This window comes from Paraburkholderia sp. Cy-641 (genome assembly GCF_011752945.1).
Classification (GTDB): domain Bacteria; phylum Pseudomonadota; class Gammaproteobacteria; order Burkholderiales; family Burkholderiaceae; genus Paraburkholderia.
Genome location: NZ_VWWM01000028.1, coordinates 1 through 107,976, shown reverse-complemented (window position 1 = coordinate 107,976; position 107,976 = coordinate 1). Strand labels below are relative to the sequence as shown.

Sequence of the window (107,976 nt, the reverse complement as noted above, 5' to 3'; positions counted from 1 at the left end):
GCGTGCTGGCCGCGGCCGGCATCGGCGCGCCCGAGCGCTTTTTCGCGACGCTGCGCGCGGCCGGCCTCGCGCCGGCGACCCGCGCGCTGCCCGATCACTACGCCTTCGAGCGCAATCCGTTCGCCGACGTCGACGCCGATGCGATCCTGATTACGGAAAAGGATGCGGTAAAATTGGCGGCCTGGCACGATGCGCGCATCTGGGTAGTCCCGGTCGAAGCCGCGCTCGATCATCGCCTCACTGCATTAGTTGTGGAGAAAGTCCGTGGACGCTCGCCTGCTTGAAATCCTCGTCTGCCCGATCTGCAAGGGCCCGCTCAGCTACGACCGCGCCGCGCAGGAACTGATCTGCAACGCGGACAAGCTCGCCTATCCGATCCGCGACGGCATCCCCGTGATGCTCGTCGACGAAGCGCGGCAAACCGTGGAAGGCACGCCGGTCGATCTGAATCCGGGTTCGGTTGCCTGAATCCGGTTGCCCGAAGCAAAGCGGCGAGTGCGGCAGTACACGGTTGAGAGGCACGCGGTTTCGCCGAGTTCTTCGCATCGCCCGTAGCCGCCGGTTCGCCGCCTTTCCGCAGATTCGCACGTCGTTCCACCGTTTTGCCGTTCAGCGCTGCTTGTCGTTTCAGCCCGAATCCGCGGCGCGCCGCGCGCGCAACCGCTTCCCTCGCTTTTATCGCCGCCCGCCTTTTCATTCGATGACCCACACCGCCACTCATCCGTTTATCGCCGTCGTGCCGGCCCGCCTCGCCTCGACGCGTCTGCCCAACAAGCCGCTCGCCGACATCGGCGGCAAGCCGATGGTGGTGCGGGTCGCCGAACGCGCGCGCGAGTCGGGTGCACAGCAGGTGCTGATCGCATCGGATGCGCAGGACGTGCTCGACGCGGCGCACGCTCACGGCTTCGACGCGGTGCTCACGCGCGCCGATCATCCGTCGGGCACGGACCGTCTCGCGGAAGTGGCGACGCGCTTCGGCTGGAGCGACGACACGATCGTCGTCAACGTGCAGGGCGACGAGCCGCTGATCGACCCCGCGCTCGTGCATGGTGTCGCCGCGCATCTCGCGGCCTCGAACGGCTGCGCGATCGCCACGGCCGCGCATCCGATCAGCGACCCCGCCGAAATCTTCAATCCGAACGTCGTCAAGGTCGTGCCCGATGCGCGCGGCGTCGCGCTGTACTTCTCGCGCGCGCCGATTCCGTGGGCGCGCGACGCATGGCAGCCGCACTGGCCGAACGTCGCGTCGATGCCCACGCCGCCCGCCCCTGCGGTCGTGTACCGGCATATCGGCCTGTATGCCTATCGCGCGAAATTCCTGCGCACGTACCCGAGTCTCGCGATCTCGCCGATCGAACAGGCCGAAGCGCTCGAACAGTTGCGCGCGATGTGGCACGGCGAGCGCATCGCCGTGCTCGTCACGCACGACGTGCCGCTGCCGGGTGTCGATACCCCCGCCGATCTCGCGCGCGTGCGGACTTTATTCGGGTCTTGAGCGCGGGAAGCCATGGCATAATCGGACGGTTGTGCGCGCCCCCATAACAGGCGACACCCAGGGTTGTCCCGATCGCAACGTTGCCTTCCGCAGCGCCGTCGTTTTCGACGTGCAGCGCGAAACGCGCAACGGCCAGCCGATGCGAGCCCTTCGGAGAGTCAGCGTCGCCGGGATAGTTGCCGCGTCACCAAAGAATTCACATAGATCTGGAGATATCACATGCGTTTGATCCTGTTGGGTGCACCAGGCGCGGGCAAGGGCACTCAGGCAAACTTCATCAAGGAAAAATTCGGCATTCCGCAAATTTCCACCGGCGACATGCTGCGCGCGGCCGTCAAGGCAGGCACGCCGCTCGGTCTCGAAGCGAAGCGCTTCATGGACGCGGGCGAGCTCGTCACGGACGAACTCATCATCAACCTCGTGAAAGAGCGTCTGCAACAGCCGGACTGCGCGAACGGCTATCTGTTCGACGGTTTCCCGCGCACGATTCCGCAAGCCGAGGCCATGAAGCAGGCCGGCGTCGCGATCGACTACGTGCTGGAAATCGACGTGCCGTTCGACGAGATCATCGAGCGCATGAGCGGCCGCCGCTCGCATCCGGCCTCGGGCCGCACGTATCACGTCAAGTTCAATCCGCCGAAGGTCGAAGGTATCGACGACGTGACCGGCGAGCCGCTGATCCAGCGCGACGACGACAAGGAAGAAACGGTCAAGAAGCGCCTCGAAGTGTACGAGTCGCAAACCAAGCCGCTGATCGACTACTACAACGACTGGGCCAATCACGGCGACGCCTCGACCCAGTTGAAGGCACCGCAATACCGCCGCATTTCGGGCCTCGGCAGCGTCGACGAAATCCGCGCCCGCGCGTTCGACGCGCTCAAGTAAGCACGCCGTCCGCCGCCTGCGTTCGACGAAAAACCCGCCTATTCCGGCGGGTTTTTCATTGATGCGCGCCGCTCGGAACGCGACCGACTTTTGCCGGGAGAAGGCATAGCGTCACACGGACGCGCTAGCCTTTTGCATCGCAGCACAACCGCTACAATCGGTCGGCGAACCCAGACTCGATCGAAACAGCACTGAGTAACCGCAGCAAAGGAGAAGACATGGAAATTCGTGACAACGCATTCCTGATCACCGGCGGTGCATCGGGTCTCGGCGCCGCTACCGCGCGCCTCATCGCCGAACACGGCGGCAAGGTCGCGCTCGCCGACCTCAACGTGGACGCGGGCGAAGCGCTCGCGGCGGAACTCGGCGGCGTGTTCGTCAAATGCGACGTGAGCCGCGAAGAGGACGCGACGCAGGCCGTCGAAGCCGCGGCCAAACTCGGCACGCTGCGCGGTCTCGTCAATTGCGCGGGCGTCGCGCCGGCCGCGAAAACCGTCGGCAAGGATGGCGCGCATCCGCTCGATCTGTTCGCGCGCACGATCTCGATCAACCTGGTCGGCACGTTCAACATGATCCGGCTCGCGGCAATGCAGATGTCGAAGAACGAACCGAACGCGTATGGCGAGCGCGGTGTGATCATCAGCACGGCGTCGGTCGCCGCGTACGATGGTCAGATCGGCCAGGCGGCCTACGCCGCGTCGAAGGGCGGCGTGGTCGGCATGACGCTGCCGATCGCGCGCGACCTGTCACGCAATGGCATTCGCGTCATGACGATTGCGCCCGGCATCTTCGAAACGCCAATGCTGCTCGGCATGCCGCAGGAAGTACAGGACGCGCTCGGTGCGATGGTGCCGTTCCCGCCGCGCCTCGGCAAACCGGCGGAATACGCGATGCTCGCCAAGCAGATCTTCGACAACCCGATGCTGAACGGCGAAGTGATCCGTCTGGACGGCGCGATTCGCATGCAGCCGAAGTGAAATGACGGCCGCCTGAAACGCGAGGCCATGCCGCCCTCGCGCGGCCTGCGGCGCGAAGCGAAAAAAAGCCTGCACACGAACCCTGTGCAGGCTTTTGCGTTTTATGCAGGCTTAAAACCGCTCGCGGCCGTTATGCGCTGTTATGCGCCAGCGCGCGCCGCCCTGCCCCCGTCATGCGCCGCCATCGTGCCGCGTGCGCTGCCGCAACTCATGCAGTTGCGACTCGACCACCGTGGCATCTTCCGCATCGGGGCGGTCACCGAGATAGTTTTCGAGGTCTTCGAGCGCGGGACGCAGATAGTCGAGCCGCGCATACGCGAAACCGCGATCGCGCACTTCCTCGATATTGTCCGGCAGCAGAATGACGAGCCGCTGCTGCACCGCGAGCAGCCGCTGCCAACGCTCGGTCTGCAGATAGATCGCCTTCAGATTGCGCAGCATCCGCGCGATGATCTCGCGGCGCGTGGCCGGCTGCAGCAGCATGCGCAATGCGCGGCCGATCGAGTCGCCAGCCGACGCCACGTACGGCTCGAGCATCTCGACCATCTGCGCTTCGGACAGCGAATGGCCGTTGGTCGGATCGAGCATCACGTCGCCGTCGGGCGTCGTCACGCGCAGCAGAAAGTGGCCCGGAAACGATACGCCGCGCACCGGAATACCCACCTGCTCGGCCATCTCCAGATACAGCACCGCGAGCGAAATCGGAATGCCGCGACGGCGCTTCAGCACCGCATTCAGATGGCTGTTATCGGGGTCGTAATAATCGTTGAGATTGCTGGCGAAACCGAGTTCGCGGAAAAAGAACCGGTTCAGCACGCCGACCTTCTGCCGGATGTCGGCATCCTCGGGCATATGGCGCCGCAGACGCAGCACCAGTTCATCGAGCTCGGACAGCGCCGCCTGCAGATCGAGGTCGGGATAGGCGTCCTGCGCGAGCGAGAGCGCCGTCTCGGTCAAGGGCAGGCTTTCGTCATCGGCGACGAGCGTGCTGAAATAATCGAGAACCCGCGTCATCGTGATCACTTCACTCGCCTTTTGAAATACGCGTACTTGAAGCCCATCAGCCAAAGCATACCGAAATATAGCGCGGCGAACAGCACGAGGCATGCGCCGAGCAGCACGATGCGGTTGAGCGGCTGGCTATGCATGCCGATCCAGTCGAAGCTGATCGCGAGCCAGCGCATCACCCCGGCCAGCACGAGACACGCGCCGAGCAACTGCACGAAAAACCTGAGCCAGCCGCTCGACGGCATGTAAATGCCGCGTTTGCGCAGACCGATAAACAGCAGCAAGGCGTTCATGCAGGCACCGAGCCCGACGCTCAGCGTCAGCCCCGCATGCGAGAACACCGGCACGAACACGTAATTGCTCAACTGCGTCACGATCAGCACGCCAACGCCGATCTTCACCGGCGTCTTGATGTCCTGCTTCGCGTAGAAGCCCGGCGCGAGAATCTTGATCATGATCAGGCCGATCAGGCCAACGCCATAGGCGGCGAGCGCGCGGCTCACCATCACGACCGAGTTGCCGTCGAACTTGCCGTAGTTGAACAGCACGGCGGTCAGCGGCTCGGCGAAGAAGAACAGCGCCACCGCGCTCGGCGCCGCGAGTAGGAACGTGACGCGCAGCCCCCAGTCGAGCAGCGACGAATACTCGTGCGAATCGGCGTCGACATGCGCCTTCGAGAGGCTCGGCAGCAGAATCGTGCCGAGCGCGACACCGAGCAGCGCGGTCGGAAACTCCATCAGCCGGTCGGCGTAGTTGATCCACGACACCGCGCCCGGACCGATGTGCGACGCGATGTTCGTGTTGATGATGAGGCTGATCTGCGCAACCGACACCGCGAACATCGCCGGCACCATCTTCGCGAGCACCCGCTTCACGCCGCGATGCGCGAGCGCGCGCAACGGATTCAGGCCGATGCGCGGCACCATGTCGATCTTCTTCAGGCCCGGCAGCTGCACGATGAACTGCAGCACGCCGCCGACGATCACCGCCCACGCGAGCGCGTAGACCGGCGTCTGCAGATGCGGCGCGACGAACACCGCGGCCGCGATGAAGGCGAGGTTCAGCAGCACCGGCGCGAACGCGGGCAGCGAGAAGTTCTTGTACGTGTTCAGCACGCCGGACGCGAGCGACGTCAGCGAGATGAAGATGATGTACGGGAACATGATGCGCGTCATCGCGACCGCGAGATCGTACGCGTGGCCCTCGTGCGCAAGGCCCGATGCGACCACGAACACAACGCCCGACGCGCCGAGCACGCCGAGCACCGACAGCACGGCGAGCGCCCACGCGAGCACGGTCGAGGTCGCGTCGACGAGTGCCTTGGTGGCGTCGTGGCCTTGCTGGTTCTTGAACTCCGCGAGGATCGGCACGAAGGCCTGCGAGAACGCGCCCTCGGCGGAAATCCGGCGCAGCAGGTTGGGAATGCGAAAGGCGACGTAGAACGCGTCAGTGTATTGACTGGCACCGAACGCACGGGCGATCAGCGTTTCACGGGCCAGTCCGGTCACGCGCGACAGCAGCGTGAAGCCGCTGACCGTCAGCAGGGCTCGGAATAGATTCATGGGGCGCTTATTATACGGGTGCCGCAAATGCGGACGACGAGCCGGAACGCGATTCGGACCGATTTGCCGCGAGGACGTTCGCGGCAATGGGCTGCAAAGCGTTGTTTTTCGTACTTTTCTGTGCTTTTTCCGGCTCGACGCGGCGGATTTTGCCGGCGAGTCGGATGGATGAGCCTCCCGGTTCGGTTCTCTGTTCAGGCCTGGCGCATACGGCCAGCGCTTCGCCCTTTCCTCTGCGGTTTCATAAGGCCAGCGCCCGAAGCATAGGTTTCCGGCATGACACCACGCCGGCCGCTGTTGCACAGTCACGCATTGTCGTTGCCACGTGCCTGATTTTGTTGCTATAATCGTCGGTTTCGAAGCTCGCTCAGTTTTCGAACGGTTTTTCGGACAAGATTCTCGGGTTGGCACCACGCCACCCGTCAATCCGCCGGAACAACCCGAAACACGGGCCCGCCTTCGCGTAGTTCGATCGATTTTTTCGACACTTTTGCGCCCTTGGGCAATCGCTTCCAGGGGTTCGGATCGAGAAGCAGCACCTCGCCACACGAATGGCGGGTACTGGAAACAGGAACAGGATAAGGAACCGTCATGGCTAACTCCGCACAAGCACGCAAGCGCGCCCGCCAGGCCGCGAAGGCAAACTCGCACAACTCGGCACTGCGCTCGAAGTTCCGCACGGCTATCAAGGCTGTCCGCAAGGCAATCGACGCAGGCGACCAGGCTAAGGCCGCTGAAATCTTCAAGGCATCGTCGAAGACCATCGACATCATCGCCGACAAGAACATCATTCACAAGAACAAGGCAGCTCGCCACAAGAGCCGCCTCGCTGCAGCCGTCAAGGGTCTGCAAGCGCCCGCAGCGCAGTAATTCCGGTCGGCCCGCTTCGGTGGGCCACCTCCTGTTTCCGCTGCACGAGAAGCCCGCTTTGGCGGGCTTTTTTGTTTCGCACGGGCCGTTTGCGCCCACGTTCCGGCAAACCACCGAGTTTGGCCCCGCCCGGCCGCAATGCCTCGCAATGCCTGGCCGTAAAAAAACCCGCTACTCGCGGGTTCTTGTTTTTGCCTCGACCGACCGGTCAGCCTGCCTCAGATCACGTGACGCTTGGCTTGCGGGGGCGGCGCGTGCTCGAGTTCCAGTTCGCAGGCCTCGGTCACGACGAGGTCGTTGTCTTTCGCGAAATTGAGCACGAAGTCGAAAGCCATCGGCTCGATGTCGCGCAGGCGCGAATCGAGAATCACGCATTTGAGGTCGCCGACCATGGTCGGCCGAACGTACAGCGAGTACTGCATATAGGCGTTCGGCCCCTTCCTCACACCGGGCCCAAAGGACGACATCACGCCCGCGAGCCGCTCCGACCAGTCGCTCGGCCGAAACTTTTTTCCGGTCGACGTGATGCCCTGAATGAAATATTCGATTGGAGCTGCTTCGGCCATGTAGGAATACCTGTGTAACTGCCCAGCGGATGACGGCAAACCGGCGATGCACCGGCCGTGCGCCCGGACTCGCCGCGGACGGCATGCACGGCAGTCGCTTGCGACCGCCTGCGACGCAGGCTGGCGCTGACGCAAACACTAACGAACCCACCACGAGAACGGCTGCGGGAACCGGCTGAACCGCCTTGACGCCTGCCAAGACGGCCACGCCGCGACAGGCTTTCCGCACCTTGCGAGCCGCGTTTGCGCCGTATTTCTCGATACGGAACATCGGCTTGCCGGGCTTGGGATAACCCTGAGATTATAGCGCAGCGGACCTTCTTCCGCACCGCACACAGGCACGCCGCGGTGTCCGCGAGACGCTTTCAGACCCCTCTCCCGGCCCTCTGGCCGACTCGTCAAACGGGGAGAAATCCTTTATCCTGCATTGAGTTACCACCAAACGACGGCGGCGCAGTCCGGCAACCCTGCCGGGTGAGACCGCCGTATTTGTTTTATGACCGCCAAGAAAATTCGCCACTACCTGCAGTTCAAGGATTTCTCGCTGGAAGACTACGAGTACGTGCTCGAACGCGCGCGCATCCTGAAACGCAAATTCAAGAACTACGAGACCTATCACCCGCTGCACGACCGCACGCTGGCGATGATCTTCGAAAAGAATTCGACGCGCACGCGTCTGTCGTTCGAGGCGGGCATCTTCCAGCTAGGTGGCCACGCGGTGTTCATGAGCACGCGCGACACGCAGCTTGGCCGCGGCGAGCCGATCGAAGACGCCGCGCAGGTCATTTCGCGCATGGTCGACATCATCATGATCCGCACGTTCGGCCAGGACATCCTCCAGCGCTTTGCCGACAACTCGCGCGTGCCGGTCATCAACGGGCTCACCAACGAATACCACCCGTGCCAGGTGCTCGCAGATATTTTCACGTACTTCGAGCATCGCGGCCCGATCCGCGGCAAGACGGTCGCCTGGGTCGGCGACGCGAACAACATGCTCTACACGTGGATCGAAGCCGCGCAGATTCTCGGCTTCAAGCTGCGCGTGTCCACGCCGCCGGGCTACAAGGTCGACCACGCGCTCGTCGCCGCCGAAAGCGCGCCGTTCTACGAAGAATTCGACGATCCGAACGAGGCCTGCGCGGGCGCCGACCTCGTGACGACCGACGTCTGGACCAGCATGGGCTTCGAGGCCGAAAACGAAGCGCGCAAGCAAGCCTTTGCTGACTGGTGCGTCGATGCCGACATGATGGCGCGCGCGCATCCGGACGCGCTCTTCATGCACTGCCTGCCCGCCCACCGCGGCGAGGAAGTCAGCGCGGAAGTGATCGACGGTCCGCAAAGCGTGGTGTGGGACGAGGCGGAAAACCGTCTGCACGTGCAAAAGGCGCTGATGGAATTCCTGCTGCTCGGCAAGCTCAACCACTGAGCATGGGCGCAAGCGCGACGGGGCCTTGAATACGAGGCAAGGCATCCGCCGCCGGCGTCACGCCCGGCATGCGTCCGGGGCGTCGCAAGCGCCCACGCAGCGGCACGACTGAAGCCAGAAACAAAAAAGCGCCGGGACAACACGCCCAGCGCTTTTTTTATTTCCGCCTCGACAAAACCCGAAACCGCGCGTCACAGGCACACCGGTTCCGCCTCCAGTTCCACGCCAAATTGTTCGAGCACGTCGCGCTGGATCGCCCGCGCGAGCGCCAGCACCTGTGCGCCGCTCGCGCCGCCGCGATTGACGAGCACGAGCGCCTGCCGGTCGTGCACGGCCGCCGCCCCCATCGCACGGCCTTTCCAGCCGCATCGGTCGATCAGCCAGCCCGCGGCCAGCTTCACCCGGCCATCGGGCTGCGGATAAGACACGACGTCGGGCTCGCGGCGCTTGAGCGCATCGAATTGCGCCGCTTCGATCACCGGATTCTTGAAGAAGCTGCCCGCGTTGCCGAGTTGCAGCGGATCGGGCAGCTTTGCGCGCCGCACCGCGACCACCGCGTCGAAGATCGCCTGCGCGGTCGGCTGCGGGCGCACGCCGCCGGCCGTCTCGGCGCTGACCTCATAGCCTTGCGCCGCCAGCTCGCGCGCCAGATCCGCGTAGCCGGCGCGCGGTTGCCAGTGCTTCGGCAAACGGAACGTCACCGAGGTAATCACGAAACGCTCGCGCCCTTCCCGCTTGAAGAAACTGTCGCGGTAGCCGAAACGGCACGCCTGCGCATCGAGTTCGATCGCTTCGCCGGTCGCCAGCTCGATCGCCCGCAGCGACACGAAGCGCTCGCACATCTCCAGCCCGTATGCGCCGATGTTCTGGATCGGCGCCGCGCCGACCGTGCCCGGAATCAGCGCGAGATTCTCGAGGCCGGGCAGCCCCTGCGCCAACGTCCACGCGACGAACTCGTGCCACGGCTCGCCGCCGGCGGCTTCGACGTACCAGGCGTCCTGATCCTCGCGCACGACGCGGCGGCCGCGCAGCGCCACCAGCAGCACGAGCCCGGCGAAGTCGCCGGTCAGCACGACGTTGCTGCCGCCGCCGAGCACGAGGCGCGGCAAGCCGGCGACGCGCGGATCGCGCACCGCGGCCAGCAGTTGCGGCTCGCGCTCGATCACGCAGGCAAACCGCGCACGCACGTCGAAGCCGAACGTGTTGTGTGCCTTCAGCGAATAGTCGGCGAGAAGCGCGGCGGAATCGGCAACGGAAGCGGCGGACGCCGCCACAGAAACGGCGGCAGAAGCAGCTACGGAACCGGCGGCGGAATCGGATCGGGACATCGGAGCGAAAATCAGGGGAAACGTCGACTGGCGACAAAGTAGCGCCGTCGGGCGCCGGATCGGCCGCTCTCGCGACACTGCGCGGCGGCCTTGGGCAAAAGGGAGCGGCGTCGGTAAAATGACGTCCGGTCCGTGATTATAGCGAGTGCCCCGCGAGCAGCCGACCGGCCGCGTCGCGCACCGCCGCACTATTGGGAGAATGCAATGCCATCGTTTGACGTCGTCTGCGAAGCGAACATGATCGAAGTCAAGAACGCGATCGAACAGTCCAACAAGGAAATTTCCACGCGCTTCGACTTCAAGGGCTCCGACGCGCGCGTCGAGCACAAGGAAAACGAACTCACCGCCTTCGCCGACGACGACTTCAAGCTCGGCCAGGTGAAAGACGTGCTGCTGTCGAAAATGGCCAAGCGCAATGTCGACGTGCGCTTTCTCGACTACGGCAAGATCGAGAAGATCGGCGGCGACAAGGTCAAGCAGGTCATCAAGATCAAGAAGGGCGTGTCCGGCGATCTGTCGAAGAAAATCGTGCGCATCGTGAAGGACAGCAAGATCAAGGTGCAGGCGAGCATTCAGGGCGACGCGGTGCGCGTGACCGGCGGCAAGCGCGACGATCTGCAAAGCGTGATCGCGCTGCTGCGCAAGGACGTGACCGACACGCCGCTCGACTTCAACAATTTCCGCGACTAGGCGACTAGGCGGCGAGGTTTGCGCGGGGCTGGCGGCAAGCCTCGCGCCAGCGCCCGGACGGCCGCCGCCGCGGTATCGGAAACATCGGCAAACCTTGCATCCGCGACGACTTGCGCGCCGAAGCGGACGTCAAAAAGCGGACGTCAAACCGCCACGGCCACTCAACCCCGCCTCAAAGATCGTTCCCCGCCGCCGGGCTCGCCGCCTTCTTCTTGTCGCCGATCCGGCTCTCCTGCCCGCGCATCAGCTTCGCGATATTGCCTCGATGGCGCCAGACGAGCAGCGCGCTCATCACCAGCACCGCCAGCGCGACGATGCGCGGCCCGAACAGGAACACGTAGAAGAGCGGCGCGAACACCGCCGAGCACAGCGCCGCGAGCGACGAATAGCGCGTGAAGAACGCGACGATCAGCCAGGTCAGCAGCGTGGCGACGCCAAGCGTCGGGTTGATCGCGAGCAGCACGCCGGCCGCGGTCGCCACGCCCTTGCCGCCCTTGAAGCGGAAGAAAACCGGATACAGGTGCCCGAGAAACACGGCGAGCGACGCAATTGCCACCGACTTGTCGTCGAGCCCGTAACGCAAGCCGACATGCACGACGAACCAGACCGGCAGCCAGCCCTTGAACGCGTCGCCGATCAGCGTGAGAATCGCCGCCTTCTTGCTGCCGCTGCGCAGCACGTTGGTGGCGCCGGGGTTGCCCGAGCCGTACGAACGCGGGTCGTCGAGACCCATCGCGGCGCTCACGATCACAGCGAACGACAGCGAACCGATCAGATAGGCAACGACAGCAACGATCACATTTTGCATCTGGGACTCTTATAAGGATCGCGGTCTGACACTCGACACCCCAACCGCATCAGGGCATGCCCGTCGAAACAGGGCGGCGCACATTCTACCGAACGCGTCCGCGCGAAAAACAGTCCGGCCAACATTCAGGCCGGCGTCGCCTGAAAAATCAGTCGACACTCGCGCACTGCACCGGCTGCGCCGCCAGCAATTCGGTGAGCACCTTCGGCTCGATGCTGACGAGAAAGCCGCGCCGCCCGCCGTTCAGCCAGATCCGGTCCATCTCGAGAATGCTCGACTCGACGTACACCGGCATCGGCTTGCGCGTGCCGAACGGCGACGTGCCGCCGATCAGATAACCCGAATGCCGGTTCGCGACGTCGGGCTTGCACGGCTCGACGCGCTTCGCGCCGATCTGCCGCGCGAGGTTCTTCGTGCTCACGGTGCGGTCGCCGTGCATCAGCACGATCAGCGGCTTCGCATGCTCGTCTTCCATCACGAGCGTCTTCACGACATGATGCTCGTCCACGCCGAGCTGGCGCGCCGATTCGCCGGTGCCGCCGTGCTCGACATAGTCGTAAGGATGCTCGCCGAAGGTGACGCCGTGGCGGCGCAACAGCTGTGTGGCCGGCGTTTCGGAGACGTGTCTGGATTTGCTCATCGGCGCATTGTAATGGCGAGTCCGCGCGACGGCTATTTGCCGAACGGCCAATTGTGCGGGTCCAGCGGCTGTGGCACGATCGTTCGGAATCAGGCTGGCGTGAGGAGACAGCGTTGAATCCGGTTTCATCCATCCGTTCCACGATCGACATTGCCGCGTTGCTCGCCGCCCTGCCCGCGCGCATCAGCGAAATTCCGGCGCTTGCCGCCGCGCGCGACTCGCGACCCTACCACCGCGATCGCCAAACCTCACCCGCGCGGATGATGCTGCGCATGCAGCGACTTCAACCGCTCGCGCGCGACGTGCGTGTAGATCTGCGTGGTCGAGATATCGGTATGGCCGAGCAGCAGTTGCACGACGCGCAAATCCGCGCCGTGATTGAGCAGATGCGTCGCGAACGCGTGCCGCAGCGTATGCGGCGACAACGGCGCATGCACGCCGGCCGCCTGCGCGTGCCGCTTGATGATGTTCCAGAACTGCTGGCGCGTCATGCCTTCCGCGCGCGTCGTGACGAACAGCGCGTCCGCCGCGTGCGCGCCGAGCAGCGCCGGGCGCGCGTCGCGCAGATAACGCGCGATCCACGCGTGCGCCTCTTCGCCGAACGGAATCAGGCGCTCTTTCGAGCCCTTACCGGTCACGCGCACGACGCCGTCGTTCAGGCTCACTTCCACGCTCTTCAGCGTGACGAGCTCGGTGACGCGCAGGCCGCTCGCGTACATCAGTTCGAGCATCGTGCGATCGCGCAAGCCGAGCGACGTGTCGATATCGGGCGCGCCGAGCAGTGCTTCGACCTGCGCCTCGCTCAGCGTGGACGGAAAACGCGGCGGCTGTTTCGCCGAGCGGATGCGCAGCGTCGGATCGACGGCCGCGCGATGCTCGCGCACCGCCCACGCGTAATAGCGGCGAAACACCGAGAGCCGCCGGTTCGCCGAGGTCGCCTTGTCCTTCTGCCGCACCGCGCTGTAGGCGGTCAGGTCGGCCTCGCTCGCGGTATCGAGCGACGCGTTGCGCGCGTGCGCGAGCCATTCGCAGAAGAGCCGCAGATCGCGGCGATACGCGTCGAGCGTGTTGCGCGACAGGCCATGTTCGAGCCACAGCGCGTCGCAGAATGCGTCGATCGACGCGCCGCTCGTGACGAGCAGCGGCGACGCGTTCGCCGCGTCGCCGGTATGCGCGGCGGCCGGTGCGACCGCCGCGATATCGGTGGAAATGTCGGTATCGGTCATGCTCATGCGTACGGAACACCCTCATGCGCGAGCAGCCAGCGCTTCACGTTGCGAAAGAAACCGTCGCCCGCATGATGCGCGAATCCGCCGATCCCGCTCGCACTCACGACGCGGTGACACGGAATCACGATCGGAAAGAAATTCGAGCCGCACGCCTGGCCGACCGCGCGCGGCACGCTACCCAACTGTTTGGCGAGCTGTCCATAGGTCAGCACGACGCCGGGCGGAATCTCGCTGATCGCCTGCCACACGCGCCGCTGGAACGCGCTGCCGCATGCGGCGAGCGGCAACTCGAACGGCGCGGATGCCTGCTCGAAGTAACGCTCGATCTGCGCGGCGGCCTCGCGCGCGAGCGGCGTATCGGGCGCGATATTGCGCGTCGACTGCGGCAGATAGACGATCTCGCGCACGGCCTCGCCTTCGAGACGGATGCCGACCTTGCCGAACGGCGCATCGATCACTGCGTTGAACATGATTGCCTGCTCCTCATTCGCGCGGCCTGAAGGATTGCATGACGCGCGGCACGGCGCAAGCAGCACGCCCGCGCCGCAGGTTTGCATGGCGCGTCCGCCATGTAGCGGACCTGCACCCCATGCCGGAATGCACTCCCAGCAAAGCTTTGCTGGAAAAGGTGGTCGGCAAACCCCGTCTAGAATCCGCCTATTTTTTAAGCGACTGAAAACCGCGTTACGCTAGAGTATACGCCGTTGGTTCTAGACACTTTTCCGCCATTGAGAGCACTCCTGCGCCACTACAGCGGGCGTGCTGGCTGGGCGCTTAAATAAGGGCTCTCGCGATTTGGCACTGGCTACGGCGGTTGGTCACTCAGCTCATAAGCCGCAGCAAACGTGTACCGATTCTGAAATTGCTAGAAACCCGCGCCGGTAGAATAACCAACGGTATTTCCGATAAACACCTGAACGGTTTCGTCCTCGTGTTCCCTGATATGGAGGGCCGTACCGTCCTCGTGCTCGATGCGGGTATACCTCTTCCACTAGCCACGTGATGCATATTGGCTAACACCAACTGACCTCCCGCAGCCTTCGTTGACAGTTGTCCACGATGTTGCAACGTATCGCAACCCCCAGTGCGGGTGATCCTGTGAGCTTGCAATCATCCACGTCGGCCTGCAATCCATCGGCACCGGCTCACATTATTTGCGACCAGCCGATTGCAAGCCCCGCAGATAGATGTGGACGATCATGCGCCCTCCTACATAACATGATTATTCAGATTTTCCGCTGAATAGTCGATTCGGAGAGCCCATGCTTCAATGCACCTTTAGATTGAACGGTAAGCCAATGAGTAAGTTCGAGATTGGCGCCCTGAAATTTGATGCTTTTTCGGGTCAAGGCAGTCATATCAATAAAGCATCCCTGTCATGCACACCGAACTATGGCGCAATTCCCGTCGGCAGATACTATATTTTTGATAGAAAGTCAGGCGGGACAGTAGGCCCTCTGATGGACTGGTTAAACCTGAATGGCAATAACAAGAGTGAGTGGTTTTCCCTTTATGCGATCGATGGGAGTATTGATGATGACCACGTTATTTGCGACGGTATCCTGCGTGGTAATTTCAGACTGCACCCCAAAGGCCGAATAGGAAAAAGCGAAGGTTGCGTGACGATTGAGAATCTTGGTGACTGGCATCGGATCCGTGCAATTCTCACTGATACACCCAAGCTGGCTGTTCCTGGGTCGCAGCTCAAAGCGTACGGGGAGCTGCCCGTGAAATGAAAAGGGTTCTGGTTTGCATAGCGATTGCTGCATGTCTGGTAGTTGCCATTTTCGCCAACGCATACTGGTGGGCCACACATCCAGACACCCCCTTGAATTTTTCAAATCCGGTCTGGAACTTCCTGCTTCTGAAATTCAAGTGCAAAACCGCATCTGACGAAGTTGATCTGGCATTCTTCATTTCATCAGCTGGCACCGTGTTTGCGTTCGTGGCAGCTATCCTGATCTACCGCCGGTGCATCGCCCGATACCGACAAAGGCTTGACGACTCACTGTAGGAGCTTGCAATCGGCTGGTTGCGCCGGTGTCGGTGGATTGCAAGCTCAGTCGCAGTTAATCTGAGCCGGGAGCTGCATCAGGACAGTTCGCGACGAAGGCTTGATCGTGGGCGATGATCTGCCGTTTCGTCGCCTCCGTATCGTCAGTACTTGCCGTGATGAACTTCACCCACTCGCAACCCTTGTCGACGATTGTCGTTGGAACGATCGGCGCCGACGGTAGCTGAACAGGCTGCTGGATAGCGCACCCTGACAGAACCGCCGCGAGAAGCACCCGTGCGATTTTCTTGATTGCTGGTCCTTTCTGAGCTCGGCCGAGCTCACCGGGCGCGAGCGCGGCCGCCTCCTTGTCAGCCTTCGCGCGATTAGCCATCGCCTGTTCCCCTGCCTGCGCCGCCGCAGCGTTGGCACGCCGTACACCAGGAGCGGATTGAATTCGATGTGGCGCCGCGCGAAGGCGCAGGCCGAAGTGACGCTCGACGTGCAGTTCAAGGACATCCGGGCCATCGGCGCGACCGACGCGGCGAAACGCGGCGAGCACCGCGAAGCGATCCAGACGCGCCTCGCGCACACGAGCGCGCAGACGACGGAGATCTACATCAAGGAGGCGATTCCAGAGACGTCGAGCATCGATCTGGATCTTCCGTGGGGGAGCAAAGTTCTAGACATTGTCTAGAATAGCGTCTAGAACGTGCTCAAAACTTGAGCGGCGAGCGCAAATGAAAAACCCGCACAGCGCCCCGCCGCCGCGAATTGCGGCTGCCGAATTACAGCTACCGAATTGCAGCTACTCTACGCCGCTTCGAGCGCCCACTCCACGTGCTCGCGCACGATGTCGGAAGGATCGCCGGCACGCGCCCGCAATGCCGCGACGATCTCCGCGCGCGCCTTTTCGCCGAGACTCTGCGGCGCCGCGCGCAACGCGTTGCCCATCCCCACCGCGAGATTGCGCAGCCAGCTCTCGTAGCCGATGCGGCGAATCGCACTGCCCTGCATGCGCGTATCGAATTCGTCCGCGCTCCATGCGAACAGCTCGGCGAGCGACGCGCGATCGAGCCCGTGCCGCACGTCGAAATCCGCGACCGGCGCGGCCTGCGCGAACTTGTTCCACGGACACACGAGCTGGCAATCGTCGCAGCCATAGACACGATTGCCGATCAGCGGACGCAGGTCGAGGGGAATCCGGCCCTTCAGTTCGATCGTCAGATACGAGATGCAGCGGCGCGCATCGACCTTGTAAGGCGCGACGATCGCGCCGGTCGGGCACGCATCGAGGCAACGCGAGCAACTGCCGCAATGCGAGCCCGGCGTTTCGGGCGCGACCTCGGGCGAGGTTTCGGCATCGGTCGGCAGCGCGACGTCGACGTAGATTTCGCCGAGAAAAAACAGCGAGCCCGCGTCACGTTGTAACAGCAACGTATGCTTGCCGCGCCAGCCGATGCCCGCCTTCTGCGCCAGCTCGACTTCGAGCACCGGCGCCGAATCGGTGAACACGCGATAGCCGAACGGCCCGATTGCCGCTTCGATTCTATCGGCCAATTGTTGCAGGCGTTGACGCATCACCTTGTGATAGTCGCGGCCGCGCGCATAGACCGACACCACCGCCGCCGACGGGTCCGCGAGCCGCGCATGCTCGGCCGCGCGCCAGTTGCGCGGGCGCGCGGCGTCTTGCGGCGAGCTTTCGGAAGCGTGTTCATGCGCACCCCCGCGCGCACCTTCCGACACATCTTCCAGCGCACTTTCAGAGGCCTCGCCACTGAGCGTCGAGGCGGGCAGATAAGCGATGCGCGCGGTAATCACACGTCGCGTTCCGGCCACAAGCTCGGCCGGCCTCGCGCGTTTCATGCCGTGTTTCGCCATATAATCCATCTCGCCGTGGCACCCTGCTTCCAGCCACGCTGCAAGCGGCGCTTCAGCGGCGGAAAGATCGGTGTCGCTGATGCCGATCGCCCCGAAACCAAGCTCGTGGCCCCACGTCTTGATGTCGAACGCGAGCGCATGCAGCGCCGCCGCATCGAGAGCATGCGCGGCCGGCCCGGCATCGACCGATGCGGGCTCGCATGAAACAGGGGACGTCGAACTTCGGTTCATCACGCCATTTTACGAGAATGCCTGCCAATCCCGATCACGCGCACCTGCCATCCGCTCCCGTCCTGCTCGAACGCGCCTTCGCGCTCGCGGACGAAGCCGCCACGCATGCGTTCGGCGAGCGTTTCGCGCGGGCCATCGAAGGCGTGCGCGAGGCGACGCAACAGCAGGCGCAACGGCGGGTGCAGCAGGCACCGCTGTCGGCACGGCAGCCCGAAGCGGCAAACAACGCGGCAAGCAGCCAGGCATTCCACGGTCTGCAGGTGCAGCTCATCGGCGACCTCGGCGCCGGCAAAACCACGCTCGTGCGCGCGACCTTGCGCGGCCTCGGCCACACCGGCCGCGTGCGCAGTCCCACCTATACGCTCGTCGAACCCTATGTGCTCGAACGGCCCAATGGGGAACTCGGGGAACTCGCGCTCTATCACTTCGATCTGTACAGATTCAGCGATCCGGCCGAATGGGCCGACGCGGGCTTTCGCGAATATTTCGACAGCGGCGCGGTCTGCCTCGTCGAATGGCCGCAACGCGCGGGCCCGCTGCTCGGCATACCGGATCTCGTCTTCTCGCTTGCGCTCGACGGTGACGGAGACGCACGCGTACTCGTCGCACGGGCATATAGCGAATCAGGAAAGGCATGTCTCGAAAGATGTTGATCAAACCGTTCCACTCGATCGAATCCGCCGCGGGCGCCACGCATAACTGGCGGCGCCGGCAGATTCTGCGGGCAGGCGCGTCCACGCTGGTGCTCGGCCTCGTCGCGCCGCGTCTCGCCTTCGCGAGCTCGGTGCTCGGCGTGCGCGTATGGCCCGCGCGCGACTACACGCGCGTGACGATCGAATCCGATCAGCCGCTGCAGAATACGCAGCAACTGCTGCAGGGACCGGACCGGCTCGTCGTCGATCTGAGCGGTCTCGATCTCGATCAGGCGCTCAAGGACCTCGTCTCCAAGATCACGCCGAACGATCCGCAGATTTCGTCGGTGCGCGTCGGGCAATATCAGCCGCACGTCGTGCGTATGGTGTTCGATCTGAAGGGTTCGGTGAAGCCGCAGGTGTTCACCCTGCAACCGGTCGGCGCGTACAAGTACCGGCTCGTGTTCGATCTGTATCCGGCCGTCGCGCCCGATCCGCTGATGGACCTGCTCGCGCAGACCGAGCGCAAGCAGCAGGCCCTCAACGAGGAAAACAGCGCGCCGCCCGCAGCGCTCGCCGGGCCCGGCACCACGCCGCCCGCCGACAACAGCGAGGCGTTCTTCGAGCGCTATGCGCAGAACGGCGGCGCGGGCACAAGCGCCGGCAATGGCGCCGCTGGCGTGCCGCATCCGCCCGCGCATGGCGCGACGCCGCCGTCCGCGCCGGTTATCGCCGGCCGGCAGGCAACGCCGGCCGCGCCTTCCGCACCGCCCACCGCGCTCGCCCGCAACAAGGGGGGCAACACCAACGGCAGCAGCGCCGCCCACGGCCTCGACAACGATAACGACACCCTTGGCGGCAGCGACGACACCTACGCGTTCAGCACGCCGAAATCGGGCCGCAGCAACACCGTGCGCCTGCTCACGGTCGCGATCGACCCGGGTCACGGCGGCGAGGACCCTGGCGCGATCGGCGGCGCGGGCACGTACGAGAAGCACATCGCGCTCGACATCGCGAAGAAGCTGCGCGCAAAGATCGACGCGCAGCCGAACATGCGCTCGATGATGACGCGCGACGCCGACTTCTTCGTGCCGCTCAACGTACGTGTGCAGAAGGCGCGCCGCGTCGGCGCGGACCTGTTCGTGTCGATCCACGCCGATGCGTTCACGACGCCCGAGGCGAAGGGCTCGTCGGTATTCGCGCTATCGGAGCATGGCGCGTCGAGCGCGGCCGCGCGCTGGATGGCGAACAAGGAAAACTCGTCGGACTCGATCGGCGGCATCAACGTCAAATCGGCCGATGCGACCGTGAACCGCGCGCTGTTCGATATGTCGACCACCGCGCAGATTCGCGACTCGATGCGCTACGGCAATTTCGTGCTGAAGGAAATCGGCGACATCAACAAGCTGCACAAGGGCTCGGTCGAGCAGGCCGGCTTCGCGGTGCTGAAGGCGCCGGACATTCCGTCGATCCTCGTCGAGACCGCGTTCATCAGCAACCCGGACGAAGAGCGGCGCCTGAACGACGACGCCTATCGCGACAGGATGGCCAACGCGATCCTGAGCGGCATCAAGCGCTATTTCGCGGCGAATCCGCCGCTCGCCAAGAGTCGCATGACGTAACGATGCGCGCGAGGGCGTGCTATCCGGTGTCACGCACGATGCAATAAAAAACGGCCATAAGGCCGTTTTTTATTGCTCGCCCGAAAACCGCGGTGCGCCGCCTGCGCCACGCCATACCGCTCGCACCGACACTCACCGCGCCGGCATCAGGCGCTGCGCGACCCAGCCGCCGAACACGTTCACCGCGAGCCCCGCCATCACGAGCAGCGCGCCGGCCACCTGCATCGCCGAGAGTTGCTCGCCAAGCAGCAACGACGCCGAGGCCAGCCCGACGATCGGCACCAGCAGCGAAAAAGGCGCGACCTGGCTCGCGGGATAGCGCGACAGCAGGCGGCTCCACAACCCGTAGCCGATCAACGTCGCGATAAACGCGAGATAGACGATCGCGAAGATCGACAACGCGCTGATGCCGCTCAGCGCGGCGGCGATTTCGCGCGGCCCCTCGAACACGAACGAGGCCGCGAAAAACGGCAGCGGCGGAATCAGGCTGCCCCACACGACGAGCCCGACCAGATCGACCTTGCCGACCTTCTTCGTGACGATGTTGCCGAGCGCCCACATGCCCGCCGCGCACAGCGTCAGCACGAAACCGGCGAGCGACATCGCGTGCCCGCCTTGCAGGCCGATGACCGCGAGACCCGCAGCCGCGATCAGCAGGCCCGCGACGTTCGGCAGACGCAGGCGTTCGTGCAGAAACAGCGCCGCGAAGATCAGCGTGAAGAACGCCTGCGCCTGCAGCACCAGCGAGGCGAGCCCGGCCGGCATGCCGACATACATCGCCGAGAACAGGAACGCAAACTGCCCGAACGAGATCGTCGCGCCGTAGGAGAACAGCCAGCGCCACGGCATCTGCGGCCGCCTGACGAAAAACACCGCCGGCACCGCCGCAAGCGTGAAGCGCAGCGCGCCGAGCAGCATCGGCGGCACGCCATGCAGGCCCACCTTGATGACGACGAAATTGACGCCCCATGCGATCACGACGATCAGCGCAAGCAGCAAGTCCCTAGGCGACATCCGCGTCTCCAATATGATGGTTCGATCCGGCAGTTTAGCGGAGCCGCACCGCGCGGCGCGGCGCGCGTCGTCATGTCGGCCATGCGCGGCGCGCAGTAGAATCGTCGGTTCAACCCCTTCTTCCACTCCTGCGCCGAGACCGCTCATGACTTCCTCGATCAAAGCCATCCTCAAACCGCATTTGCGCGACATCGGCAATCTGGCCGTGCGGCGCGTGCTGCCGGCGATGGCGGCGCGCCTCGTCGGCCCGTTCATCTTCTTCGATCACATGGGTCCCGCGACCCTCGAACCCGGCAGCGGTCTCGACATACGCCCGCATCCGCATATCGGTCTCGCGACCGTCACGTATCTGTTCGACGGCGCGATCATGCATCGCGACAGCCTCGGCTCCGAGCAGAAGATCGTGCCCGGCGACGTCAACTGGATGACGGCGGGCCGCGGCATCGTCCACTCGGAGCGCACGCCGGCCGAAGACCGCGCGCGCGGCCAGACGATGCACGGCATCCAGACCTGGGTCGCGCTGCCGCTCGCGGACGAAGAGATCGAGCCGTCGTTCGCGCACCACGCGGCCGCAACGCTGCCGGTCGTCGAGCGCAACGGCGTGACGCTGCGCGTGATCGCGGGCAACGCGTTCGGCGCGGTCTCGCCGGTCGCGACGTTCTCGGGCACGCTGTACGTGGCCGCCGACTTCACGCCGGGCAGCGCGTTCGCGCTCGAACCCGAGCACGAGGAGCGCGGCGTGTATCTGGTCGAAGGCGACCTCGAAATCGACGGCACGCCGCTCGAAGTGGGCCAGATGGCGGTGCTCGCGCTCGATGAAACGGTCACGCTCGCGAGCACGCACGGCGCGCGCGTAATGCTGCTCGGCGGCGAGAAGCTCGAAGGCGAACGCTTTATCGAGTGGAATTTCGTCGCGAGTTCGCGAGAGAAGATCGAGGCCGCCAAGCTCGCGTGGACGAATCAGGAAATGGGCCAGGTGCCCGGCGAAACCGAATGGATTCCGCTGCCGGCGCATAAGTGAAACAAGGCGGGGCGCCGATACACCGATAGGCCGATGCGCCAATGCACCCATGCGCGCGGGCCACAGCGCGGCACCGGCAGGCTCCCTGCACACACCACTAGCCCGCGCAAACCTGCACAGTCTCGCGTGGCGCGTCGTCGCCATGCAGGCCCGCATTGAATTCGCCCGCATCGGCCCCACCTAGCCACAAACCGTTTTTATCGACGAGGACGCAATGGACACCACTCTCGCCACTTTCGAACAGGACGTTCTCGCAGCGTCGACCCTGGCCCCCGTGCTGGTCGATTTCTGGGCGCCGTGGTGCGGCCCCTGCAAGAGTCTCGGCCCGCTGCTGGAAAAGCTCGAAGCCGAGGCAGCCGGCAAATGGAAGCTCGTGAAGGTCAACGTGGACGAGAACCACGAACTGGCCGCGCACTTCCAGGTGCGCAGCATTCCGCACGTGATCGCATTCGCCGACGGCCAGCCGGTCGATCAGTTCGTCGGCGTGCTGCCGGAAGGACAGTTGCGCGAGTTCATCGAGCGGCTCGTGCCGCAAGGCGCGCCGGCCGCGCGCATCGAAGCGCAGAGCGCGCTCGCCGAAGGCCGCCGCGAAGACGCCTACGATCTGCTGCAAGCGGCGCTCGCGTACGACCCCGGTTTCGACGACGCGCGCATGGACCGCATCGAGCTGCTGCTCGAAGACAACCGCATCGACGAAGCGCGCAACGAAGTCGATCTGCTGTCGCCGAAAACGACCCAGGGCATCGACGCGCGCTTCAACGCGATCAAGACGCGGCTCGACGCGGTCGATGCCGCCGCGGACCTGCCGCCCACCGATGCGCTCGAAGCGCGCGTCGCCGGCAATCCCGACGATCTCGAAGCGCGCTTCGATCTCGCGAATGCGTTTATCGCGCACCGCAAATACGCGCAGGCGCTCGAACATCTGCTCGCGATCGTGCAGCGCGACCGCACGTTCCGCGACGACGTCGGCCGCAAGACGATGCTGTCGGTATTCGATCTGGCCGCGCATCAGCCGGAGCTGGTGTCGCAATGGCGGCGCAAGCTCAGCGCGTCGTTGTACTGATTAGCGCGCGACTGACGAGTGCCCGATGACCGGCGCGGTTGCGGTGAACGCCGCAACCGCGCCGGTCCGTACTGCATCGGCCTTCATCGCTTTCCATCAAACCGCAGCGCTCAAATAGCCGCCCGCGCCCTCGCCTGCTTCGCCAACTCGCGCAGCACATGCGCCGCCGCCGCAAACCCGAAGCTCGCGGTCACGCACACGCTCGACCCAAACCCCGCGCAATTCAGACCGACCGGCCCCGTGTGACCCGGCGACGTGCTCACGTGCCCGGCTTCCTCGTCGATATCGCAAACGGCCGCTTCCGGATAGATCAGCGGCTCGTCCGAATACACCGCGCTCACCTTGAACTTCGCCTTCGGCCCGCGCGGAAAGCCATGCTGTTTGCGCAACTGGCCGCGCACCTTCGACAGCAACGGGTCCTGGATCGTCAGCGCGAGATCGTCGATGCGAATACGCGTCGGATCGAGCTGGCCGCCCGCGCCGCCGACCGTAATCAACGCCTGCTGGCGCTCGACGCACCACGCGATCAGCGCGGTCTTCGTGCGCACGCTGTCGATCGCGTCGATCACGTAGTCGAAGCCGCCGCCGAGCGTCGCCGCGAAGTTGTCTGGCTCCACGAAGTCTTCGACGAGCCGCACGTCGCAATACGGATTGATCGCCGCGATGCGCTCGGCCATCGCCTCGACCTTCGGTTTGCCGTAGTTGCCGTCGAGCGCATGGATCTGCCGGTTCGTGTTGCTCTCGGCGACGTTGTCGAGATCGATCAGCGTCAGCGTGCCGAGCGCGCTGCGCGCCAGCGCCTCGGCAACCCACGAACCCACGCCGCCGATGCCGATCACCGCGACGTGGGCGCCCTCGAACGCGGCGAGCGCGTCGGCGCCGTACAGACGCGCGATGCCGCCGAAGCGGCGCGCGCGGTCGGCGGTTTCATTCGCATCGAGGCTGGTAGTAAGATCGGATTGCGCGGTGGTGCTGAACATGATGACGGGGCTCGAATACAAGGCATACACAGGCGGAACGGAAAGCGGCTTCGCGTTCGTGAAGCCGACGCGCGCGCAGCCCGTATTTTGCCTCAACGCCTTGCCCGAAGTTTCGCGTGACGTCCCGCTCCCCGAACGGGTCATGCGAAGGGGTTATACGAAAGGGTCATACGAAGAGGTCACGCGAGCAACGAAACACGGCCTGCCCGCGCCTCGCGCGACCGCTCGCGCAGGCAGGGCATGCGGCGTCTGACACGCTCGTCCGCTCGCGCGCAAAAAATTGGCGCCTTAGCTATACTTGCCTGACTGTAAGCGTTCGCATAAGAACATGATCTCACTCGCCGAGCTTCGAAAAAATTATTCGCTGGGCTCTCTGGACGTCGCCGACGTCGACCACGATCCGTTCCGTCAATTCGACGCGTGGTTCCAGCAGGCGATCGACGCCCAACTGCCCGAGCCGAATGCCATGACGCTGGCAACGGTCGACCCGCGCGGCCGGCCATCGGCACGCATCGTGCTAATCAAGGGTGTCGACGAGCGAGGCTTCGTGTTCTTCACCAATTACGAGAGCCGCAAGGGCCGCGAGCTGAGCGCGAACCCTTACGCGAGCCTGCTGTTTCACTGGATCGAACTCGAGCGCCAGGTGCGCATCGAGGGCCGCGTCGTCAAGACGGACGCGGCAGACAGCGACGCCTATTTCGCGTCGCGTCCGCTCGGCTCGCGCATCGGCGCGTGGGCCTCGAATCAGAGTCAGGTGATTGAAAGCCGTTCGCAGCTCGAAGTACGTGAACGCGAAATCAGCCTGCAATATGGCGACAATCCTCCGCGGCCGCCGCACTGGGGTGGGTACCGTCTGGTGCCCGAGGCGATCGAATTCTGGCAGGGGCGGCCTTCGCGTCTGCACGATCGTCTGCTCTATACGCGCGCGGACGCAAGCGGTAGCTGGCAGATCGCCCGCCTGTCGCCCTGATCCGACGAATGATGCCGGCGGCGCCGCTTGCGTGGCGATGCGCACCGGCCGGATTGCGTTGCGCGGCCCGCGGAATGCGCCGCGCCCTATCGCGATCCACACAAGCTTTGCTTTAAATCAACGAACACGGAGAGATCACATGTTCTGGGAGAAAAAGCTGGCGCAGTGGGTTGAAGACGTCAAAACCAAAGCGAATCTGCCTGCACGCCTCGTGCTGTGGGACGGTCAGCAGCATGACTTCGGGCGGTTCGCCGCGCCCCAGGTCACGCTGCACGTCAAGAGCGCGACCGCGCTGCCCTATCTGCTCGAACCGAGCCTCGACAATCTCGGCGAGGCGTACGTGAAGGGCAAGATCGACATCGAGGGCAAGCTGTCGGACATCATCAATATCGGCTATGAACTCGCGCGCAGCACCGTCACCAATGCGAGCAAGCTCGCGCGCGTGCGGCGCTACTTCAATCACTCGAAGGCGTCGGACAGGAAAGCGATCCAGTATCACTACGACGTCTCGAACGAGTTCTACAAGCTGTGGCTCGACGAGAACATGGTCTACTCGTGCGCGTACTTCGAGACCGGCACCGAAGACCTCGCGACCGCGCAGCTGAAGAAAATAGATCACATTCTGACCAAAATCCAGTTGCAGCCCGGCCAGCGTCTGCTCGATATCGGCTGCGGCTGGGGCGCGCTCGTGCTGCGCGCGGCGCAGAAGTTCGGCGCGAAATGCGTGGGCGTGACGCTCTCGCAAAACCAGTTCGACCTCGCCACCGCACGCGTGAAAGCGGCCGGCCTCGAAAACCAGATCGAGATTCGCCTGCAGGACTATCGCGATGTCCAGGGGCAGTTCGATCGCATCACGAGCGTCGGCATGTTCGAGCACGTCGGCCACAAGAATCTGCCGGGCTACTTCGAGAAGATGCGCGACCTGCTGGCCGACGACGGCATCGCGATGAACCACGGCATCACGTCGAGCGACGCCGACAGCGGCGAGACCTCGCTGGGCGGCGGCGAGTTCATCGACCGCTACGTGTTCCCGAACGGCGAACTGCCACACATCAGCCTCGCGCTCGAATCGATGCAGCGCGGCGGCCTCGAACCGGTTGACGTCGAAAGCCTGCGCCGTCACTATGCGCACACGCTCGATCTGTGGGCGGAGAATTTCGAAGCGCATGCGGACGAAGCCCGCAAGCTCGTCGACGACGAGAAATTCCGCATCTGGCGCGTGTATCTGGCCGGCTGCGCGTATGCATTCGAAAACGACGACGTGTCGATCTTCCAGGTGGTGTGCCGTAAAGCCGGCCGCAGCGCGAAAAACCTGCCGTGGTCGCGCCGCTACATGTACGAAAAACCGCTGTGACCCGGCCATGACCGGTGGGCGCCGCGGCGGGCATGAAGCGTGAAGTGAGACGCCGCGGCGCAACCTGAACAGCAGGCCGGACATTGATGGACCAGAGCGGGACGAACGAAGTTGAAAAGCCGTTGAGCGGCAACGACGGCAAGCCGGACGATGCGGCTCGCGAAGCCGCGCAGTTCGATCTGTTCGGGATGCCGGTGGATGAACCGCAGGCTGCGGTATTGCCGGTGCAGAAAGGCGGCGTGCGTGGCGCCAGGCTGACGCGTACCGCCGCGGCTGAAGATACCGCGCCCGCAGCCTCGCTCGACAACACCAGCATCGATGCCGATGCCGCCTCACTCGTCGCCGGCTCGTCCATAGCCATAGCGGCACCCGCCAGCCCAGCAGTGTCCGCCGCCCAACCCCGGCGCGCCCAGCGTACGCAAGCTAGCGCCGCCTCGCTGTGGGAAGACGACACGCCCGACAACCCCGCCGCCACGGCCGCCGCGGCTGGTACGGCAGACGCACCGGACACCTCAAACACCCCGCCCGCTCCCGCCGACACCCCGAAAAAACGCCGCAGCCGCGACGTCCTCGCCGCACCGCCCTCACCCGAACTGCTCGCGCTCGCGGCGCAATTGCCGCCGCAAGTCCACCTCGGCACGTCGACGTGGTCGTTTCCGGGCTGGAGCGGCATCGTCTACGGCGACGACTACAGCAACAGCAAGCTCTCGCGCGAAGGCTTGAGCGCCTACGGCGCGCATCCGCTGCTGAAGACGGTCAGCATCGACCGCTCGTTCTACCAGGCGCTCACGGTCACCGAATACCTGCGCTATGCGCAGCAGGTACCCGAGCATTTCCGCTTCATCGTCAAGGCGCCGATGACGATCACCGACGCCACCGTGCGTGCCGAGCGCGGCGAGCCGGTGTCGCTGAACCCGTGCTTCCTGAACGCACAGATGGCGATCGACGACTTCGTCACGCCCTGTCTCGCGGGACTCGGCGCCAAGGCCGGCGCGCTCGTGTTCCAGTTCTCGCCGCTGCCGGACTCGATGCTCGCACAGCCGGCGGTATTTATCGAGCGCCTCGCGGAATTTTTCAACGCGCTGCCGGGACTGCCCGACGGCAGCTGCTACGCGGTCGAAATTCGCGACGCGAGTCTGCTCACGCCGCGCTTCATCCGCATGCTGAAGGCGGCGGGCGTGCGCTATTGCGTCGGCATTCATGCGCGCATGCCCGACCCACTGCGTCAGGCCGCCGCACTCGCGCTGCTCGACGGCGAGCCGGCCGGTCCGCTGATCGTGCGCTGGAGTCTGCATGGCGGCTTCAAATACGAGCAGGCGAAGGCGAAGTACGAGCCGTTCAACCGGCTCGTCGACGAAGACCCGGCGACGCGCGCGTCGCTCGCCGAACTGGCCGCGCGTTATGCGCTGGCCGGCCAGCCGGTCGTGATCGCGGTCAACAACAAGGCGGAAGGATCGGCGCCGCTCAGTTGCGTGAAGCTGGCGGCGGAGATCGTCGAGGCCTGCGCGCGTCTCGCGCGGGCGCGTGAGGTGGATGGAGACGAAGCGCCGGCGCAACCCGCACGGGGCGCAAGCGAAGGCGAAGCCGGCGACGCACAGAGCTGAACGATTTCACGCGGGCCGCCGCCGTGGCCCGTGTGAACGAACTCCGTTCATTCGCGCTGCAGACGGAAGAACTGAAGCTCCGTGCGGCTCCGTAACGCCCACCACGACCCCAGACTCCGCTCCCCCAATCACCCCGCCTTGATCCGATGCGCGAACTTCTGCCGGAATTTCGCGACCTTCGGCGCCACCACGAACGAGCAATAGCCCTGATTCGGATGCTGCGCGAAATAGTTCTGGTGATACGCCTCGGCGGGCCAGTAGTTGCCGTCGAGCGGCACCACCTGGGTGACGATCTTGCCGTCGTAAATGCGCTCCTCGCCGATCTCGCGAATCGCCTGCAGCGCAGTTTCGCGCTGCGCATCGGAATGGGTGAAGATCGCCGAGCGGTACTGCGTGCCGACGTCGTTGCCCTGCCGGTTCAACTGCGTCGGATCGTGGATCGCGAAGAAGATGTCGAGAATCTCGCGATAGCTGATCTTCGCGGGATCGAAGTCGACCTTGACCACTTCCGCGTGGCCGGTCTCGCCGTCGCACACCTGCTCGTAGCTCGGCTGGCGCGTGTGACCGCCCGCATAGCCCGACTCGACCGCGTTGACGCCTTCGACGCCCAGATACACCGCTTCGAGGCACCAGAAACACCCGCCACCGAGCGTTGCCGTCTCGTTCATAACGTTCACCCCAGATCAGATACGGAAAAATGGACCGGTGGCCGGCGTTTTCGCCGCCGCCGAGTCCGGTATATAGGGCCGAAAACGCCGCGTAAAAGCCAGCCGAAGCGCGACGCCGCTCGCACGCCTGATTTGCGCGCCTGATTTGCGCACCCGGTCCGCGCCGGCCGCCATGCAATCGTGCCATTTATCGAGTATAGGAACGCCGGCGCTCGTCAGGGGGACAAGTCTGCGCCACGTTCACAGCAATCCTTGACGAACGACAAGCTTTTCGACGGCTCCGACGATCGTCCCGCCAGGATGCCCGGCAACGAACCCCGGTGCGCGTTTTTACTCGAGTACGCGCCGGTTTGACGACCCGCCGGCATCCGCGGCACGGCGCACGCGGCGATTGCAGTTAAAATTGGCGCAAATCGACGATTTTCACCATGACTTTCGAATCATTCGCTTCCAGCCGCACCGGCCTGCGCGTCAGTCAGGCTTTCACACGGCGCGTGCCGGGGGTTCTGCCCGAATGAAGCGCGCCAGCCCACCCAACTTCAACCAGGCCGCGTTCAAGCAGGCGCTCGGCCAGTTTGCGACCGGCGTCACCGTCATCACGACGCGCGCCGCGTCGGGCCAGTTGATCGGCATCACGGCCAGTTCGTTCAATTCGGTTTCGCTCGATCCGCCGCTCGTGCTGTGGAGTCTCGCGACGCGTTCGGCCTCGATGCCGGTGTTTCGCGCCAATAGCCACTACGTGGTCAACGTGCTGGCCGCGTCGCAGCTCGATCTGTGCAAGCGCTTCGCGACCGTGAAGGGCGACCGCTTCGAAGGCGTGTCGCACGCGGCGGGCGACAGCGGCATGCCGGTGCTCGACGGCGCGCTCGCCTGGTTCGAATGCCATAACCGCAGCCGCTACGAGGAAGGCGACCACGTGATTTTCGTGGGCGAAGTGGAGCGCTGCGGCGTGCACGAAAACGCCGCCGAAATCCTGCCGCTCGTGTTCCAGAGTGGTCAGTTCCACGGCCTCAAATTGCTTTGAAACGTCCCGCCGCGCGCACCGCGCGGCGCCCCTGCCCGCTCAGCGCTCGTTGTGCGCAGCGCTATGCCCGCTGTTCTTTTTCACGAGCGAAACCGGCACGCCCGAATCTTCCTTGAGCGTCTCCAGCACGATGTTCGAGCGGATGTCCATCACGCCCGGCGCCTTGTACAGACGCTGCAGCACGAAATCCGAATAGTGCTTGAGGTTGTGCGCGAGCACCCGCAGCAGGTAATGGGTCTCGCCCGTCACGACGAACGCGCCGACCACTTCGGGCCAGTCGCGCACGGCCTCGGCGAAACGCTCGTGCCAGTTTTCCTGGTCGTTGCGCATCGACACCTGCACGAACGCCTCCAGTTCGAAACCGAGCACCTCGCGATTCAGGCACGCCCGGTAATGTTCGATGACGCCCTGCTCCTCGAGCAGACGCAGGCGCCGCAGACACGCCGACGGCGAGAGCGAGATGCGCTCCGCGAGGTCGAGATTGCTGATCCGTCCTTCCTGCTGAAGCACCGTCAAGATACGGCAATCGGTGGCGTCGAGCGAGATCGCGTTCATATTCGGTCTCCCTTTCCCGTTTGACTCAAATTATGTTCCAAGACACGGCTAAGAAGGAGATTTTTTCGCAATCACATTTCGCGGCTTGACCACTATCATTTAAAGATCGTCACCCGCCACAGAAACGGTCATGCCAACACTCTGGGACATCAGCCCCGCCGTCGATACCGCCACGCCCGTCTGGCCGGGCGACACGCCGGTCGGCATCGAGCGTGTGTGGCGCATGGAAGCGGGCTCGCCCGTCAACGTCGCGCGGCTCACGCTGTCGCCGCACACCGGCGCCCACGCCGACGCGCCGCTGCACTACGACGCCGAGGGCGCCGCGATCGGCCACGTGCCGCTCGACGCGTATCTCGGTTTATGCAGAGTGATGGATTGCATCGGCGCATCGCCTGTTGTGACGCCACAACACCTGGCCGGCTCGCTCGACGATCTGCCGCCGCGAGTCTTACTGCGCACTTACAGAAGCGCGCCGACCGCCGCCTGGGACAGCGCGTTCTGCGCGGTCGCGCCCGATACCGTCGATCAGCTTGCCGCACGCGGCGTCAAGCTGATCGGCATCGACACGCCGTCGCTCGATCCGCAGGAATCGAAGACGATGGACGCGCACCAGCGGATTCGCGCGCATCGCATGGCGATTCTCGAAGGCATCGTGCTCGACGCGGTCGAACCCGGCGACTACGAGCTGATCGCGCTGCCGCTCAAACTGACCGCGCTCGACGCGAGCCCGGTGCGTGCGGTGCTGCGCGCGCTGCCCGGCTCGCGCTGAGGCACGCCGAACCCGCGACACGACCGGCTACACGGCCAGCTACACGACCTATCAACCGACGAACCCTCCCGCCCGGAACCAACGGACCACCATGAACCATCGTGACGAAGCCGTGGCGCTCGATAGCGCCGATCCCCTCGCCATGCTGCGCGACCAGTTCGCGCTGTCGCCGGCCACCATCTATCTCGACGGCAACTCGCTCGGCGTGCCGCCGGCCGCGGCCGCGCAACACGCGCAGACCGTGATCGGCGCGCAATGGACCGAGGGGCTGATCCGCAGCTGGAACAACGCCGGCTGGTTCGCGCTGCCGCGCCGGCTCGGCAACAAGCTCGCGCCGCTGATCGGCGCGGCGAGCGACGAGGTGGTCGTTACCGACACGATTTCGATCAACCTGTTCAAGCTGCTGTCGGCCGCGCTGCGGGTCGCCGATGCGCGCGATCCGCGGCGCCGCGTGATCGTCTCCGAGCGCTCGAATTTCCCGAGCGACCTGTACATCGCGCAGGGGCTCATCGAGCAGCTCGATCGCGGCTATGAGCTGCGCCTCGTCGACGATCCGTCCGAGCTGCCCGCCGCGATCGGCGACGACACCGCGATCGCGATGATTACTCACGTGAACTACCGCACCGGCTACATGCACGACATGGCCGCGCTGACGAGACTGATTCACGACCGGGGCGCCCTCGCGCTGTGGGACCTCGCGCATTCGGCGGGTGCGGTGCCGGTCGATCTGAACGGCGTCGGCGCCGACTACGCGGTCGGCTGCACCTACAAGTACCTGAACGGCGGCCCCGGTTCGCCTGCCTTCGTGTGGGTGCCGCAGCGCCACCAGAACGCATTCGCGCAGCCGCTCTCGGGCTGGTGGGGGCATCGCGCGCCGTTCGAGATGAGCCCCACATATCGGCCGGATGACGGCGTGGGCCGCTATCTGTGCGGCACGCAGCCGATCGTCTCGATGGCGCTCGTCGAATGCGGACTCGACGTGTTCCTGCAAACCGACATGCAGGCGATCCGCAAGAAGTCGCTCGCGCTGACCGATCTGTTCATCGAACTGGTGGAGACCCGTTGCGGCGAGTTTCCGCTCGAACTCGTCACGCCGCGCGAACACGCGCGGCGCGGCTCGCATGCGAGCTTCGAACATCCGCACGGCTATGAGGTGATGCAGGCGCTGATCGCGCGCGGCGTGATCGGCGACTATCGCGAGCCGTATGTGCTGCGCTTCGGCTTCACGCCGCTGTACACGCGCTTCGTCGACGTCTGGGACGCCGTCGAGACGCTGCGCGACATACTCGTGCATGAAACCTGGCGGGCGCCGGAATTCGCCGCGCGCGGCGCCGTTACCTGAGGATCATGGAATGACCGATCACATGCACACGCCGGGCTTGCCCGAAGAGTCGCCCGCGCAAGGCTGTCCGTTCGGCCATGGGAAGACGGGCGCAACCGGCACGCCCGCCGCGAGTTCGGCGGGCTCCGCTGCGGCGGGGGCGGGTTCCACATCCACCACCGCCACCACATCCACCGCCTCTGCCACGCATTCCGCCAACCCTGGCTGGCACGACGCGCAGCTCGATTTCTCGGAATCGATGAGCTACGGCGACTATCTGTCGCTCGGCAAGGTGCTCGACGCGCAGCATCCGTTGTCGCCGGATCACAACGAGATGCTGTTCATCATCCAGCACCAGACCAGCGAACTGTGGATGAAGCTCGCGCTCTACGAACTGCACGCGGCATTGAAGGCCGTGCATCGCGACGAATTGCCGCCCGCCTTCAAGATGCTCGCGCGCGTGTCGCGGATCATGGAGCAGCTCGTGCAGGCCTGGAACGTTCTCGCGACGATGACGCCGTCCGAGTACACGGCCATGCGCCCTTATCTCGGCAGCTCGTCGGGCTTCCAGTCGTACCAGTACCGGCAGATCGAATTCCTGCTCGGCAACAAGAACGAGCAGATGCTGAAGCCGCACGCGCATCGCCCCGACATCCACGCCGAGGTGAAGGCCGCGCTCGAAACGCCGTCGTTCTACGACGAAGTCGTGCGGCTGCTCGCGCGCCGCGGCTTCGCGATCTCGCCCGCGCGGCTCGAACGCGACTGGACCCAGCCCACCGTGCACGATGCCTCGGTCGAGGCCGCATGGTTCGAGGTCTATCGCAATCCGTCCGAGCATTGGGATCTGTACGAGATGGCCGAAGAACTCGTCGATCTCGAAGACGCGTTCCGTCAGTGGCGCTTCCGGCACGTCACGACGGTCGAGCGCATCATCGGCTTCAAGCAGGGCACGGGCGGCACGAGCGGCGCGTCGTATCTGCGCAAGATGCTCGACGTCGTGCTGTTCCCCGAACTGTGGCACGTGCGCACGATGCTCTAACCCGACCGCTCGCTCCGGCGGCTCCGGCAAGCCCTGCGCGCAGCCTTCACCGCGCCGTATAGCCGCCGTCGATCGGCAGGCATACGCCGCTAATCATCGACGCCGCCTCGCTCAACAGAAACAGGATCGGCGCGGCGACTTCGGCGGATTCGGCAAAGCGCCGCAGCGGGATCGCCTGCAAGGCCGGATCGCGTTTGGCGGGATCGCTCCAGGCCAGCACCGCCATCGGCGTCAGCGTGACCGTGGGGTTCACGCTGTTCACGCGAATCCCGCTCGGCCCCAGCTCGACGCACAGCGCGCGCGTGGCCGCATCGAGCGCGGCCTTCGAGGCCGAATAGCTTAGATGATCCTCAAGCGCGACGAGCGCAGCCTGGCTCGATACGTTCACGATGCTGCCCGCGCGCTGCGCCGCGAGCATCGCGCGCGCGACGTGCTTCGCGACCAGCACCGCACCGCGCGTATTAACGGCCATCACGCGATCGAAGCTCGCGGCCGTGGTCTCCACCGCGCGTTCGAGCAACGCGATGCCCGCGCAATTCACAAGACCGTCGAACGGTTCGAGCGAGGCGAAGGCGTCCTCGATCGCGGCTTCGTCGCCGACGTCGAGCGCGAGAGGCTCGCAACCGGTTTCCTCGGCAAGCCGCGCGAGTTCGTCGACGTTGCGCGCCGCCGCGACAACCGACGCGCCGCTCGCGCACAAGGCTTCGACCGTGGCGCGGCCGATGCCGCTCGATGCGCCCGTCACGAGAATCGAGCGGCCGGAAAAATCGAAAGTAGCGTTCATGATGATTGCAAGCGATGCATGACCGGCTTCAAGGCCGGATAGAGGTCTACGTACACGCCGAAGCGCTGCTGATATAGCGCCATGCGCTGCGCGTCGGGCTGCGCGCGCTCGATCAGCGTGACCCAGCCGCCCTGCGCCGCTTCGCGCGACACGAGGCCCACGCCGACCGCCGCGAGCCGCGCGGCGCCCATCGCGGCTTCGACGTCCTGCTCGATCGTGTAGACCGGATAGCCGGTGATGTCGGCGATGATCTGCATCCACAGGTCCGAATGCGCGGCGCCGCCGACCACGATCAGTTTGTCGTCGAGCGATTGCGCGCCTTTGCGTCCCGCCTCGATGTTGTGCTTCAGCGCGAACGACACGCCTTCGAGCACCGCGCGATACAGATGCGCGCGCGTATGAAAGAGCGACAGTCCGACGAACGCGCCGCTCGCTTTCGCGTCCCACACCGGGCTGCGCTCGCCCATCAGATACGGCAGGAACAGCACGCCGTCGGCGCCGGCCGGCACCTGCGCGGCGGCTTCTTCGAGCAGCCGGTGCGGATCGCCATGCGGCGTCGCGCGCGCGGCCTCGATCTCCGCATGACAGAACTGCTCGCGATACCACGCGACCGACGCACCCGCCGTGATCGCGCCGCCGAATACATAGAGGTCCTGCTGGCCGTTGAAAACATGCGGCATGCTGACCAATCCGTGCCGCGCGTCGACCTGCTGGTTGATATAGCCCCAGCACATGCTCGTGCCGATCATCGCGACGTGCTGCCCCGCGCGCGTGACGCCGGCGGCGAACGTCGCCATGGCCGCATCCACGCCGCCCGCGACGATCGGCGTGCCCGCTTCGAGCCCGAGCTGCGCGGTCCATTGCGACAGCAGTCCGCCCACCACGTCCGACGATTCGACGAGGCGATCCGGCATCATCGTCGCGGGAATGCCGAGCATGTCGAGCGCTTCGTCCGACCAGTCGCGCCGCGCCATGTCGTAGACGCCGCCGATATTGCCGGCCGAACTGTGATCGACCGCGACCTCGCCGGTCAGCAGATAAATCACGTAAGCATTCGGCGGCAGGAAATAGCGCGTATGCGCCCATACGTCCGGCTCGTTTTCGCGCAGCCACAGCATCTTCGTGTAGCCGTAGTAGCTATCCACGCCATTGCCGGTGATCGTATAAAGCCGTTCGAGATCGACGTTCCCGCGCACCCAGTCGACCTGCGTGGTCGCGCGCCGGTCCATCCAGATCAGGCAGGGCGCGAGCGGCCGCATGTCGCTGTCGACGGGAATGCCCGAGCCGCCGTACAGGCTGCTCACGCACAGCGCCTTGATCGAACTCGCGGCGACGCCGGCCGCCTTCGCCTCGCTCACGCAAGCGGCCACGCATGCGACCACCGCCTTCAGCCACACCGCGGGCCACTGCTCGGCCCACAACGGTTTCGGCGTGTCGGGCTGATAGCCCGACGCATGCTGCGCGACGATCGCGCCGTGCTCGTCGACGAGCAGCGCCTTCGTGCTCTGCGTGCCGATATCGACGCCGATGACGTAGTTCATAAAGTCTCCGTTGATGGGCCGCGCGCCACGCTCAGGCGCGCGGCTTCAGCAGCACCTTGATCGAATCGAGCGAGTTCGCGATCTTGATCGCCTCGTCCCATTCTTCGAGCGAGAAGCCATGCGTGACGATGCCCTTCGACGTCACGAGCCCGCGCGCGAGCAGATCGATCGCGATCGGATAGCAGTACGGCCCGAGATGCGCGCCGCGCACGTCGAGCTCCTTGCGATCGCCGATCACCGACCAGTCGAGTGTCGTATCGGCACCGAACACCGAAAATTCGACGAAACGCCCAAGCTTGCGGATCAGGTCCATGCCCTGATTCACGCCGATCGGCGCGCCGGTCGTTTCAATATAGACGTCGCAGCCGTATCCGTCAGTGAGCGAATGGATGATCGCGAGCGCGTCGTCTTTCTTCGGATTGATCGTCACGTCCGCGCCGTATTCGCGCGCCAACGCCAGCCGCTCTTCGACGAGATCGATCACGACGAGCTTCTTCGGCGTCTTCAGATGCGCGACCTGGGTCATCATCAAACCGAGCGGCCCCGCGCCCGCGATCACGACCACGTCGTCGAGCTGCACGTCGCCGCGATTCACCGTGTGAATCGCGCAGGCCAGCGGCTCGATGATCGCGGCATCTTCGAGCGAGATGCCGTCAGGAATCTTGTGGACGATCGCGGTCGGCGGAATGCGCATGTACTCGGCCATGCCGCCGTCCGCGACCTCGCGCTGAAAGCCGAAGATGTTGTGCACTTCGCACATCCAGTACTGGCCGGATTTGCAATAGCGGCATTTGCCGCACGGCACGATCTGCTCGGCGATCACGCGCTCGCCCTTTTGCACACCAAAATGCTCGGCCGCGCCTTCGCCGAGTTCTTCGACATAGCCGAAGAATTCGTGACCCGGAATCACCGGCGCCTTGACCCACGGGCTCGGGCCGCCCCAGAACATCTTCGCGCCCGAGTGGCACTTGCAGTCGCTCGCGCAGATGCCGCACGCGGCGATGCGAATCACGAGTTCGTGCGCGCCGGCACGCGGCTTCCGTACCTGTTCGACGCGATAGTCTTTCGGTGCATGACAGACGATGGCGGTCATGTTCGGCTTGTCGGATTGAGTCGTCATTGCATGGTCCTGCGAAAAAGTGGGGAAAAGGAAGCGTTACTTTCTGCGGTCGCGGCTGATATAGATCGCGAGCAGAATGATTCCGCCCTTGATCACGTTCTGTACGTACGGATTCACGCCGACCATGTTCAGGCCGTTGTTCAGGACGCCGAGTAAAAGCGCGCCGATCAGCGTGCCGATAATCGAGCCGCGTCCGCCCGAGATCGACGTGCCGCCCATCACGACGGCGGCGATCGCGTCGAGTTCGAAGCCGACGCCCGCGTTCGGCTGGCCGCTCATCAAACGCGCGGTCAGCACGATCGAGGCGAACGCCGAGGTCAGGCCGGCGATCGTGTAGACGAGCAGCTTGACGCGCGCGACACGCACGCCCGAGAGCCGCGTCGCCTGCTCGTTGCCGCCGATCGCATAGACGTAGCGGCCGAACGGCATGCGTTCGAGCAGCACCCAGGCGATCACGTAGATCACCGCCATGATGACGACCGGCGCCTGGATGCCGAGAATCTTGCCGCTGCCGAAGAAGCTGACCCAGTCGGGCAGGCCGTCGATCGGATAGCCGCCCGTGTAGATCAATGCGAGGCCGCGCGCGATACCCATCGTCGCGAGCGTGACGATGATCGGCGGCATGCCTGCGAACGCGACGAAGAAGCCGTTGGCCGCGCCGAAGCCGAGACCGACGGCGAGACCCACCACGAGCGCGGCCACCGCGTTCATGCCGGCCACCATAAGACCGGCCGCGAGCGTGCCGGAGAGCGCCATTACCGAACCGACCGACAGATCGATGCCGCCCGTCAGGATCACGCAGGTCATGCCGACCGCGATGATCGCGTTAATCGACACCTGGCGCAGCACGTTCTCGATGTTCGCGGCGGAGAGGAAGCTGTCGCTCGCGAACACCATGACGATGCAGACCACCAGCAGGCCGACGAACGGATAGAACAGTGTCGAGCGTTTCAGCGCGGCCCAGCTGAAGCGTGCGGGTGCGCCCGGCGTATTGCCCGCAACGGTCGAGCTCTCGGGCGAAGAAGAAGGATTAGGCGTGTTCATGAGCAGCTCCAAGCGAACCGGCGGTCGCATAGGTCATCACGGCATTCGAGTCGATCGCGTCGCCTTCGAGCATGGCTTCGATGCGCCCCTGCCGGAACACGGCGACGCGGTCGCACATGCCGACGATCTCCGGCAGTTCGGACGAGATCATGATGATCGAGTAGCCGCGCGCGGTCAGTTCGCGCATCAGCAGATAGATTTCGGCCTTCGCGCCGACGTCGATGCCGCGCGTCGGCTCGTCGAAGATCAGGATGTTGGTGTGGTGATTGAGCCAGCGCGCGATCACGACCTTCTGCTGATTGCCGCCCGAGAGCGTCGCGACTTCGGTATGCATGGTCGGCGCCTTCACGCCGACGCGCTTCATGATGTCGGCGGTCGCGCGCGCCTCGCTGCGGTGGTCGATAAAGAAACGCAGCGAGCGGTACTTGCCGAGGTTGTTGATCGAGATGTTCTGCCTGATCGAGAAGTCGGTGATGAGCCCTTCGGTCTTGCGGCTTTCGGGCAGGATGCCGACGCCCGCGCGCAACGCATCGGCCGGATCGGCGAGCTTCGCGGCCGCGCCGTTCACGCGAATCTCCTTCACGTAGGCCGGGTCCGCGCCGATCACCGCGAGCGCGGTCTCGGTGCGCCCCGAGCCGACCAGTCCCGCGAAGCCGAGTATCTCGCCCTCGCGCAGCGAGAAACTCAGCACCGGGCTGTCTTTCAGCAACTGCAAGCGCACGACGTCGAGCACGATCTTCGCATCGGCGCGCGGCGGCGGCTTCGGCGGAAAGCTGCTCTCGATGCGGCGCCCCACCATCATCTGCACGAGACGGCTCACGTCCGATTGCGCGACCTCGGTCATGCCGACGTACTGGCCGTCGCGCAGCACCGTGATGCGGTCGCACACTTCGAAAATCTCTTCGAGGTGGTGCGAGATGAAGATCATCGCCACGCCCTGCTGCTTCAGTTCGCGCATGATCGTGAACAGATGCGCGGCTTCGGCGGGTGTCAGCGTCGCGGTCGGTTCGTCGAGAATCAGGATGCGCGCCTCGAGCGACAGGGCCTTGCCGATTTCGACGAACTGCTGCTGCGCGACCGACAGTTCGCGAATCGGCACCGACAGATCGATCGCGACGCCGAGCCGCGCGAAAATCTGCGCGGCCGCGCGGCGCATCCTGCCGCGTTCGAGCATGCCGAAGCGGGTCCGCATTTCGCGGCCGAGAAAGATGTTCTCGACCGCATTCAGATACGGAATCAGGCTGAACTCCTGAAACACGATGCCGACGCCGGCGGCCACCGCGTCGTGATAGTTCGCGAAGTGGCGCGCCGTGCCGTCGATCGTGATCGTGCCTTCGTCGGGCTGATAGATGCCACAGAGAATTTTCATCAGCGTCGATTTGCCCGCGCCGTTCTCGCCGAGCAGCGCATGAATCTCGCCGCGCGCGATCTCGAGGTGAATGCCTTGCAGCGCCTTCACGCCAGGAAAGCTTTTGCTGATGTTGTCGAGCTTGAGAATCGTGTCCATCGCGTGTTCCTCTGCCGCAGCCGCCGCGCATGATGCTCGCGCGCGGCGGCTGCGGCCTGCATTACCAGCTGAATTACCAGCTGAAACCCTTCGCGTTGCTCTTGTCGATCAGCTTCACGTCGACCGGAATCGTCTTCGGCACATTGGCGCCCCACTTTCTCGCGAGCGCGATGCCGAGTGCGATGCGCACCTGGTCGGCCGGGAATTGTGCGGACGTCGCGACGAATTTCGAATTCGGCTTCTGGATCGCGGCAATCGCTTCGGGCGCGCCGTCGACGCTGGTCAGCTTGATGTCCTTGCCCGACGATTCGATCGCCGAGAGCGAGCCCATCGCGCCGCCGTCGTTGACGCTGAACACGCCCTTCAGATTCGGATGCGCCTGAATCATGTTCTCGGTCACGGTCAGCGCGGTCGCGCGCTCCTGCTTGCCGTTCTGCGTATCGACGAGCTTCACGCCGGGCGACTTCGCGAGTGCCGCCTTGCAGCCGCGCACGCGTTCGAGAATCGGCACGACAGGAATGCCGTCGAGAATCGCCACTTCGCCGCTGCCGCCGATCGACTTCGCGAGGTAATCGCACGCCATCAGGCCCGCGTCGTAGTTCTTCGAGCCGACGAACGAATCGACCGGACCGTTCGCATTGGCATCGACCGCGACAACCACGACGCCCGCTTTCTTCGCCGAGGTCACGGCCGACTGGATGCCGGTCGAGTCGGTCGGATTGACGAGCAGGATGTCGATCTTCTTCTGCAGCATGTCCTCGACATCGCTGACCTGCTTGCTCACGTCGTGATGCGCATCGGTCACGACCACGGTCGCGCCGATCGACGCCGCCGCATCGTTCAGTGCCTTCTGCATCGTCACGAAGTACGGGTTATTCAGTTCCTGGAACGTCATGCCGATCTTGAGCGGCGCGGCCTGCGCGGTCTGCGCGGCCGACATCGCAACGAGCGAGAGGCCGGCTGCGAGCGCCGCGACGCGGCGTGCAAAGGTCATCGACGACGGCAACGATTTCGACTGGGATTTCGACTGAAAAGCAGCTTGCTTCATGGTTGTCTCCATTTTTTTGAAGTGAGCACGTCCTGCGCGCTGTGGGTTCGCACAGCGCGACGCGTGTTGAAAAACAGGTGGACTAAAACAGCGGACTACATAAACGGACTAGATAAATTGACTAGGTGAGCGGATACGCGGTGCCGTTTTTCGGCAGGCCCGGCGCAAGCACGATCGCCGGCGCGTTGTCGATACCCCGGCCGCACGCGGCCGCTTCCTCGGAGGCATCGCGGCTCGCGTCGTTCAGTTGCTGATAGCGGCGAAACGTCGACGGCGCCATGCCCTTCACCGCGAGAAACTGCCGGTTGAAATTCGACAGATTATTGAAGCCCGCCTTGAAGCAGATGTCGGTCACGCTCAGTTCGTCGTCGGTCAATAACTGGCACGCGAGATTGATGCGCATGCGGTTCACGTACTGCACGAACGGCAGCCCGGTATGGCGGCGGAAATAGCGCGAAAACGCGCTGACGCTCTGGCCCGCGAGCTGCGCGAGTTCCGATTCGCGTAACTCGTTCGCGAGGTTCTTGCCGATATACGCGAGCACATAGTTGATACGGGTCGCCGCGAAGCTGGTCGGATCGGCCTGATAGGCGGGGCTCGCGAGCGTCTCGCGGTCCTGCGCGTTCATCAGGATCTCGAGCATCGACATGAACAGCACGAGCCGGCGCAGGCCGCGCGCGGCGAGCAGTTCGAGAAAGAGCGGCTTGATCTGCGCCGAGGTCTGCGGGCCGTACGACAGGCCGCGGCGCGCCTCGGCAAGCAGCGCCTCCACCTGGCGCCACTCCGGAAAGCTCTCGAGACAGTTCGACACGAATTCCTGGCCGAACTGCACGACCAGATTGCGCTGCGCGACGCTCTCGCCCTCGGGCACGTCGCTGACCCAGTTGTGCGGCAGGTTCGGGCCCATCAGCACGAGATTGCCCGGCGCGAAGCTGCTGATGTGATCGCCGACGAACATCTTGCCGGTCGTCTCGACGATCAGATGAATCTCGTATTCGGGGTGAAAGTGCCAGCGCACCGTGCGATACGGATAGCCATGCGACCACGCCTTGAACGATTCGTCGCGACGGACGGCCACGACCTCTAGATCAGGTTGCACTGTCTGCCTCCATGAGAGCGGCCCATTCGAGGCACCGCCGATCTTGATCTTGTATAGCGAAAAGTACCCGCCAAACGCACGGGCGACCACTTGAAAAGAAACCGCAGACCGATACTTTTTTGCATTCGGGTTAGCCCCGAGGCCCAAAAAGTCAAATTTGATGCAATGCAATAGCGATGGCGCAGCGGTTTTTTCCAGCCGGCGATGCGGTCATGAACGAACGCACGGCATGCCATGCCGCGCTGCGCCACGAAAACCCGTCGCCCTCGCCTTGACTTTCGTTTCGCCCGGTACGATCATTCGCTCACACACAGAGCAAATGCTCCCTATGCACGAAACGCGCGCACCGAGCGCCGCGGACAAGGCGTCGAGCATCCATCTTGCATGGAACCGGAGACATACATGAACAGCGGGCAAGGCAGCGGCGCGGCCGCACACGTGATCCTGCACATCGGCGCGGGATCGTTTCATCGCGCGCATCAGGCGTGGTATCTGCATCGGCTCAACGAAGCCAGGCTGCCGGACGAGCCGCGCTGGTCGCTCGCGGTCGGCAATATTCGCGGCGACATGAACGCGGTGCTCGACGCGCTCGCCGCGCAGAACGGCGTCTATACGCTCGAAACCGTCACGCCGCACGGCGAGCGCGCCTATGAGACGATCCGCTCGATCGAGCGCGTGCTGCCGTGGAGCGAAAGCCTCGGCGGGCTCATCGAAGCCGGTGCCGATCCGGCCTGCAAGATCATCGCGTTCACCGTGACCGAAGGCGGCTATTACCTCGACGAACACGACCGGCTCGACATCGCGAACCCCGATCTCGCCGCCGACCTCGCGGGCGGCCACACGACGATCTACGGCGCGCTCGCGGCGATTCTCGACGCGCGCATGAAGCGCGGCGCGGGCCCCGTCACGCTGCAAACCTGCGACAACCTGCGCAGCAACGGCGAGCGCTTTCATGCAGGCATGAGCGAGTTTCTCGCACGGCGCGGCGCGACCGAACTCGCGCAATGGTTCGACGGCCACACCTCGTGCCCGTGCTCGATGGTCGATCGCATCACGCCGCGCCCGACACCCGACGTGCGCGAACGCGTGCTGGCCGCGACCGGCGTCGACGACGCAAGCCCCGTGATGGGCGAGGCGTTTATCCAGTGGGTGATCGAGGACCGCTTCATCGCGGGGCGGCCCGCCTGGGAGAAGGTCGGCGCGGAACTCGTCGATTCGGTGCTGCCGTACGAGGAAGCGAAGATCCGCATTCTCAACGCGCCGCATAGCTGCATTGCGTGGGCGGGCACGCTGGTCGGCCTGAACTACATCCACGAAGGCACGCTCGACGCCAACATTCGCCAGTTCGCCTACGACTACGTGACCGAGGACGTGATTCCGTGTCTCACGCCGAGTCCGCTCGATCTCGCGCGTTATCGCGACGTCGTGCTCGAACGCTTCAGCAATCCGCACATTCTCGACACCAACCAGCGCGTCGCCGCCGACGGTTTCTCGAAGCTGCCCGGCTTCATCGCGCCGACGCTCGCCGGGTGCTTCGCGCGCGGCGTCACGCCGGCCGCGACCGCGGTGCTGCCCGCGCTGTTCTTCCGCTTTCTCGAACGCTGGCACACGGGCAAGCTGCCCTACGCGTATCAGGACGGCGTGATGGACGAGAGCGTCGCGCACGGCTTCTTCACGGCCGCCGATCCGCTACGCGCATTCGCCGCCGACCGGCTGCTGTGGGGCCGCATGGCGCAGACGCCCGAACTCGAAGCGGCGCTCGCGGGTGCGCTCGCGCGGGTCGACGCATGGCTCGCGAAACGCGGCGCGGCATGAAGGTGGCCTGAACGCTGCATGAGCGCAGCGCGGCCCGCACGAGGCCGCGCGCACGCTTCCGCGCCGACCCCGACGCACGCGCTGCCAGGCTTAATGCCCATGACAGCGCGCGCGATGTGCGGCTAAAGTAGCGCATCCCCAACGACTCAGGTTTCGCGCCCATGTACCTCGGCATCGATCTCGGCACGTCCGAAGTGAAAGTTCTGCTGCTTGCGTCCGATGGACGCGTGATCGGCACCGCAGGCTCCCCGTTTACGGTTTCGCGTCCGCATCAGCGCTGGGCCGAGCAGAATCCCGCGGACTGGTGGGCCGGCACGCGCGCGGCGCTCGGGGCATTGCGCGCGCGCCATCCCGACGAATTCGCGCAGATTCGCGGCATCGGCCTGTCGGGCCAGATGCACGGCGCGGTGCTGCTCGATGCGCAGGACAACGTGCTGCGTCCCGCGATTCTCTGGAACGACATGCGCAGCGACAAGGAATGCGCGGAACTGACCGAGCGCGCGCCCGAGTTGCACAGCGTCGCGGGCAATCTCGCGATGCCCGGCTTCACCGCGCCGAAGCTGCTGTGGGTCGCGCGCCACGAGCCCGAAATCTTCGCTAAAACCGCCTGCGTGCTGTTGCCGAAGGATTACCTGCGTCTGCAACTGACGGGCGGCAAGGTGTCCGATCCGTCGGATGCGGCCGGCACCTTGTGGCTCGATGTCGCGAAGCGCGACTGGTCCGACTCGCTGCTCGCGGCCTGCAACATGACGCGCGCGCAGATGCCGGGCCTCGCCGAAGGCAGCGCGCCGTCGGGCACGCTGCGGCCCGAAGTGGCGCGCGAATTCGGCCTGAGCGACGACCCCAACGAGGGCGTGATCGTCGCGGCCGGCGGCGGCGACAACGCGACGAGCGCGATCGGCATCGGCGCGACGCAACCGGGCGACGGCTTCGTCTCGCTCGGCACCTCGGGCGTGCTGTGCGTGGTCGGCGACAGCTTCCGGCCGAATCCGGCGTCCGCCGTGCATGCGTTCTGCCACGCGATTCCCGACCGCTGGCATCAGATGAGCGTGGTGCTGTCGGCGGCGAGCTGTCTGCGCTGGGTCTGCAAGCTCACCTCGACCGACGAACCGACGCTGCTCGCCGAAATCGAGGCGCTGCCCGCCGAGGCGCTCGCCACCGCGCCACTGTTCCTGCCGTATCTGTCGGGCGAGCGCACGCCACATAACGACCCCTACGCGCAAGGCGTGTTCTTCGGCATGACCCACGCGACCGACCGCGCGCTGCTCGGCTATGCGGTGCTCGAAGGCGTGACGCTCGCGCTGACCGACGGCCTCGACGCGCTGCGCGCGGCCGGCACCGAGGCGAAGGTGCTGTCGCTGCTCGGCGGCGGCGCGCGCAGCGACTACTGGGCCCAGCTGCTCGCCGACGCGCTCGACACCGCCACGGTCAAGCACGGCGGCGGCGAGACCGGCGCGGCGCTCGGCGCGGCCCGTCTCGGCTGGCTCGCCGCCGGCGGCGACCCGGCCACGGTGCTGACCAAGCCGCCCGTCGAAAAGCAGTTCACGCCGAATCCGCAGCGTCACGCGCAATTGCGCACGCGGCTCGACGCGTATCGCGCGCTCTACCGCCACGTGCGGCCGCTGTTCGATCCCGCGCGCGCGCCGCTCGCCTGAAGCGCTCCAGCCGGCCGGCATCCGCGCAGCAGCGGAGCCGGCCGCTTTCATCGGCACACTTCCAGCGAAACCCATCGTGCCCAAGTCCACCGAAAAACTCGATCTCGCCACACGCGCCGCCTGGCTTTACTACGTCGCCGGCAATACGCAGAACGAAATTGCCGAGAAGCTGCAGGTCTCGCGGCCGGTCGCGCAGCGGCTCGTCGCGTTCGCGGTCGAAAAGAACCTGATCCGCGTGCGCGTCGATCATCAACTGGCCGATTGCCTGTCGCTCGCCGATCAGCTGTCGAAGCGCTACGGGCTCGATCTCTGCGAAGTCGTGCCGATCGACGGCGACACCTCCGAGGAAGTCGACCGCAAGCTCGCCGTGGCCGGCGCGCAGGTCATGGAGCGCTATCTGAACGCGGAAAAGCCGATGGTCGTCGCGGTCGGCAGCGGCCGCACGCTGAAGGCCGCGGTCGATCAGATCGCGCAACTGGACCGTCCGCAGCACCGGCTCGTGTCGATGGTCGGGGCGATCGCCCAGGACGGCTCCTCGAACCGCTACGACGTCGCGCTGCGCATTTCCGAGAAAACGGGTGGCAAGCATTTCCTGCTGCCCGCGCCGCTGCTCGCCGACAGCGAGGCCGAGCGCGCGCAGTGGTGCAATCACCGGCTGTATCGGGTCGTCGAATCGCTGTCCGCGCAGGCCGACGTCGCGTTCGTCGGCATCGGCAATATCGGCCTCAACTGCCCGTTGCACGAGGACGGCTTCATCACGTCGGCGGAAGTGAAGGAGTTGATGCAGAACCACGCGATCGCCGAAATGCTCGGCTTGCCGATCGATGCAGCCGGCGCGCACGTCGAATCGCCGACCGGCCGGCGCGTGACGAGCGTCGTGCTCGACGCGCCGCCGCGCCGCCCGACCATCGGCTTCGCGGGCGGCGAGCGCAAGCGCGAGGCGTTGATCGCGGTGCTCAAGGGGGGCTGGTTGTCGGGACTCGTCACCGACGAGTTGTGCGCGAGGGCCGCGCTGGAAGCGTCGAAGGCTTGAGGAAACGCCGGCGCGCGAGGCCGTTGCCTCGCGCGCCGGCTTGATCGACGCTTATTCGGTACTCGTTCGGCGCTCATTCGGCACCCACGCCTCGCGAGCACGCTTCGTCAGATGGCTGAGCGCGGCCACGCCCGGGCAGATTCACCGCCCGTCACGCTCGAACCACGCGGCCTGATCGAGGCAGGCGGCGCGCATGCCGCCCGCCCCTGCCTTCACCCAATCGCGCAATCACGCGCTCACGCCGCCAGCACCTCGACGATCTTGCGCTGGAACGCCTTGCCTTCGCTGTCGAACAGGTGGCAATGCTCGGGCGTCGCGCCGAGCTTCAGCACGTTGCCCTTCGCATGCCGTTCGAGCGGCGGAATCCGCGCGATCAGGCCATCGGGCGCGACGTTCGACTCCGCGTACAGATACGCCGCGTCGCCGAGCGATTCGACCGTCATCGTGCGCGCGTCGATGCCGTCTTCGGTGCCGACATGCAGATGCTCGGGCCGGATGCCGACCGTCACCTTGTCGCCCTGCTTCGCCGTGCCCGGATCGACCGCGACGCGCTGCGTCTCGCCGGTTTCGTAGCGCACGGTCACGCCGTCGCTCGACACCGACTGCACGACGCCTTCCATGAAGTTCATTTTCGGCGAGCCGATAAAGCCCGCGACGAAGCGGTTCGCAGGCGCGTGATAGAGCATCGTCGGCGTGCCGACCTGTTCGAGGTTGCCCGCGGACAGCACGACGATCTTGTCGGCCAGCGTCATCGCCTCGACCTGGTCGTGCGTCACGTAGATCATCGTCGTCTTCAGCTCGTCGTGCAGACGCGCGAATTCGAGGCGCATCTTCACGCGCAGCGCCGCGTCGAGATTCGACAGCGGTTCGTCGAACAGGAACACCTTGGGCTTGCGCGTGATCGCGCGGCCGATCGCGACGCGCTGACGCTGGCCGCCCGACAACTGCTTCGGCTTGCGATCGAGCAGATGGTCGATATGCAGGATCTTCGCGGCATTGCGCACGGCCGCGTCGATCTCGGGCTTCTTCGCGCCCGCGAGCTTGAGGCCGAAGGCCATGTTGTCGTAGAGCGTCATGTGCGGATACAGCGCGTACGACTGGAACACCATCGCGATGCCGCGCTTGGCCGGCGGCACCTCGTTCATGCGCACGTTGTCGATATTCAGGTCGCCGCTCGTGATGTCTTCGAGGCCCGCGATCATCCGCATCAGGGTCGATTTGCCGCAACCGCTCGGCCCGACGAACACGACGAACTCGCCATCCGCGATGTCGAGGTTGATGTCGCGCATCACTTCGTTGTCGTCGTAGGCCTTTCTGATGTTGCGCAAAGTTAGGCTTGCCATGATGTGTCTCCGTGTAATGCTGTCCGTACTGCGTAACGCGTACCGCTGCCAGTCGTTAAATCAGGAAGTCCTGTCGTTGCTCAGGGCGCCGCCGCCGTCGCGCTCAAGGTCCATTGCGCGACGAGCTCGGGCAATTGCCGCATGTCGTCGAAGACGTGACGCGCGCCGGCCGCATGCAGGCGATCGATCTGCGCATCGCTCGCATGACCGCCGCCGACGAAGCCGAGCACCGTCATGCCCGCCGCCGTCGCCGCCGTCGCGCCGGTCACGCTGTCCTCGACGACGAGGCACGCACCCGGCGCGAGACCGAAGCCGCGCGCCGCCGCGAGATAGACGTCGGGCGCGGGTTTCGGATTCGGCACCGAGTCGGCGCAGTACAAGCGGTCGCCGAAGAAGCGCGCGAGACCCGTGCGCGCCAGCACCGTCTCGACATAAGGCCGGTAGCTGTTGCTCGCGCAGCCTTTGACGAGCGGCACCTGGGCAAGCGCCGCCTCGATGCCGTCGACAGCCGGCGCCTGCACGGCCGCCGCTTCGACCGAGCGGCGGATCGCGTCGATGTCGGCGGCGCCGAGCGTCCTGCCGAGCCGCGCCGCTGCGTCCCGCAGCACGCGCTCGATGCGCAGGCCGAGCAGCGGCAGCACGACCGCTTCGACATCGGCGCCGGGCCAGCGCGCTTCGAGTTCGCGCACGAGCATGCGCGCGGCCACGGCTTCGCTGTCGATCAGCACGCCGTCGCAATCGCAGATCAACGCGAATTGACGCATGCCGGCCGCCGCCGTGTCCACAGACGCGCCCGCGCCTTGTTGCACAGCTGCCGTCATTTGACCGCCCCGAACGTGAGACCGCGCACCAGCTGCTTCTGCGACAGCCAGCCGACGATCAGGATCGGCGCGACCGCGAGCAGCGATGCAGCGGAGAGCTTGGCCCAGAACAGGCCCTCGGGGCTCGAATACGAGGCGATGAACACGGTCAGCGGCGCCGCGTTCGAACTCGACAGATTGATGCTCCAGAACGCCTCGTTCCACGACAGGATCACGAGCAGCAGCGCGGTCGAGGCGAGCCCCGGCAGCGACATCGGCATCAGCAGATAGACGATCTCCTGCCACGTCGCCGCGCCGTCGATGCGTCCGGCTTCGAGAATGTCGCGCGGAATCTCGGCGAAGTACGTGAACGACATCCACACCGCGATCGGCAGATTGATCAGCGTGTAGACGATCACGAGACCCGACACCGTATCGAGCAGGCCGCTGTTTTTCCACAGCAGATAGATCGGCACCAGCACGCCGACCGACGGCATCATCTTGGTCGAGAGCATCCACAGCAGCACTTTCTGCGTGCGGCGCGTCGGGAAGAAGGCCATCGCATAAGCGGCCGGCACCGCGAGAATCAGGCACAGCAGCGTGACGCCGACCGAGATCAGCACCGAGTTCCACGCGAACGAGAAGTAGTTGCTGCGCGCGAACACCTCGCGGAAGCTGTCGAGCGTCGGCGTGAAAAACAGCGACGACGAATAGGCCTGCTGCTCGGTCTTGAACGCGGTGATCGTCATCCAGAAGATCGGGAAGAACAGCAGCAGCGCAACGAGCCAGGCGATCACGCCGGGAATGGCGCGGGTCACCGTCTCGAACGGCGATTTGGTCGGCACCGCGACCGGCTGCGTCGTCGAGGCAGACGTAGAGGCGGGCGTAGAAGCAGCGTGGCTCATTTTTCGTACTCCCCTTTGAGGTTCTTCGCGAGCATCCGCACGAGGAAGAACGACACGATATTGGCCAGCACGACCGCGAGAATGCCGCCCGCCGAGGCGAGACCGACGTCGAACTGCTGCAGGCCCAGCGAGAAGATCAGGTACGACAGGTTGGTGGTCGCATTGCCCGGACCGCCGCCCGTGGTCGTATAGATTTCGGCAAAGATCGACAGCAGGAAGATCGTCTCCATCATCACCACGACCGCGATCGCGCGTCTCAGATGCGGCAGCGTGATGTAGAAGAACATCGAGAACGGACCCGCGCCGTCGATCTTCGCGGCTTCCTTCTGCTCCTGGTCGAGCGACTGGATCGCCGTGAACAGGATCAGGAACGCGAACGGCAGCCACTGCCACGCGACGATCATGATGACCGCGGTCAGCGGATAGTCGGCGAACCAGTCGACCGGCTGCATGCCGAGCGCGCGCATCGCTTGCGCGACGAGGCCGTACACCGGGTGCAGGATCATGTTCTTCCAGATCAGCGCGGAGACGGTCGGCATCACGAAGAACGGCGCGATCGCGAGCAGCCGCGCGACGCCCTGGCCGTAGAACTTGCGGTCGAACAGCACCGCCATCAGCACGCCGCCGCCCACCGTGATGACGAGCACCGAGACGATCAGCTCGATCGTGTGCACGATCGACGGGATGAACGACGGATCGGTCGCGAGATAGCGGTAATTGTCGAGGCCGGCGAAACCGCGCAGGTCCGGATTCAGCAGGTTGTAGCGCGAGAACGAGAACCAGATCGTCATCGCGAGCGGAATCGCCATCCACAGCACGAGTACGCCGACCGACGGCATCACGAGCCAGCGGGCCGAATTCGCCTTGCGGGCTTCGCGTTCTTTTTCGGACTGAGGAGGAGCTTGCATGAGGGGCAGGCGCAAAGGACGCATGATGGATCACCTGTTCGGTAATGCGCGGGGCGTTCGCCTGAACCGCGTGGACGTCATCGGCATCATGTGCGATGGCGTGCCACGTGAGCCTCGTAAGCCGCACGAAACGCGGCGCAGGCGAACGGCCCGCTGTACTGCGGGAGCCGGCCGACGCGGATCGGCCGGCGTGTGACGCATCGATCGACGTGGGAGTGGGCCGCCGGACCGGTTGCTTGCGGCCACGCCCGCGCGAGTCGATGCGTTGCTTCTCGTCTTGCTCTTCGCGTTGCTTCGCGCGTTACTTCTGGTATCCGGCCTGCTTCACCGCGCGATCGGCGGCGGCATTGCCGGCCGCGAGCGCCTGATCGACCGTCATCTGACCGGCAATCGCGCCCGACACGCTCTGGCCGACCACCGTGCCGAACGACTGGAACTCGGGAATCCCGACGAACTGCACGCCGGTGTACGGCACGGGTTTGAGCGTCGGATGATCGGGGTCGGCCGTCTGGATCGCCTTCAGCACGAAGTCGCCGAACGGCGCGGCCTGCCGGTACTCGGGGCGCGCATAGGTGGACTGGCGCGTGCCCGGCGGCACCGAGGCCCAGCCTTCATCCTGCGCGACCAGCCCGATGTAGTCCTTCGAGGTCGCCCACGTGATGAACTTCTTCGCCGCGTCGGCCTGCTTCGACGACTTCGGAATCGCCAGCGCCCAGGCCCACAGCCAGTGCGAACCCTTCGGCGTGACCTCGACCGGCGCCGCGGCGAAGCCGACCTTGTCGGCGATCTGCGACTGCTGCTTGTTGTAGAGCATGCCGGCCGCGACGGTCGCGTCGATCCACATCGCGCACTTGCCCGAGGACATCAGCGTGAGGTTCTCGTTGAAGCCGTTCGAACTCGCTCCCGGCGGGCCGTCCTTCCTCAGCAGATCGACGTAGAACGTCATCGCCTTCTTCCATTCCGGCGAGGTCAGTTGCGCGTTCCACTTCTCGTCGAACCAGCGGCCACCGAACGTGTTCACGAGCGTGGTCGCATACGCCATGTTCTCGCCCCAGCCCGCCTTGCCGCGCAGGCAGATGCCGTACTGTTCCTTCGATTTGTCGGTGAGCTTGTCGGCGAATTGCGCGATCTGGTCGTAGGTCGGCTGATCGGGCATCTTCAGGCCGGCCTTGTCGAACAGGTCCTTGCGGTAATAGGTCATCGAGCTTTCGACGTAGAACGGCAGCGCATACAGCTGGCCGTTGGCGGAGAGGCCGTCGCGCGCCGTCTTCACGACGTCGTCGAGGTCATAGCTCGCGGGCAGGTTCGTGAGCGGCGCGAGCCAGCCGCGCTTGCCCCACTGCGGCGTTTCGTATGCGCCGATCGTCATCACGTCGAACTGGCCGCTACCGGTCGTGATGTCGGTCGTCGCGCGCTGGCGCAGCACGTTTTCCTCGAGGATCACCCAGTTCAGCTTGATGTCCGGATTCGCCTTTTCGAATGCGGGCGAGAGCTTCTTCAGTTCGATCATGTCCGGATTGTTCAGCGTGGCGATCGTGATGGTCGCTGCCGACGCGCTCAGCGCGAAGCAGGTCGCCGCGCCGGCACTCAGCGCCTTCAGCGCGGTTTTGAGAGCGGGTTTCATTGCTGTCTCCTTTTTGGGTACGTTCTGGGTACGTTATGTCGTGCTGCTTTGGTTTCGCGCGTTCGCTTTGCACGTTCGCTTTGCGCGTTCATTTCACGCATTCGCTTCGCCAAGTGACGCGCCGCCGGGAGCGGGCAAGGTGCCCGCTCCCGGTCCGTTCCTCAACTCATCCAGTTGCCGCCGTCGACGTTCAGCGTTTGCGCGGTGATGTAGTCCGCATCGGCCGAGGCGAGAAACAGCGCGGCGCCGGTCAGGTCGTCGGGCAGGCCCATGCGGCCGAGCGGCACCGCCTCGCCGACGAGGCGCTTCTTCTCGCCGAGCGGCCGGTTTTCGTAGCGCGCGAACAGCGCGTCGACCTCGCTCCACATCGGCGTATCGACAACGCCGGGTGCGATGCCGTTCACATTGATCTGATGCGGCGCGAGCGCGAGCGCCGCCGACTGCGTATAGCTCAGCACCGCCGCCTTGGTCGCGCAGTAATGCGAGACGAGCGCCTCGCCGCGCCGGCCGGCCTGCGAGGACATATTGATGATCTTGCCGCCGTGGCCCTGCTCGACCATCCGGCTCGCCACCGCCTGCATCAGGAAGAACATGCCCTTCACGTTGACCGAAAAGAGCCGGTCGAACACGTCCCAGGATTCGTCGAGCAGCGGGCGCATGTCGAACAGCGCCGCGTTGTTGAAGAGAATGTCGATCTGGCCGAAGCGTTCGAGCGCGGCCGCCACGATGCGGGCGATGTCGTCGCGGCGCGTAACGTCGGCGCTTACGCAGAAGACGCGCTCGCCGTGCGCGGCGCGCAGCGCGGCGCCGAAACTGTCGGCGGGCTTCAGGTCGACGAGCACGCAGCGCGCGCCCTCGTCGAGATAGCGCCGGGCCACGGCCTCGCCGATGCCGCTTGCCGCGCCCGTCAGAATCGCCACTTTGTCCTGCAATCGTGCCGCCACGGCCTGTCTCCGGTTCGTTTTGCATTCCGCTGCGCAGTGAGCGAACGCTCATTGATCGAGCAATTGCTCCGTTGGTGATCGAATGATCGGATACGGACCGGGTCATGTCAAGGCGCCTCGCCAGATTTCGATGGTGCAGCGCGGCAGGAGCGGCGGCGCGGCCGCCCACACGGCCTGACGACAAAAATCGCGATACGTTATATCATTTCGGCCTCATCGCACTCTTGCGCGGCGATCCGCAAGCGGTTGCCGCCCGAAGGCGTCGCCGCGTCTTCCCGCGTATTCGTCACCGCCACGCCAGGTGGCTCATTCAACTCTCACGCAACAGGACACCACGATGAAACGAATCGGCTCGATGTTGACCGGGGCGCAGCGCGCGCTGAAGCTGTCGAAGTATCTGCTGGCGTCCGGGCTCGCCGCCCTCGCCGTCGGCCACGGCGCGTTCGCCGCCGAAGCTCAGGCCGGCGCGAAAATCCCGGTGGTCGCGGCGGAAAATTTCTACGGCGACGTGGTGCGGCAACTCGGCGGCGAGCGCGTCGACGTGACGAGCATCCTCAGCAATCCGGACCAGGACCCGCATCTGTTCGAAGCGAGCCCGGCCACCGCGCGCGCGTTGCAGCATGCGAGCCTTGTCGTCTACAACGGCGCCGATTACGATCCGTGGATGGCAAAATTGCTGGCCGCTTCGAAAGGCGCGCAGCGCACCGTGATCGTCGCGGCCGACCTCACCGGCAGGAAAGGCGGCGACAATCCGCACCTGTGGTACGACCCGGCGACGATGCCGAAAGTCGCGCGCGCGATCCACGACGCGCTCGGCGCGGCTGACCCGGCGCACAAGTCGGCGTACGATGCGAACCTCGTGAAGTTTCTCGATTCGCTGAAGCCGATCGACGCGAAGGTCGCCGAACTGCACGGCCGCTATGCGGGCCTGCCGGTCACGGCGACCGAGCCGGTGTTCGGCTACATGTCGGACGCGATCGGCCTCGGTATGCGCAACCAGCGCTTCCAGCTCGCCACGATGAACGACACCGAAGCAAGCGCGGCCGATATCGCCGCATTCGAACGCGACCTGCGCGACCAGCGCGTGCGCGTACTGATCTACAACAGCCAGGCCACCGAGGCGCTGACCCAACGCATGCTGAAGCTCGCGCAACAATCGAAGGTCCCGACGCTGAGCGTCACCGAAACGCTGCCGGCCGGCAAGACCTATCAGACGTGGATGCTCACGCAGCTCGACGCGCTCGGCAAGGCGCTCGCCGCGGGCGACACGAACGCGGCACAAGGCGCAAGCGCCAAAGGAACCACTCCATGACTTCGACTGGCCGCCATGCGCCAGCGGGTACTTCAACGGGCCCGTCGCCCGGAACACCCACCACCGCCGCCGGCGCCGTCCGACGCGACACGCCCGTGCTCGAACTCGAGCGCGTGACGCTCGAACTCGGCGAACGCACGATCCTGCGCGACACCAGCTTCGTCGTGAACCAGGGCGAGTTCATCGGCGTGCTCGGGCCGAACGGCGCGGGCAAGACGACGCTGATGCGCGCGGTGCTTGGCCTCGTGCCGGCCGCGGGCGGCACGATCCGCGTGCTAGGGCAGGCGGTCGAGCGCGGCAATGCCTCGATCGGCTATATGCCGCAGACGCGCAGCGCCCTCGCGGGCCGCCGCGTGCGCGGGCGCGATTTCGTCGCGATGGCCGCCGACGGTCATCGCTGGGGCCTGCCGCATGCGGATGCGAAAACGCGCGCGGACGTCGATCGCGTGCTCGAACTGGTCGGCGCAACCGGCCTCGCCAAACGGCCGCTGTCGGAGCTGTCGGGCGGCGAGCGGCAGCGGCTGCTGCTCGCGCAGTGCCTGCTCGGCAACCCGAAGCTGCTGCTGCTCGACGAACCGTTGATCAGCCTCGATCCGCATCATCAGAAGAGCGTCGTCGAACTCGTGCGGCGCGTGCAGCAGGAGCTCGGCATCGCGGTGCTGTTCTCCGCGCACGAACTGAATCCGCTCCTGAACTCGATCGATCGCGTGCTGTATCTCGGCAGCGGCGTCGCGGCGCTCGGCACCGTCGACGAGGTCATTACGCGGCCGGTACTGTCGCGCCTCTATGGCTCGCCGATCGACGTGATGCGCGTTAATGGCCGCATCTTCGTGATGTCGGGCGGCGTCGAAGTCGAGAAGCACGATCACGAGCATGAACACGACGAGGACGGCGGACATTCGCACGCTCATTCTCACTCGCACGACCACGGCCACGGTCATGCGCACAAACCCTCGCACGGCCACTCGAACCCGCACGACTCACGCGACGGACACAAGCACGATGTTTGAATACGATTTCATGGTGAACGCATTCGCGGCGTCGGGGATCGTCGCGGTGCTGGCCGGCGTGGTCGGCTATTTCCTCGTGATGCGCGGACAGACCTTCGCCGGCCACGCGCTCTCGCACGTCGGCTTCACCGGCGCGACCGGCGCGGTGCTGATCGGCATCTCGCCGATCTGGGGGATGATCGGCTTCACGCTCGCGGCCGGCGTCGGCATGGGCGCGCTCGGCGAGCGGCTGGCGGGGCGCGACGTCGCGATCGGCGTGATTCTTTCGCTGTCGCTCGGTTTCGGCTTGCTGTTTCTGCACTTCTTCACCGCCTACGCGACCCAGGTCACGGCGCTGCTGTTCGGCAACGTGCTCGGCGTGAATGCGTCGACGCTCGGCGTGCTCGCGGCGCTCGGCGTGGTGAGCCTCGCGGCGCTCGCGGCCATTATGCGGCCGCTGCTGTTCGCCTCGCTGCAACCGGAACTGGCCGAAGCGAAGGGCGTGTCGCTGCGCCGCGTGTCGGTGCTGTTTCTCGCGATCGCCGCGCTGGCCGTGGCGGCCTGCACGCAGATCGTCGGCGTGCTGCTCGTGTTCACGCTGATGGTCGGCCCGGCCGCCGCCGCGCAGAATCTGAGCACGCGGCTCTCCACCGGGCTCGTGCTTGCTGCCGTGTTCGCGCTCGCGCAGGCATGGCTCGGCTTGACGCTCGCGTTCTATACCGACTGGCCGACGAGCTTCTGGATCACGGTGCTATCGGCGCTCGTGTATGGCGGGAGTTTGCTGAAGCGGCATTGAGCGGCGCTTACTCCGGTCACATAAGAAAACGGCGGCACGTGCATTTTCTGCACGTGCCGCCGCTCTTCATTTCACACCGTGTTTTATGGCATTTTCAGCCGAGCAACACCTTCGCGTGATGCTCAAGGTGATCTTCGATGAAGGTCGAGATGAAGTAGTAGCCGTGGTCATAACCCGCATGACGGCGCAACGTCAGCGGCTGACCCGCGGCCTTGCACGCGGCTTCGAACACGTCGGGATTCAGCTGCGTCGGCAGGAACTGATCCGCGAGGCCCTGATCGACGAGAATCCCTTGCGCGAACTTGTGCGATGCCTGCGCAACCAGTTCGCTCGCGTCGTACTGACGCCACGCTTCGCGGTCGTTGCCGAGATAGCCGCCGAACGCCTTTTCGCCCCATGGGCAACGCACCGGCGCCGCAATCGGCGCGAACGCCGACACCGACCGATAGAGGTCCGGATTGCGCAGCGCGAGCATCAACGCGCCGTGCCCGCCCATCGAGTGACCGAAGATGCCGAGGCGCGCGCCATCGACCAGCAACTCGCTCACGACCGTCTCGCGCAGTTCGTCGCGCACATACGAGTACATCCGGTAGTGCTTCGACCACGGCTCTGCAGTCGCGTCGACGTAAAAACCCGCGCCGACGCCGAAGTCCCATGCATCGCTCTCGCCCGGCACGTTCGCGCCGCGCGGGCTCGTGTCCGGCGCGATCAATGCGATGCCGTGCTGGGCCGCGAAGCGCTGCGCGCCGGCCTTGATCGGAAACGTTTCTTCCGTGCAGGTCAGTCCGGCCAGATAGAACAACGCCGGGACACGTCCCGCGTTCTCATGCAAGGCCTGCGGCGGCAGATAGACCGAGAAGCGCATCGGCAGACCGATCGTGCGCGACTCGTGCCGGTAGAAGCGCTGCTCGCCGCCATGAATGGCGTGCGACGAGAGTAGTTCGAGCATCGCGGCGCTCCTCGCTTAGTACAGCACGACCGAACGGATCGACTCGCCCTTCTTCATCAGGTCGAAGCCCTCGTTGATGCGTTCGAGCGGCAGACGGTGCGTGATCAGGTCGTCGATATTGATCTTGCCTTCCATGTACCAGTCGACGATTTTCGGCACGTCGGTGCGGCCACGCGCGCCGCCGAACGCCGAGCCCTTCCACTCGCGGCCCGTCACGAGCTGGAACGGTCGCGTGCTGATCTCCTCGCCGGCCGCCGCGACGCCGATGATGAACGACTGGCCCCAGCCCTTGTGTGTGCATTCGAGCGCCTGGCGCATCACCTTGGTATTGCCGATGCATTCGAACGAGTAGTCGGCGCCGCCGTCGGTCAGCTGCACGATGTGATCGACGACGTTCTCGACTTCGTTCGGGTTGATGAAGTGCGTCATGCCGAACTTCTTCGCCAGCTCGACGCGTCCTGGGTTCAGATCGACGCCGATGATCTTGTCCGCGCCGACCATCTTCGCGCCCTGGATCACATTGAGGCCGATGCCGCCGAGCCCGAACACGACCACGTTCGCGCCCGCCTCGACCTTCGCCGAATACACGACCGCGCCGACGCCGGTCGTCACGCCGCAGCCGATGTAGCAGATCTTGTCGAACGGCGCGTCCTCGCGCACCTTCGCGACCGCGATCTCCGGCACGACGATGTAGTTCGAGAACGTCGACGTCCCCATGTAGTGGAACAAAGGCTTGCCGTCGAGCGAGAAGCGCGAGGTCGCGTCGGGCATCAGGCCCTTGCCCTGCGTCGAGCGGATCGCCTGACACAGGTTGGTCTTGCGCGACAGACAGAACTTGCACTGGCGGCATTCGGGCGTGTAAAGCGGAATCACGTGATCGCCCTTCTTCAGCGTGCCGACGCCGGGGCCGACATCGACGATCACGCCCGCGCCTTCGTGGCCGAGAATCGCCGGGAAGATGCCTTCGGGGTCGGCGCCCGACAGCGTGTAGTAGTCGGTGTGGCAGATGCCCGTCGCCTTCACTTCGATCAGGACTTCACCGGCGCGCGGACCTTCGAGATCGACTTCCTCGATCGTCAACGGGGCGCCGGCTTTCCATGCGATTGCTGCTTTGGTCTTCATCGTCAATGCTCCTGTGGGTCCGTGAGTCGGTTTGATTGTGCGGGGCGCGTCGCGGGTCGGGATGCCGCGGCGCGCGCGTGTTCTGGTTCGTGCGCTGCTTCGTGTTCGACTGCGTGTTCTGGTTCGTGAGCCGGGACCATGCTTGCGCTGCGGCCGGGCTCGTGCGAGCCGTTGCTTGCTGCTGTTTGCTTGCTGTTGCTCGCTACTGCTTGCTGTTGCTTGCTGCCTGCACGGCTCGCGATTGGCGATGTCGCGTCCTGCGGCATCGCGTACCGGGCGGCGGCTTGGCGCGCGAAAAGCGTAATGGTATTGCAAAGTGTGGGGCGAGAGCATGCTCGGTGACTGCGCTTCGTGCGTTGCTTGTTGCCGCGGTCGTTGTCCGCGGTCGTTGCCAAGTGTGTTGCCGTAGTCGTTGCCGCGGTCGCTACCAGGTGTGTTGCCGTGCGTTTTGCAATATTCATTGCCGTGCTTGTTGCCTCGCCGTCCAGGATTCGTTGCAACGCCGTTGCAGCACCCATCGCCGTACTTTGCCATGCCAGTACACGTTGCCGCAGCATGGCCTCGTGCTCGCCGGGACGGCCGCCGCGTTCATCGCCGCTACCGCTACCGGGCTTCGCGCTGCGTCGTACCACCGAACCACGGCTCGACGCGGCCATACAGATCGACGAAGCGTGCATAGCGCTCCGCCAGCGCCGCATCGCCTCGCGGACCCGCCACGCGCGTCGCGCCGGGCGCGAGCGCGGCGAGATCGCGCGCATGCCAATGACCGCTCGCGAGGCCGCCGAGTATCGCGGCACCGCGCGGTGCCGCGTTCGGACAGTCGACCGCATGCAGCTCGACGCCGAGCGCATCGGCGAGCAGCTGACGCCAGCGTGGATCGACCGAGCCACCGCCCGCGAGCTTGAGCGCCGTGACCGTGGCCCCGCTCGAGCGAACCGCATCGAGCCCGGCGCGCAGCGAGAACGCAACACCTTCGAACGCGGCGCGCATCATCGCGCCGCGCGTGTGTTCGAGCGAGAGGCCGAGCCAGCCGCCGCGCGCCTGCGGGTTGAGCCACGGCGTGCGCTCACCGGTCAGGTACGGAAGGAAGGTCAGGCCCGAAGATGCGCGGGATTCGCCGTGGGTTGCCGGGCGAGTTGTCCGGGTGGGGGCAGCGCTGAGGGCGGCGTTGCTGTCAGCGCCGAGGTCAGCGCCGGTGGGCGTGTCGGCACTCGCGCCGAAACTCGCGCTCGATACCGCGCTCATCGGCTCGCCGGGCGCCCCGCTGACGGACCCGGCGGATTCGCCGTTCGCGGCACCACCAGATACAGCGCCGGACACATCGGCAACGGCATCACCGAACGCCTCGCGATACGCATCCACCCACTCATACGACAGCCAGCCGCGCACACGCTCCAGCGCAATGCCGACGTTCTGCATCGCCGCCATCCGATACCAGTGATCGCTGGCCGCGCGATAGCGATGCAGCCCCTTCACCGCCACGGGCTCGCCGCTCGCGAGGACGACGATCTGTCCGCCCGTGCCGGTGGTCAGCAGCGCATCGCCGTCCTGCGCGAGTCCGCTGCCGAGCGCCGCGCACGGCGTATCGGCGGCGCCGGTCGCGAGCACGATGCCAGCGCGCAAGCCGAGTGCCTGCGCGGCCCTCTGCGACAGCACACCGGCCGCCGCATACGACGGCGCGAGCGGCGCGAACCACTCGCGCGGAATCCCGAGCCGCTCGAGCAGCGCCGCATCCCACACGCCGGCCGGACTGGCGAGCGCGGTCGCGCAAGCATCGGACGGATCGGTCGCGAACGCGCCGCCGAGCGCGACGCGCAGCCAGTCTTTCGGCTGCAACGCCCAACGCGTGCGGCGCGCGGTCTGCGGCTCATGCAGCACGATCCAGCGCAGCAGCGGACCGGCCATGCCAGGCGCGACCGGATTCGGCTGCGGCTCGGGCCACGCGTCGAGCAGATCGAGCGCGCGCGAGTCGGGCCATAGCAGCGCGGGACGCACGGGCTCGCCGTGCGCATCGAGCAGCACGACGCCGTGCATCTGGCCGGACAGGCCGATCGCCCGCACATCGTCGCGCAGATGCCGCGGCAGACGCGCCAGCGCCTCGACGAGCGCGCTCCACCACGTCTCTACCGCGATCTCGGCCCAGCCCGCGCGCGGCGTATCGAACGCATAAGCGACGCTCGACACCGCCTGCTCGCGGCCGTGTTCGTCGACGATTGCCGCTTTAAGGGAGCCGGTGCCGAGGTCGATGCCGAGAAAACTCATGGGTGCGAGGACGTCGAAATAAGGATGAAGGAGGGACTGGAAGCGAAGCAGGAAACGCGGCTGGAAACATGGCTAGAAGCGCGGCTGGAGGCGCGGCTGGAGGCGCGGCTGGAAACAGCCCCCCAAGCGCCGCAAAACACGCGGCCAGAAGCAACGTCCGGCGCACGGCCCGCAAGCACTGCAAACCCGCCAAACGCGGGTTAACCCCGCCATGCCGCGAACCATCTCAAAACAGGACTATGCTGCGAGCGAGATACACGTTATTGATTCTCACACATATCCCCGCGCGCGACGCATCCGTGCCGCGCGCCGGCGCACCCTGCCCGCACTCGCCGCCACACAGGGCCCGCCGCCGATCCGCCGGGGATGCAGCCACGATAAACCGCGCGCCGCCCTTCGATCCGGCTTTCAAACGAGGCCCGCGCATATCGTCACCGGGAATGCCGGAATAGCCGCGCGCGGTCTTGTAGCGGATTTTCGTCCCCGATACCTTGGAGTCATTCCAAAACAGATGGTGGAGACAGACGATATGCAAGCGAACACGGTTCACCCGTGCGACGAACGCCTGCCCGCGGGCCAGTTGCTCACCCTCGGCATCCAGCACGTGCTGGTCATGTACGCCGGCGCAGTCGCGGTACCGCTCATCATCGGCGCGGCGCTCAAGCTGCCGAAAGACCAGATCGCGTTCCTGATCAGCGCCGACCTGTTCTCGTGCGGCATCGCCACGCTGATCCAGACGCTCGGGCTGTGGATCTTCGGCATCCGTCTGCCCGTCATCATGGGCTGCACGTTCGCGGCCGTCGGGCCGATGGTCGCAATCGGCACCAATCCCTCGCTCGGCATTCTCGACATCTTCGGCTCGACGATCGCGGCCGGCGTGATCGGCATTCTGGCCGCGCCGATGGTCGGCAAGCTGCTGCGCTTCTTCCCGCCGGTCGTGATCGGCGTCGTGATTTCGGTGATCGGCCTCTCGCTGATGGAAGTCGGCATCAACTGGGCGGCGGGCGGCGTCGGCAATCCCGACTACGGCAATCCGGTCTACCTTGGCCTGTCGCTGCTCGTGCTGACGCTGATCCTGCTCATCAACAAGTTTGCCCGCGGGTTTGTCGCCAATATCTCGGTGCTGCTCGGCATCGTCGCCGGCTTCGTGATCGCGCTGCTGCTCGGCCGCGTCAACATGGACGGCGTCACGCACGCACCGTGGGTCGGCTTCGTGATGCCGTTCCACTTCGGTCTGCCGCACTTCGACCCGCTCTCGATCGCGACGATGGTCACGGTCATGTTCGTCACGTTCATCGAATCGACCGGCATGTTCCTCGCGGTCGGCGACATGGTCGATCGTCCGGTCGATCAGAAGACGCTGGTGCGCGGCCTGCGCGTCGACGGGCTCGGCACGCTGATCGGCGGCATCTTCAACTCGTTCCCGCATACGTCGTTTTCGCAGAACGTCGGCCTGATCGGCGTGACCGGCGTGAAGAGCCGCTTCGTCTGCGCGATGGGCGGCGTGATCCTCGTGCTGCTCGGCCTGTTCCCGAAGATGGCGCAGGTGGTCGCCTCGGTGCCGGCGTTCGTGCTCGGCGGCGCGGGCATCGTGATGTTCGGCATGGTCGCGGCGAACGGCATCAAGGTGCTCTCGCGCGTCGACTTCGTGAAGAATCACCACAACCTGTTCATCGTCGCGGTCAGCATCGGCCTCGGGCTCGTGCCGGTCGTCTCGCCGCACTTCTTCTCGCAACTGCCGCCGGCGCTGTCGCCGCTGCTGCATAGCGGGATTCTGCTGGCGTCAGTGTCGGCGGTCGTGCTGAACCTGATCTTCAACGGCGTGAAGAGCGAGAAGAAGGCGCGCTGCGAGATCCGCCGCGCCGGACACGATCTCGACACGAGCGCGGGCAGCGAGCCGCCGCATAACGAGATGCTGCGGGCGGCGGATTTGCATTGAGCTTTGGTGGGTGCCGGCGGCGGGTTCGGGTTTGGATTTCGGTTTGGGTTCGCCGTGTCGTGGGTGAAGTCTTCGACGCAAGCGCAGGCGCAGGCGATGAATCGCGCCATGGCAGGACGCTGGGCACCGTGGATTGTGCTTTGAGCGTCGCCGAGCAAGTACCGGCCCCGCTCATCTACTGCCACCTGATTTGCCATCGCCTCGCTTGAAGCCCATTCGGCTTCTCGTCGCGACGGATACCGCACACAAACAGAAAAGCCACGGCACGCCGTGGCTTTTCTGTTTGCTGCGCCGCTTGCTTGCGCGAGCGGTGGGCGGTTCCCTCTACTTCGCCGGGCCCCGCCGCGCCAGCACGTTACCGACTGCCGACGCTCACCCCGCCGTCGCCGCCGAAGCTGCGACCGGCGCGCTCGCCGCACCGTAGTCGACCGGCGCGTCCGCGGGACGCGGCTGGTCGCCGGTGTGCTCGATCCAGCCGCCGCCGAGCGCCTGGTACAGCGTGACCAGGTTCTCGAGGCGCTGCATGCGCGCGGTAATCAGCGACTGCTGCGACGAATACAGATCGGTCTGCGCGGTCAGCACCGACAGATAGCTGTCGACGCCGTTCTTGTAGCGCAGGTTCGACAGATCGAGGCGACGCTGCTCGGCCGACGTGTTGCGCTCGAGCGCCTGAATCTGCTGATCGTAGGTGCCGCGCGCCGCGAGCCCGTCCGCCACTTCGCGGAAGGCCGTCTGGATCGCCTTTTCATACGTGGCGATCTGCACGTTCTTCTCGATGTTGGCGAGATTGAGGTTGGCGATGTTCTGGCCACCCTCGAAGATCGGCAGCGTGATCGACGGCGCGAAGCTCCACGCCGCCGAGCCCGGCTTGAACAGCCCGCCGAGCGTCGGGCTCAGCGTGCCGAAGCTGCCGGTCAGCGAGACCTTCGGGAAGAACGCCGCGCGCGCCGCGCCGATATTCGCGTTGGCCGCGAGCAGGTTCTCCTCGGCCTCCATGATGTCGGGACGGCGCGTGAGCAGGTCGGACGGCAAGCCCGCCGGAATGTCCGTGAGCAGATTCTGGTCGTTCAGCTGCAAGCCCGGCGGCAGATCGGCCGGCAACGGCTCGCCGACCAGCAGCACGAGCGCGTTTTCAGCCTGCGCCCGCAAACGCGCCTGCGCCTGCAGATTGGCGCTCGCGGTCTCGACGACCGTTTGCGCCTGGCGCAGATCGAGTTCCGAACCCGTGCCGTTGTCGAACTGCAGCTTCGTGATGCGGTACGACTCCTGCGCGTTCGTCAGCGTGTCCTGCGTGACCTTCAGCAGATCGTCGAGTTCGAGCAGCGTCAGGTACTGGTTCGCGACCTGCGAGACCAGCGAAATTTCCGCGGCCTTGCGCGCCTGCGCCGTACCGAGATACGTCGCCAGCGCCTGGTCCTTGAGGCTCTGCACGCGCCCGAAGAAGTCGATTTCCCACGACGCATTCAGCCCCACCGAATACGTGTTGGAAATGGTCGGGCCGTTGGGCGAGGTCAGCAGGTCGCGCGGCGTGCGCTGCCGGCTTTGCGACCCCGCGGCATTGAGCGTCGGGAACAGACCTGCGCGCACGATCCGGTACTGCGCGGCCGACGCCTGCATGTTCAGCACCGACACACGCAGATCGCGGTTGTTCTTCAGCGCGATTTCGATGAGCCGCTGCAAGCGCTGATCGACGAAGAACTCGCGCCAGCCGATGTCGGCGGCGGCCTGGCCGTTCGCGCTGCGCGCGCCCGGAGCGCCGGGCTGCGTGTCGTACACGCCGCCCGTCGGGAAGGTCGCCGTGACGGGCGCGGCGGGGCGCTCGTAGTGCGGCGCCATCGTGCAACCCGCGGCGAGCAGCGCGACCGCCACTGCAATCAAAGAATGTTTTTGCATCTCAATGTCCATCCTTGCCCGAGTCATGGTCAGCCGACCCGCCTGCCGAACCGCCACCCTGCGGTTCATGCGGATGGTGCTGTTCGTAGTGGCGCAGCGCCTCGTCCGGGTCTTCCTTCTCGCCGCCGAACTTCGCGCGGATCACGACGAAGAACATCGGGATCATGAAGATCGCGAGGAAGGTCGCCGTCAACATACCGCCGATCACGCCGGTGCCGATCGCGTGCTGGCTGGCCGAGCCCGCGCCGTTACTGATCGCGAGCGGCAGCACGCCGAGAATGAACGCAAGCGAGGTCATCAGGATCGGGCGCAGCCGCAGACGCGCCGCTTCGAGCGCGGCCTCGATCGGCCCCATGCCTTCGCCCTGCTGCAGTTCGCGCGCGAATTCCACGATCAGAATCGCGTTCTTCGCCGACAGGCCGACCGTGGTCAACAGACCCACCTGGAAGAACACGTCGTTCTCGAGCCCGCGCAAGGTCGCGGCCAGCAGTGCGCCGATCACGCCGAGCGGCACCACCATGATCACCGAGAACGGGATCGACCAGCTTTCATACAGCGCCGCGAGACACAGGAACACGACGAGGATCGAGATGCCGTACAGGATCGGCGCCTGCGAACCGGACTGGCGTTCCTGCAGCGACAGCCCCGTCCACTCGTAGCCGACGCCAGGCGGCAACTTCGTGACGAGCGCTTCCATCGCCGCCATGGCCTGGCCGGTCGACTTGCCCGGTGCGGCCGCGCCCTGGATTTCCACCGACGAGATACCGTTGTAGCGCTCGAGCTTCGGCGAACCGAACGTCCACTCGGTGCTCGCGAAGGCCGAGAACGGCACCATCGTGCCGGCGTTGTTGCGCACGAACCAGGCATTCACGTCTTCCGGTTTCATGCGGAACGGCGCGTCGCCCTGCAGGTACACCTTCTTGATCCGGCCGTCGGTATCGAGGAAGTTGTTGACGTACTGCGACGCCCACGCGATCGAGAACGTCTGGTCGATCGCGGCGAGCGACACGCCAAGCGCGGCGGCCTTCTCGTGGTCGATGTTCACCTTGAACTGCGGCGTGTCGTTCAGGCCGTTCGGACGCACCTGCGCGAGCGTCGGGTCCTTCGCGGCGAGACCGAGCAGCATGTTGCGCGCTTCCATCAGCTTCGCGTGACCGATACCGGCGCGGTCCTGCAGTTGGAAGTCAAAGCCCGCTGCCGTGCCGAGTTCAGGAATCGACGGCGGATTGACCGGATACACGAGCGCGTTCTTGTAGCTGCTGAAGTGCATGAAGAGACGGCCCACGAGCGCCTGCACCTTCTGGTCCGCATGCTGGCGCTCGCCGTAGTCCCGCATCCGCACGAACACGAGACCCGCGTTCTGGCCGCGGCCGGCGAAGCTGAAGCCGTTCACCGTGAAGGTCGACTCGACGATTGCCTTCTCGTCGTTGAGCAGGTAGTCGGACACGTCCTTCAGCGCGCGCGCCGTGGTTTCCTGAGTCGAGCCGGTCGGCGTCTGCACGAGCACGAACATCGTGCCCTGGTCTTCATCAGGCAGGAACGACTTCGGCAGACGCACGAACAGCAGGCCGACCGCGAAGATCACCACCATGTAGATGATGAGCCAGCGGCCCGAGCGCTTGATCACGTGGTGCACGCCCGAGTGGTACTTGTCGCGGCTCGCGTTGAAGGTGCGGTTGAACCAGCCGAAGAAACCGGTGGCCTTTTCGTGATGCCCCTTCGGAATTGGCTTGAGGATCGTCGCGCACAGCGCCGGCGTCAGAATCAGCGCGACGAGCACGGACAGCACCATCGCCGCGACGATCGTCAGCGAGAACTGCCGGTAGATCGCGCCGACCGAGCCGCCCGAGAACGCCACCGGCACGAACACCGCCGACAGCACGAGCGCCACGCCGACGAGCGCGCCGGTGATCTGGTCCATCGCCTTGCGGGTTGCCTCGCGAGGCGATAAGCCCTCTTCCTGCATGACCCGCTCGACGTTTTCCACCACCACGATCGCGTCGTCCACCAGCAGGCCGATTGCGAGCACGAGGCCGAACATCGACAGCACGTTGATCGAGAAGCCGACCACGCTCATGATCGCGAACGTGCCGAGCAGCACCACCGGCACCGCGATCGTCGGGATCAGCGTGGCGCGCAGGTTCTGCAGGAACAGGTACATGACGAGGAACACCAGCACGATACCTTCGAGCAGCGTCTTGACCACTTCCTCGATCGACAGGCGCACGAACGGCGTCGTGTCGTACGGGTACTGGACGACGAGACCGTGCGGGAAGTACTTCGACAGTTCGGCGACCTTTGCCCGCACCGCTTTCGCAGTGGCGAGCGCGTTCGCGCCCGTAGCGAGCTGGATACCGAAGCCTGCCGTCGGCTGGCCGTTGTACTTGGTGTCGAAGTTGTAGTTTTCGCCGCCGAGCTCGATGTGCGACACGTCGCGCAGACGCACCTGCGAACCGTCCGGATTGACCTTCAGCAGGATGTTGCCGAACTGCTCGGGCGTATTGAGCAGCGTCGCCTCGGTGATCGTGGCCTGCAGCACCTGGCCCGGCACCGACGGCGTGCCGCCGAGCGCGCCGCCCGCGACCTGCACGTTCTGCGCCTGCAGCGCGGCCTGCACATCGACCGGCGTGAGCGAGAAGTTGTTCAGCTTGTTCGCGTCGAGCCAGATCCGCATCGCGTACTGCGAGCCGAACAGCGTCACCGTGCCGACCCCGTCGATACGGCTGACCGGGTCTTCGATGTTCGACGCCACGTAGTTCGCGAGGTCGTACTTGGACATGCTGCCGTCGGTCGAGACGAACGCCATCACCAGCAGGAAGCTGCTGCTCGACTTCGTGACCTTGGTGCCGAGCTGCTGCACCGCCTGCGGAAGCAGCGGCGTGGCGAGCTGCAGCTTGTTCTGCACCTGCACCTGCGCGATGTCAGGGTTGGTGCCGGCCGCGAACGTCAGCGTGATGGTTGCCGTGCCCGAGTCGTCCGAGGTCGACGCGAGGTACAGCAGGTGGTCGAGACCGCTCATCTGCTGCTCGATCACCTGCGTGACGGTGTTTTCCACCGTCTTTGCCGAGGCGCCCGGATACGTTGCGCTGATCTGGATGGACGGCGGCGCGATGGTCGGGTATTGCGCGATCGGCAGCGTGAACACCGACGCGATACCCGCGAGCATCAGGATGATGGCGATCACCCAGGCAAAAATCGGGCGATCGATAAAGAACTTTGCCATGAAGCGGGCTCCCTGTTATTACGCGCCCGATGCAGCGGAAGCGGGTTGAGCCGCGGGTTGAGCCGCGGGTTGAGCCGCGGGTTGCGCCGGTTGCGCGCCGCTGGCGGCCGGCGCGCCTTGCGCGGCCGCGCCGGAAGCCGCATCGCCGGGCAGTTGCGCCGGCACGGGCTTGACCTGCTGGCCGGGGCGCGCCTTGTCGGTGCCCTGGACGATCACGCGGTCGCCGGCCTTCAGGCCGTCTGCGATCACCCAGTACGAGCCGAACGTGCCCGAGGTGACGAGCGGACGCAGCTCGACCTTGTTGTCGGTATCGACGACGAGCGCGGTAGGCTGACCCTTCTGGTCGTGCGTGACGCCTATTTGCGGAACGATGAGCGCGTTCTGGTTCACGCCTTCCTCGATCTTCGCGCGCACGAACATGCCCGGCAGCAGCACGTGGTCCGCGTTCTTGAAGATGGCGCGCACCGTGACCGAGCCGGTGCTCTGGTCGACGGTGACGTCGGTGAACTGCAGCTTGCCCTTCTCCGGATAGACCCGGCCGTCTTCGAGCACGAGCGACACCTGGGCCGCGTCCGGGCCACTCGTCTTCAGACGCCCTTCCTGCACTTCGCGGCGCAGCTTCAGGCCGTCGAGGCTCGATTGCGTGAGGTCGACGTAGACAGGATCGAGCTGCTGGACCGTCGCCATCAGCGTGGCCTGGCTCGCCTGCACGTACGCGCCCGGCGTGACCTGCGACACGCCGATCTGGCCGGTCACGGGCGAGGTTACGTCGGTATAGCCGAGGTTGATCTGCGCGGTGTCGACCGCGGCCTTGCCGGCGGCGACATCGGCGGCGGCCTGGCCTTCGGCGGCAACCGCGTTGTCGTAGTCCTGCTTGCTGACCGCATTGGCGGCGACCAGCACCTTGTAGCGGTTGGCCTGCGCGGTGGTCGACACGAGGTTCGCCTGCGCCTTCGCGAGCGACGCCTTCGCGTTATTCAGCGAGGCGATGTACGGTGCCGGATCGATCTTGTAGAGGCGTTGACCCGCCTTGACCTGACTGCCTTCCGTGAACTCGCGGTGCAACACGATGCCGTCCACCCGTGCGCGGACTTGCGCGACGAGGAACGCACTGGTGCGGCCGGGGAGTTCGGTGACGACCGGCACGGTCGTCGGCTGGAGGGTGACGACGCCGACTTCGGGCGTCTGGGGCGGCGGGGCAGATTGTTTTGGTCCGCATGCCGCCAGCAAGATGGCAGCCGTCGCGGCACTGATTAAGCGGAATGGAACCCGTTCGACGCGCATGGAGCAACCTCTGTCAAAGACTGAGAAGAAAAAGTGCGCGCATCCCTACCCCGGGGACGACTGCGCACACATGCGTCTTGCGACGCTTGACCGGTAGCCCGTGAATGCGAACCGCGCCTGCAGGGGCACCTGTGTGAAATGTGCGAACCCGGGAATGCCGCACGGCGCCACGCTTTCCGGCACGGCGCAACAGCGTTCTGAAAGGCAACAGTGACGGATATTAACCGTTGATCCCGGCTTGGGCTATCCAATCGTGGGATGCTATTATATATACATTCACGAATGCATGTAAAAGTGCGTTTACTTCTCTTGCGGGCCGGGGACTTGCAAGTTCGCTTCGCTATTCGCTTAATAGTAGTCAGATTGTCATCGGGCTGACTTAAAACAGCCCGGGGAAACCCCGCAATCAGGGCAAGTCATTCCTAATATGGCCAGAAAAACCAAAGAAGAGGCATTGGAGACGCGCAACCGGATTCTCGACGCGGCCGAACTGGTCTTTTTCGAGAAAGGCGTATCGCGCACCTCGCTGGCTGATATCGCACAGGCCGCGGGCGTCACGCGCGGGGCGATCTACTGGCACTTCGCGCACAAGAGCGAGCTGTTCAACGAGATGTTCGACCGCGTGCTGCTGCCGCTCGACGAACTGAAGGCCGCCTCGCTCGACCCGAACGAAACCGATCCGCTCGGGCGTCTCGTGGAAGTCTGCATGGTCTGTCTGCGCGACACCGCCAACGACCCGCGCCGCCGCCGCGTGTTCGACATCCTGTTTCTGAAATGCGAGCTGGTCGAGGACATGGGGCCGATGATGGAGCGCTATCAGACCAATATGCGCGAAGGGCTGACGAAAATCGAAGGCGGTCTGCGCAACGCGATCTCCAAGGGACAGTTGCCCGAGGATCTCGACACGAAGCTCGCCGCGGCGATGGTCCATTCGTTCGTCGGCGGCGCGCTGCGCGACATGCTGTTCCTGCCCGACGCCACCGATTTCGGCACGCACGCGCAGCAGATGGTGGAAGGCATCTTCGACGCGCTGCGCCTGAGCCCCGCGTTGCGCAGAAAGGTGGCTTGAGCGGCCCGAGCCACCCGGTTTATGCGGCACGCAGATTCATGCGTACCGCCACCGCCGTCCGCGGGATTCAGGCAAGCGCCTTGCGCGCCCGCGCCGCCTGATTCGACACATAGATGTTGCTGCGCTCGAGCGGCACGCCGCCCTGTACCGCCGCGATCCACGCATCCGTGCTCGCCACCGCCGCGAAGCGCGACTGCAGCACCACGCTGAACACGCGATGAATCTCCTCCGCGCTCGCAAAACCCGCGCTGTTCTCGTACGGCACCGAGCCCGTCGCGTCGTGCAGGAATTCGACCGCGAGCCCGGCATGCACCGCGTGGTTGATCGTCGATGCGTCGCAGTTGTGCGTCATGTAGCCGGTGACGGTTAGCGTGTCGATCTGACGGGCGACGAGCCAGTCGGCCAGATCGGTGCCGGCAAAGGCGCTCGGCAGCGACTTCTCGACATGGTGGTCGTGCGCGCGCGAGGTCACCACCGTGTGCAACTCCGCTCCCGCGCTGCCGCGCGCGAACAACGGCGAGGTCGCCGGCGCGATGTTCTGCACGACCACGACCGGCACGCCGGCGGCCCGCGCCGCGTCGATTGCCCGGCCGATATTGGCGAGCGACGTCTGCACATCCGGAAATTCGATCGGCAGATCGCCGGTTACGTATTCGTTCTGCACGTCGATGACGATCAACGCGCGGCGCGGCGTGGTCATGGAAAAGCTCCTTGTTGAAAATGGGAAATCCGGAAACAGAAGTGGGCGCCGCGCGCTGCGACGTGGTTGGCTCGGCGCGACGAAGCCCGCATTATCGGCCCACGATCGACACCTGGCGCCACGCCGGGGTTTCGTCGCAGCACCCGCGCGGGAGCCATCCGTACATTGAGCCCCCGGGCACGGCCCGAGGTATCAGTGCTCGCTGATCCAGCGCACGAGGTACAGCAGCAGCGCGACGAAGAAAATCATCCCGGCCCACGCCCAGTTCGGCACGGCGTGCTGTCCGGGCTCGTGCTGCGCGCCGCCATGCGGCCAGCTATGCGATGCACTCGCCGCGCGGCCGGTCAGCGCACTGCCGTGATCGACGCGCGTGCGCCGCGCGATGCCGCCCAGCGCGATCGGGCGCAGAAACACGTGCTGCCGGCGCGCCGCCGCGCCGCGCGCGCGGTTCGGCCCCTTGCCGTGCTTGGCGCGCACGACGGCATCGAATTCGGTGAAAAAATCGTCGGCCAGCTGATGCAGCGCGTTTTCGAGCTGACGCGCAGGCAGCTCGGCGAGAGGACCCGACGACGTCGCCCAGATCGTGTAGTCGATCCGTGTGCCGCGCTCCCGGCCGCTGCCATGCGCACTCTCGTCCGCCCGCAAACGCACTTCGATCTGGCCGCGCAAGGCGCCGATGCCCTGGGCACGCGCCTTGAAGTTGATGGTGCGGCGTTGTGCCTCCGCCGGACCGGAATCCTGGCCGGCGACATGGGCGCGCGCGTCGTAATGCGCGCGCAACGGGCCGAGCGGCACCGTCATGGTCAGCGCGTACTCGCCGTGAGCGAGGCGCGTGAACGACTCGCAGTTGTCGAGGCTGGCACGCAACAGCGCGAGGTCCTGCAGCGCGTCCCAGACCTCGGCCGGCGCAAGCGGAATCCGTAACGCATCGTTCAGTTCCATGACCACCTCCCCCGATAAACACGCGCCCGCCGCATCATGACGTCTGATCGATACGGTCGACGCGCGATGCGTAAAACGCCAGATACCCCTTGATTTGCTTCGCCTGCTCGAACGGCTCCTCGTAGCTCCATACCGCGTTTTCGACCAGGCCGTTTTCGGTGCGCAGATGGAAGTACGACGCGTCGCCCTTGAACGGACAGTGCGACGTATGCGTCGAGCGTTCGAGCCGCGCCATGTTCACATGCGCGCGCGGGAAATAGAACACGTCCGGCAAGCCGGTTTCGCAGAGCGTCAACGCGGCCTGCGTATCGGCCATCGTCACGCCACCGTGAATCACACGCACCCGGTGGGGGTTGTCGCGAATCACGATGGTGTGGTCGCCGGAATTTCCCGCAGATGTCGACGCATCGCTCATGTCCATGCTCCGTGATGGTGTGGGCCGGTTGGGCGGAATGCTGCAAGGCGCTGCCGCATGAACGACAAAGCCACGGGACGTGCCCGTGGCTTCATTATCGGCCAAACTCCAGTCGCTTGCGCGGCCGTCCCCTGCCGCAAGGAACCGGCACCGCGCATCCGGTCGCGCCAACCCGCAGGCCGCGGCGCCGAGCGGACCGCTTACTTCGCGTTCACTTCACGCTCCAGACGAACGCCGCCTTGACGTTGCCCCGCGCCTGGACCGTCACCGCGCGTGTCTGCTCGCTGCCGCTGTACTTCGCGTGCACGGTATAGCGGCCAGGGTGCAGCCTGACCAGCATGAACGGGCCGCGCGACGTCGCACTCAGGACCTCGCCGCCATGCGCATCGACGATGCGAACGTGGACGTCGGCGAGAAATTCGCCGTTCGGGCCGGTAAAGCGCAGCGCCAGCGGCCACTGGCTTTGCGCCCGTTGCAGCGCCCGCGACTCGTCGAGACCGACACCGCCCGACACGTACGACACATTGCCCTGCTGCTGGGTTTGCGGCATGCCGCCACCGTTGACGTTGCCGGCGCTCGTGTTGTCGGTGGTCGAGCCGCCGGTCACGCCGCCTGCCTGCTGCGCGTACGCTCCGCCAGCCAGTCCGAGCGTGAGCGCCGCGCAGAGTGCAGCGGCTACGATCCTTCGCTGATTGCGTTGGGTTTTCATCGGTTCGCTCCTTGTTAAAGCCCTTGTCCGGTGTCCCTCGGTGGACCCGATCAAGGATCATGCAACCTGCGTGCCAACCGTCCGGTTGCGTCGACGGAAAAACGTCGCCCTTCGAGCGTTGGCGCGCGGTACAAGCGCGTGCGGTTCGCCAAAGGGACGGGCGAAAAAAATGCCGGTTCGTTGCAGCAAATGCAAAGAACCGGCAATCGCTACCAAAGCTCGGCACGGATCGGGCGGGACATGATCGAACCGCCCGGCTCGACGATCAGCCGAGATCGACGGGCACGAAGATCTGCGCGTTGTCGCGCTGGATCAGCAGCGCGATGCTGTTGCCCGCGCCCGAAATCATCTGCTTGAGCTGATCGACGTTCGTGACGGGCCGGCCGTTGACGGCGAGAATCACGTCGCCCGGCTGGATACCCGCGCTCGCGGCCGCCCCGCCCGCCTGTTGCACGAGCAGACCATGCGACACCGACGCGCTGCTCTTTTCTTCCGGCGTCAGCGCGCGTACCGCCACGCCGAGGCGGCCTTGCAGCTGGGTCTGCTGATCGGCCTTGCCCGCGGACGCAAGCTTCGCATCCGAGAACGAACCGATCGTCACCTTCACGTCCTTGGTGGACTTGTCGCGCCACACCTTCAGGGTCGCCGAAGTGCCCGGGGCAATGCCCGCGATCTGTGCCGGCAGATCCGACGAGTCGTTGACGTCGTCGCCGTTCACCGAGAGGATCACGTCGCCCGGCTGCAAACCGGCCTTGGCCGCCGGACCGCCCGGATCGACCGAGCTGACGAGCGCGCCTTGCGGCTTCTGCATGCCGAACGAATTAGCGAGCGTCTGGTTCATGCCCTGCACCGCGACACCGAGACGGCCGCGGCTCACATGGCCGGTCTTCACGAGATCGTCCTTGACCTTGATCGCCTCGTTGATCGGAATCGCAAACGACAGCCCCTGGAAGCCGCCGGTCTGCGAATAGATCATCGAGTTGATGCCGATGACTTCGCCCTGCAGGTTAAAGAGCGGACCGCCCGAATTGCCCGGGTTCACCGGCACGTCGGTCTGGATGAACGGCGTGTAGTTCTCGTTCGGCAGCGAGCGCGACTTCGCGCTGATGATGCCCGAGGTCACGGTATTGTCGAAACCGTACGGCGAGCCGATCGCGACCACCCACTGACCGACCTTGCTCTGACGCGGATCGCCGATCTTCACGGTCGGCAGGTTGCTCGCGTCGATCTTCAGCACGGCGACGTCGGACTGCTTGTCGGCGCCGACCACCTTCGCCTTGAACTCGCGCTTGTCGGTGAGCTTCACGGTAACGACATTCGCGCCGTCGACCACGTGCGCATTGGTCAGGATGTAGCCGTCATTGCTGATGATGAAGCCGGAGCCGAGGCTCGCGCTCGGCTGGTCGGGTGCGTCGTCGCCGTCGCCGCCTTGCATGCCCGGCATCCCGCCGAAGAAACGCTTGTAGAACTGATAGAACGGATCGTTCGGATCGATCGGCAACTGGTTGCCGCCGAAATTGCCACCGTTGTTGCCGCGCATCGCGGTCTGCTTGACCACGTGCTTCGCGCTGATGTTGACGACGGCCGGGCCGTAGGTTTCGACGAGGCCGGAGAAATCGGGGATGCCGGTCTTGGCGGCAGCTTCGGCGGGCATCATCGCAGCGGCCTGCGCGGGGGAGATGATCTGCGGTGCGGGCACATCGCGATGGCCCGCCACATAACCGGCTGACAGCGCGGCGGCGACAGCGACCGCAACGGCGCCGCGGGACAAGGTTTTCGCGTTCATCATGAGCTCCTGGCTGGAGAAAGTGACTTTGGATGTCGAGGAGCGTAAGTGGGATCGCTTAAAAGAGTCTTAAGCAGCGACAGATCGCGGGAACCTTATCGGCCGGGCTTGTCAGGCCATCGTGGCGGCCACGTTCCAGTGGCAAAAACGCGCTCGTCAGAAGCGCACGGTGACCTGCAAACCGCCGGCCGGCGCTTCGTCGAGCGACACTTGCGCATGCTGTTGCACGGCGATGCGGCGCACGATCGCAAGACCGAGGCCGCTGCCCGCCACATCGGTGCGCACGCGGTCCGCGCCGGCACCCGCGCGATAGAAGCGGTCGAACACGCGCTCGCGATCCGCGGGAGCGATGCCCGGTCCGCTATCGGCGATCCGCACGACCGGCCGCCCCCCCTCGACACGCAGGCTCACGTCGACCCGGCCGCCATGCGGCGTGTACTTGGTCGCGTTGTCGAGCAGATTGTTGAACATCACACGCAGCGCCTCGGCCTCGCCGGTCACGGTGGCGGCCTCGCTCGCCTCGATGCCGAGATCGACGCCGCGGTTCATCGCCAGCGGCGCATAGGTTGCGACGCAGTCCTGCAACAGTGCGCGCAGATCGAGCGCTTCGACCACCGCCACGCCGTCGGGCTCGGCACGCGCAAGCGCGAGCAACTGCTCGGCGAGGCGAGTGGCACGCGTCACGCCAGCCTGCAGATCGGCGAGCGCCTCGCCGCGCGCGGTTTCGTCCCGCGCGCGCGCCACCAGTTGCGACTGAATCTGCACGGCGGCAAGCGGCGTGCGTAATTCGTGCGCGGCATCGGCGACGAACGCCTTCTGGATGTCGAGCGCGGTCGCCAGCCGTTCGAGCAGCCCGTTCAACGCGCGCACGAGCGGCTGCACCTCGAGCGGCAGACGCTGGTCCGGCAACGGCTCCAGTGCTTCCGGATGACGCGCGTCGAGCGCGCTCGTCACGCGCCGCAACGGCTTCAGCCCGCGTCCGACGATCACCCACACCGCGAGCCCGAGCAGCGGCAGCAGCACGATCAGCGGCCACAGCGTGCGCAGCGCCACGTTCGCGGCGAGCCGGTTGCGCACCGACAGCGGCTGCGCGAGCTGCACGACATTGTCGCCGACGATCGCGCCATACACGCGCCATTCGCCGCGATCCGTGCTCTCGGTCGAAAAGCCGAGTTCGGCGCGCGGCGCGAGCGGCGCACGCGGGCGCGAGTAGTACATCAGCATGCCGTTGCGATTCCAGATCTGCAGCACGATGCCCTCGTCGCCGGTATCGCGCCCGAGCACCTGCGAAAACGGCTCGGCCGGCAGCGCGGCGGCAATCTGTTCGAGCTGGTAGTCGAACAGCTCGTTCGCCTCGGCAAGTGCCTGGCGGTAAATCAGCCATCCCGCGATGCCGACGCCGAGCAGCACGATCGCGATCAGCCAGATCAGCAGTTGACGGCGGATCGAGCGCATCGGCTCAGGCTTCCTTCGCGATCATGTAGCCGAGTCCGCGCACGTTGCGGATCAGTTCGGCACCGAGCTTCTTGCGCAACGCGTGGATGTAGACCTCGACGGTATTGCTGCCGATCTCCTCGCCCCAACCGTACATCTTTTCTTCGAGCTGGCTTTTCGACAGCACCGCGCCCGGCCGCGCGAGCAACGCCTCGAGCAGCGCGAATTCGCGCGCCGACAAGGCGACCGGCGCGCCGTCGAGCGTGACCTGGTGCGCGGCCGGATCGAGGGTCAGCGTGCCGTGGCGAATCGTCGAATCGCTGCGGCCGGAATGACGGCGGATCAGCGCGCGCATGCGTGCGCCGAGTTCGTCGAGATCGAAAGGTTTGACAAGGTAATCGTCGGCGCCGGCGTCGAGGCCCTTGACGCGGTCGGCGACCGCATCGCGCGCGGTGACGATCAGCACCGGCAGCGCATGGCCGCGCGTGCGCAGCGTACGCAGCACTTCGAGTCCGTCGCGCTTGGGCAGGCCGAGGTCGAGCAGCGCCAGATCGTAAGGCTGGCTGGCTACCGCATGCAGCGCCGCTTCGCCGTCCTCGACCCAATCGACGGCAAAGCCTTCGCCGCGCAGCGCCTTGCGCACGCCCTCGGCGATCATCCGGTCATCTTCGACAAGCAGGATGCGCATGATTGTCCGTTCCGAAACGTTTGATGATGCCGCATTCTAGCGCCCGCCTCCAGGCTGCGCGCCGCCCCGCGCTTTTTTCACCGCAGCGGCATGGCATGTCACTACAATGGGCGCTTTGCGTCGCGCGGCGGCCGCACGGTTTCGAGCGGTCGCGCGCGACGTCTCGCGCAGGCCGGACGTATCGACCGGCTCCGGCGTTTGCACGGACCGCAAGGCCGCGCTGCTCCGCCCGCCCGTCATGCGACGGCCGGCGGGACACGCGGCGCGACACCGTCAGACAGGCCGGTCGCCGCAGCCGTGCTCCACCCGTGCGCGTGCCCTGAAATTTTGCCCGTTTTTGCCCGTTCGTTTGCTTCCTCGCCCGTTCATGACGCCTGCCTTTCTGTCTTCCGTCGCACGCCGTGTCGCGTCGCGGCCGCACCGCTCCCCCGCTTTCGCCACGCTCATGCCGAGCCGCCTCGTGGCGCGCCCGGCTGCCTGGCTTCTTGTCGCCGCGCTCGGCGCGGCCGCGCTGCCGCCGCACACGGCCGAGGCGCGCGTCAAGACCACGCATCCCGGCGTGAACGTCACCACGGTGCTGCCGCCGCAGGTGATGGCCGGCCTGCATCGCGCGCACGTGCCGCTGTCGTCGATCAGCGTAGTCGTCGAGAAAGTCGGCGACCGCACGCCGATCCTCGCGCTGAACGCCGGCAAGCCGATGCTGCCCGCCTCGACGATGAAGCTCGTCACCACTTACTCCGGCCTGTCGATTCTCGGCCCCGACTACCGCTGGCGCACGAGCGCGTACTCGGACGGCACGCTCGACGCGAGCGGCATGCTGCACGGCAATCTGTACATCCAGGGCACTGGCGACCCGAAGCTCGTGCCCGAGGAACTGATCGATCTCGTGCAGAAGATCCACAAGGCGGGCATCACCGGCATCGACGGCGCGCTCGTGCTCGACAAGCGCTACTTCGATCCGTCGACGCGCGACCTGCCGCCGTTCGACGACGACACCACCGCGCCGTACAACGTCGGCCCCGATCCGCTGCTCTACGCGTTCAAGTCGCTGTCGTTCACGCTGACGCCATCGGCGGACGGCACGGTGGCGATCGACGTGCTTCCCGCGCTCGCGCAGTTGCGCATCGACAACCAGCTGCACGCGACGAACGGCCCGTGCCGCGGCGAAGCGCCAACGCCGAGCGTCACGCCGCAGCCCGACGGCACGCTCGTCGCGTCGTTCACCGGCGACCTCTCGATGCGCTGCGACGCGCGCACGGTCAACGTTGCCGTGCTCGATCACTCGGCGTTCTTCGCGGGCGGCTTCCTCGCGCTGTGGCAGCAAACCGGCGGCACCTTCCACGGCGCGACGCGCGAAGGCGCGGTGCCGCTCGGCGCGAAGCTCGTCGCGACGCACGAAGGGCCGGTGCTGTCCGACATCGTTCGCGATATCAACAAGTTCAGCAACAACACGATGGCGCGCAACCTGTTCCTGACGATCGGCGCCGTCGAGGAGCACGCTCCCGCGACCCCGGCGAAATCCGTGCGCGCCGTCGAGGACTTCCTGCGCCGCGACAGCCTGAACACGGAGTACCTGACGCTTGAAAACGGCTCGGGCCTCTCGCGCGACGAGCACGTCACCGCGCTCATGCTCGCCGATCTGCTGCAGCGCGCCAACGCGAGTCCGGTCGCGCAGGTGTTCGTCGAATCGCTGCCGATCGCCGGCGTCGACGGCACGATGCGCAACCGCCTGACCAACCAGGGCGCGGGCGGCAACGCGCACATCAAGACCGGCACGCTGCGCGACGTGCGCGCGATCGCCGGCTACGTGGCATCGGCCGACGGCAACAGCTACATCGTGGTGAGCCTGATCAACGATCCGCATTCGGAAGCCGCGCGCGCCGCGCACGACGCGCTGCTCGAATGGGTCTACGACGGCCCCTCGCAAGGCTTCACGAAAGTCTCCGCGCCGCTCGAAGAACCGCGTGCAACACCCAGCAAAAAACCGCGCAAGCGCGCCGGCCACTGAGTATTCCTTCTAGCGACGCCGCACGCGGCGAGCGCCCTAACCGTGTACGCTGTCGGGCAGCATGCGGCGCGCGACAGCGCGCGCCTGCCGCACAGGCCGCGTGATCCACCTCAGGATCACGCGGCCCACACCAACGATAACGACACCACCCGTCGCGCACCGCGCGGCGCTCGGGGACCAGGAACGGAGACACGATGCAATTCGACGCCGAATTGCTGCTGCTCGCGATGGCGCCCGTCTTTCTCGCCTGCATCGGCTGGGAGGCGTGGCACGCGAGCCGTACGCGCCCGGCCGAGCGGCTCTACAACTGGCGCGACACGCTGTGCAACGCCGCGCTCGCGATCATGCAACAGGCCGCCGACAAGCTCGCGTGGCTCGCGATCATCCCTGTCTACGCGTTTTTCTACGAGCATGACCGCCTTCATACCTGGCCGGCGAGCTGGATGTCGTTCGTCGTCCTGTTCGTCGCGCAGGACCTGCTCTATTACGTGTTTCACCGCTGCAGCCATCGCGTGCGCTGGCTGTGGGCCGCGCACGTCGTGCATCACTCGTCGGAGCGGATGAATTTTTCGACCGCGTTCCGCCAGAGCCTGATGTACCCGGTCGCCGGCATGTGGGTGTTCTGGATTCCGCTCGCGGTCCTCGGCTTCCCGCCGAAGCAGATCGTCGCGATCGTGCTCATCAATCTCGGCTTCCAGTTTTTCGTGCATACGCAGATGATCGGCAAGCTCGGCTGGCTCGAATACGTGTTCAATACGCCGTCGATCCACCGTGTGCATCACGCGCGCAACGCACGCTACATCGATCGCAACTACGCAGGCGTGCTGGTGATCTGGGACCGTCTGTTCGGCAGCTACGTCGACGAAGATCCGCACGAGGCTCCGCAGTACGGCATCGTCGAGCCGCTGCACACGCATAACCCGTTGAAGGCGACGTTTCACGAATGGGCCTCGATGGCCGCCGATTTCGCGAGCGTGCGCGGCTGGCGCGACAAGTGGCGCGCACTGTTCGCGCCGCCCGCGTGGGCCGCCGCCTATCACGTGCGGCGGCAGGCGGCCGGCCCTACGGAGCCGGCCACGCCGAACGCCTATGCACAGACACGCGCTCACGCGCATCCGGGCACGGAATCGGGCAAGACGATGGGAACACGATAAATCGGGCAAGCGCCAATCGGTCCGGCTCGAACACGATTCAAATTCATACGGCCATGTTCCGGAAACCGTAGAAGATTCTGTAAGCTGTCGTCACGCCGCCGACGCGACGGACGCCGCCTGCAACACATGGCATAAGGGCCACACATACGAGGAGATGTCGTCAACATGAACCAAGCAGCTTCGAAGAAACAGCAATGGGTCCGCGTCACGCAGATCGCCGTGGCGAGCGCGGCATTCGCCGCCCTGGCGGCGTGCGGCGGCGGTGGCGACGACAACAGCAACGCGAGCAGCACGCCGCCGGGTGGCGTCAAGCTGCAGATCGTCTCGTTCGGCGACAGCCTCTCGGACGTCGGCACCTACGGCCCGTCCGTCCAGGCGAGCGTCGGCACGGGCGGCGGCCGCTTCACGACGAACCCGGGCGAAGTCTGGACGCAGAAGGTCGCCGAGTACTACGGCGACACGCTGAGCGCCGCCTACGTCGGCGGCTTCGGCCAGCCGCTCACCGCGAACGGCGGCCTCGGCTACGCACAAGGCGGCTCGCGGGTCGATCTGCAGCCGGGCGAAGGCTACGCGCCGAACAACCTCGCCGCGACGACGGTGCCGATCACGGCCCAGGTCACCGAGTACCTGAGCGCGCACGGCAGCTTCAACGCGAACCAGCTCGTGCTGATGAACGGCGGCGCGAACGACGTCTTCATCCAGGCGCAAGCGGTCTCGGATGCCGGCACGGCGGCGGCAACCCAGGTGCTCGAAAGCGGCGGCACCGCGGCCGACGCGCAGACGGCCGCCGCGACGGCCTCGCAGGCGGCAACGGTGAACGCGCTGCAGGCGATCGGCGTCGCGGCGGCCACGTTCGTCGGCACGGTGCAGAAGGTGATCGCATCCGGCGCGACGCATGTGGTGGTGTCGGACATCCCCGATATCGCGCAGACGCCGCAAGGTCTCCAGGCCGGCGCGCAAGGCCAGGCGCTCTTCAGCGCGCTGGTCCAGACCTATAACGGCGTGCTGCAGCAGCAGCTTGCGTCGAACAAGCAGGTCATCTACGTGAGCGCCTACGCGTGGCAGGACCAGACGATGGCGAACTATCAGTCGCTAGGCTTCACGGTTTCGAATACGGGTACCGCGTGTAACCTGACGTCGATGGCCACCAACGCAACCAATTACGCGACGAAGAATCCCGCTGTGCTCCTGCCGGGACAGACGGCCGCGGCGTTCGGCAGCGCATTCGCGTCGTCGCTGTTCTGCTCGCCGCAAACCTACACGGTGGCCGGCGCGGACCAGACCTATATGTTCGCGGACCTCGTGCACCCGACCACGCATCTGCATTTGCTGTTTGCGCAGCAGGTCGAGAAGCAGGTCGCGGCGAGCGGGCTTGGGAAGTAAAGGGGGATTCGGGCGCGGGGCTGGCGTGTTTGCCGCGCCATGAAGTCGAGCCTAGCGAACGATACGCTCAGCCCTGCGCCTCGAAAGCCGCCGCCGCGCGCCCGAGCCGGTCGTTGACCGCGATCCATTCGATCGTGTCGGGCAGCTTCTCGATCAGAATCCGCGTGACGTTCGCGCGATCGAGCGCCCGCAGCAGACCATACAGCTCGCGAGCGTAAGCATGCGGGTCTTCCGGCGCGGCGACGAAATGCACGCCTTCGGCGTCGGCCCAACGCCCGGCACGCGACGCCCGCGCGACCAGGGCCACGCGCTCGCCGGTCTCGCGCACCGCGAGCAGCGGCTCCAGCTCGCCGAACGGCAGCAGCGCGAGCGGCGTGCGCGGCGCGTAATGTGCCTTCAGCGTGCCGGACGCGCGCGGTGCCGTCGCATCGGAGCCATCGGGCAGACGCGGCGCTTCGCCAAGCACGTCGGCGATATCCTGCGGCGTGACGCGGCCCGGCCTCAGCAGCGCCGGAAAACCGCGCGACAGGTCGAGAATCGTCGACTCGATCCCGACATCCGACGCGCCGCCGTCGAGCACATGAATCGCGCTGCCGAACTCGTCGCGCACATGCTGCGCGGTGGTCGGGCTCACATGACCGAAGCGGTTCGCCGACGGCGCGGCCACTCCGCCATGCCCGCCGCGCAATGCGCTAAATGCCTCGAGTAAAGCCTGCGCCACCGGATGCGACGGACAGCGCAGCCCCACCGAATCCTGCCCGCCGCTGACCGCCGCGGGAATATGCGCGGCACGCTTGAGGATCAGCGTGAGCGGCCCCGGCCAGAACGCGTCGATCAGGCGCTGCGCCTCGCCCGGCAAATGCTCGACCCAGTAGTTCGGATCGCCCTGCGGCGCCAGATGCACGATGACCGGATGATTGGCGGGCCGCCCCTTCGCCGCGTAAATGCGCGCAACCGCGTCGGGGCTCTCGGCGTCGCCGCCAAGGCCGTACACGGTCTCGGTCGGGAACGCGACGAGACCGCCCGCGTCGAGCAGCGCGGCCGCGTGCCCGATCTGCGCGGCGCTGACCGGCAACGCATTGGCGGCGCTCGCGGAGTCTTCGGCGGGTTTCTGTTGATCCGGCATGGCGCGCGCGTCAGTTCGTGATGATGCGCAGCAGCCGCGCGCAATCGCGCGCCGCCGTGCGGGCTTCTTCGAGCGTCGGCGCCGTAAAGTTCACGTGCCCCATCTTGCGGCCGCAACGCGCCTCTTCCTTGCCGTACAGATGCAGGCGCGCGGCCGGCAGCGCGGCGACTTCCTGCCACGGCGGCGTGACCGCCGCGCGCTTCGGACCATCCGGGAACCACACGTCGCCGAGGATGTTCAGCATGACCGCCGGCGAATGCTGACGCGTGTCGCCGAGCGGCATGCCGGTCATCGCGCGCACCTGCTGCTCGAACTGGCTCGTCGCGCAGGCGTCGACCGTGTAGTGGCCGGAGTTGTGCGGGCGCGGCGCCATTTCGTTGGCGACGAGCGAGCCGTCTTCGAGAATGAAGAACTCGACGCACAGCACGCCGACATAGCCGAGCTTCTCGGCGATCTGCAGCGCGGCCTGTTGCGCCTGCTGCACGAGTGCGGGCGAGGCGTCCGGCGCGGGCACGATGGTGTGCGACAGCACGCCGTCGCGATGCGTGTTCTGCGCGAGCGGATAAACGACCGACGCCCCGCTCGCCGCGCGCGCGATCAGCGCCGATACCTCGAACTTCAGCGGCAGACGCTTTTCGAGCACGCACGGCACGCCGCCGAGCGATGCATGTGCCTCGCGCACTTCCTCGGCGTTGCGCACGCGGACCTGGCCTTTGCCGTCGTAGCCCAGGCGCGCCGTTTTCAGGATGCCGGGCAGCACGGCTTCGAGCTGAGCGTTGTCGAGCGCGGCAAGCGCATCCGACGATTCGATCACGACGTGCGGCGCCACCGTCACGCCCGACGACGCGATGAAGCGCTTCTCGGCGATCCGGTCCTGCGCGACGGCAACGCACCGCCCCGCCGGGCTCACGAAGGTGGTCTTCGCGAGAAAGTCGAGGCTCGCGGCCGGCACGTTCTCGAATTCGGTCGACACCGCCGCGCACAGCCGCGCGAGTTCGGTCAGCGCCGCTTCATCGTCGTAGGCCGCGCGCAGGTGGCGATCGGCGACCGCGCCGGCCGGACTGGTTTCGTCCGGATCGAGCACGGCGACGCGATAGCCCATCGCCTGGGCGGCAAAGCAGAACATGCGGCCGAGCTGGCCGCCACCGACCATGCCAAGCCATGCGCCGGGCAGAATCGGTGAAACCGGTGTGTTGTCTGGGTTCATCTTGGTGGTCGGTCGCGGCCGGATACGCCTTGCGCTCATGCGGCGAGCGGCGGGCATCCCGGCCGGGGGTCGGACAGGAGACGTCCTGGTCTTTAAAAACAACCGGCGCGCTTACAGCGCCGGCAATACCATCGCATGAGCCGCTTCGTTCTGGCGCACGCGGAATGCAGCGAGCTTGTCCGCATATTCGGCGCTGGTGCCGGACAGCAGCGACACCGCGAACAGCGCCGCGTTCGCGGCTCCCGCCTCGCCGATCGCAAACGTCGCGACCGGCACGCCCTTGGGCATCTGCACGATCGAATGCAGCGAATCGACGCCCTTCAGATACTTGCTCGCGACCGGCACGCCGAGCACCGGCACCGTGGTTTTGGCGGCCAGCATACCCGGCAGATGCGCCGCGCCGCCCGCGCCCGCGATGATCGCGCGGATGCCGCGCCCGCGCGCGCTTTCGGCATAGGCAAACATTTCGTCAGGCATGCGATGCGCGGACACGACCTTCGCTTCGTACGGCACGCCGAATTCCTGCAGGATCGCGACGGCGTTCTTCATGACTTCCCAGTCGGAACTGGAGCCCATCAGCACGCCGACGACCGGCGCGTCATGCGTATGGGCGGTTTGTGCTTCACTCATCTCTACGGCTTCCTTGCTTCCTTGTTTCCGGGCAATGCGCGCCTGACGCGGCGCGCGCAATCCGATCAGTCGAGCGTGTGCCCGGTCAGGCGCTCGAGCGCTTCCTGGTATTTCTCGCCCGTTTTCGCGACCACGTCGTCCGGCAGCTTCGGTGCCGGCGGCTCTTTCTTCCACGGCTGGGTTTCGAGCCAGTCGCGCACGAACTGCTTGTCGAACGACGGCGGGTTGGTGCCGACCTGGTACTCGTCCGCCGGCCAGAAGCGCGACGAATCGGCGGTCAGCGCCTCGTCCATCAGGTACAGCTTGCCGTGATTGTCCAGACCGAATTCGAACTTCGTGTCCGCGATGATGATGCCGCGCGTCGCGGCGTAGTCCGCGGCTTCCTTGTACAGGCGGATCGAGATGTCGCGGATCGTGGCCGACAGTTCGGTGCCGATGCGGCGCTCCATCTCGTCGTAGGTGATGTTTTCGTCGTGGTGGCCCATCTCGGCCTTGGCGGCCGGCGTGAAGATCGGCTCGGGCAGCTTCTGCGCATTCTGCAGGCCCGGCGGCAGTTGCACGCCGCACACCGAGCCGGTGGCCTGGTAATCCTTCCAGCCGCTGCCGGCCAGATAGCCGCGCACCACCGCTTCGACGAGGATCGGCTCCAGACGCTTGACGACCACCGCGCGGCCCTTCACCTGCTCGACTTCGTCCGGCGCGACCACCGACTCGGGCGCGACGCCCGTCAGGTGATTCGGCACCACGTGCTTGAGCTTCTCGAACCAGAAGTTCGCCATCGCGTTGAGCACGCGGCCCTTGTTCGGAATCGGCTCGCCCATGATGACGTCGAACGCCGACAGACGGTCGGTCGTGACGATCAGCAACTGGTCGTTGCCCACCGCATAGTTGTCGCGGACTTTACCGCGGCCGAGCAGCGGCAGCGAGCGGAGCGTGGATTCGTAGAGGGTAGACATCGTCGTGGTTCGCTAAAAGTGGGGCAAAAAGTGTGACCGGAACAAAAGGGAAACGCCGTTCCCCCGATGATGCGGGAACGGCGATCTAACGACAACCTGGCCAAACGGCCAGCAGGCCGGGCGAAAAGCCGGCCGGAACGACAGCTTAGCGGACGACTTGCGCGAGCTCGCCCGACTTGTACTTCTCCGCGATTTTATCAAGCGAGACCGGCTTGATCTTGCCGGCCTGGCCTTCGCAGCCGAATTGCGTGTAGCGGTCGATACAGACCTTCATCGCCGCTTCGCGCGCCGGCTTCAGGTAGTCGCGCGGATCGAACTTGCCCGGGTTGGTCGCCATGTAGCGGCGGATCGCGCCCGTGATCGCGAGACGCAGGTCGGTGTCGATGTTGACCTTGCGCACGCCGTGGCGAATGCCTTCCTGGATTTCCTCGACCGGCACGCCGTAGGTTTCCTTCATGTCGCCGCCGAATTCGCGAATCTCGGCCAGCAGTTCCTGCGGCACCGACGACGAGCCGTGCATCACGAGGTGCGTGTTCGGAATGCGCGCGTGAATTTCCTTGATGCGTGCGATCGAGAGAATGTCGCCCGTCGGCTTCTTGCTGAACTTGTAGGCGCCGTGCGAGGTGCCGATCGCGATCGCCAGCGCGTCGCACTGGGTCAGCTTGACGAAGTCGGCGGCCTGCTCCGGATCGGTCAGCAGCTGCTCGCGCGTCATCGTGCCTTCGGCGCCGTGGCCGTCTTCCTTATCGCCCTTCATCGTTTCGAGCGAACCGAGCACGCCCAGCTCCGCTTCGACCGTGACGCCGATCGAGTGCGCCGCTTCGACAACCTTGCGCGACACCTCGACGTTGTACTCGTACGAGGCGACCGACTTGCCATCGGCTTCGAGCGAGCCGTCCATCATCACGCTCGTGAAGCCGCTGCGGATCGCCGCCATGCACACCGCCGGCGACTGGCCGTGATCCTGGTGCATCACGACCGGGATGTGCGGATACGATTCGACCGCCGCTTCGATCAGGTGACGCAGGAACGGCTCGCCCGCGTACTTACGCGCGCCGGCCGATGCCTGCATGATGACCGGGGCGTTGACCTTGTCGGCCGCGGCCATGATCGCCTGCACCTGCTCCAGGTTGTTCACGTTGAACGCCGGCAGGCCGTAGCCGTTTTCGGCAGCATGGTCCAGCAGTTGACGCATTGATACGAGAGGCATGCTGTAACTCCTTAGATTGAAACGAATTCTTTTGTCGTCGGCATCTTTTGCGGCGATTCTATCGCGAAGCAGGCGGCGTTCCCGGGCTCGCAACGGCGTTTTGGTGCGCCGTCGCACACGAGCCGTACGGATGCCGGGGTGCCGGCCTGCTTCGCTCAATCGGGCCTGTGCCGATCGAGCGGGTCCTACCCGATCAGTACGGTTCGCCAACCCGCACGATCTTCAACGTGTTGGTGCCGCCGGCCTGGCCCATCGGCTCGCCGACCGTCAGCACGACCATGTCGCCATGCGACGCATAGCCCTTGCGAACCACGGTTTCGAGCGCCTGCTGCAAGGCGGTGTCGCGGTCGGTGTTGGTGTCCAGATGCAGCGAGGTCACGTTGCGGTACAGCGCCATCGCCCGCTCGCTGCCGACGCGCGGCGTCAGCGCGAAAATCGGCACGTGGGTCCAGTGGCGCGACATCCACAGCGCGGTCGAGCCCGACTCGGTCAGCGCGACGATCGCCTTCGCGCCGAGGTGATAGGCCGTGAATAACGCGCCCATCGCGATCGACTGGTCGATGCGCGTGAACGTGCGGTCGAGGAAGTCCTTGTCGAGTTCCGACTGCTCCGACTTCTCGGCTTCGAGACAGATCGCGGCCATCGTCTCGATGGTCTGCACCGGATACTTGCCCGCCGCCGATTCCGCCGACAGCATCACCGCGTCGGTGCCGTCGAGCACCGCGTTCGCGACGTCCGACACTTCCGCGCGGGTCGGCACGGGTGCGTGGATCATCGACTCCATCATCTGCGTCGCGGTAATCACGAACTTGTTCGACTCGCGCGCCATGCGGATCATGCGCTTTTGCAGCGCCGGCACCGCGGCATTGCCGACTTCGACGGCCAGATCGCCGCGCGCGACCATGATGCCGTCCGATGCGTCGAGAATGCCCTGCAGCGCCGGAATCGCTTCGGCGCGCTCGATCTTCGCGATCATCTTCGGCTTGATGCCGTACGGCGCGCCAGCGATGTTCGAGAGCTGGCGGGCCATTTCCATGTCGGTGGCGTTCTTCGGAAACGACACCGCGATGAAATCGACGCCGAGCGACATCGCCGTGCGGATGTCTTCCATGTCTTTCGCGGTCAGCGCGGGCGCCGACAGCCCGCCGCCCTGGCGGTTGATGCCCTTGTTGTTCGACAGCTCGCCGCCGACCTTCACGATCGTATGGATCTCGTTGCCGATCAGGCGCTGCACGTCCAGCACGATCAGGCCGTCGTTGAGCAGCAGCACGTCGCCCGGCTTCAGGTCGCGCGGCAGGTCCTTGTAGTCGAGGCCGACGCGCTCGTCGTTGCCGAGCTCGCAGTCGGCGTCGAGGATGAACGGATTGCCGACGACGAGCGTCGTGCGGCCGCTCTCGAACTTGCCGACGCGGATCTTCGGCCCCTGCAGGTCGGCCATGATGGCGACTTCACGGCCGGCCTGGCGAGCCGCCTCGCGCACGAATTCGGCGCGCTGGCGGTGGTCGTCGGCGGTGCCGTGCGAGAAATTGAGCCGCACGACATCCAGCCCCGCACGAATCATTTGCAGCAGGATTTCCGGTGTGCTGGAAGCCGGACCGATAGTAGCGACAATCTTGGTGGCGCGATGCATGAGTCTCCTCGTCTGGATGGGATCGCTGGAAAGAGCACTGGGGGGCTGCTGCGGAGTCGGCGCATCGAAAGATGCTGCGTGGGGTCGCGCGCCGGCTGTGACCGGGGTCGCTTTGTGGGGTAATACGGGTGATGCGGTATGCGTGACCGGCGCCTCGCGCGCCGGGGTGTTGCCGTGCTGCTTGCCGGAAGGCTGTGCCGGCGGGGTCGAATCTGTTTGAGTGGAGCCGGTGCGGGGCGTTGGCGGCTGCTCCGCGCCGGCGGCGAGGGCATGCTCCGCAACCGGCTCCGCGGCCGCTCCGGCAACTGGCGCCGGTTCAGCGGTCACTGGCGCTGCCGGCACCTCGCCAGCCACCTCCTGTTCCGCCGTTGCCCGCACAGCGGTCGCGCGTGCCACGCGCTCCCCTGCCGTCGTTGCCGCGTTACCGCGCGGCGCTTGCGCGCCTCGCGCCTTGGTCGACTTCGCCGATGGGGAACGCGCCGCCACGTTAAGCCCGCGATTCCAGAACTTCGACCGCTGGCAGCTTCTTGCCCTCGAGGAATTCGAGGAACGCGCCGCCGCCCGTCGAAATGTAGCTGACCTGGTCGTGGATGCCGTACTTGGCGATCGCCGCGAGCGTGTCGCCGCCGCCGGCGATCGAGAACGCCGCCGAACGCGCGATCGCGTCCGCGAGCGTCTTCGTGCCGTTGCCGAACTGGTCGAACTCGAACACGCCGACCGGGCCGTTCCACACGACCGTGCCGGCCTTTTCGAGCTGCGCGGCAAGCGCCTGCGCGGTCTGCGGACCGATGTCGAGGATCATATCGTCGTCCTCTACGTCGGCGACGGCCTTCACTTCGGCCTTCGCGGTCGGCGAGAACGCCTTGGCCGTGACCACGTCGGTCGGGATCGGCACCGAGGCGCCGCGCGCCTTGGCCGCGTCGATGATCGCCTTCGCTTCGGCGACGAGATCGGCCTCGGCAAGCGACTTGCCGATCTTCAGGCCGGCCGCGAGCATGAACGTATTGGCGATGCCGCCGCCGACGATCAGCTGATCGACCTTCTCGGCGAGCGACTTCAGGATGGTCAGCTTGGTCGACACCTTCGAGCCGGCAACGATCGCGACGAGCGGACGCTTCGGTGCGCCGAGCGCCTTGCCGAGCGCTTCGAGTTCAGCGGCGAGCAGCGGACCCGCGCAGGCCACCGGCGCGTACTTCGCGATGCCGTGGGTGGTCGCTTCGGCGCGGTGCGCGGTGCCGAACGCGTCGTTCACGTAGATATCGCAGAGCCTCGCCATTTTCTGCGCGAGTTCGTCGGAATCCTTCTTTTCGCCCTTGTTGACGCGGCAGTTTTCGAGCAGCACGACCGAGCCCGGTGCGACGTCGACGCCGTTTTCGACCCAGTTGGCGACGAGCGGCACGTCGCGGCCGAGCAGTTCGGCGAGGCGCTTCGCGACCGGCGCGAGCGAGTCTTCGGGCTTGAAATCGCCTTCGGTCGGGCGGCCGAGGTGCGAGGTGACCATCACGGCGGCGCCGGCGGCGAGCGCGGCCTCGATGGCCGGCACGGAAGCGCGGATGCGGGTGTCTTCGGTGATGTTGCCTTGATCGTCCTGCGGCACGTTCAGATCGGCGCGGATGAACACACGTTGGCCGGACAGCTTGCCTTCGGCGATCAGGTCGGAGAGACGCAATACCTTGTTCATGGGCTTGAGTATGCGAGTGGATGAGAAGGCGGTGGCGGACTGCGCGCGGGGCGCTGCGCGGCGAACTCCAGCGCCGCGGCCCGGCGGCTCCGCGGGATTGGGCGCCGGCGGGATCGCCGCGGCACGGGCGCCTTGCTGCGGCGCGCTCAACCCGGAAAGCGGCATTTTAACTGATCCAAACGGCCTTCTGACCCGCGATGGCGCGAATCTCCCGTATTTGGCCGCGCCAGCGCCGATACCGCGCCGCAGCATCGGCGCCGCACCCCGTCACACGAGCAGCATGAGGACCCGCAGCAACGTGAACACGACCATCCCGGTGACGATCGTGCCGAGCATGGTGCGGCGCCACAGGAACCAGCCGAGACCGGCGAGCGTCGCGTAGAACTCGTGATTCGACGGCGCGAACGACAACCCCCCGGGGGTCGCCAGCACGTCGGGTAGCACCACGGCCGCGAGCGCCGCGGCGGGCGCGTAGCGCATCATGCGCTGCACGCGCGCCGGCAGCACCGTGCGCTCGCCGCCGATCAGGAACAGCGCGCGCGTGAGCGCGGTGACGAAGGTCATGCCGGCAATCGCGAGCCAGATCTGCGTCGAGGTCATGGGGCGTCTCCAGCGCGGTCGCGGATGCGGCGCAGGTCCGCCCGCTCGATCATGAGGTCGGCCGCGCTGCCGGCGACGATCGCCGCGATCACCGCGAGCGGCAGCGCGAGCCGGTACGGCAGGTCGAAAGCGAGCAGCGAGACGATGCCGGCGACCGCCACGGCGACCATCGTCGAGCGCGTCGCGATCGCCGACACCATGATCGGCAGCAGCGCGAGCGTGCCCGCGAGCGCGAGCCCCCAGTTGTCGGGAATCAGGCTCGCGAGCAGGATGCCGGCGATCGACGAGACCTGCCACGACAGCCAGCTCGACACGGCCATGCCCCAGAAATACGCTTCCTTGCCCGGCAGATAGCCGGTGGGAAAGCTCTTCTTCTGGAACAGCAGATAGATCACGTCTCCGTTGAAATAGCCGAGCAGGATGCGCCGCCACATCGGCAGATAGGAGAAGTGCGGCGCGAGGCCGGCGCTGAAGATCACGAAGCGGGTATTGACCATTGCCGCGGTCAGCAGCGCGGTCCAGACCGGCAGCTTCGCGGCGAGAAGCGGCAGCACCGCCAGTTGCGACGAACCGGCGTAGCACAGCAGCGACATCGTGAGCGCCTGCGGCAGCGTGAGCACGGACTTGCTCATCGCGATACCGGTGACGAGGCCCCACGAGAAAATCGCCATCAGCGTGGGGGTATAGTCGCGCGCGCCCTCACGGAAAGCGCGGCGATCGGTATCGGACAGTCGAGCGAGCATGAGGCGAAGGGCGCCGGCGCGAGGGACGCCGCCAGAAAGAACAGGTCGGCGCCAGGTTGCGAGCCCACCCGCTGGCGCATCCGGATTCGATTTATGCGTGCGCAGGATTATAGCGTCCGGGATACGCTCAAATGCCCGTTGTGTGTGCAAATGACGCTAAAATAGCCCTCCTGGCCATGCCTTGGCGCTCGCCGCCACACGCCGCCACACCTCATAACGCACCCGCTGGAGAATCGTATGTCAATGGCCGACCGCGACGGCAAGATCTGGATGGATGGCAAGCTCATCGACTGGCGCGATGCCAAGATCCACGTGCTCACCCACACGCTGCACTACGGCATGGGCGTATTCGAGGGCGTGCGCGCTTACAAGACGGCCGACGGCGCCACCGCGATCTTCCGCCTGCAGGAGCACACCAAGCGCCTGCTGAACTCGGCCAAGATCTTCCAGATGGACGTGCCGTTCGACCATGAAACGCTCGCCGCCGCGCAACGCGAAGTGGTCCGCGAGAACAAGCTCGAGTCGTGCTATCTGCGCCCGATCATCTGGGTCGGCTCGGAAAAGCTCGGCGTGTCGGCCAAGGGCAATACGATTCACGTCGCGATCGCCGCCTGGCCGTGGGGCGCGTACCTCGGCGAAGACGGCATGACCAAGGGCATCCGCGTGAAGACCTCGTCGTTCACGCGCCACCACGTGAACGTGTCGATGGTGCGTGCGAAGGCGTCGGGCTGGTATGTGAACTCGATTCTCGCGAACCAGGAAGCGATCGCCGACGGCTACGACGAAGCGCTGCTGCTCGACGTCGACGGCTACGTGTCGGAAGGCTCGGGCGAGAACTTCTTCCTCGTCAACAACGGCAAGCTGTACACGCCCGATCTGTCGTCGTGCCTCGACGGCATCACGCGCGACACCGTCATCACGCTCGCGCGCGACATGGGCCTGCAGGTCATCGAAAAGCGCATCACGCGCGACGAGGTCTATACCTGCGACGAAGCGTTCTTCACCGGCACCGCCGCCGAAGTCACGCCGATCCGCGAGCTCGACAACCGCACGATCGGCGCCGGCGCGCGCGGCCCGATCACCGAGAAGCTGCAAGCGGCCTTCTTCGACGTCGTGAACGGCAAGAATCCGAAGTACGCGCACTGGTTGACCCGAATCTGAGCGAAGTTCCAGGATGCGCCGCGCCGCTCGCCGGCGGCGCTCTGACCGCCCCCCGCATACAACGAGAGTCTCATGAGCGAAATCAAGGAAATGCCGCTGGTCGAACTGTCGGCAAAGGACCTGCCGGCGTATTGTCCGAACCCGGCCATGCCGCGCTGGAGCGCGCATCCGCGCGTCTTCATCGACGTCACGCACGGCGAAGCGCGCTGCCCGTACTGCAGCACGCGCTACAAGCTGCGCGACGGCGAAGTAATCAGGGGCCACTAAGCACGGCTTATCGAGCGGCTTCGGCCGGCTTCAGCAGCGCGACGGTTTCACGACGACACCCGCGCCGCCGAAACCGGCACGAGCCCTTCATACGAGCCGATTACCCGCGCAGCCGCGCCGCGAGCCCGAACCGCCACCCCGGCGTGTCAGGGCAAACGGCTACATGCCGCGCGGTTTTCGGCTTTCCCCTTTTGACCCATCCGAACGCCACGCGCATTGCGCGCGCGGCGCTTCTTATCGATACCGGACACTCACTCTGATGCGTCGCGCGTTGGTTATCGCACCGAACTGGATCGGTGACGCATTGATGGCGCAGCCGCTGTTTGCGCGCCTCGTGAAATTGCATCCGCGCATCGTCATCGACGCGGTCGCGCCCACCTGGGTCGCGCCCGTGCTCGAACGCATGCCGGAAATCCGCGACGTTTACGCCACCGACCTCGCGCACGGCAAGCTGCAGATGTTGCGCCGCTGGCAGTTGTCGAGCGACTTGCGCGACGTCGGCTACGACGCGGCCTACGTGCTGCCGAACTCGTTCAAGTCGGCGCTGATTCCGTGGCTGGCGGGCATCCCGCTGCGCATCGGCTATAGCGGCGAGAGCCGCTACGGCGTGCTCAACGTGCGCCACGCGAATCCGCGCAAGGACAAGCGCCCGCCAATGGTCGGCCATTACGCGGCCCTCGCCTATGCGCCCGGCGCCAAGGTTCCCGAGGACCTGCCGATGCCGCGCCTCGACGCGGACCTGAACGAGGCGTCGCGCGTCTCGGCGCGCTTCAATCTCGATACGCGCGTGCCGCTGCTCGTGTTCTGCCCGGGTGCCGAATACGGTGCCGCGAAGCGCTGGCCGACCGAGCACTTCGCCGCGCTCGCGCAAATGGTCGGCCAGTCGTTCCCGTACACGCAGATCGTCGCGCTCGGTTCGCCGAAAGATGCGCCGCTCGCCCAGGCGATCGCCGAGAAAGCCCCGAACGTGCGCAACCTGTGCGGCCAGACCGCGCTCGGCGAAGCCTGCGCGCTGATCTCGCGAGCCAACGCGGTCGTCACCAACGACTCCGGTCTCATGCACGTCGCCGCCGCGCTGCGCCGCCCGCTCGTGGCCGTGTACGGCTCGACCGATCCGCGCCACACGCCGCCCTTGTCCGAGCTCGCGAAGGTACAATGGCTCCATCTCGAATGCAGCCCCTGTTTTGAGCGCGAGTGTCCGCTCGGCCATCTGAACTGCCTGAAACAGTTGAGCGCCGAGCAGGTGTTCGGCGATTTGCGCGGCATGCTGCTCGCGCAGCGCTGAGCCGACTGATACTTGCACGCAACACCGCACGCCCCCGAGTGCGTCGCGTCATGTTCGCGCCTTGCGGCGCGGGCAAGCTGGCGCCGGGGAGCGATGGTCCGGCGCGCCGGACCATCCCGCTGACCGCCGATCCTCAACCGCGCGCCGCGCACAAGAGACTGACGAGCCATGCCACGTTTTGCCCATATCTTCGAAGCCGCCGCCGATACCCTGAACGCCTACTATCAGGCCGTCGCCGAGGTCAATATCGACAGCTTGATGGGCTTGTGGATCGACGAGGAGTTCGTGAGCTGCATCTGCGCGGACGGCTCGCACCTGCATGGGCTCGACAGTATCCGCGCCGGCTTGCAGACCCAGCTCGAAGCGGCTCCGGTGTTGATCGAACCGCTCGACATCCGCGTCTACGACAGCCTCGGCACCGTGGTCTATGCGATTGCCGAGGCGCATCGCCCGGCCGGCCCGACCGCCACGCCCGCAATGGTCTTCACCACTTACGTGATGGTTCATGAGCGCGGCGAGTGGCGCATCGCGCACATTCACGCGAGCCCGATGCCGAACGAAACCGCGAGCCAGTTCGCCACGAAGATGCGGCACGGGCAAGGTCCGCTGCATTGAGCGCGCGGCGCCACTTCGGATCGACGCTTTCCGTTTTCATGCAGGCATGAGTTCGACGCACGACAAATCCGCTTCCCCCGTCCCGGCTTCCACGAAGGTCGCGGCGGCCGTCGAGGCGAGCGTCGAACTGCTGTACCGCGCGCCGCTCTGGCTGCCGAACCGGCATGCGCAAACCATCGTCCCTTCGCTGTTCGCGCGCCGCCCCGCGGTGTCGTTTCGCCGCGAGCGCTGGGACACGCCCGACGGCGATTTCATCGATCTCGACTGGGTCGCGCACGACAACCCGCCCGCCGATAGCGCACCGCTTTTCGTGCTGTTTCACGGCCTCGAAGGCAGTTCGGGCTCGCATTACGCGGCCACGCTGATGGCGGCCGCGCGCGAATATGGCTGGCACGGCGTGGTGCCGCACTTTCGCAGCTGCAGCGGCCCGCTGAATCGTCTGCCGCGCTTCTACCATCTCGCCGACAGCGCCGAGGTCGACTGGGTCCTGCGCCGGCTGCGCGCCGCGCATCGCGGGCCGGTCGTCGCGGCGGGCGTGTCGCTCGGCGGCAACGTGCTGCTGCGCTGGCTCGGCGAGCAGCGCGAGGACGCGGCGAGAGTGGTATCGGCGGCCGCCGCGATTTCGACGCCGATCGACGTGCATGCGGGCGGCCGCGCCTTGTCGCAGGGCTTCGGCCTCGTCTACACGCGCAGCTTCCTGAAAACGCTCAAGCAGAAGGCCAGCCAGAAGCTCGAACAGTTTCCGGGACTGTTCGATCGCGACGCGATGCTCGCGAGCCGCACGATGTACGAGTTCGACAACGTCGTGACTGCGCCGCTGCACGGCTTTCGCGATACCGACGACTACTGGAGCCGCGCAACCACGCGCCCGCTGCTGCCGCACATCGAGGTGCCGACGCTCGTGCTCAACGCGCGCAACGATCCGTTCCTGCCGGCCGAGGCGCTGCCGTCGCGGCACGAGGTGTCGGCGGCGGTCGAACTCTATCAACCCGAGCACGGCGGCCACGCGGGCTTCATGACCGGGCCGTTCCCGGGCCGCATCGACTGGCTCTCGCGGCGCGTGTTCGGCTATCTGGAGCGTCACGTCGATCATGGATGACATCGTCAAACAGGCTCTCGCCAAATGGCCGAACGTGCCGAGCTGCACCGGCTGGCTCATGCTCGACCGGCGCGGCAACTGGCGCATGCGCGACGAAGCGGCCCAGGCAAGCGGCTCGCCGGGCGTGGCGATCCGTCATGAAGCGCTGCTCGGCTTCATCAACCGCAACTACGAGGCCGACGAGCGCGGCCAGTGGTTTTTCCAGAACGGGCCGCAGCGTGTGTACGTCGAGCTTGCGTATACGCCGTGGGTGGTGAGGTTGTCCGCGGCAGCCGATGGCTCACTCGCGTTGCACGACCAGGGCGGCGGTGCGTTCGAACCAGCGGCGGTATTCGTCGATGAAGACGGCGGCGTTCTGTTCGCCGATCGCTCGGAGCCGGCACGGATCGCGACGCTGCACGATCACGACCTGGAACTCTTCTCCGATCACGCGACGCTCGCCGGCGACGATACGCTGAGCGGCAAATTCCATTGGAACGATCAGGTCGCGTTGCCGCTGCAAAGCGTGCGGCGCGATGAAGTGGCGGCGCGGTTCGGGTTCGTCGCGAGTCCAGCGGCGGGGGTTTGAGTCGCGGGTCTGAGGCCCGGATCTGAGGCACGCGCCGAGGCAGGCTTCTGTCGGCCGAGCCCGGCATCGGAGCCTGACTGACCAGACTGACGCTTCCCCACGAACCACCGTCAGTCACCGTTCTTCGTCTCGCAGAAGGCGCTTCGCTTCATGCGCGCCGACGGCAAGCTCACACCCCTTCCCCCTTCTCGTCGAGCCGTTCTTCCTTGTAGCGGTTCTCCATCTCGTGCAGACGCGCGTCGACGGTCGCGAGATCGTAATAGCCGATCGTCTTCAGATCGCGCGCGTCCTTCAATTGCCGGATCGCCGACGGCCATGCCCCCTCCAGCGCAAACTTCTCCGCCATCGCGCGATGCTGGGTCAACACGTCGCCACTGCCCGCGCTCGCCTGCGCGAGATAGAGCCACCACGCGGGCTGATCGGGATGCGCCGCCGTCTCCCGCTTCGCGAGCGCCTGCGCCTCGGCGAAACGCCGCAAGGTCAGCAGCGTGCGGATATGCATGTCGATCGCGGCATTCGACTGCGGCCAGCGCTTCTGCGCGAAATCGGCGAGCCGTACGGCTTCGTCGTCGTGACCGGCGCGCGCGCGTTGGCGAGCGCCGCCGTGGCGTCGTCGTCACGCTCCAGCAGCATCTGCCCATACGCGATGCCGTACCAGTTCGCGGCGACGTTGAGCGCCGTGCGTTCGTCGATTTCCGAGTGCAGCCGCGAGATTTCATCGGCGTAATCGCTGCGCGAGTGGCCTTGCAGGAGACGCGCGCGCGCCCGCACAAAGCCGTATTCGGGGTCCTGATGCGGCTGCCGGTACGGCGCGCGGCGCGCGCGATCTTCCATGTCGGCGATCCGCTCGCCCGTCAGCGGATGCGTACGCGCATAGGCCGGCATGCCGTTGTCGTTCATCGCCGCGCGCTCGAGCCGGTGGAAGAACGTCGGCATCGCATACGGGTCGTAGCCGGAGCCCGCGAGCAGCAGAAAGCCGACGCGGTCCGCTTCCTGCTCGGCCGAACGCGAGAAGCGCAACTGGCTGTCGACCGCGTACGCCTCGCCGCCGAGCGCAATCGCGCTGCCGAGATCGCCGCTGTGCGCGAGCACACCCGCCAGCACGCCGAACAGCATGCCGGCGAGCGCCGCGTAGGTACTGCGCTCGCCGTTCGAGATCATCCGCGAGATATGGCGTTGCAGGACGTGCCCCATCTCGTGACCGAGCACCGAGGCGAGTTCGGATTCGGTCTGCGTCGCCACGATCAGCCCCGTGTTCACGCCGATGAAGCCGCCCGGCAGCGAAAACGCGTTGATCTGCGCGTCGCGCACCGCGAACAGATCGAAGTCCGGACGATAGCCGCCGATGTACAGCGCGTTGGCCGCCGCCGCGAGCTTGCCCGAGACCGAGTTGAGGTAGTCGCGCACGAGCCAGTCGTCGAGATAGTCGGGATCGCGCCGCAGCTCGCGCATCACGCGCTCGCCGAGCTTGCGCTCGGCCTGCGGCGTCAGCGAACCGGCGCCGCCGCTGCCGAGATCGGGCAACTGCTGCGCGGCGATCGGCGCGCGCCAGCCGTTGCTGCCGACGCGGCCCGTGTTGGCGCTGTTGCGGTTGTTGCCGCTATTGCCGCTGTTGCCGTTCGAGAAGCGGCTTTGCGCGCCGCCATATGTGCCGAACACGCCTGGCGCGATATCCGGCGGCAGGATCGGATCGGCGTAGCTATCGGCCGGACCGCTGACGAGCGGCGCTTCGCTGGATTGCAGGTTGAGCGCGATGCCGGACGCGGTATTCGACGGGATGCTCGACGGGATGGCCGGGGGAGTGTTTGATGGGCTGCTCGCTGTGTTGCTTGATGGGCCACCTGAAGCACTGTTCGATGCACTGTTCGATGCGATGCCCGAGGTGCTACCCAATGCGCCGGCTGAAGCGCTGCTCGCCTGCGCGAACGCGCCCGGCGGCGCGGCCAGCGCGATCGACAGCAACGCAGCGAGAAACCGTTTTGGACGCATCGAGGAGCCGGTCTGACGAAGTCGAAAAGCGACGCGCGCGGCCCGGACTAAGATAGCGGACATGAGGACGGCGCGGGGCAGCACTCAGCGCAATTGTAATCAGTCGTGGCGGCGCTTCAGGGGCGATCCGGTCGCCGCGCCGCGCAACGGGCGCACTGCTATGATAGGCGCCCTCTGAAGGAGCCAACCATGCCTGAACTCACTCATTTCAATGCGGCCGGCGAGGCGCATATGGTGGACGTCGGCGGCAAGCAGGAAACGAAGCGCATCGCGATCGCGCGGGGTTCGATCCGCATGCTGCCGGCAACGTTCGCGCTGATCCGCGACGGCAACGCCAGGAAGGGCGATGTAATCGGCATTGCGCGCATCGCGGCGATCCAGGGCTCGAAGCGCACCGCCGATCTGATTCCGCTATGCCATCCGCTCGCGCTGACTCGCGTGAAAGCCGACTTCGAACTCGACGAAACGCTGCCCGGCGTGCATTGCACGGTTCAGGCGGAAACGCTCGGACGAACGGGCGTCGAGATGGAAGCGCTGACGGCCGTGCAGGTCGGGTTGCTGACCGTGTACGACATGTGCAAGGCCGTCGATCGCGGCATGACCATTACCGACGTGAAGGTAATGGAGAAGCATGGCGGCAAATCGGGGGATTGGGTCGCGCAGGATTGAGCGCGTATTTCATCAGGCTCGATCCGACACCGCGCCCGGCAACCACCAGGACAAGGACATGACCATCGACAAACTGCGCGAGCAATTACTGGCCTTCCGCGACGCTCGCGACTGGCAGCAGTTTCACACGCTGCGCAACCTGATCGTCTCCACGAGCATCGAGGCCGGCGAGTTGCTGGAAACGATCCAGTGGAAGACCGATGCGGACATCGAAGCATTGCTCCGCGATCCGACGCAAATGAAGAACCTGCGGCACGAATGCGCCGACGTGCTCATGTACCTGCTGCTAGTTGCCGATGCCGCCGGCTTCGATCTCGTCGAGGCGGCGGCGGAAAAGCTCGAACTGAACGAAGAGCGCTATCCCGCCGACAAGGCGAAAGGCAGGTCCACGAAATATTCGGAGCTCTGACGGGCGGAAGCTTTCGCGCATGAAGCGAATCGCGCAAGCTTCCATGAACGCCCTTAACCTTAACCGAACGAGCGATGCGAGGAGCCCTCTGCAAAGAAGGCCGATACAGACCGTGCGCCGCCGTCAATCGTCGCTATCGTCGTCATCCTGCGCCGCGTCGGCCGACGGCTTGCCGTAGCGCTTGACCAGTTCTTCCCGGAAACCGGCGAGCGACTTCTGCTCGTCGACCAGTTCGTACAGATAGCCCAACTGCGCCGGCCAGTCCTTCAACTCCTCGGCAAAAATTCTCAGGCGTTCGACCGTGTCGAGCGCCGCCGCGGTATCGCCGCTCAAGGCCTGCAATACCGCGTAACGACGCAGCACCGTTTCGCCCGGCAGCAGCGCGATCGCCCGCCGGTGCATCTCGAGCTTGTGTTGCAGGTTCACGGAATTCATCGGCTGCAATGTCGCGAGGCCGTATTCGCCCCATGCGCCGAACAGGAACGACGGATCGGCGCCGTACTGCTCGGCCGGACGCGCGCCGTAATACAGCACCTCGGCGCGCGCATAGTCGCGATAGACCGGATACAGCGAAGCCAGCCCGCCGAACACGACCACCGCAAACACGCCCAACGACACGCGCTCGGGAACGATGCGTAGCGGCCGCGTTTCGAGCAGGCCGAATACGAACATGGCGGGCAGCAAGAAGAACATGTATTGCTGCGGATATTCGACGAGCGCGTGCATCGTCAGCACGCCGATCAGCGCAACGCCGAACACGCGCGCCGCGCTCTGCGGCGCGCGCACGACGCGCGCGAGCCACGCGACGAGACCGAGCAGCACGATCGCGAGACCGATCAAGCCGGTCTTCGCGAGCAGATCGATAAAGATGTCGTGCGAGTTGTTGGCGATTTCGACGCCGCCCAACGTCTTCACGAGTTCGAACTGGTAGTTCGGGAATTCGCCCCAGCCGACGCCGAGCAGCGGATGCGCCTTGAACATCGTCCAGCCGTATTTCCATAGCGCGAGGCGCGGCGCGATCTGGCCGGCGTCCTGGAAGCGCTCGGCCGCCGACTGCCCGAGTTCGAGGTGATAGCGCACGTTGGCCCAGCGGATCAGCGCATTGACCACGAAGAACAGCACCGCGAGCACGATCGGAATCAGCCACTCGCGGTTGCCGCGGCGCAGGCGCGGCTCGTTGCGCATCTGCGCGAACGCCATCCAGAAACCGGCAACGACGATCACGCCCATTTGCAGCCACGGACCGCGCGAGACGGTCAGCGCGAGTCCGGCCGAGAAAATCGTCGACACGAGCAACCAGACCGGCACGGCGATGCGCCGCGTCTGCACGAGATACAGCGCGCCCGCCATCGCGAACGAGATATAGGTGGCGAGGTGGTTCGCCTGCGCCATGTTGCCGAACGGCCGGCGCTCGACGGTCACGTTATAGGCGACCACGAGCGGCGCCACGCGCGTCTCGAGATGGAACAGCTGGATCACCTGGCTGAACACCGCAAACAGGCCGCCCGCGATCAACGCCCCGGCCGCCCAGCGCAACGCGGTTTCATCGAGCTTCGCGCGCGCGAAGCCGTAGCCCGCATGCACGGCCATGAACGCGGCGAGCAGGAAGCCGGCGCCGAGCCAGTTCATCGACGGCTGTGCGACCGGCAGCACGAACGTCTGCACGACCAGCACGAGACCGAACAGCAGCGGCACCAGCGCGACCGCCGGCGACGCGAACGTCACGCGCGGCCTTGCGCTCGCGACGAGCAGCACGACCGCGGCGCCCATCAGCAGATACAGCGCGAACGCGGTGAATTCGGCGTAGAAGGTCGGGATCGGATACGTATGGTTGGAAACCGCATAAGGCAGCACCAACGCGAGAGCCAATAGGACGAGAGACAGGTAACGCGCGAAAGGGGTGGGCATCGAATCAACGGTGGGCGTCGGCAACCGGCGCACTATACAAAAAATTCCTTGCGCTGTGCGCCGGCCCGGCCGAAATAGCCCAAAAATCAGCGTTTTACGTGGCGTCCCTGTTGCGGCGCGGAGTCAGCCGACCGCTCAGGAGCGGCATTCCGGCGGCGCCAGATTCGCCGCGAGCGTCGGCGCGTCGACCGGCGCGGGTCCCGCGCCCGGTGCCGGCAACGACGACGCCGCCTTGCCGCCCGCAAAACACTCCCATGTGAGCGCACCGCTCTGCACCGCATCCTTGTTCAAGGCGACGCGCGCGGTCGGTGCGTCCGCGTTGTCCGGCACCGACGGCACAAGCGTCAGCGTGTTCGAACCGGCCGGCGCGACGCGCGTCGTGAACGCGATCGTGATCTGGCCGGTGTCGTCGTCGATCTGAATGGACTCGACATTGCGCGTGGCGGGCGGCGACGCATAACCGCCGCTGAACGCATTGCCGCTCGCGGCGTTTTCGGCCACCGCGAGCCGCGCCGAGGACGCGAGCGACAAGCCCTCGCCGACCCGGCTGCGCGCCAGATAGTCCTGATACGCGGGAATCGCATAGGCCGCGATCACGCCGACGATCGCGAGCACGATCATCAGCTCGATCAGCGTGAAGCCGACGCCGCAGCGATCGCGGATGCGCGCGAGCCGCGCGGGCCAGTTCGGGCGCCAGCGCACGCAGCGGGAGAGGCACGAGGAACGCGCGGCTTGGGCTTGGGAATAAGGGGGATACGGCAAGGTAAAGATCATCGGCGGACCTCCTGATACGAAAAACGCCTGCCCGCGAATCGGGAACAGGCGTTTCAATCGTAGCGAGTGAGGCGCGCGGTTCACAGTCAGCCAGATGGCTAATGTTGCGCCGACGTGCCGACGTGTTAGCCGCCCGGCACACTCGAACCCGCCCGGCGCATCTCCTCGCCCGGCGCCCCCGTCAAAGCGCGGCGCGCCTCGCGTTGCGGCGCTTCAGCAGAGACCCGACGATCACGACGAACAGCGCCCCCGCGACGCTCGTCCCGTATTCGGCGACGGGCGTGTCGAGGATCGGCCAGCGGTCGCCGGCCGGGTCGTTGACCATCAGGCCGCCCGCGATCCAGCCGAGCAATGCCGCGCCGAACAGCACGATGAACGGAAAGCGGTCGAGCAGCTTGAGAATCAGCTGACTGCCCCACACGATCAGCGGAATGCTCACCACGAGGCCGAAAATCACGAGCGCAAGACGATGCTCGTGCGCGGCCGACTCGGCCGCACCCGCGATGGCGATCACGTTGTCGAGGCTCATCACCGCGTCCGCGACGACGATGGTTTTGATCGCCGAGATTAGCTTGTCGGCAGGCTTGACGTTCTCATGCACATCGTGCGCGGGCACGAGCAGACGCACGCCGATCCACAGCAGCAGCAGGCCGCCCGCGAACTTCAGCAGCGGCACGTCGAGCAGCACGACCGCGAACGCGATCAGCACGACGCGCAGCACGATCGCGCCGGCGGTCCCCCACAGCACGCCGCGCACGCGCTGCGACGGCGGCAGATTGCGGCAGGCCAGCGCGATCACGACCGCGTTGTCGCCGCCGAGCAGAATGTCGATGACGATGATCTGGAAAACCGCGCCCCAGTTGAGCGTCGAGAAGAATTCGAGCATGAGAGACCGGATAGGAAAAAACCGCCTAGCGGACGGAAACTCGGCATGCGCGCGGACAAAAAAAAGCAGGGGAGTCTGCACTCCCCCGCTTTTCGGGACCGCCCGCTCACGAAAGGACCTCGTAAGCGTATCAAAGGCGTGCCGCGACGGCACGTACATTTCTTCGATTTACAGCATCGCCTTCAGAAGACGCGCCATTTCCGACGGGTTCTTCGTGACCTTGATACCGCAAGCGTCCATGATTTCCAGCTTCGCTTCGGCGGTGTCCGCACCGCCCGAGATCAGCGCGCCGGCGTGGCCCATGCGCTTGCCCGGAGGCGCCGTGACGCCGGCGATGAAGCCGACCACCGGCTTCTTCATGTTGTCCTTGATCCACTCGGCAGCGTTCGCTTCGTCCGGACCGCCGATTTCGCCGATCATGATGACGGCGTCCGTATCCGGATCGTCGTTGAACATCTTCATGACGTCGATGTGCTTCAGACCGTTGATCGGGTCGCCGCCGATACCGACTGCCGACGACTGGCCGAGGCCGATCGCGGTCAGCTGGCCGACTGCTTCGTACGTCAGCGTGCCCGAACGCGACACGACGCCGATGCGGCCCTTGCGGTGGATGTGACCCGGCATGATGCCGATCTTCAGTTCGTCCGGCGTGATCGTGCCCGGACAGTTCGGTCCGAGCAGCAGCGTCTTGCGGTTTTCCGCGCGCATGCGGGCCTTGAGCTCGATCATGTCACGGACAGGAATGCCTTCCGTAATGCAGATTGCGAGGTCGAGGTCGGCTTCGACCGCTTCCCAGATCGCCGCGGCAGCACCTGCCGGCGGCACGTAGATCACCGACACGGTCGCGCCCGTTTCGGCCTTGGCTTCGGCGACGCTCGCGTAGATGGGAATGCCTTCGAAGTCTTCGCCGGCGCGCTTCGGGTTCACGCCCGCGACATACGCTTCGCGGCCGTTTGCATACTCACGGCAAGCACGCGTGTGGAACTGACCGGTCTTGCCGGTGATGCCCTGCGTGATGACCTTGGTGTCTTTGTTGATCAGAATCGACATGTATTAACCTCTGTTCGTTTGGCGTCGCGCCGTGGCGCCGCAAGGCGTCGTGAAGCCCGCCCGCGTCGCTCGCGCGCCGCCATTCGTAGTCTGGTATGCGCTGTGGCCGGCTTACGCCTTGCCCGCAGCAGCCGCGACGACCTTCTGAGCCGCCTCTTCCATGCTGTCGGCCGAGATGATCGGCAGACCGGATTCGGCGAGCATCTTCTTGCCCAGGTCTTCGTTCGTACCCTTCATGCGGACCACGAGCGGCACCTTCAGCGACACGGCCTTCGACGCCGCGATCACGCCTTCCGCGATCACGTCGCAGCGCATGATGCCGCCGAAGATGTTGACCAGAATCGCGGTCAGGTTCGGGTTCTTCAGCATGATCTTGAACGCTTCGGTGACCTTCTCGGTCGTCGCGCCACCGCCGACGTCGAGGAAGTTCGCCGGTTCGCCGCCGAACAGCTTGATGGTGTCCATCGTTGCCATGGCGAGGCCAGCGCCGTTCACGAGGCAGCCGATGTTGCCGTCGAGCGAGATGTATGCGAGGTCGAACTTCGACGCTTCGATTTCAGCCGGATCTTCTTCGTCCAGATCGCGGTAAGCGACGATTTCCGGGTGACGGAACAGCGCGTTCGAGTCGAAGTTGAACTTCGCGTCGAGTGCGATGACCTTGCCGTCGCCGGTCAGGATCAGCGGGTTGATTTCGGCGAGCGATGCATCGGTTTCCCAGAATGCCTTGTACAGGCCTTGCAGGATCGCGCGAGCTTGCGGGATCGAAGCGTCGGGCACGCCGATCTTCTTCGCGAGGTCGTCGGCTTCCGCATCCTTCAGGCCGGTCGACGGATCGACGGCAACCTTGTGGATCAGCTCGGGCGTCTTTTCCGCGACTTCTTCGACGTCCATGCCGCCTTCGCTCGATGCCATCACGACGATCTTCTGCGAAACGCGATCGATCACGAGACCGACATACAGTTCCTTCTTGATGTCAGCGCCTTCTTCGATCAGCAGGCGGTTCACCTTCTGGCCTTCCGGGCCGGTCTGGTGCGTGACGAGCTGCATGCCGAGGATCTGTTCCGAATACTCGCGAACCTGTTCCAGCGACTTGGCGACCTTCACGCCGCCGCCCTTGCCACGGCCACCCGCGTGGATCTGAGCCTTGACGACCCACACCGGGCCGCCCAGCTCCTGCGCGGCCTTGACCGCATCATCCACCGAGAAGACCGGCTTGCCGCGCGGTACCGCGACGCCGAATTTCCGCAGGATTTCCTTACCCTGGTACTCGTGAATCTTCATGCGTGATTCCCTTCAGTCTGAGAGTTGGATTGAACTTCGTTTCCGCTGCCGCCGTTCATGCCGGACGCGCTGCCGCGTTGTGCCTCGCGGCCCGCCGCATCGCCTGACGAGGCCGCGCGCTGCTCCGGGCGCGGCGCGTGGCCATACCAGCGCGGATAAAACCGTTGCACCGCTTCGCCGTCGAAACGCAGCGCGTGGCAGCGTCCCAGCTGGAATGGCGGTTTGTCGTTGGAATGCTCGCCCGTGCTATCAGGCGATTCGTCTCCTGAACCCGTGTTCGCGCCCGATGCGCTGTCAGCGGTGTTCCACACGTCGCCAGCGAACGCCTGAATCGCGGCGGTCGGCAGGACCGCGCACAACTCGGTGAGATGCGTGCAGCCAGCCGTGCCGGCCAGCAAACGGGCAGCATCGCGACGGAAGTTGTGGAGCAGATTGAGCCCGATGAGGGCGCGATAGGCGGAATTGCTGGCCTGGCACGAGCCCGGATAGGGCACCCAGTCGGACGACGCTTCGGCGTCGACGACGTTGAGCTTGCGATCGATCGTGATGCGAAGCCAGAGCTCATGGATCGGCTGACCATTGGGCCGGACACCCGACGCAAGCTGCACATCGCGCGGCTTTTTGTCGGTCAGGCACGCTTCCACGTCCCACAGGCCATCTGCTCGCTCGTAAGCTTCCGCTCTGATTGCGCGACGATGACGCAACTGACGGGACACTGGCGGGGAGAGCGACATGCGGGAAGGAAAGGCCGGATGAAAACCTACGGATTTTAGCATAACGGGTATTTGGGACAGTCCCGATTGCGTCCCCGCCCGCTGGGCTGTAGCGCGGAAAACGCTGCCCCGCCTGTCTTTTTGGCGTGCCGCCCGCGTGGCGCTTCCTGGTTTTCCGCTCGCTGTGCGGCTAGTCGCCGTCCCACATCTCGTCGATACCTTTGAGGATCTTGCCGATCGTCGCGCCGGAAAAGCCGCGCGAGGCGAGAAAACGCGCCTGCTTCGCGCGCTCGGCCGGCGTGCCCGGCAGTTCGCCGAATTTCTTGCTCCAGACGGCCCGTGCGCGTGCGAGTTCGGTGTCGCGCAGTTGCGCGGTCGCCTCTTCGACAAGCGCGGGATTGAGCGCATGCTGCTTCAGTTCGCCGAGGATGCGGCTCGTGCCCAGTCGGGACGAGCGCCGGTGAATCAGGCTTTCCGCGAAACGCGAGTCGGATAGCCAGTTCTCGGCTTCGAGCGAGTCGAGTACCGTGTCGAGCGAATCGGTTTCCTCGACGTAGGGTTTCAGCTTGCGCGCAAGTTCGGCGCGGCTATATTCGCGGCGCGACAGATAGCCGAGCGCACGCGCTTTCAGCGAACGGGCCGGGCGTTGGGATTTTCTGCTGCCGTCTTCGTCGGACTGCCCCGGCTTTGCTTCACCGGGTTGGCGGCGTGAGCGGGTGTAGGTGTCTTCGGAGAGGGGTTGGGAATCCGGCCCGGAGAAATCGGGGCTGGACGCCGCAGAGGAAACTCGAGACCGAGTACGCTGCGGGCCGCGACCCGCAGCGTACTCGTGGGCGTCGAAGGATTCGAAGGGATCGCCCTGCTCGGGCGATCCCTCCGCTGCATCGCGCGGGCCGTCCGGGTAACGCCCGGAGTCGGAGCTGGAACCTGAACCGGACAGCGGCCGGCCTTTGCGTATCACCTGATGCTTACTCTTCTTCGTCCGCGACTTCAGCGTCCGCGCCGGTCACGGCATCCGCCATCGCGGTGACGCCCAGCGATTCGCGGATACGGTTTTCGATTTCGCGAGCGATGTCCGGATTTTCGCGCAGGAATTCACGCGCGTTGTCCTTGCCCTGGCCGATCCGTTCGCCGTTGTAGCTGTACCATGCGCCAGCCTTGTCGACGATCTTGGCCTGCACGCCGAGGTCGATGACTTCGCCCTGACGCGAGATGCCTTCGCCGTACAGAATGTCGAAAATCGCTTCACGGAACGGCGGTGACACCTTGTTCTTGACGACCTTCACGCGCGTTTCGTTGCCGATCACTTCGTCGTTCTTCTTGATCGAACCGATACGGCGAATGTCCAGACGCACCGACGCGTAGAACTTCAGCGCGTTGCCGCCCGTGGTGGTTTCCGGGTTGCCGAACATCACGCCGATCTTCATGCGGATCTGGTTGATGAAGATCACGAGGCAGTTCGTGCGCTTGATCGTACCGGTCAGCTTGCGCAGCGCCTGCGACATCAGACGCGCTTGCAGACCCGGCAGCGAGTCGCCCATTTCGCCTTCGATTTCCGCCTTCGGCACCAGTGCCGCGACCGAGTCGATCACGATCATGTCGATCGAGCCCGAGCGCACGAGCGCGTCGGCGATTTCGAGCGCCTGTTCGCCGGTGTCCGGCTGCGAGACCAGCAGGTCGGCCACGTTCACGCCGAGCTTGCCCGCGTACTGGATGTCGAGCGCGTGTTCCGCGTCGATGAACGCCGCGGTGCCGCCAAGCTTCTGCATTTCGGCGATGACCTGCAGCGTCAGCGTGGTTTTACCGGACGACTCCGGACCGTAGATTTCGACCACGCGGCCACGCGGCAAACCGCCGACGCCCAGTGCGATGTCGAGGCCGAGCGACCCGGTGGAGACCACCTGGATGTCTTCGACTGCCTCACCTGCGCCGAGCCGCATGACCGACCCTTTGCCGAACTGCTTTTCGATCTGCGCGAGCGCGGCGGCAAGTGCCTTGCTCTTTTCAGCAGTCAGTCCAGCCGAGCCTTTCTTGCTTTCTTCCATGAATCGTCCTTTGCTATGATGAACGGCGTCTGAGGCAGGTGTGCGCCCAGGTTCCGACCGGATTCGGTACAAATTCGGCACGGTCCTGAGAACGGCACACGAAACGCAGACACTGTATAAAAAAACAGTAGTTTTGGCAAGCGCGATTGTCATGCGAACGCGCATTTTTACTGTCGCACTACCTCAACTACCCACAATGATGTTCGGAGACCGCTGCGCGCCGGGGCGTCCCCCACGGTGCCGGCAAAGCCAGGCTGGCGCATCATGCGAATTCTGATAGCCGAAGACGACAGCATACTCGCGGACGGTCTGCTTCGATCACTCCGCCAATCGGCCTATGCCGTCGATCACGTCAAAAGCGGCGTGGAAGCCGATACGGCGTTGTCAATGCAGTCGTTCGACCTATTGATCCTCGATCTGGGCCTGCCGCGCATGTCCGGCCTCGAAGTGCTGCGCCGCCTGCGCGCGCGCAATTCGAACCTGCCCGTGCTGATCCTGACCGCCGCCGACAGCGTCGACGAACGCGTCAAGGGGCTCGATCTCGGCGCCGACGACTACATGGCCAAACCCTTCGCGCTCAACGAACTCGAAGCACGCGTGCGGGCGCTCACGCGGCGCGGCGCGGGCGGCGGCCCGACGGTCGTGCGGCATGGCTCGCTGTCGTTCGACCAGGTCGGCCGGAGCGCCTATGTGAACGAGCAGGTCATCGATCTGTCGGCGCGCGAACTCAGCCTGCTCGAAGTGCTGCTGCAACGAATCGGCCGGCTCGTCTCGAAGGAACAGCTCGTCGACCATCTGTGCGAATGGGGCGAGGAAGTCAGCAACAACGCGATCGAGGTCTACGTGCACCGGCTGCGCAAGAAGATCGAGCCGAGCGGCGTGCGCATCATCACTGTGCGCGGGCTCGGCTACTGCCTGGAAAAAGCGGCGCCGCCCGCGAACGCGAGTCCGGAAAGCGCGGGCGCCGGCGCAAGCCCGCCCCCCGGCACAGACGCGGCGTCCACGAGCGCCGCCCGCGCCGG

The 107,976-nt window shown here is 65.6% G+C and carries 100 protein-coding genes and 1 pseudogene; 42 read left to right on the top strand and 59 right to left on the bottom strand.

All coding sequences use genetic code 11. The annotated features are described in order from the left end of the window. The 5 genes from F3J20_RS17335 to F3J20_RS17315 form a co-directional block, all read left to right on the top strand. Window positions 1-284: tetraacyldisaccharide 4'-kinase (locus tag F3J20_RS17335; protein WP_205299322.1), on the top strand; the 284-nt coding region annotated here is incomplete at its 5' end. After that, window positions 265-468: a Trm112 family protein gene (locus F3J20_RS17330; RefSeq protein WP_007180583.1), complete on the top strand. Its 204-nt coding sequence runs from the start codon at window positions 265-267 to the stop codon at window positions 466-468. The genes F3J20_RS17335 and F3J20_RS17330, both read left to right, overlap by 20 nt. Before the next feature lie 232 nt (window positions 469-700). Then, a complete protein-coding gene (gene kdsB / locus F3J20_RS17325; RefSeq protein ID WP_167284010.1) occupies window positions 701-1,495 on the top strand; it encodes a 3-deoxy-manno-octulosonate cytidylyltransferase in 795 nt (264 codons plus the stop codon). Window positions 1,496-1,714: 219 nt separating this feature from the next. Further along, the gene (adk, locus tag F3J20_RS17320; RefSeq protein ID WP_167041031.1) at window positions 1,715-2,380 is read left to right on the top strand and encodes an adenylate kinase; all 666 of its coding nucleotides are present in this window, start codon (window positions 1,715-1,717) and stop codon (window positions 2,378-2,380) included. A gap of 218 nt (window positions 2,381-2,598) precedes the next feature. Next, window positions 2,599-3,357 carry a 3-hydroxyacyl-CoA dehydrogenase gene (locus F3J20_RS17315; protein WP_167284009.1) on the top strand — a complete coding sequence of 253 codons (759 nt, stop codon included), beginning with the start codon at window positions 2,599-2,601 and terminating at the stop codon, window positions 3,355-3,357. Window positions 3,358-3,528: 171 nt separating this feature from the next. Here F3J20_RS17315 and F3J20_RS17310 read toward each other — a convergent pair whose 3' ends face one another. The 3 genes from F3J20_RS17310 to F3J20_RS17300 form a co-directional block, all read right to left on the bottom strand. Beyond that, the gene (locus F3J20_RS17310; protein WP_167041257.1) at window positions 3,529-4,371 is read right to left on the bottom strand and encodes a SirB1 family protein; all 843 of its coding nucleotides are present in this window, start codon (window positions 4,369-4,371) and stop codon (window positions 3,529-3,531) included. Between the two features lie 5 nt (window positions 4,372-4,376). Beyond that, on the bottom strand, window positions 4,377-5,927 hold the full coding sequence (murJ, locus tag F3J20_RS17305) for a murein biosynthesis integral membrane protein MurJ (protein WP_167284008.1): 1,551 nt from the start codon (window positions 5,925-5,927) through the stop codon (window positions 4,377-4,379). A 422-nt stretch (window positions 5,928-6,349) separates the two neighbouring features. Then, window positions 6,350-6,520, bottom strand: a complete 171-nt coding sequence (locus F3J20_RS17300) for a hypothetical protein (protein ID WP_167041025.1) — start codon at window positions 6,518-6,520, stop codon at window positions 6,350-6,352. Between F3J20_RS17300 and rpsT the strand changes: the two genes are divergently transcribed. Continuing rightward, window positions 6,519-6,797, top strand: coding sequence for a 30S ribosomal protein S20 (rpsT, locus tag F3J20_RS17295; protein WP_167041022.1), 279 nt, complete (start codon window positions 6,519-6,521; stop codon window positions 6,795-6,797). The two genes, F3J20_RS17300 and rpsT, sit on opposite strands and share 2 nt — an antisense overlap. Window positions 6,798-7,015: 218 nt before the next feature. Here rpsT and F3J20_RS17290 read toward each other — a convergent pair whose 3' ends face one another. Continuing rightward, window positions 7,016-7,363: a DUF3579 domain-containing protein gene (locus F3J20_RS17290; RefSeq protein WP_167041020.1), complete on the bottom strand. Its 348-nt coding sequence runs from the start codon at window positions 7,361-7,363 to the stop codon at window positions 7,016-7,018. 496 nt (window positions 7,364-7,859) lie between these two features. Between F3J20_RS17290 and argF the strand changes: the two genes are divergently transcribed. Continuing rightward, window positions 7,860-8,789, top strand: a complete 930-nt coding sequence (argF, locus tag F3J20_RS17285; protein ID WP_167041017.1) for an ornithine carbamoyltransferase — start codon at window positions 7,860-7,862, stop codon at window positions 8,787-8,789. A gap of 191 nt (window positions 8,790-8,980) precedes the next feature. Here argF and murB read toward each other — a convergent pair whose 3' ends face one another. Continuing rightward, window positions 8,981-10,117 carry a UDP-N-acetylmuramate dehydrogenase gene (gene murB / locus F3J20_RS17280; protein WP_167284007.1) on the bottom strand — a complete coding sequence of 379 codons (1,137 nt, stop codon included), beginning with the start codon at window positions 10,115-10,117 and terminating at the stop codon, window positions 8,981-8,983. Window positions 10,118-10,321: 204 nt separating this feature from the next. Here murB and F3J20_RS17275 point away from each other — a divergent pair, with 204 nt between their 5' ends. Next, complete coding sequence (locus F3J20_RS17275; protein ID WP_167041012.1) at window positions 10,322-10,807, top strand: YajQ family cyclic di-GMP-binding protein; 486 nt, start codon at window positions 10,322-10,324, stop codon at window positions 10,805-10,807. A 172-nt stretch (window positions 10,808-10,979) separates the two neighbouring features. Here the strand turns inward: F3J20_RS17275 and plsY are convergent, their stop codons facing one another. The 4 genes from plsY to F3J20_RS17255 all read right to left on the bottom strand — a co-directional run bounded on the left by plsY (window position 10,980) and on the right by F3J20_RS17255 (window position 13,954). After that, window positions 10,980-11,615, bottom strand: coding sequence for a glycerol-3-phosphate 1-O-acyltransferase PlsY (gene plsY / locus F3J20_RS17270; protein ID WP_167284006.1), 636 nt, complete (start codon window positions 11,613-11,615; stop codon window positions 10,980-10,982). A 148-nt stretch (window positions 11,616-11,763) separates the two neighbouring features. Further along, window positions 11,764-12,255, bottom strand: a complete 492-nt coding sequence (ybaK, locus tag F3J20_RS17265; protein ID WP_167284005.1) for a Cys-tRNA(Pro) deacylase — start codon at window positions 12,253-12,255, stop codon at window positions 11,764-11,766. 248 nt (window positions 12,256-12,503) lie between these two features. Further along, entirely contained in the window at window positions 12,504-13,481 is a 978-nt protein-coding gene (gene xerD, locus F3J20_RS17260) for a site-specific tyrosine recombinase XerD (protein WP_205299321.1), read from the bottom strand. Window positions 13,482-13,483: 2 nt separating this feature from the next. Then, window positions 13,484-13,954, bottom strand: a complete 471-nt coding sequence (locus tag F3J20_RS17255) for a methylated-DNA--[protein]-cysteine S-methyltransferase (protein ID WP_167041005.1) — start codon at window positions 13,952-13,954, stop codon at window positions 13,484-13,486. Between the two features lie 792 nt (window positions 13,955-14,746). Between F3J20_RS17255 and F3J20_RS17250 the strand changes: the two genes are divergently transcribed. Beyond that, window positions 14,747-15,220, top strand: coding sequence for a DUF2778 domain-containing protein (locus tag F3J20_RS17250; RefSeq protein WP_167284004.1), 474 nt, complete (start codon window positions 14,747-14,749; stop codon window positions 15,218-15,220). A gap of 333 nt (window positions 15,221-15,553) precedes the next feature. Here F3J20_RS17250 and F3J20_RS17245 read toward each other — a convergent pair whose 3' ends face one another. After that, a complete protein-coding gene (locus tag F3J20_RS17245; RefSeq protein WP_167284003.1) occupies window positions 15,554-15,871 on the bottom strand; it encodes a hypothetical protein in 318 nt (105 codons plus the stop codon). Between F3J20_RS17245 and F3J20_RS17240 the strand changes: the two genes are divergently transcribed. Then, on the top strand, window positions 15,803-16,174 hold the full coding sequence (locus tag F3J20_RS17240) for a tyrosine-type recombinase/integrase (RefSeq protein ID WP_345889897.1): 372 nt from the start codon (window positions 15,803-15,805) through the stop codon (window positions 16,172-16,174). The genes F3J20_RS17245 and F3J20_RS17240 overlap by 69 nt on opposite strands. A 116-nt stretch (window positions 16,175-16,290) precedes the next feature. Here F3J20_RS17240 and queG read toward each other — a convergent pair whose 3' ends face one another. Further along, window positions 16,291-17,589 (bottom strand): tRNA epoxyqueuosine(34) reductase QueG, encoded by a 1,299-nt coding sequence (gene queG / locus F3J20_RS17235; RefSeq protein ID WP_167284001.1) that lies wholly within the window; start codon window positions 17,587-17,589, stop codon window positions 16,291-16,293. A gap of 17 nt (window positions 17,590-17,606) precedes the next feature. On the opposite strand from queG, the gene tsaE reads away from it, so the two are divergent. Both tsaE and F3J20_RS17225 read left to right on the top strand, forming a co-directional pair. Beyond that, on the top strand, window positions 17,607-18,242 hold the full coding sequence (tsaE, locus tag F3J20_RS17230; protein WP_167284000.1) for a tRNA (adenosine(37)-N6)-threonylcarbamoyltransferase complex ATPase subunit type 1 TsaE: 636 nt from the start codon (window positions 17,607-17,609) through the stop codon (window positions 18,240-18,242). Then, the gene (locus F3J20_RS17225; protein ID WP_167283999.1) at window positions 18,224-19,843 is read left to right on the top strand and encodes an N-acetylmuramoyl-L-alanine amidase; all 1,620 of its coding nucleotides are present in this window, start codon (window positions 18,224-18,226) and stop codon (window positions 19,841-19,843) included. Before tsaE ends, F3J20_RS17225 begins: the two co-directional genes overlap by 19 nt. A gap of 132 nt (window positions 19,844-19,975) precedes the next feature. Here F3J20_RS17225 and F3J20_RS17220 read toward each other — a convergent pair whose 3' ends face one another. Then, a complete protein-coding gene (locus F3J20_RS17220) occupies window positions 19,976-20,857 on the bottom strand; it encodes an EamA family transporter (RefSeq protein ID WP_167283998.1) in 882 nt (293 codons plus the stop codon). Window positions 20,858-21,002: 145 nt separating this feature from the next. Here F3J20_RS17220 and F3J20_RS17215 point away from each other — a divergent pair, with 145 nt between their 5' ends. Together F3J20_RS17215 and trxA are read left to right on the top strand one after the other, a co-directional pair. Beyond that, window positions 21,003-21,878 carry a pirin family protein gene (locus tag F3J20_RS17215; RefSeq protein WP_167040984.1) on the top strand — a complete coding sequence of 292 codons (876 nt, stop codon included), beginning with the start codon at window positions 21,003-21,005 and terminating at the stop codon, window positions 21,876-21,878. Window positions 21,879-22,092: 214 nt separating this feature from the next. Then, window positions 22,093-22,941: a thioredoxin gene (gene trxA / locus F3J20_RS17210; RefSeq protein WP_167283997.1), complete on the top strand. Its 849-nt coding sequence runs from the start codon at window positions 22,093-22,095 to the stop codon at window positions 22,939-22,941. Window positions 22,942-23,051: 110 nt separating this feature from the next. On the opposite strand, the gene tcdA is transcribed toward trxA, so the two are convergent. After that, window positions 23,052-23,921: a tRNA cyclic N6-threonylcarbamoyladenosine(37) synthase TcdA gene (gene tcdA, locus F3J20_RS17205; RefSeq protein WP_167283996.1), complete on the bottom strand. Its 870-nt coding sequence runs from the start codon at window positions 23,919-23,921 to the stop codon at window positions 23,052-23,054. 328 nt (window positions 23,922-24,249) lie between these two features. Between tcdA and pdxH the strand changes: the two genes are divergently transcribed. The 3 genes from pdxH to F3J20_RS17190 all read left to right on the top strand — a co-directional run bounded on the left by pdxH (window position 24,250) and on the right by F3J20_RS17190 (window position 27,849). Continuing rightward, window positions 24,250-24,891: a pyridoxamine 5'-phosphate oxidase gene (pdxH, locus tag F3J20_RS17200; RefSeq protein ID WP_167283995.1), complete on the top strand. Its 642-nt coding sequence runs from the start codon at window positions 24,250-24,252 to the stop codon at window positions 24,889-24,891. Window positions 24,892-25,030: 139 nt separating this feature from the next. After that, complete coding sequence (locus tag F3J20_RS17195; RefSeq protein WP_167040972.1) at window positions 25,031-26,245, top strand: cyclopropane-fatty-acyl-phospholipid synthase family protein; 1,215 nt, start codon at window positions 25,031-25,033, stop codon at window positions 26,243-26,245. An 86-nt stretch (window positions 26,246-26,331) separates the two neighbouring features. Continuing rightward, window positions 26,332-27,849: a DUF72 domain-containing protein gene (locus F3J20_RS17190; RefSeq protein ID WP_167283994.1), complete on the top strand. Its 1,518-nt coding sequence runs from the start codon at window positions 26,332-26,334 to the stop codon at window positions 27,847-27,849. Window positions 27,850-27,977: 128 nt separating this feature from the next. Here the strand turns inward: F3J20_RS17190 and msrA are convergent, their stop codons facing one another. Next, the gene (msrA, locus tag F3J20_RS17185; RefSeq protein WP_167040966.1) at window positions 27,978-28,517 is read right to left on the bottom strand and encodes a peptide-methionine (S)-S-oxide reductase MsrA; all 540 of its coding nucleotides are present in this window, start codon (window positions 28,515-28,517) and stop codon (window positions 27,978-27,980) included. 514 nt (window positions 28,518-29,031) lie between these two features. On the opposite strand from msrA, the gene F3J20_RS17180 reads away from it, so the two are divergent. Next, the gene (locus F3J20_RS17180) at window positions 29,032-29,541 is read left to right on the top strand and encodes a flavin reductase family protein (protein ID WP_167040963.1); all 510 of its coding nucleotides are present in this window, start codon (window positions 29,032-29,034) and stop codon (window positions 29,539-29,541) included. A gap of 39 nt (window positions 29,542-29,580) precedes the next feature. Here F3J20_RS17180 and F3J20_RS17175 read toward each other — a convergent pair whose 3' ends face one another. Next, complete coding sequence (locus F3J20_RS17175) at window positions 29,581-30,096, bottom strand: Lrp/AsnC family transcriptional regulator (protein WP_167040960.1); 516 nt, start codon at window positions 30,094-30,096, stop codon at window positions 29,581-29,583. Between the two features lie 130 nt (window positions 30,097-30,226). On the opposite strand from F3J20_RS17175, the gene kynB reads away from it, so the two are divergent. From kynB to kynA, 3 genes are all read left to right on the top strand, one after another. After that, a complete protein-coding gene (gene kynB / locus F3J20_RS17170; RefSeq protein ID WP_167283993.1) occupies window positions 30,227-30,865 on the top strand; it encodes an arylformamidase in 639 nt (212 codons plus the stop codon). A gap of 91 nt (window positions 30,866-30,956) precedes the next feature. Further along, window positions 30,957-32,207 (top strand): kynureninase, encoded by a 1,251-nt coding sequence (gene kynU / locus F3J20_RS17165; protein WP_167283992.1) that lies wholly within the window; start codon window positions 30,957-30,959, stop codon window positions 32,205-32,207. Window positions 32,208-32,217: 10 nt separating this feature from the next. Then, window positions 32,218-33,225 (top strand): tryptophan 2,3-dioxygenase, encoded by a 1,008-nt coding sequence (gene kynA / locus F3J20_RS17160; RefSeq protein WP_167040949.1) that lies wholly within the window; start codon window positions 32,218-32,220, stop codon window positions 33,223-33,225. A 46-nt stretch (window positions 33,226-33,271) separates the two neighbouring features. Here kynA and F3J20_RS17155 read toward each other — a convergent pair whose 3' ends face one another. The 7 genes from F3J20_RS17155 to F3J20_RS17125 form a co-directional block, all read right to left on the bottom strand. Continuing rightward, window positions 33,272-34,009 carry an SDR family oxidoreductase gene (locus F3J20_RS17155; RefSeq protein ID WP_167040946.1) on the bottom strand — a complete coding sequence of 246 codons (738 nt, stop codon included), beginning with the start codon at window positions 34,007-34,009 and terminating at the stop codon, window positions 33,272-33,274. Further along, window positions 34,006-35,550 carry an FGGY-family carbohydrate kinase gene (locus F3J20_RS17150; protein WP_167040943.1) on the bottom strand — a complete coding sequence of 515 codons (1,545 nt, stop codon included), beginning with the start codon at window positions 35,548-35,550 and terminating at the stop codon, window positions 34,006-34,008. Before F3J20_RS17150 ends, F3J20_RS17155 begins: the two co-directional genes overlap by 4 nt. A gap of 31 nt (window positions 35,551-35,581) precedes the next feature. Next, window positions 35,582-36,670 carry an alcohol dehydrogenase catalytic domain-containing protein gene (locus tag F3J20_RS17145; protein ID WP_167040940.1) on the bottom strand — a complete coding sequence of 363 codons (1,089 nt, stop codon included), beginning with the start codon at window positions 36,668-36,670 and terminating at the stop codon, window positions 35,582-35,584. A 36-nt stretch (window positions 36,671-36,706) separates the two neighbouring features. After that, window positions 36,707-37,714: an ABC transporter permease gene (locus F3J20_RS17140; protein ID WP_167283991.1), complete on the bottom strand. Its 1,008-nt coding sequence runs from the start codon at window positions 37,712-37,714 to the stop codon at window positions 36,707-36,709. Next, entirely contained in the window at window positions 37,701-39,221 is a 1,521-nt protein-coding gene (locus tag F3J20_RS17135; protein ID WP_167283990.1) for a sugar ABC transporter ATP-binding protein, read from the bottom strand. Before F3J20_RS17135 ends, F3J20_RS17140 begins: the two co-directional genes overlap by 14 nt. Before the next feature lie 73 nt (window positions 39,222-39,294). Continuing rightward, entirely contained in the window at window positions 39,295-40,215 is a 921-nt protein-coding gene (locus F3J20_RS17130; protein ID WP_205192780.1) for a substrate-binding domain-containing protein, read from the bottom strand. 175 nt (window positions 40,216-40,390) lie between these two features. Next, window positions 40,391-41,368 (bottom strand): AraC family transcriptional regulator, encoded by a 978-nt coding sequence (locus F3J20_RS17125; RefSeq protein WP_167283989.1) that lies wholly within the window; start codon window positions 41,366-41,368, stop codon window positions 40,391-40,393. Window positions 41,369-41,770: 402 nt separating this feature from the next. Between F3J20_RS17125 and dalD the strand changes: the two genes are divergently transcribed. The 3 genes from dalD to F3J20_RS17110 all read left to right on the top strand — a co-directional run bounded on the left by dalD (window position 41,771) and on the right by F3J20_RS17110 (window position 45,871). Further along, a complete protein-coding gene (dalD, locus tag F3J20_RS17120; RefSeq protein WP_167283988.1) occupies window positions 41,771-43,183 on the top strand; it encodes a D-arabinitol 4-dehydrogenase in 1,413 nt (470 codons plus the stop codon). Between the two features lie 161 nt (window positions 43,184-43,344). Continuing rightward, window positions 43,345-44,838 carry a xylulokinase gene (xylB, locus tag F3J20_RS17115; RefSeq protein WP_167283987.1) on the top strand — a complete coding sequence of 498 codons (1,494 nt, stop codon included), beginning with the start codon at window positions 43,345-43,347 and terminating at the stop codon, window positions 44,836-44,838. A 76-nt stretch (window positions 44,839-44,914) separates the two neighbouring features. Further along, complete coding sequence (locus F3J20_RS17110; RefSeq protein ID WP_167040918.1) at window positions 44,915-45,871, top strand: sugar-binding transcriptional regulator; 957 nt, start codon at window positions 44,915-44,917, stop codon at window positions 45,869-45,871. Between the two features lie 236 nt (window positions 45,872-46,107). Here the strand turns inward: F3J20_RS17110 and ugpC are convergent, their stop codons facing one another. The 6 genes from ugpC to F3J20_RS17080 all read right to left on the bottom strand — a co-directional run bounded on the left by ugpC (window position 46,108) and on the right by F3J20_RS17080 (window position 52,395). Continuing rightward, window positions 46,108-47,214, bottom strand: a complete 1,107-nt coding sequence (gene ugpC, locus F3J20_RS17105; RefSeq protein ID WP_167040915.1) for a sn-glycerol-3-phosphate ABC transporter ATP-binding protein UgpC — start codon at window positions 47,212-47,214, stop codon at window positions 46,108-46,110. 80 nt (window positions 47,215-47,294) lie between these two features. Continuing rightward, on the bottom strand, window positions 47,295-47,978 hold the full coding sequence (locus F3J20_RS17100) for an HAD family phosphatase (protein ID WP_240162822.1): 684 nt from the start codon (window positions 47,976-47,978) through the stop codon (window positions 47,295-47,297). Between the two features lie 53 nt (window positions 47,979-48,031). Then, entirely contained in the window at window positions 48,032-48,919 is an 888-nt protein-coding gene (locus F3J20_RS17095; RefSeq protein WP_167283985.1) for a carbohydrate ABC transporter permease, read from the bottom strand. Continuing rightward, the gene (locus F3J20_RS17090; RefSeq protein ID WP_167283984.1) at window positions 48,916-49,851 is read right to left on the bottom strand and encodes a sugar ABC transporter permease; all 936 of its coding nucleotides are present in this window, start codon (window positions 49,849-49,851) and stop codon (window positions 48,916-48,918) included. Before F3J20_RS17090 ends, F3J20_RS17095 begins: the two co-directional genes overlap by 4 nt. A 277-nt stretch (window positions 49,852-50,128) precedes the next feature. Next, window positions 50,129-51,451 carry a sugar ABC transporter substrate-binding protein gene (locus F3J20_RS17085; RefSeq protein WP_167283983.1) on the bottom strand — a complete coding sequence of 441 codons (1,323 nt, stop codon included), beginning with the start codon at window positions 51,449-51,451 and terminating at the stop codon, window positions 50,129-50,131. A gap of 161 nt (window positions 51,452-51,612) precedes the next feature. Further along, window positions 51,613-52,395, bottom strand: a complete 783-nt coding sequence (locus F3J20_RS17080) for an L-iditol 2-dehydrogenase (RefSeq protein WP_167040900.1) — start codon at window positions 52,393-52,395, stop codon at window positions 51,613-51,615. 337 nt (window positions 52,396-52,732) lie between these two features. Here F3J20_RS17080 and F3J20_RS17075 point away from each other — a divergent pair, with 337 nt between their 5' ends. Genes F3J20_RS17075 through F3J20_RS17065 form a run of 3 tightly spaced genes read left to right on the top strand, consistent with a single transcriptional unit; the run spans window position 52,733 to window position 55,492 of the window. Then, window positions 52,733-53,707 (top strand): metal ABC transporter solute-binding protein, encoded by a 975-nt coding sequence (locus F3J20_RS17075; protein ID WP_167283982.1) that lies wholly within the window; start codon window positions 52,733-52,735, stop codon window positions 53,705-53,707. After that, complete coding sequence (locus F3J20_RS17070) at window positions 53,704-54,717, top strand: ABC transporter ATP-binding protein (RefSeq protein ID WP_205299320.1); 1,014 nt, start codon at window positions 53,704-53,706, stop codon at window positions 54,715-54,717. The genes F3J20_RS17075 and F3J20_RS17070 overlap by 4 nt, the downstream gene beginning before the upstream one ends. Then, the gene (locus F3J20_RS17065; RefSeq protein WP_167040895.1) at window positions 54,710-55,492 is read left to right on the top strand and encodes a metal ABC transporter permease; all 783 of its coding nucleotides are present in this window, start codon (window positions 54,710-54,712) and stop codon (window positions 55,490-55,492) included. The genes F3J20_RS17070 and F3J20_RS17065 overlap by 8 nt, the downstream gene beginning before the upstream one ends. 94 nt (window positions 55,493-55,586) lie before the next feature. On the opposite strand, the gene fghA is transcribed toward F3J20_RS17065, so the two are convergent. From fghA to F3J20_RS17050, 3 genes are all read right to left on the bottom strand, one after another. Continuing rightward, window positions 55,587-56,441 carry an S-formylglutathione hydrolase gene (gene fghA / locus F3J20_RS17060; RefSeq protein ID WP_167040891.1) on the bottom strand — a complete coding sequence of 285 codons (855 nt, stop codon included), beginning with the start codon at window positions 56,439-56,441 and terminating at the stop codon, window positions 55,587-55,589. 15 nt (window positions 56,442-56,456) lie between these two features. Next, window positions 56,457-57,563 carry an S-(hydroxymethyl)glutathione dehydrogenase/class III alcohol dehydrogenase gene (locus F3J20_RS17055; RefSeq protein ID WP_028197996.1) on the bottom strand — a complete coding sequence of 369 codons (1,107 nt, stop codon included), beginning with the start codon at window positions 57,561-57,563 and terminating at the stop codon, window positions 56,457-56,459. Between the two features lie 603 nt (window positions 57,564-58,166). Further along, window positions 58,167-59,825 carry an FGGY family carbohydrate kinase gene (locus F3J20_RS17050; protein ID WP_167283981.1) on the bottom strand — a complete coding sequence of 553 codons (1,659 nt, stop codon included), beginning with the start codon at window positions 59,823-59,825 and terminating at the stop codon, window positions 58,167-58,169. Between the two features lie 529 nt (window positions 59,826-60,354). On the opposite strand from F3J20_RS17050, the gene F3J20_RS17045 reads away from it, so the two are divergent. Continuing rightward, on the top strand, window positions 60,355-61,764 hold the full coding sequence (locus F3J20_RS17045) for a nucleobase:cation symporter-2 family protein (protein WP_167283980.1): 1,410 nt from the start codon (window positions 60,355-60,357) through the stop codon (window positions 61,762-61,764). A gap of 372 nt (window positions 61,765-62,136) precedes the next feature. On the opposite strand, the gene F3J20_RS17040 is transcribed toward F3J20_RS17045, so the two are convergent. Genes F3J20_RS17040 through F3J20_RS17030 form a run of 3 tightly spaced genes read right to left on the bottom strand, consistent with a single transcriptional unit; the run spans window position 62,137 to window position 68,164 of the window. Continuing rightward, window positions 62,137-63,657 (bottom strand): efflux transporter outer membrane subunit, encoded by a 1,521-nt coding sequence (locus tag F3J20_RS17040; RefSeq protein WP_167283979.1) that lies wholly within the window; start codon window positions 63,655-63,657, stop codon window positions 62,137-62,139. 1 nt (window position 63,658) lies between these two features. Beyond that, complete coding sequence (locus tag F3J20_RS17035) at window positions 63,659-66,880, bottom strand: efflux RND transporter permease subunit (RefSeq protein ID WP_167040880.1); 3,222 nt, start codon at window positions 66,878-66,880, stop codon at window positions 63,659-63,661. A gap of 18 nt (window positions 66,881-66,898) precedes the next feature. Further along, window positions 66,899-68,164, bottom strand: coding sequence for an efflux RND transporter periplasmic adaptor subunit (locus F3J20_RS17030; RefSeq protein ID WP_167283978.1), 1,266 nt, complete (start codon window positions 68,162-68,164; stop codon window positions 66,899-66,901). A gap of 427 nt (window positions 68,165-68,591) precedes the next feature. Here F3J20_RS17030 and F3J20_RS17025 point away from each other — a divergent pair, with 427 nt between their 5' ends. Then, the gene (locus F3J20_RS17025; protein WP_167040874.1) at window positions 68,592-69,233 is read left to right on the top strand and encodes a TetR family transcriptional regulator; all 642 of its coding nucleotides are present in this window, start codon (window positions 68,592-68,594) and stop codon (window positions 69,231-69,233) included. A 67-nt stretch (window positions 69,234-69,300) separates the two neighbouring features. Here F3J20_RS17025 and F3J20_RS17020 read toward each other — a convergent pair whose 3' ends face one another. From F3J20_RS17020 to F3J20_RS16990, 7 genes are all read right to left on the bottom strand, one after another. After that, complete coding sequence (locus tag F3J20_RS17020; RefSeq protein ID WP_167283977.1) at window positions 69,301-69,933, bottom strand: cysteine hydrolase family protein; 633 nt, start codon at window positions 69,931-69,933, stop codon at window positions 69,301-69,303. Window positions 69,934-70,125: 192 nt separating this feature from the next. Then, window positions 70,126-70,875: an SRPBCC domain-containing protein gene (locus F3J20_RS17015; RefSeq protein WP_167283976.1), complete on the bottom strand. Its 750-nt coding sequence runs from the start codon at window positions 70,873-70,875 to the stop codon at window positions 70,126-70,128. 34 nt (window positions 70,876-70,909) lie between these two features. Further along, window positions 70,910-71,290: a DUF427 domain-containing protein gene (locus F3J20_RS17010; RefSeq protein ID WP_167283975.1), complete on the bottom strand. Its 381-nt coding sequence runs from the start codon at window positions 71,288-71,290 to the stop codon at window positions 70,910-70,912. Between the two features lie 211 nt (window positions 71,291-71,501). Continuing rightward, a complete protein-coding gene (locus F3J20_RS17005; protein WP_167040862.1) occupies window positions 71,502-71,999 on the bottom strand; it encodes a carboxypeptidase-like regulatory domain-containing protein in 498 nt (165 codons plus the stop codon). A gap of 265 nt (window positions 72,000-72,264) precedes the next feature. Further along, on the bottom strand, window positions 72,265-73,785 hold the full coding sequence (locus F3J20_RS17000) for a DegQ family serine endoprotease (protein ID WP_167284011.1): 1,521 nt from the start codon (window positions 73,783-73,785) through the stop codon (window positions 72,265-72,267). Window positions 73,786-73,941: 156 nt separating this feature from the next. Beyond that, window positions 73,942-75,240 (bottom strand): ATP-binding protein, encoded by a 1,299-nt coding sequence (locus F3J20_RS16995; protein ID WP_167283974.1) that lies wholly within the window; start codon window positions 75,238-75,240, stop codon window positions 73,942-73,944. A gap of 4 nt (window positions 75,241-75,244) precedes the next feature. Then, complete coding sequence (locus F3J20_RS16990; RefSeq protein ID WP_167040856.1) at window positions 75,245-75,907, bottom strand: response regulator; 663 nt, start codon at window positions 75,905-75,907, stop codon at window positions 75,245-75,247. Window positions 75,908-76,274: 367 nt separating this feature from the next. Between F3J20_RS16990 and dacB the strand changes: the two genes are divergently transcribed. From dacB to F3J20_RS16975, 3 genes are all read left to right on the top strand, one after another. Next, window positions 76,275-77,915, top strand: a complete 1,641-nt coding sequence (gene dacB / locus F3J20_RS16985) for a D-alanyl-D-alanine carboxypeptidase/D-alanyl-D-alanine-endopeptidase (protein WP_167283973.1) — start codon at window positions 76,275-76,277, stop codon at window positions 77,913-77,915. A 194-nt stretch (window positions 77,916-78,109) separates the two neighbouring features. Further along, on the top strand, window positions 78,110-79,069 hold the full coding sequence (locus tag F3J20_RS16980) for a sterol desaturase family protein (RefSeq protein ID WP_167283972.1): 960 nt from the start codon (window positions 78,110-78,112) through the stop codon (window positions 79,067-79,069). Window positions 79,070-79,234: 165 nt separating this feature from the next. Then, complete coding sequence (locus F3J20_RS16975; RefSeq protein ID WP_167283971.1) at window positions 79,235-80,452, top strand: SGNH/GDSL hydrolase family protein; 1,218 nt, start codon at window positions 79,235-79,237, stop codon at window positions 80,450-80,452. Window positions 80,453-80,519: 67 nt separating this feature from the next. Here the strand turns inward: F3J20_RS16975 and F3J20_RS16970 are convergent, their stop codons facing one another. The 9 genes from F3J20_RS16970 to F3J20_RS16930 all read right to left on the bottom strand — a co-directional run bounded on the left by F3J20_RS16970 (window position 80,520) and on the right by F3J20_RS16930 (window position 90,235). Beyond that, window positions 80,520-81,578, bottom strand: a complete 1,059-nt coding sequence (locus F3J20_RS16970) for an L-threonylcarbamoyladenylate synthase (protein ID WP_167283970.1) — start codon at window positions 81,576-81,578, stop codon at window positions 80,520-80,522. 10 nt (window positions 81,579-81,588) lie between these two features. After that, window positions 81,589-82,785: a 5-(carboxyamino)imidazole ribonucleotide synthase gene (locus F3J20_RS16965; RefSeq protein WP_167283969.1), complete on the bottom strand. Its 1,197-nt coding sequence runs from the start codon at window positions 82,783-82,785 to the stop codon at window positions 81,589-81,591. Between the two features lie 111 nt (window positions 82,786-82,896). After that, window positions 82,897-83,415, bottom strand: a complete 519-nt coding sequence (gene purE / locus F3J20_RS16960) for a 5-(carboxyamino)imidazole ribonucleotide mutase (protein ID WP_167040838.1) — start codon at window positions 83,413-83,415, stop codon at window positions 82,897-82,899. Window positions 83,416-83,480: 65 nt separating this feature from the next. After that, window positions 83,481-84,371 carry a phosphoribosylaminoimidazolesuccinocarboxamide synthase gene (locus F3J20_RS16955; protein WP_167040835.1) on the bottom strand — a complete coding sequence of 297 codons (891 nt, stop codon included), beginning with the start codon at window positions 84,369-84,371 and terminating at the stop codon, window positions 83,481-83,483. A gap of 145 nt (window positions 84,372-84,516) precedes the next feature. Beyond that, window positions 84,517-85,581, bottom strand: a complete 1,065-nt coding sequence (fba, locus tag F3J20_RS16950; protein ID WP_167040832.1) for a class II fructose-bisphosphate aldolase — start codon at window positions 85,579-85,581, stop codon at window positions 84,517-84,519. A 193-nt stretch (window positions 85,582-85,774) separates the two neighbouring features. Continuing rightward, the gene (pyk, locus tag F3J20_RS16945) at window positions 85,775-87,211 is read right to left on the bottom strand and encodes a pyruvate kinase (RefSeq protein WP_167283968.1); all 1,437 of its coding nucleotides are present in this window, start codon (window positions 87,209-87,211) and stop codon (window positions 85,775-85,777) included. Between the two features lie 487 nt (window positions 87,212-87,698). After that, window positions 87,699-88,892, bottom strand: coding sequence for a phosphoglycerate kinase (locus tag F3J20_RS16940; protein ID WP_167283967.1), 1,194 nt, complete (start codon window positions 88,890-88,892; stop codon window positions 87,699-87,701). A 267-nt stretch (window positions 88,893-89,159) separates the two neighbouring features. Next, window positions 89,160-89,492: an AzlD domain-containing protein gene (locus F3J20_RS16935; RefSeq protein WP_167040823.1), complete on the bottom strand. Its 333-nt coding sequence runs from the start codon at window positions 89,490-89,492 to the stop codon at window positions 89,160-89,162. After that, a complete protein-coding gene (locus F3J20_RS16930) occupies window positions 89,489-90,235 on the bottom strand; it encodes an AzlC family ABC transporter permease (protein ID WP_167283966.1) in 747 nt (248 codons plus the stop codon). Before F3J20_RS16930 ends, F3J20_RS16935 begins: the two co-directional genes overlap by 4 nt. Window positions 90,236-90,472: 237 nt before the next feature. Here F3J20_RS16930 and F3J20_RS16925 point away from each other — a divergent pair, with 237 nt between their 5' ends. The 6 genes from F3J20_RS16925 (at window position 90,473) to F3J20_RS16900 (ending at window position 95,230) form a co-directional block, all read left to right on the top strand. Then, entirely contained in the window at window positions 90,473-91,396 is a 924-nt protein-coding gene (locus F3J20_RS16925; protein WP_167040817.1) for a branched-chain amino acid transaminase, read from the top strand. A 72-nt stretch (window positions 91,397-91,468) separates the two neighbouring features. Next, window positions 91,469-91,663 (top strand): zinc-finger domain-containing protein, encoded by a 195-nt coding sequence (locus F3J20_RS16920; RefSeq protein ID WP_167040814.1) that lies wholly within the window; start codon window positions 91,469-91,471, stop codon window positions 91,661-91,663. A gap of 259 nt (window positions 91,664-91,922) precedes the next feature. Next, on the top strand, window positions 91,923-92,948 hold the full coding sequence (gene waaF / locus F3J20_RS16915) for a lipopolysaccharide heptosyltransferase II (RefSeq protein ID WP_167283965.1): 1,026 nt from the start codon (window positions 91,923-91,925) through the stop codon (window positions 92,946-92,948). A 168-nt stretch (window positions 92,949-93,116) separates the two neighbouring features. Beyond that, window positions 93,117-93,563, top strand: a complete 447-nt coding sequence (locus F3J20_RS16910; RefSeq protein WP_167040808.1) for a nuclear transport factor 2 family protein — start codon at window positions 93,117-93,119, stop codon at window positions 93,561-93,563. 46 nt (window positions 93,564-93,609) lie between these two features. Continuing rightward, window positions 93,610-94,662, top strand: coding sequence for a hydrolase (locus tag F3J20_RS16905; RefSeq protein ID WP_167283964.1), 1,053 nt, complete (start codon window positions 93,610-93,612; stop codon window positions 94,660-94,662). Continuing rightward, on the top strand, window positions 94,655-95,230 hold the full coding sequence (locus tag F3J20_RS16900; protein ID WP_167283963.1) for a DUF2946 family protein: 576 nt from the start codon (window positions 94,655-94,657) through the stop codon (window positions 95,228-95,230). Before F3J20_RS16905 ends, F3J20_RS16900 begins: the two co-directional genes overlap by 8 nt. Window positions 95,231-95,399: 169 nt before the next feature. On the opposite strand, the pseudogene F3J20_RS16895 reads toward F3J20_RS16900, so the two are convergent. Then, window positions 95,400-96,916 (bottom strand): annotated as a pseudogene (locus tag F3J20_RS16895) (M48 family metalloprotease). Window positions 96,917-96,974: 58 nt separating this feature from the next. On the opposite strand from F3J20_RS16895, the gene F3J20_RS32160 reads away from it, so the two are divergent. From F3J20_RS32160 to F3J20_RS16885, 3 genes are all read left to right on the top strand, one after another. Continuing rightward, window positions 96,975-97,235, top strand: a complete 261-nt coding sequence (locus tag F3J20_RS32160) for a hypothetical protein (protein ID WP_240162824.1) — start codon at window positions 96,975-96,977, stop codon at window positions 97,233-97,235. Window positions 97,236-97,408: 173 nt separating this feature from the next. Further along, a complete protein-coding gene (moaC, locus tag F3J20_RS16890) occupies window positions 97,409-97,888 on the top strand; it encodes a cyclic pyranopterin monophosphate synthase MoaC (RefSeq protein ID WP_167283962.1) in 480 nt (159 codons plus the stop codon). Window positions 97,889-97,946: 58 nt separating this feature from the next. Beyond that, window positions 97,947-98,297, top strand: a complete 351-nt coding sequence (locus F3J20_RS16885; RefSeq protein WP_167040792.1) for a nucleotide pyrophosphohydrolase — start codon at window positions 97,947-97,949, stop codon at window positions 98,295-98,297. Between the two features lie 123 nt (window positions 98,298-98,420). Here the strand turns inward: F3J20_RS16885 and F3J20_RS16880 are convergent, their stop codons facing one another. The 8 genes from F3J20_RS16880 to recA all read right to left on the bottom strand — a co-directional run bounded on the left by F3J20_RS16880 (window position 98,421) and on the right by recA (window position 106,954). Continuing rightward, window positions 98,421-100,205 carry a Wzy polymerase domain-containing protein gene (locus tag F3J20_RS16880; protein WP_167283961.1) on the bottom strand — a complete coding sequence of 595 codons (1,785 nt, stop codon included), beginning with the start codon at window positions 100,203-100,205 and terminating at the stop codon, window positions 98,421-98,423. Window positions 100,206-100,340: 135 nt separating this feature from the next. Then, window positions 100,341-100,979: a pilin gene (locus F3J20_RS16875; protein WP_167283960.1), complete on the bottom strand. Its 639-nt coding sequence runs from the start codon at window positions 100,977-100,979 to the stop codon at window positions 100,341-100,343. 181 nt (window positions 100,980-101,160) lie between these two features. Continuing rightward, window positions 101,161-101,865, bottom strand: a complete 705-nt coding sequence (locus F3J20_RS16870) for a TerC family protein (RefSeq protein ID WP_167283959.1) — start codon at window positions 101,863-101,865, stop codon at window positions 101,161-101,163. 168 nt (window positions 101,866-102,033) lie between these two features. Continuing rightward, entirely contained in the window at window positions 102,034-102,915 is an 882-nt protein-coding gene (gene sucD, locus F3J20_RS16865) for a succinate--CoA ligase subunit alpha (RefSeq protein ID WP_062124510.1), read from the bottom strand. 111 nt (window positions 102,916-103,026) lie between these two features. After that, window positions 103,027-104,196, bottom strand: a complete 1,170-nt coding sequence (gene sucC / locus F3J20_RS16860) for an ADP-forming succinate--CoA ligase subunit beta (protein WP_167040782.1) — start codon at window positions 104,194-104,196, stop codon at window positions 103,027-103,029. After that, window positions 104,193-104,930 (bottom strand): DUF2889 domain-containing protein, encoded by a 738-nt coding sequence (locus F3J20_RS16855; RefSeq protein ID WP_167283958.1) that lies wholly within the window; start codon window positions 104,928-104,930, stop codon window positions 104,193-104,195. Before F3J20_RS16855 ends, sucC begins: the two co-directional genes overlap by 4 nt. A gap of 169 nt (window positions 104,931-105,099) precedes the next feature. Then, window positions 105,100-105,870, bottom strand: coding sequence for a recombination regulator RecX (recX, locus tag F3J20_RS16850; RefSeq protein ID WP_167283957.1), 771 nt, complete (start codon window positions 105,868-105,870; stop codon window positions 105,100-105,102). Window positions 105,871-105,877: 7 nt separating this feature from the next. Next, a complete protein-coding gene (gene recA, locus F3J20_RS16845) occupies window positions 105,878-106,954 on the bottom strand; it encodes a recombinase RecA (protein ID WP_167283956.1) in 1,077 nt (358 codons plus the stop codon). Window positions 106,955-107,218: 264 nt separating this feature from the next. On the opposite strand from recA, the gene F3J20_RS16840 reads away from it, so the two are divergent. Then, a partial coding sequence (locus F3J20_RS16840) for a response regulator transcription factor (RefSeq protein WP_240162819.1) occupies window positions 107,219-107,976 on the top strand: 758 nt, incomplete at its 3' end.

Excerpts from the sequence above, each read along its gene's own strand:
- kdsB (WP_167284010.1), top strand. The coding sequence starts at position 701 with ATGACCCACACCGCCACTCATCCGTTTATCGCCGTCGTGCCGGCCCGC.
- adk (WP_167041031.1), top strand. The coding sequence starts at position 1,715 with ATGCGTTTGATCCTGTTGGGTGCACCAGGCGCGGGCAAGGGCACTCAG.
- F3J20_RS17315 (WP_167284009.1), top strand. The coding sequence starts at position 2,599 with ATGGAAATTCGTGACAACGCATTCCTGATCACCGGCGGTGCATCGGGT.
- F3J20_RS17310 (WP_167041257.1), bottom strand. The coding sequence starts at position 4,371 with ATGACGCGGGTTCTCGATTATTTCAGCACGCTCGTCGCCGATGACGAA.
- murJ (WP_167284008.1), bottom strand. The coding sequence starts at position 5,927 with ATGAATCTATTCCGAGCCCTGCTGACGGTCAGCGGCTTCACGCTGCTG.
- rpsT (WP_167041022.1), top strand. The coding sequence starts at position 6,519 with ATGGCTAACTCCGCACAAGCACGCAAGCGCGCCCGCCAGGCCGCGAAG.
- F3J20_RS17300 (WP_167041025.1), bottom strand. The coding sequence starts at position 6,520 with ATGACGGTTCCTTATCCTGTTCCTGTTTCCAGTACCCGCCATTCGTGT.
- F3J20_RS17290 (WP_167041020.1), bottom strand. The coding sequence starts at position 7,363 with ATGGCCGAAGCAGCTCCAATCGAATATTTCATTCAGGGCATCACGTCG.
- argF (WP_167041017.1), top strand. The coding sequence starts at position 7,860 with ATGACCGCCAAGAAAATTCGCCACTACCTGCAGTTCAAGGATTTCTCG.
- murB (WP_167284007.1), bottom strand. The coding sequence starts at position 10,117 with ATGTCCCGATCCGATTCCGCCGCCGGTTCCGTAGCTGCTTCTGCCGCC.
- F3J20_RS17275 (WP_167041012.1), top strand. The coding sequence starts at position 10,322 with ATGCCATCGTTTGACGTCGTCTGCGAAGCGAACATGATCGAAGTCAAG.
- plsY (WP_167284006.1), bottom strand. The coding sequence starts at position 11,615 with ATGCAAAATGTGATCGTTGCTGTCGTTGCCTATCTGATCGGTTCGCTG.
- ybaK (WP_167284005.1), bottom strand. The coding sequence starts at position 12,255 with ATGAGCAAATCCAGACACGTCTCCGAAACGCCGGCCACACAGCTGTTG.
- xerD (WP_205299321.1), bottom strand. The coding sequence starts at position 13,481 with ATGACCGATACCGACATTTCCACCGATATCGCGGCGGTCGCACCGGCC.
- F3J20_RS17255 (WP_167041005.1), bottom strand. The coding sequence starts at position 13,954 with ATGTTCAACGCAGTGATCGATGCGCCGTTCGGCAAGGTCGGCATCCGT.
- F3J20_RS17250 (WP_167284004.1), top strand. The coding sequence starts at position 14,747 with ATGCTTCAATGCACCTTTAGATTGAACGGTAAGCCAATGAGTAAGTTC.
- F3J20_RS17245 (WP_167284003.1), bottom strand. The coding sequence starts at position 15,871 with ATGGCTAATCGCGCGAAGGCTGACAAGGAGGCGGCCGCGCTCGCGCCC.
- queG (WP_167284001.1), bottom strand. The coding sequence starts at position 17,589 with ATGAACCGAAGTTCGACGTCCCCTGTTTCATGCGAGCCCGCATCGGTC.
- tsaE (WP_167284000.1), top strand. The coding sequence starts at position 17,607 with ATGCCTGCCAATCCCGATCACGCGCACCTGCCATCCGCTCCCGTCCTG.
- F3J20_RS17225 (WP_167283999.1), top strand. The coding sequence starts at position 18,224 with ATGTCTCGAAAGATGTTGATCAAACCGTTCCACTCGATCGAATCCGCC.
- F3J20_RS17220 (WP_167283998.1), bottom strand. The coding sequence starts at position 20,857 with ATGTCGCCTAGGGACTTGCTGCTTGCGCTGATCGTCGTGATCGCATGG.
- F3J20_RS17215 (WP_167040984.1), top strand. The coding sequence starts at position 21,003 with ATGACTTCCTCGATCAAAGCCATCCTCAAACCGCATTTGCGCGACATC.
- trxA (WP_167283997.1), top strand. The coding sequence starts at position 22,093 with ATGGACACCACTCTCGCCACTTTCGAACAGGACGTTCTCGCAGCGTCG.
- tcdA (WP_167283996.1), bottom strand. The coding sequence starts at position 23,921 with ATGTTCAGCACCACCGCGCAATCCGATCTTACTACCAGCCTCGATGCG.
- pdxH (WP_167283995.1), top strand. The coding sequence starts at position 24,250 with ATGATCTCACTCGCCGAGCTTCGAAAAAATTATTCGCTGGGCTCTCTG.
- F3J20_RS17195 (WP_167040972.1), top strand. The coding sequence starts at position 25,031 with ATGTTCTGGGAGAAAAAGCTGGCGCAGTGGGTTGAAGACGTCAAAACC.
- F3J20_RS17190 (WP_167283994.1), top strand. The coding sequence starts at position 26,332 with ATGGACCAGAGCGGGACGAACGAAGTTGAAAAGCCGTTGAGCGGCAAC.
- msrA (WP_167040966.1), bottom strand. The coding sequence starts at position 28,517 with ATGAACGAGACGGCAACGCTCGGTGGCGGGTGTTTCTGGTGCCTCGAA.
- F3J20_RS17180 (WP_167040963.1), top strand. The coding sequence starts at position 29,032 with ATGAAGCGCGCCAGCCCACCCAACTTCAACCAGGCCGCGTTCAAGCAG.
- F3J20_RS17175 (WP_167040960.1), bottom strand. The coding sequence starts at position 30,096 with ATGAACGCGATCTCGCTCGACGCCACCGATTGCCGTATCTTGACGGTG.
- kynB (WP_167283993.1), top strand. The coding sequence starts at position 30,227 with ATGCCAACACTCTGGGACATCAGCCCCGCCGTCGATACCGCCACGCCC.
- kynU (WP_167283992.1), top strand. The coding sequence starts at position 30,957 with ATGAACCATCGTGACGAAGCCGTGGCGCTCGATAGCGCCGATCCCCTC.
- kynA (WP_167040949.1), top strand. The coding sequence starts at position 32,218 with ATGACCGATCACATGCACACGCCGGGCTTGCCCGAAGAGTCGCCCGCG.
- F3J20_RS17155 (WP_167040946.1), bottom strand. The coding sequence starts at position 34,009 with ATGAACGCTACTTTCGATTTTTCCGGCCGCTCGATTCTCGTGACGGGC.
- F3J20_RS17150 (WP_167040943.1), bottom strand. The coding sequence starts at position 35,550 with ATGAACTACGTCATCGGCGTCGATATCGGCACGCAGAGCACGAAGGCG.
- F3J20_RS17145 (WP_167040940.1), bottom strand. The coding sequence starts at position 36,670 with ATGACGACTCAATCCGACAAGCCGAACATGACCGCCATCGTCTGTCAT.
- F3J20_RS17140 (WP_167283991.1), bottom strand. The coding sequence starts at position 37,714 with ATGAACACGCCTAATCCTTCTTCTTCGCCCGAGAGCTCGACCGTTGCG.
- F3J20_RS17135 (WP_167283990.1), bottom strand. The coding sequence starts at position 39,221 with ATGGACACGATTCTCAAGCTCGACAACATCAGCAAAAGCTTTCCTGGC.
- F3J20_RS17130 (WP_205192780.1), bottom strand. The coding sequence starts at position 40,215 with ATGACCTTTGCACGCCGCGTCGCGGCGCTCGCAGCCGGCCTCTCGCTC.
- dalD (WP_167283988.1), top strand. The coding sequence starts at position 41,771 with ATGAACAGCGGGCAAGGCAGCGGCGCGGCCGCACACGTGATCCTGCAC.
- xylB (WP_167283987.1), top strand. The coding sequence starts at position 43,345 with ATGTACCTCGGCATCGATCTCGGCACGTCCGAAGTGAAAGTTCTGCTG.
- ugpC (WP_167040915.1), bottom strand. The coding sequence starts at position 47,214 with ATGGCAAGCCTAACTTTGCGCAACATCAGAAAGGCCTACGACGACAAC.
- F3J20_RS17100 (WP_240162822.1), bottom strand. The coding sequence starts at position 47,978 with ATGCGTCAATTCGCGTTGATCTGCGATTGCGACGGCGTGCTGATCGAC.
- F3J20_RS17095 (WP_167283985.1), bottom strand. The coding sequence starts at position 48,919 with ATGAGCCACGCTGCTTCTACGCCCGCCTCTACGTCTGCCTCGACGACG.
- F3J20_RS17090 (WP_167283984.1), bottom strand. The coding sequence starts at position 49,851 with ATGCGTCCTTTGCGCCTGCCCCTCATGCAAGCTCCTCCTCAGTCCGAA.
- F3J20_RS17085 (WP_167283983.1), bottom strand. The coding sequence starts at position 51,451 with ATGAAACCCGCTCTCAAAACCGCGCTGAAGGCGCTGAGTGCCGGCGCG.
- F3J20_RS17075 (WP_167283982.1), top strand. The coding sequence starts at position 52,733 with ATGAAACGAATCGGCTCGATGTTGACCGGGGCGCAGCGCGCGCTGAAG.
- F3J20_RS17070 (WP_205299320.1), top strand. The coding sequence starts at position 53,704 with ATGACTTCGACTGGCCGCCATGCGCCAGCGGGTACTTCAACGGGCCCG.
- F3J20_RS17065 (WP_167040895.1), top strand. The coding sequence starts at position 54,710 with ATGTTTGAATACGATTTCATGGTGAACGCATTCGCGGCGTCGGGGATC.
- fghA (WP_167040891.1), bottom strand. The coding sequence starts at position 56,441 with ATGCTCGAACTACTCTCGTCGCACGCCATTCATGGCGGCGAGCAGCGC.
- F3J20_RS17055 (WP_028197996.1), bottom strand. The coding sequence starts at position 57,563 with ATGAAGACCAAAGCAGCAATCGCATGGAAAGCCGGCGCCCCGTTGACG.
- F3J20_RS17050 (WP_167283981.1), bottom strand. The coding sequence starts at position 59,825 with ATGAGTTTTCTCGGCATCGACCTCGGCACCGGCTCCCTTAAAGCGGCA.
- F3J20_RS17045 (WP_167283980.1), top strand. The coding sequence starts at position 60,355 with ATGCAAGCGAACACGGTTCACCCGTGCGACGAACGCCTGCCCGCGGGC.
- F3J20_RS17040 (WP_167283979.1), bottom strand. The coding sequence starts at position 63,657 with ATGCAAAAACATTCTTTGATTGCAGTGGCGGTCGCGCTGCTCGCCGCG.
- F3J20_RS17035 (WP_167040880.1), bottom strand. The coding sequence starts at position 66,880 with ATGGCAAAGTTCTTTATCGATCGCCCGATTTTTGCCTGGGTGATCGCC.
- F3J20_RS17030 (WP_167283978.1), bottom strand. The coding sequence starts at position 68,164 with ATGCGCGTCGAACGGGTTCCATTCCGCTTAATCAGTGCCGCGACGGCT.
- F3J20_RS17025 (WP_167040874.1), top strand. The coding sequence starts at position 68,592 with ATGGCCAGAAAAACCAAAGAAGAGGCATTGGAGACGCGCAACCGGATT.
- F3J20_RS17020 (WP_167283977.1), bottom strand. The coding sequence starts at position 69,933 with ATGACCACGCCGCGCCGCGCGTTGATCGTCATCGACGTGCAGAACGAA.
- F3J20_RS17015 (WP_167283976.1), bottom strand. The coding sequence starts at position 70,875 with ATGGAACTGAACGATGCGTTACGGATTCCGCTTGCGCCGGCCGAGGTC.
- F3J20_RS17010 (WP_167283975.1), bottom strand. The coding sequence starts at position 71,290 with ATGAGCGATGCGTCGACATCTGCGGGAAATTCCGGCGACCACACCATC.
- F3J20_RS17005 (WP_167040862.1), bottom strand. The coding sequence starts at position 71,999 with ATGAAAACCCAACGCAATCAGCGAAGGATCGTAGCCGCTGCACTCTGC.
- F3J20_RS17000 (WP_167284011.1), bottom strand. The coding sequence starts at position 73,785 with ATGAACGCGAAAACCTTGTCCCGCGGCGCCGTTGCGGTCGCTGTCGCC.
- F3J20_RS16995 (WP_167283974.1), bottom strand. The coding sequence starts at position 75,240 with ATGCGCTCGATCCGCCGTCAACTGCTGATCTGGCTGATCGCGATCGTG.
- F3J20_RS16990 (WP_167040856.1), bottom strand. The coding sequence starts at position 75,907 with ATGCGCATCCTGCTTGTCGAAGATGACCGGATGATCGCCGAGGGCGTG.
- dacB (WP_167283973.1), top strand. The coding sequence starts at position 76,275 with ATGACGCCTGCCTTTCTGTCTTCCGTCGCACGCCGTGTCGCGTCGCGG.
- F3J20_RS16980 (WP_167283972.1), top strand. The coding sequence starts at position 78,110 with ATGCAATTCGACGCCGAATTGCTGCTGCTCGCGATGGCGCCCGTCTTT.
- F3J20_RS16975 (WP_167283971.1), top strand. The coding sequence starts at position 79,235 with ATGAACCAAGCAGCTTCGAAGAAACAGCAATGGGTCCGCGTCACGCAG.
- F3J20_RS16970 (WP_167283970.1), bottom strand. The coding sequence starts at position 81,578 with ATGCCGGATCAACAGAAACCCGCCGAAGACTCCGCGAGCGCCGCCAAT.
- F3J20_RS16965 (WP_167283969.1), bottom strand. The coding sequence starts at position 82,785 with ATGAACCCAGACAACACACCGGTTTCACCGATTCTGCCCGGCGCATGG.
- purE (WP_167040838.1), bottom strand. The coding sequence starts at position 83,415 with ATGAGTGAAGCACAAACCGCCCATACGCATGACGCGCCGGTCGTCGGC.
- F3J20_RS16955 (WP_167040835.1), bottom strand. The coding sequence starts at position 84,371 with ATGTCTACCCTCTACGAATCCACGCTCCGCTCGCTGCCGCTGCTCGGC.
- fba (WP_167040832.1), bottom strand. The coding sequence starts at position 85,581 with ATGCCTCTCGTATCAATGCGTCAACTGCTGGACCATGCTGCCGAAAAC.
- pyk (WP_167283968.1), bottom strand. The coding sequence starts at position 87,211 with ATGCATCGCGCCACCAAGATTGTCGCTACTATCGGTCCGGCTTCCAGC.
- F3J20_RS16940 (WP_167283967.1), bottom strand. The coding sequence starts at position 88,892 with ATGAACAAGGTATTGCGTCTCTCCGACCTGATCGCCGAAGGCAAGCTG.
- F3J20_RS16935 (WP_167040823.1), bottom strand. The coding sequence starts at position 89,492 with ATGACCTCGACGCAGATCTGGCTCGCGATTGCCGGCATGACCTTCGTC.
- F3J20_RS16930 (WP_167283966.1), bottom strand. The coding sequence starts at position 90,235 with ATGCTCGCTCGACTGTCCGATACCGATCGCCGCGCTTTCCGTGAGGGC.
- F3J20_RS16925 (WP_167040817.1), top strand. The coding sequence starts at position 90,473 with ATGTCAATGGCCGACCGCGACGGCAAGATCTGGATGGATGGCAAGCTC.
- F3J20_RS16920 (WP_167040814.1), top strand. The coding sequence starts at position 91,469 with ATGAGCGAAATCAAGGAAATGCCGCTGGTCGAACTGTCGGCAAAGGAC.
- waaF (WP_167283965.1), top strand. The coding sequence starts at position 91,923 with ATGCGTCGCGCGTTGGTTATCGCACCGAACTGGATCGGTGACGCATTG.
- F3J20_RS16910 (WP_167040808.1), top strand. The coding sequence starts at position 93,117 with ATGCCACGTTTTGCCCATATCTTCGAAGCCGCCGCCGATACCCTGAAC.
- F3J20_RS16905 (WP_167283964.1), top strand. The coding sequence starts at position 93,610 with ATGAGTTCGACGCACGACAAATCCGCTTCCCCCGTCCCGGCTTCCACG.
- F3J20_RS16900 (WP_167283963.1), top strand. The coding sequence starts at position 94,655 with ATGGATGACATCGTCAAACAGGCTCTCGCCAAATGGCCGAACGTGCCG.
- moaC (WP_167283962.1), top strand. The coding sequence starts at position 97,409 with ATGCCTGAACTCACTCATTTCAATGCGGCCGGCGAGGCGCATATGGTG.
- F3J20_RS16885 (WP_167040792.1), top strand. The coding sequence starts at position 97,947 with ATGACCATCGACAAACTGCGCGAGCAATTACTGGCCTTCCGCGACGCT.
- F3J20_RS16880 (WP_167283961.1), bottom strand. The coding sequence starts at position 100,205 with ATGCCCACCCCTTTCGCGCGTTACCTGTCTCTCGTCCTATTGGCTCTC.
- F3J20_RS16875 (WP_167283960.1), bottom strand. The coding sequence starts at position 100,979 with ATGATCTTTACCTTGCCGTATCCCCCTTATTCCCAAGCCCAAGCCGCG.
- F3J20_RS16870 (WP_167283959.1), bottom strand. The coding sequence starts at position 101,865 with ATGCTCGAATTCTTCTCGACGCTCAACTGGGGCGCGGTTTTCCAGATC.
- sucD (WP_062124510.1), bottom strand. The coding sequence starts at position 102,915 with ATGTCGATTCTGATCAACAAAGACACCAAGGTCATCACGCAGGGCATC.
- sucC (WP_167040782.1), bottom strand. The coding sequence starts at position 104,196 with ATGAAGATTCACGAGTACCAGGGTAAGGAAATCCTGCGGAAATTCGGC.
- F3J20_RS16855 (WP_167283958.1), bottom strand. The coding sequence starts at position 104,930 with ATGTCGCTCTCCCCGCCAGTGTCCCGTCAGTTGCGTCATCGTCGCGCA.
- recA (WP_167283956.1), bottom strand. The coding sequence starts at position 106,954 with ATGGAAGAAAGCAAGAAAGGCTCGGCTGGACTGACTGCTGAAAAGAGC.